This window comes from Klebsiella ornithinolytica (assembly GCF_030505655.1).
GTDB classification, from domain to species: domain Bacteria; phylum Pseudomonadota; class Gammaproteobacteria; order Enterobacterales; family Enterobacteriaceae; genus Klebsiella; species Klebsiella ornithinolytica.
Genome location: NZ_CP130153.1, coordinates 851,718 through 965,588 on the forward strand (window position 1 = coordinate 851,718; position 113,871 = coordinate 965,588).

The 113,871-nt window shown below is 56.0% G+C and carries 109 protein-coding genes, 1 tRNA gene and 2 pseudogenes (2 of these 112 running past the window's edge); 50 read left to right on the forward strand and 62 right to left on the reverse strand.

What is annotated here, in order from left to right:
- The 3 genes from gcvH to Q1L34_RS04120 form a co-directional block, all read left to right on the forward strand.
- Positions 1-21, forward strand: partial view of a glycine cleavage system protein GcvH gene (gene gcvH, locus Q1L34_RS04110; RefSeq protein ID WP_004867393.1) — the 3' end only. 369 nt of this gene lie to the left of the window's left edge; only the last 21 of its 390 coding nucleotides appear in the window; its start codon lies off the left edge, out of view; its stop codon occupies positions 19-21.
- A gap of 114 nt (positions 22-135) precedes the next feature.
- A complete protein-coding gene (gcvP, locus tag Q1L34_RS04115) occupies positions 136-3,009 on the forward strand; it encodes an aminomethyl-transferring glycine dehydrogenase (RefSeq protein WP_327204366.1) in 2,874 nt (957 codons plus the stop codon).
- 59 nt (positions 3,010-3,068) lie between these two features.
- Positions 3,069-3,812, forward strand: a complete 744-nt coding sequence (locus Q1L34_RS04120; RefSeq protein WP_015585777.1) for an SDR family oxidoreductase — start codon at positions 3,069-3,071, stop codon at positions 3,810-3,812.
- Between the two features lie 66 nt (positions 3,813-3,878).
- Here the strand turns inward: Q1L34_RS04120 and Q1L34_RS04125 are convergent, their stop codons facing one another.
- The 6 genes from Q1L34_RS04125 to Q1L34_RS04150 form a co-directional block, all read right to left on the reverse strand.
- Entirely contained in the window at positions 3,879-4,379 is a 501-nt protein-coding gene (locus Q1L34_RS04125) for a protein disulfide oxidoreductase (RefSeq protein ID WP_015585778.1), read from the reverse strand.
- Positions 4,369-4,980 (reverse strand): DsbA family protein, encoded by a 612-nt coding sequence (locus Q1L34_RS04130; protein WP_048024954.1) that lies wholly within the window; start codon positions 4,978-4,980, stop codon positions 4,369-4,371. Before Q1L34_RS04130 ends, Q1L34_RS04125 begins: the two co-directional genes overlap by 11 nt.
- Before the next feature lie 2 nt (positions 4,981-4,982).
- Entirely contained in the window at positions 4,983-6,992 is a 2,010-nt protein-coding gene (locus Q1L34_RS04135) for a protein-disulfide reductase DsbD family protein (RefSeq protein ID WP_327204367.1), read from the reverse strand.
- Positions 6,993-7,040: 48 nt separating this feature from the next.
- Positions 7,041-7,400 carry a hypothetical protein gene (locus Q1L34_RS04140; RefSeq protein WP_004867377.1) on the reverse strand — a complete coding sequence of 120 codons (360 nt, stop codon included), beginning with the start codon at positions 7,398-7,400 and terminating at the stop codon, positions 7,041-7,043.
- Positions 7,401-7,534: 134 nt separating this feature from the next.
- Entirely contained in the window at positions 7,535-8,968 is a 1,434-nt protein-coding gene (locus tag Q1L34_RS04145) for a 6-phospho-beta-glucosidase (RefSeq protein WP_004867372.1), read from the reverse strand.
- A gap of 119 nt (positions 8,969-9,087) precedes the next feature.
- Complete coding sequence (locus tag Q1L34_RS04150) at positions 9,088-9,816, reverse strand: MurR/RpiR family transcriptional regulator (protein WP_327204570.1); 729 nt, start codon at positions 9,814-9,816, stop codon at positions 9,088-9,090.
- Between the two features lie 49 nt (positions 9,817-9,865).
- Between Q1L34_RS04150 and yqfB the strand changes: the two genes are divergently transcribed.
- Together yqfB and trhA are read left to right on the forward strand one after the other, a co-directional pair.
- Entirely contained in the window at positions 9,866-10,177 is a 312-nt protein-coding gene (yqfB, locus tag Q1L34_RS04155) for a N(4)-acetylcytidine aminohydrolase (RefSeq protein WP_327204368.1), read from the forward strand.
- Positions 10,178-10,338: 161 nt separating this feature from the next.
- Positions 10,339-10,998 (forward strand): PAQR family membrane homeostasis protein TrhA, encoded by a 660-nt coding sequence (trhA, locus tag Q1L34_RS04160; protein ID WP_004867362.1) that lies wholly within the window; start codon positions 10,339-10,341, stop codon positions 10,996-10,998.
- Positions 10,999-11,119: 121 nt separating this feature from the next.
- Here trhA and ygfZ read toward each other — a convergent pair whose 3' ends face one another.
- A complete protein-coding gene (gene ygfZ, locus Q1L34_RS04165; protein ID WP_004867359.1) occupies positions 11,120-12,103 on the reverse strand; it encodes a tRNA-modifying protein YgfZ in 984 nt (327 codons plus the stop codon).
- Positions 12,104-12,399: 296 nt separating this feature from the next.
- On the opposite strand from ygfZ, the gene sdhE reads away from it, so the two are divergent.
- On the forward strand, positions 12,400-12,666 hold the full coding sequence (sdhE, locus tag Q1L34_RS04170; RefSeq protein ID WP_004867358.1) for an FAD assembly factor SdhE: 267 nt from the start codon (positions 12,400-12,402) through the stop codon (positions 12,664-12,666).
- Positions 12,647-13,057, forward strand: a complete 411-nt coding sequence (locus Q1L34_RS04175; RefSeq protein WP_004867355.1) for a protein YgfX — start codon at positions 12,647-12,649, stop codon at positions 13,055-13,057. The genes sdhE and Q1L34_RS04175 overlap by 20 nt, the downstream gene beginning before the upstream one ends.
- Before the next feature lie 7 nt (positions 13,058-13,064).
- On the opposite strand, the gene fldB is transcribed toward Q1L34_RS04175, so the two are convergent.
- Positions 13,065-13,586, reverse strand: coding sequence for a flavodoxin FldB (gene fldB, locus Q1L34_RS04180; RefSeq protein WP_004867353.1), 522 nt, complete (start codon positions 13,584-13,586; stop codon positions 13,065-13,067).
- A gap of 177 nt (positions 13,587-13,763) precedes the next feature.
- On the opposite strand from fldB, the gene xerD reads away from it, so the two are divergent.
- From xerD to lysS, 5 genes are all read left to right on the forward strand, one after another.
- Positions 13,764-14,660, forward strand: a complete 897-nt coding sequence (xerD, locus tag Q1L34_RS04185; protein ID WP_015585784.1) for a site-specific tyrosine recombinase XerD — start codon at positions 13,764-13,766, stop codon at positions 14,658-14,660.
- A gap of 22 nt (positions 14,661-14,682) precedes the next feature.
- On the forward strand, positions 14,683-15,396 hold the full coding sequence (gene dsbC / locus Q1L34_RS04190; protein WP_004867349.1) for a bifunctional protein-disulfide isomerase/oxidoreductase DsbC: 714 nt from the start codon (positions 14,683-14,685) through the stop codon (positions 15,394-15,396).
- Positions 15,397-15,401: 5 nt separating this feature from the next.
- Positions 15,402-17,135 carry a single-stranded-DNA-specific exonuclease RecJ gene (gene recJ, locus Q1L34_RS04195; protein WP_015585785.1) on the forward strand — a complete coding sequence of 578 codons (1,734 nt, stop codon included), beginning with the start codon at positions 15,402-15,404 and terminating at the stop codon, positions 17,133-17,135.
- Between the two features lie 122 nt (positions 17,136-17,257).
- A protein-coding gene (gene prfB, locus Q1L34_RS04200) for a peptide chain release factor 2 (protein WP_099001586.1) occupies positions 17,258-18,356 on the forward strand; the annotation gives its coding sequence in 2 pieces (ribosomal slippage) (positions 17,258-17,332 and positions 17,334-18,356; 1,098 coding nt in all).
- A 9-nt stretch (positions 18,357-18,365) separates the two neighbouring features.
- Positions 18,366-19,883, forward strand: a complete 1,518-nt coding sequence (gene lysS / locus Q1L34_RS04205) for a lysine--tRNA ligase (RefSeq protein ID WP_004867343.1) — start codon at positions 18,366-18,368, stop codon at positions 19,881-19,883.
- A 117-nt stretch (positions 19,884-20,000) separates the two neighbouring features.
- Here lysS and idi read toward each other — a convergent pair whose 3' ends face one another.
- A complete protein-coding gene (gene idi, locus Q1L34_RS04210; protein ID WP_015585787.1) occupies positions 20,001-20,555 on the reverse strand; it encodes an isopentenyl-diphosphate Delta-isomerase in 555 nt (184 codons plus the stop codon).
- A 231-nt stretch (positions 20,556-20,786) separates the two neighbouring features.
- On the opposite strand from idi, the gene actS reads away from it, so the two are divergent.
- From actS to Q1L34_RS04235, 5 genes are all read left to right on the forward strand, one after another.
- Positions 20,787-21,509, forward strand: coding sequence for an amidase activator ActS (gene actS / locus Q1L34_RS04215; RefSeq protein ID WP_015585788.1), 723 nt, complete (start codon positions 20,787-20,789; stop codon positions 21,507-21,509).
- 80 nt (positions 21,510-21,589) lie between these two features.
- Positions 21,590-21,663, forward strand: a tRNA-Gly gene (locus Q1L34_RS04220).
- Positions 21,664-22,005: 342 nt separating this feature from the next.
- Positions 22,006-22,392, forward strand: coding sequence for a VOC family protein (locus Q1L34_RS04225; RefSeq protein ID WP_004867336.1), 387 nt, complete (start codon positions 22,006-22,008; stop codon positions 22,390-22,392).
- 121 nt (positions 22,393-22,513) lie between these two features.
- Complete coding sequence (locus tag Q1L34_RS04230) at positions 22,514-23,008, forward strand: HNH endonuclease (RefSeq protein WP_004867334.1); 495 nt, start codon at positions 22,514-22,516, stop codon at positions 23,006-23,008.
- A 571-nt stretch (positions 23,009-23,579) separates the two neighbouring features.
- Positions 23,580-25,133, forward strand: a complete 1,554-nt coding sequence (locus Q1L34_RS04235; RefSeq protein WP_004867331.1) for a peptide MFS transporter — start codon at positions 23,580-23,582, stop codon at positions 25,131-25,133.
- Positions 25,134-25,407: 274 nt separating this feature from the next.
- Here Q1L34_RS04235 and Q1L34_RS04240 read toward each other — a convergent pair whose 3' ends face one another.
- On the reverse strand, positions 25,408-26,187 hold the full coding sequence (locus Q1L34_RS04240) for an acetoin reductase (protein WP_004867328.1): 780 nt from the start codon (positions 26,185-26,187) through the stop codon (positions 25,408-25,410).
- Between the two features lie 197 nt (positions 26,188-26,384).
- On the opposite strand from Q1L34_RS04240, the gene Q1L34_RS04245 reads away from it, so the two are divergent.
- A complete protein-coding gene (locus tag Q1L34_RS04245) occupies positions 26,385-27,326 on the forward strand; it encodes a MalT transcriptional regulator family protein (RefSeq protein ID WP_327204369.1) in 942 nt (313 codons plus the stop codon).
- Entirely contained in the window at positions 27,305-28,636 is a 1,332-nt protein-coding gene (locus tag Q1L34_RS04250; protein WP_327204370.1) for a LuxR C-terminal-related transcriptional regulator, read from the forward strand. The genes Q1L34_RS04245 and Q1L34_RS04250 overlap by 22 nt, the downstream gene beginning before the upstream one ends.
- A 29-nt stretch (positions 28,637-28,665) precedes the next feature.
- Here Q1L34_RS04250 and Q1L34_RS04255 read toward each other — a convergent pair whose 3' ends face one another.
- From Q1L34_RS04255 to Q1L34_RS04270, 4 genes are read right to left on the reverse strand one after another with little or no spacing between them, the layout of a single operon-like run.
- Positions 28,666-30,138: an MdtP family multidrug efflux transporter outer membrane subunit gene (locus Q1L34_RS04255; RefSeq protein WP_172412546.1), complete on the reverse strand. Its 1,473-nt coding sequence runs from the start codon at positions 30,136-30,138 to the stop codon at positions 28,666-28,668.
- A 5-nt stretch (positions 30,139-30,143) separates the two neighbouring features.
- Positions 30,144-32,081 (reverse strand): FUSC family protein, encoded by a 1,938-nt coding sequence (locus Q1L34_RS04260; RefSeq protein ID WP_071359757.1) that lies wholly within the window; start codon positions 32,079-32,081, stop codon positions 30,144-30,146.
- Positions 32,082-32,090: 9 nt separating this feature from the next.
- Positions 32,091-33,119: a multidrug transporter subunit MdtN gene (gene mdtN / locus Q1L34_RS04265; protein WP_327204371.1), complete on the reverse strand. Its 1,029-nt coding sequence runs from the start codon at positions 33,117-33,119 to the stop codon at positions 32,091-32,093.
- A gap of 6 nt (positions 33,120-33,125) precedes the next feature.
- Positions 33,126-33,356, reverse strand: coding sequence for a YtcA family lipoprotein (locus Q1L34_RS04270; protein WP_369974010.1), 231 nt, complete (start codon positions 33,354-33,356; stop codon positions 33,126-33,128).
- 311 nt (positions 33,357-33,667) lie between these two features.
- On the opposite strand from Q1L34_RS04270, the gene yjdI reads away from it, so the two are divergent.
- Together yjdI and Q1L34_RS04280 are read left to right on the forward strand one after the other, a co-directional pair.
- Complete coding sequence (gene yjdI, locus Q1L34_RS04275) at positions 33,668-33,898, forward strand: 4Fe-4S mono-cluster protein YjdI (RefSeq protein ID WP_015585797.1); 231 nt, start codon at positions 33,668-33,670, stop codon at positions 33,896-33,898.
- A gap of 11 nt (positions 33,899-33,909) precedes the next feature.
- Positions 33,910-34,182, forward strand: a complete 273-nt coding sequence (locus Q1L34_RS04280; RefSeq protein ID WP_004867312.1) for a GNAT family N-acetyltransferase — start codon at positions 33,910-33,912, stop codon at positions 34,180-34,182.
- A 163-nt stretch (positions 34,183-34,345) separates the two neighbouring features.
- Here the strand turns inward: Q1L34_RS04280 and Q1L34_RS04285 are convergent, their stop codons facing one another.
- Positions 34,346-35,584, reverse strand: a complete 1,239-nt coding sequence (locus Q1L34_RS04285; protein WP_004867310.1) for an MFS transporter — start codon at positions 35,582-35,584, stop codon at positions 34,346-34,348.
- 648 nt (positions 35,585-36,232) lie between these two features.
- Here Q1L34_RS04285 and Q1L34_RS04290 point away from each other — a divergent pair.
- On the forward strand, positions 36,233-36,913 hold the full coding sequence (locus Q1L34_RS04290) for an LEM-3-like GIY-YIG domain-containing protein (RefSeq protein ID WP_463666832.1): 681 nt from the start codon (positions 36,233-36,235) through the stop codon (positions 36,911-36,913).
- A 398-nt stretch (positions 36,914-37,311) separates the two neighbouring features.
- On the opposite strand, the gene Q1L34_RS04295 is transcribed toward Q1L34_RS04290, so the two are convergent.
- From Q1L34_RS04295 to Q1L34_RS04345, 11 genes are all read right to left on the reverse strand, one after another.
- Positions 37,312-38,760 carry an EAL domain-containing protein gene (locus tag Q1L34_RS04295; protein ID WP_004867305.1) on the reverse strand — a complete coding sequence of 483 codons (1,449 nt, stop codon included), beginning with the start codon at positions 38,758-38,760 and terminating at the stop codon, positions 37,312-37,314.
- Between the two features lie 28 nt (positions 38,761-38,788).
- Positions 38,789-39,685, reverse strand: a complete 897-nt coding sequence (locus Q1L34_RS04300; protein WP_054829215.1) for a fimbrial protein — start codon at positions 39,683-39,685, stop codon at positions 38,789-38,791.
- Positions 39,686-39,711: 26 nt separating this feature from the next.
- Positions 39,712-40,215 carry a type 1 fimbrial minor subunit FimG gene (gene fimG / locus Q1L34_RS04305; protein ID WP_015585803.1) on the reverse strand — a complete coding sequence of 168 codons (504 nt, stop codon included), beginning with the start codon at positions 40,213-40,215 and terminating at the stop codon, positions 39,712-39,714.
- 12 nt (positions 40,216-40,227) lie between these two features.
- Positions 40,228-40,758: a type 1 fimbrial adaptor subunit FimF gene (gene fimF, locus Q1L34_RS04310; RefSeq protein WP_015585804.1), complete on the reverse strand. Its 531-nt coding sequence runs from the start codon at positions 40,756-40,758 to the stop codon at positions 40,228-40,230.
- Positions 40,759-40,768: 10 nt separating this feature from the next.
- On the reverse strand, positions 40,769-43,396 hold the full coding sequence (locus tag Q1L34_RS04315; protein WP_015585805.1) for a fimbrial biogenesis usher protein: 2,628 nt from the start codon (positions 43,394-43,396) through the stop codon (positions 40,769-40,771).
- A 73-nt stretch (positions 43,397-43,469) separates the two neighbouring features.
- The gene (locus Q1L34_RS04320) at positions 43,470-44,210 is read right to left on the reverse strand and encodes a fimbria/pilus periplasmic chaperone (protein ID WP_004867293.1); all 741 of its coding nucleotides are present in this window, start codon (positions 44,208-44,210) and stop codon (positions 43,470-43,472) included.
- Positions 44,211-44,230: 20 nt separating this feature from the next.
- Positions 44,231-44,770 carry a type 1 fimbrial minor subunit FimI gene (fimI, locus tag Q1L34_RS04325; RefSeq protein ID WP_032718216.1) on the reverse strand — a complete coding sequence of 180 codons (540 nt, stop codon included), beginning with the start codon at positions 44,768-44,770 and terminating at the stop codon, positions 44,231-44,233.
- 72 nt (positions 44,771-44,842) lie between these two features.
- Entirely contained in the window at positions 44,843-45,391 is a 549-nt protein-coding gene (gene fimA / locus Q1L34_RS04330) for a type 1 fimbrial major subunit FimA (RefSeq protein WP_004867288.1), read from the reverse strand.
- A 495-nt stretch (positions 45,392-45,886) separates the two neighbouring features.
- A complete protein-coding gene (gene fimE, locus Q1L34_RS04335; protein ID WP_004867283.1) occupies positions 45,887-46,483 on the reverse strand; it encodes a type 1 fimbria switch DNA invertase FimE in 597 nt (198 codons plus the stop codon).
- A gap of 538 nt (positions 46,484-47,021) precedes the next feature.
- Positions 47,022-47,627, reverse strand: a complete 606-nt coding sequence (locus Q1L34_RS04340) for a tyrosine-type DNA invertase (RefSeq protein ID WP_015585808.1) — start codon at positions 47,625-47,627, stop codon at positions 47,022-47,024.
- 1,063 nt (positions 47,628-48,690) lie between these two features.
- Positions 48,691-49,302 (reverse strand): LysE family translocator, encoded by a 612-nt coding sequence (locus Q1L34_RS04345; protein WP_032690846.1) that lies wholly within the window; start codon positions 49,300-49,302, stop codon positions 48,691-48,693.
- Positions 49,303-49,453: 151 nt separating this feature from the next.
- On the opposite strand from Q1L34_RS04345, the gene Q1L34_RS04350 reads away from it, so the two are divergent.
- Entirely contained in the window at positions 49,454-49,927 is a 474-nt protein-coding gene (locus Q1L34_RS04350; RefSeq protein ID WP_004867276.1) for an Lrp/AsnC family transcriptional regulator, read from the forward strand.
- A gap of 110 nt (positions 49,928-50,037) precedes the next feature.
- Here the strand turns inward: Q1L34_RS04350 and Q1L34_RS04355 are convergent, their stop codons facing one another.
- The 12 genes from Q1L34_RS04355 to Q1L34_RS04410 form a co-directional block, all read right to left on the reverse strand.
- Positions 50,038-50,283 carry a hypothetical protein gene (locus Q1L34_RS04355; RefSeq protein WP_004867273.1) on the reverse strand — a complete coding sequence of 82 codons (246 nt, stop codon included), beginning with the start codon at positions 50,281-50,283 and terminating at the stop codon, positions 50,038-50,040.
- Positions 50,284-50,500: 217 nt separating this feature from the next.
- Entirely contained in the window at positions 50,501-51,775 is a 1,275-nt protein-coding gene (locus Q1L34_RS04360) for an MFS transporter (RefSeq protein ID WP_015585811.1), read from the reverse strand.
- A 159-nt stretch (positions 51,776-51,934) separates the two neighbouring features.
- Positions 51,935-52,429 (reverse strand): flavin reductase, encoded by a 495-nt coding sequence (locus Q1L34_RS04365; RefSeq protein WP_032690848.1) that lies wholly within the window; start codon positions 52,427-52,429, stop codon positions 51,935-51,937.
- An 11-nt stretch (positions 52,430-52,440) separates the two neighbouring features.
- Positions 52,441-53,409, reverse strand: coding sequence for a PDR/VanB family oxidoreductase (locus tag Q1L34_RS04370; protein ID WP_032718204.1), 969 nt, complete (start codon positions 53,407-53,409; stop codon positions 52,441-52,443).
- A gap of 24 nt (positions 53,410-53,433) precedes the next feature.
- On the reverse strand, positions 53,434-54,174 hold the full coding sequence (locus Q1L34_RS04375) for an SDR family NAD(P)-dependent oxidoreductase (RefSeq protein ID WP_004867264.1): 741 nt from the start codon (positions 54,172-54,174) through the stop codon (positions 53,434-53,436).
- Positions 54,175-54,181: 7 nt separating this feature from the next.
- Positions 54,182-54,661, reverse strand: coding sequence for an aromatic-ring-hydroxylating dioxygenase subunit beta (locus Q1L34_RS04380; RefSeq protein WP_327204372.1), 480 nt, complete (start codon positions 54,659-54,661; stop codon positions 54,182-54,184).
- Positions 54,658-55,965, reverse strand: coding sequence for an aromatic ring-hydroxylating oxygenase subunit alpha (locus Q1L34_RS04385; RefSeq protein ID WP_088883682.1), 1,308 nt, complete (start codon positions 55,963-55,965; stop codon positions 54,658-54,660). Before Q1L34_RS04385 ends, Q1L34_RS04380 begins: the two co-directional genes overlap by 4 nt.
- 61 nt (positions 55,966-56,026) lie before the next feature.
- The gene (locus tag Q1L34_RS04390; protein WP_015585815.1) at positions 56,027-56,554 is read right to left on the reverse strand and encodes a nuclear transport factor 2 family protein; all 528 of its coding nucleotides are present in this window, start codon (positions 56,552-56,554) and stop codon (positions 56,027-56,029) included.
- A gap of 3 nt (positions 56,555-56,557) precedes the next feature.
- A complete protein-coding gene (locus Q1L34_RS04395; RefSeq protein ID WP_015585816.1) occupies positions 56,558-56,902 on the reverse strand; it encodes a hypothetical protein in 345 nt (114 codons plus the stop codon).
- A gap of 19 nt (positions 56,903-56,921) precedes the next feature.
- Positions 56,922-58,088, reverse strand: a complete 1,167-nt coding sequence (locus Q1L34_RS04400) for an acyl-CoA dehydrogenase family protein (RefSeq protein WP_032718200.1) — start codon at positions 58,086-58,088, stop codon at positions 56,922-56,924.
- A gap of 141 nt (positions 58,089-58,229) precedes the next feature.
- The gene (locus Q1L34_RS04405; protein ID WP_015585818.1) at positions 58,230-59,402 is read right to left on the reverse strand and encodes an amidase; all 1,173 of its coding nucleotides are present in this window, start codon (positions 59,400-59,402) and stop codon (positions 58,230-58,232) included.
- Positions 59,403-59,762: 360 nt separating this feature from the next.
- A complete protein-coding gene (locus tag Q1L34_RS04410; RefSeq protein ID WP_015585819.1) occupies positions 59,763-60,233 on the reverse strand; it encodes a MarR family winged helix-turn-helix transcriptional regulator in 471 nt (156 codons plus the stop codon).
- Between the two features lie 154 nt (positions 60,234-60,387).
- On the opposite strand from Q1L34_RS04410, the gene Q1L34_RS04415 reads away from it, so the two are divergent.
- Positions 60,388-61,341 carry a nickel/cobalt transporter gene (locus Q1L34_RS04415; protein WP_097358070.1) on the forward strand — a complete coding sequence of 318 codons (954 nt, stop codon included), beginning with the start codon at positions 60,388-60,390 and terminating at the stop codon, positions 61,339-61,341.
- On the opposite strand, the gene Q1L34_RS04420 is transcribed toward Q1L34_RS04415, so the two are convergent.
- Entirely contained in the window at positions 61,338-61,844 is a 507-nt protein-coding gene (locus tag Q1L34_RS04420; RefSeq protein ID WP_004867242.1) for a MarR family winged helix-turn-helix transcriptional regulator, read from the reverse strand. The two genes, Q1L34_RS04415 and Q1L34_RS04420, sit on opposite strands and share 4 nt — an antisense overlap.
- Before the next feature lie 81 nt (positions 61,845-61,925).
- On the opposite strand from Q1L34_RS04420, the gene Q1L34_RS04425 reads away from it, so the two are divergent.
- The gene (locus Q1L34_RS04425) at positions 61,926-62,798 is read left to right on the forward strand and encodes an EamA family transporter (RefSeq protein WP_032718199.1); all 873 of its coding nucleotides are present in this window, start codon (positions 61,926-61,928) and stop codon (positions 62,796-62,798) included.
- A 95-nt stretch (positions 62,799-62,893) separates the two neighbouring features.
- Here Q1L34_RS04425 and Q1L34_RS04430 read toward each other — a convergent pair whose 3' ends face one another.
- A complete protein-coding gene (locus tag Q1L34_RS04430; RefSeq protein ID WP_015585822.1) occupies positions 62,894-63,106 on the reverse strand; it encodes a YdgH/BhsA/McbA-like domain containing protein in 213 nt (70 codons plus the stop codon).
- Positions 63,107-63,490: 384 nt separating this feature from the next.
- On the opposite strand from Q1L34_RS04430, the gene Q1L34_RS04435 reads away from it, so the two are divergent.
- The 8 genes from Q1L34_RS04435 to Q1L34_RS04470 all read left to right on the forward strand — a co-directional run bounded on the left by Q1L34_RS04435 (position 63,491) and on the right by Q1L34_RS04470 (position 70,949).
- Positions 63,491-63,817 carry an antibiotic biosynthesis monooxygenase family protein gene (locus Q1L34_RS04435; protein WP_015585823.1) on the forward strand — a complete coding sequence of 109 codons (327 nt, stop codon included), beginning with the start codon at positions 63,491-63,493 and terminating at the stop codon, positions 63,815-63,817.
- A complete protein-coding gene (locus Q1L34_RS04440) occupies positions 63,810-64,199 on the forward strand; it encodes an amino acid-binding protein (RefSeq protein ID WP_075808237.1) in 390 nt (129 codons plus the stop codon). The genes Q1L34_RS04435 and Q1L34_RS04440 overlap by 8 nt, the downstream gene beginning before the upstream one ends.
- Positions 64,200-64,205: 6 nt before the next feature.
- Entirely contained in the window at positions 64,206-64,907 is a 702-nt protein-coding gene (locus Q1L34_RS04445) for an ArsR/SmtB family transcription factor (RefSeq protein ID WP_004867232.1), read from the forward strand.
- A 487-nt stretch (positions 64,908-65,394) separates the two neighbouring features.
- The gene (locus Q1L34_RS04450; RefSeq protein WP_004867230.1) at positions 65,395-66,003 is read left to right on the forward strand and encodes a fimbrial protein; all 609 of its coding nucleotides are present in this window, start codon (positions 65,395-65,397) and stop codon (positions 66,001-66,003) included.
- A 95-nt stretch (positions 66,004-66,098) separates the two neighbouring features.
- Positions 66,099-66,800 carry a fimbrial biogenesis chaperone gene (locus Q1L34_RS04455; RefSeq protein ID WP_004867227.1) on the forward strand — a complete coding sequence of 234 codons (702 nt, stop codon included), beginning with the start codon at positions 66,099-66,101 and terminating at the stop codon, positions 66,798-66,800.
- A gap of 11 nt (positions 66,801-66,811) precedes the next feature.
- Positions 66,812-69,298: a fimbria/pilus outer membrane usher protein gene (locus tag Q1L34_RS04460; RefSeq protein ID WP_015585825.1), complete on the forward strand. Its 2,487-nt coding sequence runs from the start codon at positions 66,812-66,814 to the stop codon at positions 69,296-69,298.
- Entirely contained in the window at positions 69,289-70,284 is a 996-nt protein-coding gene (locus Q1L34_RS04465; RefSeq protein WP_004867219.1) for a fimbrial protein, read from the forward strand. The genes Q1L34_RS04460 and Q1L34_RS04465 overlap by 10 nt, the downstream gene beginning before the upstream one ends.
- Before the next feature lie 77 nt (positions 70,285-70,361).
- Positions 70,362-70,949 carry a fimbrial protein gene (locus Q1L34_RS04470; protein WP_077266776.1) on the forward strand — a complete coding sequence of 196 codons (588 nt, stop codon included), beginning with the start codon at positions 70,362-70,364 and terminating at the stop codon, positions 70,947-70,949.
- A gap of 46 nt (positions 70,950-70,995) precedes the next feature.
- Here the strand turns inward: Q1L34_RS04470 and mrkJ are convergent, their stop codons facing one another.
- The 6 genes and pseudogenes from mrkJ to Q1L34_RS04500 form a co-directional block, all read right to left on the reverse strand.
- On the reverse strand, positions 70,996-71,712 hold the full coding sequence (mrkJ, locus tag Q1L34_RS04475) for a cyclic-di-GMP phosphodiesterase MrkJ (protein WP_015585827.1): 717 nt from the start codon (positions 71,710-71,712) through the stop codon (positions 70,996-70,998).
- 136 nt (positions 71,713-71,848) lie between these two features.
- Positions 71,849-72,424, reverse strand: coding sequence for a response regulator transcription factor (locus Q1L34_RS04480; protein ID WP_327204373.1), 576 nt, complete (start codon positions 72,422-72,424; stop codon positions 71,849-71,851).
- 4 nt (positions 72,425-72,428) lie between these two features.
- Positions 72,429-73,123, reverse strand: a pseudogene (locus Q1L34_RS04485) (flagellar brake protein).
- Positions 73,124-73,537: 414 nt separating this feature from the next.
- Positions 73,538-74,404: an aldo/keto reductase family oxidoreductase gene (locus tag Q1L34_RS04490; RefSeq protein WP_015585828.1), complete on the reverse strand. Its 867-nt coding sequence runs from the start codon at positions 74,402-74,404 to the stop codon at positions 73,538-73,540.
- Between the two features lie 116 nt (positions 74,405-74,520).
- A complete protein-coding gene (locus Q1L34_RS04495) occupies positions 74,521-75,750 on the reverse strand; it encodes an amino acid permease (RefSeq protein WP_004867200.1) in 1,230 nt (409 codons plus the stop codon).
- 133 nt (positions 75,751-75,883) lie between these two features.
- A complete protein-coding gene (locus Q1L34_RS04500) occupies positions 75,884-76,345 on the reverse strand; it encodes a multidrug/biocide efflux PACE transporter (protein ID WP_015585829.1) in 462 nt (153 codons plus the stop codon).
- A 140-nt stretch (positions 76,346-76,485) separates the two neighbouring features.
- On the opposite strand from Q1L34_RS04500, the gene Q1L34_RS04505 reads away from it, so the two are divergent.
- The 3 genes from Q1L34_RS04505 (at position 76,486) to Q1L34_RS04515 (ending at position 79,600) form a co-directional block, all read left to right on the forward strand.
- The gene (locus Q1L34_RS04505; protein WP_004867195.1) at positions 76,486-77,367 is read left to right on the forward strand and encodes a LysR family transcriptional regulator; all 882 of its coding nucleotides are present in this window, start codon (positions 76,486-76,488) and stop codon (positions 77,365-77,367) included.
- Between the two features lie 105 nt (positions 77,368-77,472).
- A complete protein-coding gene (locus Q1L34_RS04510; protein ID WP_004867193.1) occupies positions 77,473-78,651 on the forward strand; it encodes an acetyl-CoA C-acetyltransferase in 1,179 nt (392 codons plus the stop codon).
- 253 nt (positions 78,652-78,904) lie between these two features.
- On the forward strand, positions 78,905-79,600 hold the full coding sequence (locus Q1L34_RS04515; RefSeq protein ID WP_004867190.1) for an oligogalacturonate-specific porin KdgM family protein: 696 nt from the start codon (positions 78,905-78,907) through the stop codon (positions 79,598-79,600).
- A 284-nt stretch (positions 79,601-79,884) separates the two neighbouring features.
- On the opposite strand, the gene Q1L34_RS04520 is transcribed toward Q1L34_RS04515, so the two are convergent.
- Positions 79,885-81,060 carry an oligogalacturonate lyase family protein gene (locus tag Q1L34_RS04520; protein WP_004867187.1) on the reverse strand — a complete coding sequence of 392 codons (1,176 nt, stop codon included), beginning with the start codon at positions 81,058-81,060 and terminating at the stop codon, positions 79,885-79,887.
- Positions 81,061-81,597: 537 nt separating this feature from the next.
- Between Q1L34_RS04520 and kduD the strand changes: the two genes are divergently transcribed.
- Both kduD and araE read left to right on the forward strand, forming a co-directional pair.
- The gene (kduD, locus tag Q1L34_RS04525; RefSeq protein WP_004867185.1) at positions 81,598-82,359 is read left to right on the forward strand and encodes a 2-dehydro-3-deoxy-D-gluconate 5-dehydrogenase KduD; all 762 of its coding nucleotides are present in this window, start codon (positions 81,598-81,600) and stop codon (positions 82,357-82,359) included.
- Positions 82,360-82,735: 376 nt separating this feature from the next.
- Positions 82,736-84,154 carry an arabinose-proton symporter AraE gene (gene araE / locus Q1L34_RS04530; RefSeq protein ID WP_004867182.1) on the forward strand — a complete coding sequence of 473 codons (1,419 nt, stop codon included), beginning with the start codon at positions 82,736-82,738 and terminating at the stop codon, positions 84,152-84,154.
- Here the strand turns inward: araE and Q1L34_RS04535 are convergent, their stop codons facing one another.
- Positions 84,155-85,150 (reverse strand): LacI family DNA-binding transcriptional regulator, encoded by a 996-nt coding sequence (locus Q1L34_RS04535; protein ID WP_004867180.1) that lies wholly within the window; start codon positions 85,148-85,150, stop codon positions 84,155-84,157.
- A gap of 245 nt (positions 85,151-85,395) precedes the next feature.
- On the opposite strand from Q1L34_RS04535, the gene Q1L34_RS04540 reads away from it, so the two are divergent.
- From Q1L34_RS04540 to Q1L34_RS04550, 3 genes are all read left to right on the forward strand, one after another.
- Complete coding sequence (locus Q1L34_RS04540) at positions 85,396-86,637, forward strand: MFS transporter (protein ID WP_004867177.1); 1,242 nt, start codon at positions 85,396-85,398, stop codon at positions 86,635-86,637.
- Between the two features lie 18 nt (positions 86,638-86,655).
- Positions 86,656-88,089 carry a glycoside hydrolase family 32 protein gene (locus tag Q1L34_RS04545; RefSeq protein ID WP_065907024.1) on the forward strand — a complete coding sequence of 478 codons (1,434 nt, stop codon included), beginning with the start codon at positions 86,656-86,658 and terminating at the stop codon, positions 88,087-88,089.
- A 238-nt stretch (positions 88,090-88,327) separates the two neighbouring features.
- A complete protein-coding gene (locus Q1L34_RS04550; RefSeq protein ID WP_054829046.1) occupies positions 88,328-89,671 on the forward strand; it encodes a carbohydrate porin in 1,344 nt (447 codons plus the stop codon).
- A 112-nt stretch (positions 89,672-89,783) separates the two neighbouring features.
- On the opposite strand, the gene Q1L34_RS04555 is transcribed toward Q1L34_RS04550, so the two are convergent.
- From Q1L34_RS04555 to Q1L34_RS04580, 6 genes are all read right to left on the reverse strand, one after another.
- Positions 89,784-90,911 (reverse strand): oligogalacturonate lyase family protein, encoded by a 1,128-nt coding sequence (locus Q1L34_RS04555; protein ID WP_054829047.1) that lies wholly within the window; start codon positions 90,909-90,911, stop codon positions 89,784-89,786.
- A gap of 64 nt (positions 90,912-90,975) precedes the next feature.
- Positions 90,976-92,262 (reverse strand): ABC transporter substrate-binding protein, encoded by a 1,287-nt coding sequence (locus tag Q1L34_RS04560; RefSeq protein ID WP_015585833.1) that lies wholly within the window; start codon positions 92,260-92,262, stop codon positions 90,976-90,978.
- A gap of 16 nt (positions 92,263-92,278) precedes the next feature.
- The gene (locus Q1L34_RS04565; protein WP_015585834.1) at positions 92,279-93,406 is read right to left on the reverse strand and encodes an ABC transporter ATP-binding protein; all 1,128 of its coding nucleotides are present in this window, start codon (positions 93,404-93,406) and stop codon (positions 92,279-92,281) included.
- A 12-nt stretch (positions 93,407-93,418) separates the two neighbouring features.
- Positions 93,419-94,321 (reverse strand): carbohydrate ABC transporter permease, encoded by a 903-nt coding sequence (locus tag Q1L34_RS04570; RefSeq protein ID WP_004867156.1) that lies wholly within the window; start codon positions 94,319-94,321, stop codon positions 93,419-93,421.
- The gene (locus tag Q1L34_RS04575; protein ID WP_004115132.1) at positions 94,314-95,204 is read right to left on the reverse strand and encodes a carbohydrate ABC transporter permease; all 891 of its coding nucleotides are present in this window, start codon (positions 95,202-95,204) and stop codon (positions 94,314-94,316) included. Before Q1L34_RS04575 ends, Q1L34_RS04570 begins: the two co-directional genes overlap by 8 nt.
- Positions 95,205-95,700: 496 nt before the next feature.
- Complete coding sequence (locus Q1L34_RS04580; RefSeq protein WP_004867153.1) at positions 95,701-96,021, reverse strand: cupin domain-containing protein; 321 nt, start codon at positions 96,019-96,021, stop codon at positions 95,701-95,703.
- A gap of 139 nt (positions 96,022-96,160) precedes the next feature.
- On the opposite strand from Q1L34_RS04580, the gene Q1L34_RS04585 reads away from it, so the two are divergent.
- Positions 96,161-96,853, forward strand: a complete 693-nt coding sequence (locus tag Q1L34_RS04585; protein WP_004867150.1) for an aspartate/glutamate racemase — start codon at positions 96,161-96,163, stop codon at positions 96,851-96,853.
- Here Q1L34_RS04585 and Q1L34_RS04590 read toward each other — a convergent pair.
- Positions 96,840-97,766, reverse strand: coding sequence for a LysR family transcriptional regulator (locus tag Q1L34_RS04590; RefSeq protein ID WP_004867147.1), 927 nt, complete (start codon positions 97,764-97,766; stop codon positions 96,840-96,842). The genes Q1L34_RS04585 and Q1L34_RS04590 overlap by 14 nt on opposite strands.
- 134 nt (positions 97,767-97,900) lie before the next feature.
- On the opposite strand from Q1L34_RS04590, the gene lysA reads away from it, so the two are divergent.
- Positions 97,901-99,163, forward strand: coding sequence for a diaminopimelate decarboxylase (gene lysA / locus Q1L34_RS04595; RefSeq protein ID WP_004867144.1), 1,263 nt, complete (start codon positions 97,901-97,903; stop codon positions 99,161-99,163).
- On the opposite strand, the gene Q1L34_RS04600 is transcribed toward lysA, so the two are convergent.
- Positions 99,160-100,158: a LacI family DNA-binding transcriptional regulator gene (locus Q1L34_RS04600; RefSeq protein WP_160873358.1), complete on the reverse strand. Its 999-nt coding sequence runs from the start codon at positions 100,156-100,158 to the stop codon at positions 99,160-99,162. The genes lysA and Q1L34_RS04600 overlap by 4 nt on opposite strands.
- 219 nt (positions 100,159-100,377) lie before the next feature.
- Between Q1L34_RS04600 and Q1L34_RS04605 the strand changes: the two genes are divergently transcribed.
- Positions 100,378-100,857, forward strand: coding sequence for a GNAT family N-acetyltransferase (locus Q1L34_RS04605; protein WP_004867136.1), 480 nt, complete (start codon positions 100,378-100,380; stop codon positions 100,855-100,857).
- Here Q1L34_RS04605 and galR read toward each other — a convergent pair.
- Positions 100,818-101,834 (reverse strand): HTH-type transcriptional regulator GalR, encoded by a 1,017-nt coding sequence (gene galR, locus Q1L34_RS04610; protein ID WP_004867133.1) that lies wholly within the window; start codon positions 101,832-101,834, stop codon positions 100,818-100,820. The genes Q1L34_RS04605 and galR overlap by 40 nt on opposite strands.
- Before the next feature lie 706 nt (positions 101,835-102,540).
- Between galR and aas the strand changes: the two genes are divergently transcribed.
- Together aas and lplT are read left to right on the forward strand one after the other, a co-directional pair.
- Positions 102,541-104,700 (forward strand): bifunctional acyl-ACP--phospholipid O-acyltransferase/long-chain-fatty-acid--ACP ligase, encoded by a 2,160-nt coding sequence (gene aas / locus Q1L34_RS04620; RefSeq protein WP_327204374.1) that lies wholly within the window; start codon positions 102,541-102,543, stop codon positions 104,698-104,700.
- Positions 104,693-105,889: a lysophospholipid transporter LplT gene (gene lplT / locus Q1L34_RS04625; RefSeq protein ID WP_015585838.1), complete on the forward strand. Its 1,197-nt coding sequence runs from the start codon at positions 104,693-104,695 to the stop codon at positions 105,887-105,889. The genes aas and lplT overlap by 8 nt, the downstream gene beginning before the upstream one ends.
- Before the next feature lie 124 nt (positions 105,890-106,013).
- Here the strand turns inward: lplT and Q1L34_RS04630 are convergent, their stop codons facing one another.
- The 5 genes and pseudogenes from Q1L34_RS04630 to Q1L34_RS04650 all read right to left on the reverse strand — a co-directional run.
- Positions 106,014-107,054, reverse strand: coding sequence for an NADP(H)-dependent aldo-keto reductase (locus tag Q1L34_RS04630; RefSeq protein WP_004867120.1), 1,041 nt, complete (start codon positions 107,052-107,054; stop codon positions 106,014-106,016).
- A gap of 235 nt (positions 107,055-107,289) precedes the next feature.
- Positions 107,290-107,508 carry a YgdI/YgdR family lipoprotein gene (locus Q1L34_RS04635; protein ID WP_004867116.1) on the reverse strand — a complete coding sequence of 73 codons (219 nt, stop codon included), beginning with the start codon at positions 107,506-107,508 and terminating at the stop codon, positions 107,290-107,292.
- Positions 107,509-107,631: 123 nt separating this feature from the next.
- Positions 107,632-108,345: a TerC family protein gene (locus Q1L34_RS04640; protein ID WP_004867113.1), complete on the reverse strand. Its 714-nt coding sequence runs from the start codon at positions 108,343-108,345 to the stop codon at positions 107,632-107,634.
- A 63-nt stretch (positions 108,346-108,408) separates the two neighbouring features.
- The gene (gene mutH, locus Q1L34_RS04645; protein ID WP_004867110.1) at positions 108,409-109,104 is read right to left on the reverse strand and encodes a DNA mismatch repair endonuclease MutH; all 696 of its coding nucleotides are present in this window, start codon (positions 109,102-109,104) and stop codon (positions 108,409-108,411) included.
- Between the two features lie 88 nt (positions 109,105-109,192).
- Positions 109,193-109,345, reverse strand: a pseudogene (locus Q1L34_RS04650) (hypothetical protein); the annotation flags it as partial.
- A gap of 441 nt (positions 109,346-109,786) precedes the next feature.
- Between Q1L34_RS04650 and rppH the strand changes: the two are divergent.
- The 4 genes from rppH to thyA form a co-directional block, all read left to right on the forward strand.
- Positions 109,787-110,317, forward strand: a complete 531-nt coding sequence (gene rppH, locus Q1L34_RS04655) for an RNA pyrophosphohydrolase (RefSeq protein WP_004867097.1) — start codon at positions 109,787-109,789, stop codon at positions 110,315-110,317.
- Positions 110,318-110,329: 12 nt separating this feature from the next.
- A complete protein-coding gene (gene ptsP / locus Q1L34_RS04660; protein ID WP_004867094.1) occupies positions 110,330-112,576 on the forward strand; it encodes a phosphoenolpyruvate--protein phosphotransferase in 2,247 nt (748 codons plus the stop codon).
- Positions 112,577-112,797: 221 nt separating this feature from the next.
- Positions 112,798-113,673: a prolipoprotein diacylglyceryl transferase gene (gene lgt / locus Q1L34_RS04665; RefSeq protein WP_004867092.1), complete on the forward strand. Its 876-nt coding sequence runs from the start codon at positions 112,798-112,800 to the stop codon at positions 113,671-113,673.
- Between the two features lie 6 nt (positions 113,674-113,679).
- Positions 113,680-113,871, forward strand: the 5' end (the start) of a protein-coding gene (thyA, locus tag Q1L34_RS04670; protein ID WP_004867088.1) for a thymidylate synthase. Its footprint extends 603 nt past the window's final position; only the first 192 of its 795 coding nucleotides appear in the window; the start codon lies at positions 113,680-113,682; its stop codon lies beyond the right edge, outside the window.

Genomic DNA, 113,871 nt, shown 5'->3' on the forward strand with positions numbered 1-113,871 from the left:
GCGCTGCTGGAAAACGAGTAAATATCTTGCCCCTTCACGCTGCGGGCATCTGCTGCCGGCAGCGTGAATGATTTTTGCCTGTTCAGGTAAGTAAAGACACATACGATTCACTGCACGTTTCAGGAACCATCGCTCATGACTCAGACTTTAGGTCAGCTTGAAAACCGCGGCGCCTTTATTGAACGTCACATCGGTCCGGATGCTCAGCAACAGCAGGAGATGCTGAACACCGTCGGCGCCGATTCGCTTAACGCCCTGATTGGCCAGATTGTGCCGCAGGATATTCAGCTGGCGACACCCCCGCAGGTGGGTGACGCGACTACCGAATTCGCCGCGCTGGCGGAACTGAAGGCGATCGCCGGTCGCAACAAGCGCTTCAAGTCTTACATCGGCATGGGTTACACCGCCGTGCAGCTGCCGCCGGTTATTCAGCGCAATATGCTGGAAAATCCGGGTTGGTATACCGCTTACACCCCTTACCAGCCGGAAGTTTCCCAGGGCCGCCTGGAATCACTGCTGAATTTCCAGCAGGTGACCCTCGATCTGACCGGGCTGGATATCGCCTCCGCGTCACTGCTGGATGAGGCGACCGCCGGCGCTGAAGCGATGGCGATGGCCAAACGCGTCAGCAAACTGAAGAATGCGAACCGCTTCTTCGTTGCCGCCGATGTACATCCGCAGACCCTGGATGTGGTGCGCACCCGCGCCGCAACCTTTGGCTTTGACGTCATCGTTGATGAGGCGGAAAAAGCGCTCGACCATCAGGACGTTTTCGGCGTGCTGCTGCAGCAGGTGGGTACCACCGGCGAAATTCATGACTACAGCAAGCTGATCGCCGATCTGAAAGCACGCAAAGTCGTGGTCAGCGTCGCCGCGGACTTCATGACGCTGGTTCTGTTGACCGCACCGGGCAAACAGGGGGCTGATATCGTCTTCGGCTCCGCCCAGCGTTTTGGCGTGCCGATGGGCTACGGCGGTCCGCATGCGGCCTTCTTTGCCGCAAAAGATGAATTTAAACGCTCGATGCCGGGCCGTATTATCGGCGTATCAAAAGATGCCGCCGGTAACACCGCGCTGCGTATGGCGATGCAGACCCGCGAACAGCATATCCGTCGCGAGAAAGCGAACTCCAATATTTGTACTTCCCAGGTACTGCTGGCAAATATCGCCAGCCTGTACGCGGTGTTCCACGGGCCAGAGGGCCTGAAGCGCATCGCCAGCCGCATCCACCGACTGACCGATATTCTGGCCGACGGGCTGCAGAAAAAAGGGCTCAAGCTGCGCCACGCTCACTACTTCGACACCCTGTGTGTGGACGTGGTCGACAAAGCGGCGGTGCTGGCACGCGCCGAAGCGCTGGAAATTAACCTGCGCAGCGACATCCATAACGCCGTTGGCATCACTCTTGACGAAGCGACAACCCGCGAAGATGTGCTGAACCTGTTCCGCGCTATTATTGGCGACGACCACGGCCTGGATATCGATGCCCTGGATAAAGACGTGGCCCTCGACAGCCGCTCGATCCCGGAAAGCATGCTGCGTAACGATGCGATCCTGACGCACCCGGTGTTCAATCGCTACCACAGCGAAACCGAGATGATGCGCTACATGCACTCGCTGGAGCGTAAAGATCTGGCGCTGAATCAGGCGATGATCCCGCTGGGATCCTGCACCATGAAGCTCAACGCCGCGGCGGAAATGATCCCGATCACCTGGCCTGAGTTTGCCGAGCTGCACCCGTTCTGCCCGGCAGAGCAGGCGGAAGGTTATCATCAGATGATCGCCCAGCTCTCCGACTGGCTGGTAAAACTGACCGGTTACGACGCCGTCTGCATGCAGCCAAACTCCGGCGCACAGGGCGAGTACGCGGGCCTGCTGGCTATTCGCCATTACCACGAAAGCCGCAATGAAGGCCATCGTGATATCTGCCTGATCCCAAGTTCTGCGCACGGCACCAACCCGGCGTCGGCACAGATGGCCGGCATGCAGGTGGTGGTCGTGGCCTGTGATAAAAACGGCAACATCGATCTCGCGGATCTGCGTCTCAAGGCGGAGCAGGCGGGTGAGAACCTCTCCTGCATCATGGTGACCTACCCGTCAACGCACGGCGTGTATGAAGAGACGATCCGCGAAGTGTGCGAAATCGTGCATCAGTTCGGCGGTCAGGTTTACCTCGACGGCGCTAACATGAACGCCCAGGTTGGTATTACTTCTCCGGGCTTTATCGGCGCGGACGTCTCGCACCTTAACCTGCACAAAACCTTCTGCATCCCGCATGGCGGCGGCGGTCCGGGTATGGGGCCGATCGGCGTCAAAGCGCATCTGTCGCCGTTTGTTCCGGGCCATAGCGTGGTACAGATCGAAGGGATGTTGACCCGTCAGGGCGCGGTTTCTGCCGCACCGTTCGGCAGCGCTTCCATTCTGCCAATCAGCTGGATGTATATCCGCATGATGGGCGCCGAAGGGCTGAAACAGGCGAGCCAGGTGGCCATCCTCAATGCCAACTACATCGCTACTCGTCTGAAAGAGGCGTTCCCGGTGCTTTACACCGGTCGCGACGGTCGCGTGGCGCACGAATGTATTCTGGATATTCGTCCTCTGAAAGAAGAGACCGGCATCAGCGAGCTGGATATTGCCAAGCGTCTGATCGACTTCGGCTTCCACGCACCGACGATGTCCTTCCCGGTGGCCGGTACGCTGATGGTTGAGCCGACGGAATCAGAAAGCAAAGTCGAGCTGGACCGCTTCATCGACGCGATGCTGGCGATTCGTGGGGAAATCGACCGCGTGAAAGCGGGCGAGTGGCCGCTGGAAGATAACCCGCTGGTGAACGCCCCGCATACCCAGGGAGAGCTGGTGGCGGAATGGCATCATCCGTATACCCGTGAGCTGGCGGTATTCCCGGCCGGTCTGGCGAATAAATACTGGCCGACGGTGAAGCGTCTGGACGATGTCTACGGTGACCGTAATCTGTTCTGCTCCTGCGTACCGATGAGCGAATACCAGTAATTCACTGACTGGACTATCTTTTAAAGGCGCTTCGGCGCCTTTATTTTTTGGGGGAGAGGATGGCGATAGCACTGATTACCGGCGCCAGCCGCGGAATAGGTAAGGCGACGGCGCTGCTGCTGGCACAGGAAGGGTATACCGTGGTGGTTAACTATCATCACAACATTAGCGCGGCGATGGCGGTGGTCAACGAGATTGTCGTCCTCGGCGGCAAAGCCGTTGCGCTGGGGGCCGATATCAGCGACGAGGCGCAGGTCATGGCGATGTTTGATGGGATCGACCGTCTTGAGGAGCCGCTGACCGCGTTGGTTAACAACGCCGGTATCCTGTTTGCGCAAAGCACCGTGGAAAACCTGACCGCCGGGCGGATTAATCAGGTGCTGAGTACTAATGTCACCGGCTATTTCCTCTGTTGCCGGGAGGCGGTGAAGCGGATGTCATATCGGCACGGCGGAAAAGGCGGGGCGATCGTCAATGTTTCATCGGCGGCATCGCGTCTGGGGGCGCCGGGGGAATATGTGGATTATGCCGCCTCGAAAGGGGCCGTGGATACGCTGACCACCGGACTGTCGCTGGAAGTGGCGGCGCAGGGGATTCGCGTTAACGGCGTGCGTCCCGGCTTTATCTATACTGAGATGCACGCCTCCGGCGGCGAGCCTGGGCGCGTGGATCGGGTAAAAGCGGGGCTGCCGATGCAACGCGGCGGGCAGCCGGAGGAGGTCGCACAGGCCATCGCCTGGCTACTGAGCGAGAAAGCCTCCTATGTGACCGGAAGCTTTCTCGAACTGGCCGGTGGGAAATAGTCCGCTGCCGGAGAGTCCCGGGCGGCGACGTGCGCCCTTCCCGGTCAGCCGTTTTGCGAGCTGATGTTATGACGCCAGCCACAGCCGCAGGCGCATTCCCCAACCGCTGGTCCAGCCGGTGGTGATCGACTTAACCTCGCCGCGAGAGATGACGATAAGCGTTGGCGTGACCTGAACGCCCCACTGGCGAGAAAGTCCGCCGTCGGGGTCGTTAACCGTGGGCAGCGCCATTTTCTTATGCGCCAGCCAGTTGGACAGCATGGCATCATCCCCGGAACGGAGCGCGACGGTCATGACATTGCCGCCGTTGCTCGCCAGCGCCGCTACGGATGGCGTCGTGTAACGGCACACTCCGCACCAGGTCGCCCAGACGTAGATCAGCAGCGGGCGCTGCTGGCTCATGGCGTGCAGATCGACCACGTTACCCTCCAGCGTCTGCAGCGGTGTAGTCGTCAGATTCGGCGGCAGCGCAGGCCGACGCAGATAATCCATCCCCACGATGAGCGCGCCGGCCAGCAGCAGCAGGATCATCAGCTCGCGCAGCCAGCGGCGTAATTTACTGACCATCGGCTTTTGCCAGCTGTTCTTTCACCAGCCCCTCCAGCTCCTGATAAGGAATCGCGCCGGCGACCATTTGATCGCCGATAATCGTCGCCGGGGTGCCCTGGATATTCAGCACCTGAGACAAAATCAGGTTCATCTTCAGCGAGTCCATTGTTTTATCATCGGTTTTCACCCCATCGGTCGCGGTTTTTTGCTGCGCGGCGAGAATACTCGCATTGTCGTGGTAGCCCTTTTTGGCCATCAACCGCTGATGCAGCGCCCAGAATTTATCCGGCTGCTGGCGCCATGTGGAGAGCGCGGCTTTGGCGGCGTTAACCGAACTTTGCCCCTTAAACGGCAGCAGTTTTACAATCAGCAGGACATCAGGGTTATCGTGAACGATCTTCTCCAGCATCGGATCGAACTGCTTACAATACGGGCAGTTGTAATCGGTAAACGAGACGATAGTCAGGCGCGGCGCTTTGGCGCCCAGCCGCGGGCTGTCGGGATCGTTAAACAGCAGCTTTGCCAGTTGGTCGTTGGCGGAGGCATCCGCGGGTTCTGCCGGGGCGGCAAGGCTGAAGGTTGAAACGCACAGCAGAAGGAGTGCAGCGATGATTCTCATGATTATTGACCTTTTGCATCGGACAGAGTGGCGAGGAGTTCGTCGCGGCTGAGCAGCGGAGACAGCACGCGGCCCTGGGCTAATCCCGGTCCGTAAATTTGATTGAAGGGAACGGCGGCGCTGCCGCGAGTGGTCAGAAAGCGGCCGATCGCCGCCGACGGGCGACTCCAGTCGCCGCGCAGGGCCACCACGTCTGGTTCAGAGAGGGCGTTCTGAACGTCATCGCGCAACAATACGTTGTATTTATTGGCTTTGCAGGTGACGCACCAGTCGGCGGTGACGTCAATAAACAGTCGCTTATTGCTTGCCAGCGCATCGCTAATCGCCTGTTCGCTGAGCGGCTGCCAGTTCACGCGGTCGCGTCGCGATGTCTGGCCGTCAGGCGGTGACAGAAAAGCGACGACCCCGGTGACAGCTAACGTCAGCACGCCAGCCTTCAGCGTCGTGCGCCAGCGATAGCGCCAGAGCGTCGCCAGCAGCAGCGCGAGGGCCAGCAGCGCCGTCAGGGCGATAACCGGTATCCGACCGATATGCGCCGTCAGCAGGCTGAGCAGCCATACGGATGATCCCAGCATCATCAATCCGAGTATCACGCGCAGGACGTTCATCCAGCGTCCGGGGCGCGGCAGATGCCGGGCGAGACCTGGCCAGGCGGCAACCAGCAGCCACGGCAGACTCATGCCGACCCCCATGGCGAGGAAAATGCCCCACAGCAGCGGCAGCGGCGCGACCAGTGCGACCGAGACAGCGGTACCGAGAAACGGCGCCGTGCACGGCGTGGCCAGTAGCGTTGCGAAAGCGCCCTGGCAGAAATGGCCCATCAGACCCTTTCCGCCGCGGGTCGCCAGAAATGTACTGGTGCCGGAGGAGAGGCGAATCTCAAACAGCCCCAGCAGGCTGGCGCTGAACAGCACCATCACCAGCGCCATCGCGCCGATAAACCATGGGTTCTGAAACTGAATACCCCAGCCCAGCGCCTGATTCCCCAGGCGAAGCAGAGTCATCATCAACGCCAGCGCCAGAAAGGACGCGACGATGCCGCAAACCGAGGCCAGAAACTGCCGGCGTACGGTTGCGCGCTCGCGCGTCCCGGTCTGCACCAGCGAACCGAGTTTCATGGCCAGTACCGGCAGGACGCAGGGCATAACATTCAGAATCAGCCCGCCGGCAAGGGCCATCAGCAAGACCCACCATAAAGCCGGCGCCTGCGCCGGGAGGCCTTCGCTAACGATCGACGTGCTCTCCTGCGCCAGACCGCTGTCGGCAAGGACCAGCGACAGACGTTTGCCGCTGAGGTCAGGTGCCGCCTCACCCCAGCTGTCGGTGACCGGGATCTGCGCGACCAGCGTCTCGCCGTTCAGTGAGAAGGTGGGTTTGCCGAAATCGACATTCTCCATGCTGTCGATAAACAGCGACGGCTGCCGCCAGCCGGCTTCGCGAACGGCGGTAACCGTGAGCTTTCCGCCGCCATAGGCCGAGGTCAGCCGGGACGTCAGGCCGTCCGGGCGCGGGAGCGTGCCCAGTGCGCGGGTAAAATCATAGCCAAAGCCATCTCCCGCAGCGGTGGTCATATCCAGCGCAAAGGGATAGTCGGTCAGAATGCAGACATTGCTACAGGTGGAAAGTGTCAGCACGCCGCTTAAGATCTGCGGCACCGGTCCGTGGATTTCCAGCGGAAAGCTGACGTTACCGTGGTAGCCCTGGGTGGTGATTCCCGCGACGTCAAATCGCTGCGGCGTTGGCCAGTGCCAGGTGATATCCAGCGGCGTTTTCCAGGCGATAGCGGGCGCAATGCCGCCTTCCCCCGGGGAGCGCCAGTAGGTTTTCCAGCCTTTTTCCAGCGCCACATCAAGCAGCAGGCGCGTTGTGCCGCTATCGTCGTTTTGTGCGCGCAGCCGGACGCTGGCGTGTTGATTCTCAGCGGCGCGTAGCCAGCCGCTGTCGGCGGCCTGGCTGACGGGCAGCCATAGCCAAAGCAGGCAGACCAGCAGTCGCCTGAATACCATAAGCATAAATTTTCTCCGTAAATGATTGATTAACCTGAACTGTCAGGGAAATCCTCATTCACGGAAGACGCACAATCGCAAATGCACCCGTAGCCGGGGAGGGGAAATAACGCGGGGAGGCCAGAGGCGGACAATGCGCGGCGGTATTGCCGCCAGCAGCGTGAGCAGTAGCGCGACGGCAAACAGCGCGCCTTCAAACAGCACCGGCGGGGCGGCGAGCAGTGATTTCGCACTCAGCTCGCAGGGAGTTACCGGCGCTTCGGCCGTATCCTCACCCTGCTGGATCGATTGCGTCACGGCGGTAGCATTCATGACCAGCGCGTGCAGCCCGGCCATACGCTGCGCGGTGCATACCAGCACCACCAGACAGGCAAGGGCTACAAGAAGAATGGCTTTTCGCTGTCGCTTAATCATTTTCGCCTCTGTGATTCTCGAGGCTTATCTTATCGGGCGAACGCGTTTTAGCAATGTTAAAGCTGTAAAGAAGTGTCTGTAAGACCGGCAAGCGCCCTCTCCTCTGGCGAGGCGAGGGCGCGACTGAGAGAGAATCAGAGATTTTCGCCGTTGCTGGCAATGACCTCTTTATACCAGTTGAAACTTTTCTTACGCGAGCGGGACATGTCGCCGGTGCCATCGTCATGTTTGTTCACGTAGATAAAGCCGTAGCGTTTGCTGTACTGGCCGGTGGTAAAGGAGACGCAGTCGATACAGCCCCACGGGGTATAGCCCATCAGTTCGACGCCATCGTAAGTCACCGCTTTGATCATCTCTTCCACATGCGCACGCAGGTAGTCGATACGGTAGTCGTCGTTGATGCTGCCGTCTTCTTCAACTTTGTCGTAGGCGCCGAAGCCGTTTTCAACGATAAACAGCGGTTTCTGATAGCGTTCGTACAGTTCGCACAGCGAGTAGCGCAGGCCCACCGGGTCAATCTGCCAGCCCCAGTCGGAGGCTTTGACATGCGGGTTCGGCACGCTGCCTTCGAAGCCGGAGATGGCATCGCCGCTGCCGCCTTCCGCTTTGACCGCGTTGGTCATGTAGTAGCTGAAACCGAGGTAATCGCAGGTGCCTTCACGCAGGATCTGTTCATCGCCCGCTTCCATCACGATGTTAAAACCGCGGCGCTCCCACTCGTTGAGAACATAGGTCGGGTAGTAGCCGCGCAGCTGCACGTCGGTAAAGACGTAGCGTTCACGCATCGACTCCTGGGCGAACATCACGTCTTCCGGCTTACAGGAGAACGGATAGAGCGCCACCATTGCCAGCATGCAACCAACCTGCATCTGCGGATTGATGCGTCGCGCCGCTTTCACCGCCAGCGCGCTGGCAACGAACTGGTGATGCAGCACCTGGTACATGGTCTCTTCCGGGTTTTCGTAGTCGGTATAGACCACGCCGGAACAGCAGTAGCCGAACAGCGGGGCGCGCCAGTTGCGCTGGTTATTGATCTCGTTGAAGGTCATCCAGTATTTTACTTTGTGCTTATAGCGCTCGAAGACCACTTCGGCGAAGCGCACAAAGAAATCGACCACTTTGCGGTTGGTCCAGCCACCGTACTGCTGCACCAGATGCAGCGGCATTTCGAAGTGGGAGAGGGTGATCACCGGCTCGATGTTGTACTTCAACAGCTCATCGAACATGTCGTCATAGAACTTCAGTCCCTCTTCGTTCGGCTGAGTTTCGTCGCCGAGCGGGAAGATGCGGGTCCAGGCGATGGAGGTGCGGAAACATTTGAAGCCCATCTCGGCGAACAGCTTGATGTCTTCTTTGTAGCGGCCGTGGAAATCAATGGCTTCGTGGTTCGGGTAATATTTACCCGGCTCTACCTGGTGGGTAATCTCGCGCGGTACGCCGTGGGCGCCGCCGGTCAGCACGTCGCAAATACTCGGGCCTTTGCCGTCTTTATTCCAGCCGCCTTCCACCTGGTGCGCCGCGACCGCACCGCCCCATAAAAAGTCTTTCGGTAAGGTGATTTTTTTCATCTTTGCTCGTCTCATCAAATAGCATCTGTTTACGAGTCTAACAAAGGGAATATAAATGTCACGATATAACAATTTCCCTCAGCTGGAATATGTTACATCGAAAAAACAGGGTGTTATTTTCAGGCGAGTTTATGTGCTAATTTACGCCCCAGGGACTCCAGAATATAAATAACCGGAATTTGGGTGGTAATATCATACACGCCGCCGATGCGCGTTTGCGGGACGTGCCAGGAGAGGTTGAAGTCTGCCAGCTTCGCCAGTCGGGAGTGTTCATGGCTGGTCACCGACATTACTTTGCAGTTGTGCAGGCTGAACTGGCTGGCGAAGCGGAGAATCTCTTCGGTCTCCCCGGAAACGGAAAGAACGATCGCCAGCGCGTTACGCGCCATGTCGTTGGTGACCGGGAAATAAGGATCGTCGATATGATTGCTGAATTTCCCGACGTTGGAGAAAAAGCGTGCGCCATATTTTGCCAACGCGCCGGAGGTACCGGCGCCAACAAATATAATACGTTCTGACGCGAGAATAATATCGACGGCACGATCGAGTAAATTATCAAATTCGTCATTGTTGACGCTTTTAAAAAAACTCATTATTTCACTGGCACCGATATTTGCCTGTTGTGGCTGGTTCTGCTCGAGATATAATTTAAAGCGGACGCGAAACTCCGAGTAGCCTTCGCACTGCAGTTTGCGACAAAAGCGCAGGACGGTGGTCGTGGAGACCCCGGCGGCTTCTGCCAGCTCGCGGATGGTCATATACATCACTTTGTCACGATTCTTAATGACGTAGTGGTAGACCATCATCTCAAGATTATTGAGACTGGCGATCGCGGCGTGGGAGAACATACTCACAGTAATAACTCACAATTCATAATGACCAGGATGGAATTATATCATGCAGCCGAATGACATAACCTTTTTTCAGCGCTTTCAGGACGACATCCTCGCCGGGCGCAAAACCATCACCATTCGTAATGCCGCCGAGTCGCATTTTAAAACCGGCGACGTGCTGCGCGTTGGCCGCTATGAAGATGACGGCTATTTTTGCACGATAAGCGTGGTGGCGACGTCCACGGTAACGCTCGATACGCTCACGGAACGTCACGCCGAACAGGAGAATATGACCCTCGCGCAGCTGCGTCAGGTCATTGCGGAGATCTATCCAGGCGAAGACCAGTTTTATGTTATTGAATTCAAAGGGCTTTGATAAAACAGCGAACGACTGTTAGTTGAAATTTTAATGTAACATTATGATTTTATAGTGTTTACAAATATTAATCTTTTTATTTTAGCTAACAGGTGTTCACTGGAATCATTCTCAGTTACCCTAGGTGAGCATTGAAAGCGTTCTTGTTTTCGGAGTCAAATATGGTTCGCAAACCATTAATCACACAGGGTTATTCTTTGGCAGAGGAAGTCGCCAACAGCATCAGTCACGGTATCGGGCTGGTATTTGGCATCGTTGGCCTCGTCCTCCTGCTGGTGCAGGCGGTCGACAGCAACGCCAGCGCAACGGCGATTACCAGCTATAGCCTGTACGGCGGCAGCATGATTATGCTGTTCCTCGCCTCTACCCTCTATCATGCTATTCCCCATCAGCGAGCCAAGCTGTGGCTGAAAAAATTCGATCACTGCGCCATCTATCTGCTGATAGCGGGAACCTATACGCCTTTTCTACTGGTAGGGCTCAATTCACCGCTTGCGCGCGGCCTGATGGTGGTCATCTGGAGCCTGGCGCTGCTGGGGATCTTGTTTAAGCTCACCATTGCGCACCGCTTTAAGGTCCTCTCACTGGTGACCTATCTGACGATGGGCTGGCTGTCGCTGATCGTGGTTTATCAGCTGGCGATCAAACTGGCGGCTGGGGGGGTAACGCTGCTGGCGGTCGGGGGCGTGGTGTATTCGCTGGGGGTTATCTTCTACGTCTGCAAGCGCATTCCTTATAACCATGCAATCTGGCACGGTTTTGTGCTGGGCGGCAGCGTATGTCACTTCCTGGCCATTTATTTGTACGTCGGTCAGGTATAAATAAGAGGCCGCATCGGCGGGGAATTTCCCGGCGGTGCGGCGCTTGCCGAAACGACAGCACCGCACAGTCCGGGATGTTGCCGCCTGAAGAGCCTGGCAGCGTTAAGGCGATCTTCGCGCTTTAACTCTCTTCCAGTGAATAGGGCAGCGGAACGATGCTTAATGTACCGGCATCATCGCGCACGCGGAAGACGCTGTCTGGTTCCATATCGTTATTCATCACGACCTGCACCAGCAGTTGACCATCATCCAGCAGCACAGCTGCCAGCACGGTGCCGGTCCGGCGCCAGTTCTCACCCATCTTCAGCTCAAGGTCTTCTCCGGCTTCCGGGACGCGGCTCGCTTTCCCGGCCAGATACCACAGGGCGCGTTTGTTCGCACCGCGGAATTTCGCCCGGGCGACCATTTCCTGACCGGTATAGCAGCCTTTCTTAAAGCTGATGCCGCCCAATGCCTGCAGGTTTGTCGCCTGCGGGATGAACTGCGCGCTGTTGGCGCTGTCTATGACCGGCAGGCCGGCTTCGATGTTGAGCGCCAGCCACTGCTGGCTGTTGTTCAACTGCGCATCGCTGCGCAACGCGTCGGTTACGCGGGTGGCGGTTGCCACATCGGTCACCAGCAGAAAGCGCTCCGCCGGATGTTCAAACCACAGCAGGCTGGTCACGCCGTCGGTGACGAGCGGTTTGTCGCTGCCCGGAAGTTCGCTGAACAGCGGCGCCAGCGCGGCGCGGGCCTGGAAACCGGCAACGCCCAGCAGGACGTGTTCATCATCGGCGGCAATGGTCACTTTAGAGAACACCGCATATTTCTTCAGTTCAGCGAGCTGGGAATCGCGCAGGCTGCGGCGTTCAATCCAGGTAAAACCACCGTCGCGGCGGAAAACCCGCAGGTTGCTCCACATCTTGCCCTTGGCATCGCAGTGCGCGGCAAGCAGATGCCGATCGTCGGTTAATGCGCTGACATCGGCGGTAATCTGCCCCTGCAGATACTTCTCGCCATCCTGACCGGTAATCGTTGCCAGCGCCCAGTCATCCAGCGTCATCAGCGTTAACGGCAGACGAGAGGAAGAAGAAGGCTGACGCGGAGGAAAAGGTGTAAAAGCCATAGTCATGTCCTGAATAGCTTAACGCAGAGTGAATAGCTAATGGTAAAAGAGCTATGGTGCAATGCAAGTGCTTTTGGCAGGCCATTTGTGCCCTGAAAGCACAAACGGGGAAACAAAGGAGAAAGATAAAGCCATATTTTAAATGTGGTTTTTGTGGAATGGCGTTCTCTGTTCTCGATATTGCTGTAAAGTAAGTGCAAAAAACGGGTTAAACTAACCTATCAACAACGTCTTGTCAGGCAGCGCTTCGGCGACCTGAAGGGCGCGTAAGACTCTCTTTATGCTGGAAGGACAACATGGACATTACGAATAAAGCCCGCATCCACTGGGCATGCCGCAGGGGTATGCGTGAACTTGATATCTCCATCATGCCGTTTTTCGAGTATGAGTACGATACGCTCAGCGATGAAGACAAACAGCTGTTTATCCGTCTGTTAGAAAACGACGATCCGGATCTGTTTAACTGGCTGATGAATCATGGCGAACCGGCTGATGCGCAACTGCAACGGATGGTAAAATTAATCCAGACTCGGAATCGGGAACGTGGTCCTGTGGCAATCTGATTTACGCATCTCCTGGCGCTCACAGTGGTTCTCGCTGCTGCTGCACGGCATTGTGGCGGCTATTGTGCTGCTGATGCCCTGGCCGCTGAGCTACACGCCGCTATGGCTATTGCTGCTGTCGCTGGTGGTGTTCGACAGCGTGCGCAGCCAGCGGCGGATCCACGCCTGTCGGGGGGAAATAAAGCTGATGACCGATTCGCGTTTGCGTTGGCAAAAAGCGGAATGGGAGATTGTCGGCACGCCGTGGGTGATTAATAGCGGGATGTTGCTGCGTCTGCAGGATATGCAAACGCGTCGCCGCCAGCATCTGTGGATCGCTGCAGACAGTATGGACGCCAAAGAGTGGCGAGATCTGCGCCGGTTGGTGTTACAAAAACCGGCACAGGAGTAAAAGCCTGTCAGGCGAACTGCTCAGCCATTTCGCCGAGGATTTGCTCGCACCAGTTCTGGATGCGATCGTCGCTCAGGTCATACTGGTTCGTCTCATCGAGCGCCAGGCCAACAAACAGCTGGCCATCGGCGATAATCGGTTTCTGGCTGGTGAATTCGTAACCTTCCGTCGGCCAGTAACCGATAAACTTAACGCCTTTGGCGCTCAGTTTGTCGTGCAGCATTCCCAGTGCGTCAAGGAACCATTCGCCGTAACCCAACTGGTCACCCATGCCATACAGCGCCACAATTTTATCCTGCAGATCCAGTGCGTCCAGCTGTTGCCAGACGGCTTCCCAGTCTTCCTGAATTTCGCCGAAATCCCACGTCGGGATACCGAGAATCAACACGTCATACTGTGTCATCAGGGAAGGGGAATCATCTTTCAGATTATGCAGCGTCACTAATTCCGGGCCGATGATATCGCGGATCTTCTCCGCTGCCATCTCGGTGTAGCAGGTACTGGAGCCGTAAAAAAGACCTATGTTCATGGCGTAAACATCTCAATTCATGCGGTGATTTTGCGGCTAGTTTATCAGAAAGCCGTCGTCAGCCGCATACTTAAGCTGTTCCGCCAGCCGGCCGGGAAAAAACAGCGCCGCCGTTTTTGCCAGCCGGGCCACTTATTTGGGTATACTGAAGCCGTTTTAACGAGCAAAGAGGGCGATGTGAAAGAGGATCTCGCACGAATCGAACAGTTTCTTGATGCCTTGTGGCTGGAGCGCAATCTGGCGGAAAATACGCTGAGCGCCTACCGTCGGGATCTGACGATGGTAGTGGAATGGCTGCATCATCGCGAGTTATCGCTGGTTAGCGCCAGCGGCGAGGATCTTCAGGCGCTGCTGGCCGAGAGACAAACGGGCGGCTATAAAGCCACCAGTACCGCGCGGCTGTTGAGCGCCGTGCGCCGTTTCTTCCAGCACCTCTATCGGGAGAAAATTCGTCCGGATGACCCCAGCGCGCTGCTGGCGTCACCGAAACTGCCGCAGCGGCTGCCGAAAGATCTGAGTGAGGCTCAGGTCGAACGTCTGCTGCAGGCGCCGCTGGTCGAGCAGCCTCTGGAACTCCGCGATAAAGCGATGCTTGAGGTGCTGTACGCGACCGGCCTGCGCGTGTCGGAACTGGTGGGCCTGACGATGAGCGACATCAGCCTGCGTCAGGGCGTCCTGCGGGTGGTGGGTAAAGGGAACAAAGAACGGCTGGTCCCGCTTGGCGAAGAGGCGGTGCTGTGGGTTGAGAACTACCTGGAGTACGGGCGCCCCTGGCTGCTGAACGGCGTGGCATCTGATGTGCTTTTTCCAAGTCAGCGCGCGCAGCAAATGACGCGCCAGACCTTCTGGCATCGGATTAAGCACTATGCCGTGCTGGCCGGAATAGATAGCGCGAAGCTCTCCCCGCACGTTTTACGCCATGCGTTTGCCACGCATTTACTTAACCATGGCGCAGATTTACGCGTGGTACAGATGCTGTTGGGACACAGCGATCTCTCAACGACGCAGATCTACACCCATGTCGCGACCGAGCGTCTGAGACAACTTCATCAACAGCACCACCCGCGGGCGTGAGTGCTGAATAAAAGGACTGAGTATGAAAAAAGGTTTATTGATGTTTACGCTGCTGGCGGCGACGCTGTCCGGTGCGGCCCATGCGGATAACGCGGCTATCAAACAGTCGCTGGCTAAACTGGGCGTACAGAATACGGATATTCAGCCATCGCCGGTTGCCGGAATGAGCACCGTACTGACCGACAGCGGCGTGCTGTATGTGACCGATGACGGTAAACACGTCATCCAGGGGCCGATGTATGATGTCGGCGGCGCACAGCCGGTAAACGTCACCAACGCGCTGCTGGTGGGCAAGCTGAACGCGCTGGAAAAAGAGATGATTATCTATAAAGCGCCGCAGGAAAAACACGTTATCACCGTTTTCACCGACATCACCTGCGGCTACTGCCACAAGCTGCACGAAGAGATGAGCGACTATAACGCGCTGGGAATTACCGTTCGCTACCTGGCCTTCCCGCGCCAGGGCCTGCAAAGCCAGACCGAGCAGGATATGAAAGCCATCTGGTGCGCCAAAGATCGTAACAAAGCGCTGGATGACGCGATGAGCGGTAAAGGTATTCAGCCGGCGAGCTGCCAGGTCGATATCAGCAAACACTACACGCTTGGCGTGCAGTTCGGCGTTAACGGCACGCCGGCGATGGTGCTGAGCAACGGCTACGTGCTTCCGGGTTATCAGGGGCCGAAAGAGCTGAAAGCCTTCCTTGATGAGCATCAAAAACAGACAAGCGGTAAATAATTCGCGTGAAACAACAGATACAACTACGCCGCCGTGAGGTGGTTGAAGGGGCTGAGCTCCCCGCCGACCTGCCGCCGCTGCTGCAGCGGCTGTACGCCAGCCGCGGCGTCCTGCATGCCCAGGAGCTCGAGCGCAGCGTCAAAGGCATGCTGCCGTGGACGCAGCTGAACGGCATCGAAAAAGCCGTTGAGATGCTCTACGACGCATTCAGGCAAGAGCGGCATATCGTCGTGGTCGGTGATTTTGACGCCGATGGCGCCACCAGTACCGCGCTGAGCGTGCTGGCGCTGCGCGCGCTGGGCTACAGCAATGTCTCCTATCTGGTGCCAAATCGTTTTGAAGATGGCTACGGGTTAAGCCCCGAAGTAGTCGATCAGGCCCACGCCCGCGGGGCGCAGATGATTATGACCGTGGATAACGGCATCTCTTCCCATGCCGGCGTCGATCGTGCCCACGCATTGGGGATCCCGGTGGTCGTGACCGATCACCATCTACCGGGTGAGACGCTGCCGGCAGCGGAAGCCATTGTGAACCCCAATCTGCGCGACTGCGATTTCCCCTCGAAATCGCTGGCCGGCGTCGGGGTAGCGTTCTATTTGATGCTGGCGCTACGCACGTTCCTGCGCGATAAAAACTGGTTTGAAGAACGGGGCATCACGCCGCCGAATCTTGCCGAACTGCTGGATCTGGTCGCGCTCGGGACGGTGGCTGACGTTGTGCCGCTGGATGCCAATAACCGCATTCTCACCTGGCAAGGGCTGAGCCGTATCCGTGCCGGTAAGTGCCGTCCGGGGATCAAAGCGCTGCTGGAGATTGCCAACCGCGATCCGCAAAAGCTGGCCGCCAGCGACCTGGGGTTTGCCCTGGGACCGCGGCTGAATGCGGCAGGCCGGCTGGATGATATGTCGGTCGGCGTGGCGCTGCTGTTGTGTGATAACGTCGGCGAAGCGCGGATGCTGGCTAATGAACTGGATGCGCTGAACCAGACGCGCAAAGAGATTGAGCAAGGGATGCAGGCGGAGGCGCTCACGCTGTGCCAGCAGCTGGAACGCAGCGGCGACACGCTGCCCGGGGGGCTGGCGATGTATCATCCGCAGTGGCACCAGGGCGTGGTGGGGATTCTGGCGTCACGGATTAAAGAGCGTTTCCATCGCCCGGTTATCGCTTTCGCCCCAACCGGCGACGGGCTGTTAAAAGGCTCCGGGCGCTCTATCCAGGGGTTGCACATGCGCGATGCGCTTGAGCGCCTTGATACGCTGCATCCGGGACTGATTCTCAAGTTCGGCGGCCATGCGATGGCGGCGGGGCTGTCGCTGGAAGAGGCGCGTTTTGAGGAGTTTCAGCTGCGTTTCGGCGAACTGGTCACCGAGTGGCTGGATCCGGCGCTGTTGCAGGGAGAAGTGATCTCTGACGGCCCGCTGGAAACGGCTGAGATGAGCATGGAAGTTGCGCATCTGCTTCGTGAGGCGGGACCCTGGGGACAGATGTTCCCGGAGCCGCTGTTTGACGGTCGTTTCCGCCTGTTACAGCAGCGCCTGGTGGGCGAGCGGCATCTTAAAGTGATGGTCGAACCGGTTGGCGGCGGCCCGCTGCTGGACGGGATTGCCTTCAACGTTGATACTTCGATTTGGCCGGATAACGGCGTGCGCGAAGTCACTCTGGCCTATAAGCTCGATATTAATGAGTTCCGAGGCAACCGCAGCCTGCAGCTTATCATTGACCATCTCTGGCCGGTCTGACGAAAAAGCCGTCAACAAACAGGCTGACGGAAAGCCGAAGTATATATAAAAGAGAGCGGGGATCCGGTACAATTCCGCTCTTATCACCGCATTTTGTCGAATCCATTAAAAGAAAATCGATCATGTTTGAAATAAATCCGGTAAAAAACCGCATTCAGGACCTCACGGAGCGCTCTGACGTTCTTAGGGGGTATCTTTGACTACGATGCTAAGAAAGAGCGTCTGGAAGAAGTAAACGCCGAGCTGGAACAGCCGGACGTGTGGAACGAACCTGAGCGCGCACAGGCGCTGGGTAAAGAGCGTTCTTCACTGGAAGCCATCGTCGAGACGTTGGATCAAATGTCCCAGGGGCTGGAAGATGTTTCCGGACTACTGGAGCTGGCTGTCGAAGCCGAAGACGAAGAGACCTTCAACGAAGCCGTTGCCGAACTTGACGTGCTGGAAGAGAAACTGGCGCAGCTTGAGTTCCGCCGCATGTTCTCCGGCGAGTATGACAGCGCCGATTGCTATCTCGATATTCAGGCCGGTTCCGGCGGTACGGAAGCCCAGGACTGGGCCAGCATGCTGACACGTATGTATCTGCGCTGGGCCGAAGCGCGCGGCTTCAAGACCGAGATTATTGAAGAGTCAGAAGGTGAAGTGGCGGGCATTAAGTCCGTGACCATCAAGATTATCGGCGATTACGCCTACGGCTGGCTGCGTACCGAAACCGGCGTCCACCGCCTGGTGCGCAAGAGCCCGTTCGATTCCGGCGGCCGTCGCCACACCTCCTTCAGCTCCGCATTTGTCTATCCGGAAGTGGATGACGATATTGATATCGAAATCAACCCGGCGGACCTGCGCATTGACGTTTACCGCGCCTCCGGTGCGGGTGGTCAGCACGTTAACCGTACGGAATCCGCGGTGCGTATCACCCACATTCCGACCGGCTTAGTGACGCAGTGCCAGAACGACCGTTCACAGCACAAGAACAAAGACCAGGCCATGAAGCAGATGAAAGCCAAGCTTTATGAGCTGGAAATGCAGAAGAAAAATGCCGAGAAGCAGGCGATGGAAGATACCAAATCCGACATCGGCTGGGGCAGCCAGATCCGTTCTTACGTGCTGGATGACTCCCGCATTAAAGATCTGCGCACCGGGGTGGAAACCCGCAATACTCAGGCCGTGCTTGACGGCAGCCTGGATCAATTTATCGAAGCAAGTTTGAAAGCAGGGTTATGAGGAACCAACATGTCTGAACAACAAGCACAGGGCGCTGACGCGGCAATTGACCTTAATAATGAACTGAAAGCCCGTCGTGAAAAGCTGGCTCAGCTTCGTGAGCAGGGTATCCCGTTCCCGAACGATTTCCGTCGTGACCATACCTCTGACCAACTGCACGCTGACTTCGATGCGAAAGAAAACGAAGAGCTGGAAGCACTGAACGTTGAAGTCTCCGTTGCTGGTCGTATGATGACCCGCCGTATTATGGGGAAAGCCTCTTTCGTCACTCTGCAGGATGTCGGCGGCCGCATTCAGCTGTACGTCGCGCGTGACGATCTGCCGGAAGGCGTCTACAACGAGCAGTTCAAAAAATGGGACCTCGGCGATATCATCGCGGCGCGCGGTAAGCTGTTTAAAACCAAAACCGGCGAGCTGTCTATCCACTGCACCGAACTGCGTCTGCTGACCAAAGCCCTGCGCCCGCTGCCGGACAAATTCCACGGCCTGCAGGATCAGGAAGCGCGCTACCGTCAGCGCTACCTGGATCTGATCTCCAACGACGAATCCCGCAAGACCTTTAAGGTTCGCTCCCAGATTCTGGCCGGTATCCGCCAGTTCATGGTCGGTCGCGGCTTTATGGAAGTCGAAACCCCGATGATGCAGGTGATCCCTGGCGGCGCGTCTGCCCGTCCGTTCATCACCCATCACAACGCGCTGGATATGGACATGTACCTGCGTATCGCGCCGGAACTGTATCTGAAGCGTCTGGTTGTGGGCGGCTTCGAACGCGTATTCGAAATCAACCGTAACTTCCGTAACGAAGGCATCTCCGTGCGTCATAACCCAGAGTTCACCATGATGGAACTCTACATGGCGTACGCGGACTATAAAGATCTGATCGAGCTGACCGAATCCCTGTTCCGTACCCTGGCGCAGGATATTCTGGGCAACACCGCGGTTCCTTATGGCGATCAGACCTTCGACTTCGGTAAGCCGTTTGAAAAACTGACCATGCGTGAAGCTATCAAGAAATACCGTCCGGAAACCGAGATGGCGGATCTGGATAACTTCGATTCCGCAAAAGCGATTGCAGAGTCTATCGGCATTCACGTTGAGAAGAGCTGGGGTCTGGGCCGTATCGTGACGGAGATCTTTGAAGAAGTGGCGGAAGCGCACCTGATTCAGCCGACCTTTATCACCGAATACCCGGCGGAAGTCTCTCCGCTGGCGCGTCGTAATGACCAGAACCCGGAAATTACCGACCGCTTTGAGTTCTTTATCGGCGGCCGTGAAATTGGTAACGGCTTCAGCGAGCTCAACGACGCGGAAGATCAGGCGCAGCGCTTCCAGGACCAGGTGAATGCGAAAGCCGCTGGTGACGATGAAGCCATGTTCTACGATGAAGACTACGTGACCGCGCTGGAACACGGCCTGCCGCCGACCGCCGGTCTGGGTATCGGTATTGACCGTATGGTGATGCTGTTTACCAACAGCCATACCATCCGCGACGTCATCCTGTTCCCGGCAATGCGCCCGGTTAAATAAGAGCGACCGTCAAAAACATAACCCCGGCTACAGGCCGGGGTTTTTTGTTTGTGCCCCGCTGCGCGAGTCGCGGGAGGATGCGGACAGGCGGCGAAAAACCGCTATCCGGCAAGACCGTTAATAGCGCAGCTGCGCGACATAGTTTCTCAACGCCTGCCGGGCATTATCGTCAGCCGCTTCGAGCACCATCCACGGACTGTAGGCCCACGGGGTGAGCGCCAGCGCTTGCAGTAAATCTTCCAGCTCACACCACTGATAGTCCATGACCTCGTCGCTATTGGCCAGCACCGGACTGATAATGCGTGCGGCGTAAACCGGGCAGACTTCGTTTTCGACAATTCCGTTTGGGGCCACCGCCCGGTAACGAAACGCCGGATGAACGGAGGCGATGTTGGCAATGTTAACGCCCAGTTCAAAACGGCTGCGCCGCGTCACGGCCTGTTCAAACGTCTCTCCGCTCTGGGGATGTCCGCAGACGGAGTTGGTCCAGACCCCGGGCCAGGCTTTTTTACCCAGTGAACGGCGCGTCACCAGCAGCTGGCCGTGGTCATTAAACAACCAGCAGGAAAAGGCGAGGTGCAAAGGGGTATTAAGGGTATGGGCGGCATATTTTTCCAGCCTGCCAACAGGCTTATCTTGCTCATCGAGCAAAATGACATGTTCCCCGGTCATGACAACTCCTGATAATAAAAATGACCCGGCATACGCTCGCCTGGTCACACACTCGGCACTAGGGTAGCCGATAACCGCTCGAAAGGCATTACCAAAACACGCTTCGGGCGCTGCAGACGGGGAAACACGAATCCGACAACGCAAGCGTATCGATTGGGGATCTGCCTGCGGGCTGGTATGATAGTTGTCCGTTGTGACGAGATGAGAGCTGTGCTGAGTGCAGGACGCCTGATGAGAAAACGCTTTTTTATCATGATGATGTTGGTCAGCAGCCTGGTGATTGCAGGATGTTCCAGTTCATCTGATTCCGGTTCCGTCTACACCGTGAAACGCGGCGATACGTTGTACCGTATTTCCCGGACAACCGGTACCAGCATTAAAGATCTGGCCCGACTGAATAATATCTCCCCACCGTATACTATTGAGGTTGGACAGCGTCTGAAGCTGAATCCGGCCTCGGGCGCCACAAAGGGCGGTTCATCCGGGAAGAGCAGCGCCGGTAAGCGCACCGCGGCCAGCAAGCCGCCGGCCACGCTGCCGCCGGTCTCCTGGCCACCGGTGGGGCAACGGTGCTGGCGCTGGCCGACCAACGGTAAAGTTATCCTGCCTTATTCATCAAATGATGGTGGTAATAAGGGGATTGATATTGCCGGCACGCGCGGCCAGCCGGTCTATGCGGCAGGGGCGGGTAAAGTGGTGTACGTCGGTAATCAGCTCCGCGGTTACGGTAATCTGATCATGATTAAACATGGTGAGGATTACATCAGCGCCTATGCCCATAATGACAAAATGATGGTCAATAACGGTCAGAACGTGAAGATTGGTCAGCAGATAGCCACGATGGGAAGTAGCGACGCCGATTCCGTGCGCCTGCATTTCCAGATTCGCTACCGGGCGACGGCTATCGATCCACAGCGCTATTTACCGCCGCAGGGCAGTAAGCCAAAGTGCTAAGAGGTTATTTTATCAGCAGTTAGCGTGATTCAGTCTTGTAAGACGGTGCGTAAGGTCTATAATGGCCCTCGCACCTCAACGCGGGCGTAGTTCAATGGTAGAACGAGAGCTTCCCAAGCTCTATACGAGGGTTCGATTCCCTTCGCCCGCTCCAGAATTTCTCCTGTGATAACATATCTTAGATAACATACTGTTTTTGAAACAAGTTTCTGAAATTGTATTGCATATCAGCCTCTCGTTTTAGCGCTCAAAAATACACCGGCAGTTGTCACGGAAAGTTACGGTTAGATGAACGTTTAACTTAACTCGGCGACGGTTCCAGATTGACGCCGCGATAGCAAAACGCAAACGAAAAAGCCTGACCGGGCATTGTCATTTCATCCCCTCCTATTAAAACAACGGCTTTTCTCGACAAATAGCCATCTGAAATCCGGGTACAGTAGGGTCGGTGTTGTCCATTCCGGAAACTTAATTTGACCCGCGGGAGCCCGTTATCATGTTCAGCCATATGCGTATTGCCAGACCCGTCACCGACCTGGCGCGCGCTTGCACCATGTACAGCCAGGGATTAGAGCTCCAACGAATTGCGGATTTTACCGACCATGCCGGCTTTAGTGGGATAATGGTGGGCCGTCCGGAGCTGGCCTGGCATATTGAGTTCACCCACTGTCACGATCATCCGCGTCAGCCTGCGCCGACCGATGAAGATCTGCTCGTGCTGTATTACCCCGATAAAGCAGCCTGGCAGCAGGCGTGCGCCAGAATGACGGCGGCGGGCTTTCGTACGATGAGGTCGTTTAATCCCTACTGGGATACCAACGGCAAAACATTTGTCGATGATGACGGTTATCGGGTGGTGCTTCAGAACCGCGACTGGCCATAGATTGAGGGCTCTCGTGGAACAGAGCGGCGGTTCAGGTGGCCCTGTCGGCGGCAGAACTCCAGGCGTTGAGTGCGGATATTTGCTATTCTGCATCACGTCAGGTTATTGAAGAGATTGAGAAATGGGGTCGTTTATCGTCGTCGTCTGTGTCATATGGCTTTTGTATCTAGGCGTGAAAATGCTGACCCGGACTCTGTATAAAACGGAACCCATAAACGCCAAACCAGAGCGCGATGTCTGGGGGCGCAGGGAAGGTGAAGGTCCGCTGTACCGTCGCGTCAATCGCGCAACGAAAGATGAAGATGACGAGGGATTGTTTCAGTCGGTCAACCGGCGGCAACAGGCCAGGACAGAGGAAAAAGACGTGAACGCCTCTGCTGCGTTCTACCAGTCCAGAGAGTGGCGCGCGCTTCGCTATCAGGCACTCAAAAAATATGGCGGTGCCTGTAGTGCCTGCGGGCGTTCGGCGGCAAAACATGGGGTGGTCATCCATGTCGATCATATTCGGCCCCGCAGTAAATACCCGCATCTGGCGCTGCGCCTGGATAACCTCCAGCTGTTATGCCACGAATGTAATCTTGCAAAAGGCAACCGCGACGAAATTAAATGGCGTTAGCAGCCGGTCTGGGTGCGCTTTTTTATCCCCTGGTTCGGAGTCAGGGCTCTGCGAATCGCAGGAAAAATACCCTAAAAATGCGCGCAAAGCGTCGTGTTTGATGCAGTCGTTGCGTCATACCGGTTTCTGTCCGGCCTGGCGTCGGTTGCATATGTGAACGTCACTCTGTGACTAAATAATCAAGAGTGTGACTTATCGATACTTTCCCCTGTCGCGAAGACCAACCTCGTATTTACCCTACTTTTTATCGCGTTTTATTCGCAGAGCGCCTCAGCCTTGAGTATGAATATCTGTTTGTTCAACTTGTTGTTTATAAACATATAATTTCATTCATTGTTATCATTTGAGATGTCAATCACATTTTGTTGTCAGCCAACTTTAAATCTATAAAAGTAGACGTTTGTCGACTTTTCATCTAAAAGATGGGGTTGAGGGGCTAGACAAAACCAGAAGCTGGTTATCAAATAGTTAAAAAATATCGTGCCTCATGTAAATGATTGGCCAGTGTAAACATGGCTAACACGCTTTCCGCGGTCTCTCTGCGCTGCGGTGCATCTTATCTGGAGAAGTTATGCATTCCTCTGTGAATAAAAATGAAAGCCGGACCTTCTTTGGTCATCCATATCCGCTAGGTTCGTTGTTCTTTACCGAAATGTGGGAGCGATTCTCGTTTTACGGCATTCGCCCCTTATTGATTCTGTTTATGGCCGCCACGGTTTACGACGGCGGTATGGGGCTGGCGCGTGAAAATGCCTCGGCGATCGTCGGTATCTTCGCCGGCAGTATGTACCTTGCGGCGTTACCGGGCGGCTGGCTGGCGGATAACTGGCTGGGCCAGCAAAAGGCGGTCTGGTACGGATCGATTCTCATCGCGTTGGGTCATCTGTCGATTGCTCTGTCAGCGGTGCTGGGTGACAACCTGTTCTTTATCGGGCTGATGTTTATCGTACTGGGATCGGGTCTGTTCAAAACCTGCATCTCGGTTATGGTTGGCACGCTGTACAAGAAAGGGGATGCGCGTCGTGACGGTGGATTCTCGCTGTTCTACATGGGCATCAATATGGGGTCGTTCATCGCGCCGCTGATTTCCGGCTGGTTGATTAAATCACACGGCTGGCACTGGGGCTTTGGCATCGGTGGCATCGGGATGCTGGTGGCGCTGGTGATCTTCCGGGTCTTTGCGGTACCGGCGATGAAGCGCTACGACAGCGAAGTGGGCCTCGATTCAACCTGGAATAGCCCGGTGGCGAAGAAGAACGGCGTGGGCGCCTGGCTGCTGGCGCTGGCCGTAGGTGCCGCGGTGATTATCACGCTGATTGCGCAGGGCGTGATTGTGGTTAACCCTGTTGCCGTTGCCAGTATGCTGGTATACGTGATTGCCGCTTCGGTCGTTCTCTATTTCATCTATCTGTTTGCCTTCGCCGGACTGAGCCGCAAAGAGCGCGCCCGTCTGCTGGTGTGCTTTATTCTGCTGGTTTCCGCCGCCTTCTTCTGGTCGGCATTTGAGCAGAAGCCGACCTCCTTCAACCTGTTCGCCAATGATTATACCAACCGTATGATCGGCAGCTTTGAGATCCCGGCGGTCTGGTTCCAGTCAATCAACGCGCTGTTTATTATTCTGCTGGCGCCGGTCTTTAGCTGGGCATGGCCGGCCATGGCGCGTAATGGCGTCCGTCCGAGCAGCATCACCAAATTCGTCATCGGCATTCTCTGCGCCGCTGCGGGCTTTGGCCTGATGATGCTGGCGGCACAGAATGTGCTGAACAACGGCGGGGCCGGCGTATCACCGTTCTGGCTGGTAGGCAGTATTCTGATGCTGACCCTGGGCGAGCTGTGCCTGAGCCCGATTGGCCTGGCAACCATGACGCTGCTGGCGCCGGAAAGAATGCGCGGCCAGATGATGGGGCTGTGGTTCTGCGCCAGTGCGCTGGGTAATCTGGCGGCCGGCCTGATCGGCGGCCATGTGAAAGCTGATCAGCTGGATATGCTGCCAGATCTCTTTGCACGTTGTTCGATTGCGCTGCTGATCTGCGCCGCCGTACTCTGCGTGCTGATCGTTCCGGTGCGCCGGATGCTGGAAAATACGCAGAACAAAACCGCACAAAAACCGGCTACCCACGCCTGACGGCAACGGAAACTGACAGTCGGTAAGCTGGCGCGTAAAGCGCCAGCTTTTTTTTCGTCTGAAATTTAACGGGAAATATCCGTCGGCCACACCATCGCCAGCGAGATATCCCCTTGGGTGAGTCCGCGACTTTTTCCCGGGCATATTATGAATGACCAGCGAACGGGCTGGAGGCAGTGAACGTCAGCGCCATGGCGGGGCAGGGGAAACCGTAAGAAAATGAGGCTGGCGGGATCAGCGCGGGCCGTCTGTCGGAGACGACCCGCTTCGGGTATTAACGGTAAACAATCCCGCCATCGATCAGGATCGACTGACCGGTCATATAGTCGGAATCCGGGCCGGCCAGATAGGCGACCAGGCTCGCCACATCGTCCGGCGTTTCCGCACGGCCAAGCGCAATCCCTTCTACATATTTTTTATAGGTCTCACCGACCGGCGCACCGGTAATTTCGGCAAAGCGCTTATCGATTTCGGTCCACATGCCGGTCCCGACAATCCCCGGGCAGTAGGCGTTCACGGTGATCCCGCGGCTGGCGTACTCTTTCGCTGCCGCCTGGGTCAGGGCGCGAACGGCAAATTTAGTGGCGGAATAGATCCCCAGCAGGGCAAAACCGTCGTGCCCGGCAATGGAGCAGGCGTTAATTATTTTGCCGTTTTGCTTGCGGTCGATAAATTTTTTCGCCGCGGCCTGAATGCCCCATAGCGTCCCCTGAACGTTGATACGCATGATGCGATCGACCTCTTCAGGGGTCACGTCGGCGAGCGCCTGTACCTGAGCAATCCCCGCGTTGTTCACGATGATATCAAAGCCGCCCAGCTCCTTTTCCGCCCGATCAATGGCGGCATACACCTGGTCACGTTCAGCAATATTCGCCACGAAGGTGGCGGCCTTACGGCCCAGCGCTTCAACTTCGGCGGCGACCGCCGCAATCCCTTCCGGGTTCACGTCGACAAGCATCAACGACGCACCCTCTTTGGCCAGACGTAAAGCAATACCGCGGCCGATGCCCTGACCGGCACCGGTGACTAATGCAACTTTATTTTCGATAGCCATTTCTGTACACACCTTGTACTGATTAAGAACCGATGGATGCCTGATGGAGAAAAGATTCGCTGTACGAAGGCGCAGGCCTGGCGTACTGCCCATCGGCGGCAAAGGATAAAACTACTCTATAGGTATGGATAAACGTGGCCTACCCCCCGGTTGGGGGGGATAATGGCGTATGCACGGGATGAGGAGGTTATGGCGCTATGGAATTGTTACCCCCGACGGATGACGCATTAAGCGAGTTTGTTCATCAGGAACCGTTTCGCCTTGCGCGCACCTTGCCGCTTATCGCGACGCGCTTTACGCCGCCGCGCACACCGGGGGTATTGCAGTCGCGCGATCGTCTGCTGCAGCGGCTGGACGCCGCGCTCACCAGCACGCTAACGCTGGTATGCGCCCCCGCCGGGTTCGGCAAAACCACGCTGCTTGCCCAGTGGTATCAGCATCGGCAGCAGCAGGGGAGTACGCTGGCCTGGCTGAGCATTGATGAAGATGACAACACGCCCTTCCTGTTTATGCGCTATCTGCAGGCGGCGCTGCGGCCGCTCTGGCAAGCGGCGAATGCTCTGCCGGAAAGCGCCCCCGGAGACGACTTTCGGCTGTTTCTCGCCGGGCTCGTCAACCAGCTGCACAGCTATCCGATTTCGCTGTCTCTGATCCTCGATGATTACCAGAATATTGCTCACCCGGAGATTCATGATGGTTTGAACTGGCTGCTGAACCACGCGCCGCCGTCTCTGCATCTGATTATTGCCAGTCGCAGCCAGCCGCCCCTGGCGCTGAGTCGCCTGCACATGGAGGATCGGCTGGTGGAGATCGATGATCGTGCGCTGCGGTTTAATGCTGAGGAGGCCAGAACCTATTTTGCCACGTCGATCTCCCCGGCACCGGATCCGCAGGAGATTCCGCGCCTGATTGCCCGCACGGAGGGGTGGGTTGCCGGTATGAAAATGGCGGCTTTAGCAAGCGGCAGCGCCCATAGCGCCCATTGTTGCCCGACCGACGGCAAGCTGAATACCGCTTCCCGCGCCCTCTCTCGCTACCTGGAAGAGGTGATCTTTGCGCCATTGCCCGCCAGCTGCTGGACGCCATTGAGTCGCTGGCGGTCGCCAACCGCAGCGCGATGGCCCACAGTTCGTGGGTGAAGCTCCGCGTGGTTCGGGCGATCTGCGAAGCTTTCGCCGACAATATTGCCCAGAGTATTGCTATCGTGGAACCTCTGCTGCACGAGGTGCCCTGCGGCGATATCTGGGTGGATGGCCTGGTGTGCAATATTCTCAGCTACTGCCATCTGGCGAACGCCCGGCCGCAACAGGCGCTGGATGTCCAGCAGCGGGTAGCGGGTATGCGGGTGGCGAACCGCAATCTGTTCGTCGAGGTCTACCGGGCGTTTGTGATGGCCCAGGGATACCTGCGCCAGGGCAATCTGGCCGAAGCGCAGCGGCAGGCGGGGCGGGCGCTACAGTATGCCGAACAGCAGACCGGTCCTCACTCCAGCAGCGGCGCCACCCTGGCGCCGATTCTGGCCGAAATCGCCTGGGAGCAGGGGGAGGTACAGCGCATCCCCACTCTGCTGACGCTCCGTCTTGAGATGATCGATGACTTTTGCCCGCCGGATGGATTTAGCCGCTGCTATATCGTGCTGGCGAAGCTGGCGCAACGTGATGGCCGGACGGATGAGATGACATCGCTGCTGCTGCATGCCGAAGGCCTGGCGGTTCAGCGTGGATGGCTGCGGGCGCAGGCGCCGCTGCTGGCTGAGCGTATTGCCAATGCGCTCCACGCCGGCGATCGCGCGGCGGCTGACAGTTTGCTTCGTCGCCTTCAGGGACTGTCTCTCGGCGCGGAGAAAAATGATGTGGTGAGCGCCTGTTTAACCCTCAGTCAGAGCCGGATGCTGATGGCCGACGGACAACCGCTGGCGGCGGCGCGGCAGCTCGATACGCTGGCCGCTGAGCAGGAGCGCGGCGGCGAGTGGCTGTTTGCCGTACGCCTGCGGCTTATTCAGGCCGTCGCCCTGTGGCGCGCCGGGGAACGGGAGCGGGCGATAACGGTGGGGATCCCGACGCTGCATCGCGCCTTTCAGCAAAAACTGTGGCGCAGCCTGCTTGATGGCGGAGAAGAGATGGCCTCATTACTGGCGGCTACCCGGCAGCGTGGGGGGCACGACGAGGTCTTCAGCGATGCGCTGACGCAGCACCTCGCCAGATTCAACGCTGCCGGGATCTTGCCGACCGTCAGCCGTCGGGCGCCCGCGCAGCTTCGCCTGACCGAGCGGGAGCAGCAGACGCTGGAGCTGATCGCCGAAGGCTACTCCAACAAAGAGATCGCGCGGGCCCTGGGAATTACGGCCGAAACCGTGAAGTGGCATCTCAAGCAGCTGTACGACAAGCTGCAGGTCAATGGTCGGATTCAGGCGGTGAATCAGGCGCGCGAGTGGCAGCTATTTCGCTGACGCCCGCTCGCCGGCACGCAAGGGGCGCCTCAGCGCGCCTGTTTGCCCAGATTCTCCAGCGCCGGGCCGCGGTAATCTCCGCCTAATGCCTTAATCAGCGTAATGTCGCTGCTCAACCGCTGCGCCTCGATATCCAGCAGGAGCAATTGCTGGGCGATGACGGGACGACGCGCTTCCTGAGCCGCATAGTAGCTGACCAGCCCCCGCTGATAGTGGGCGCTGGCGCTGCGGGAGGTGGCCATGGCGGCCGTCACCTTCAGCTTCTGCAGCACCACCTGCTGATTAAGATCGTTCAGCTCGCTGGAGCCGATCGCCACATCGCGCACGGCATCCAGTACCGCCTGGTTGTACTGTTTGATCAGAATATTGCTGGCGGTGCGGACCGATTGCAGATTGGCATTCAGCCGGCCGCCGTCGAAGATCGGCAGATACAGCCCCGGCAGCAGGTTGATCTGCTGGAAGGACGATTTAAACAGATCACCGACGCTCAGGGCGTTGTATCCCCAGAAGGCCTTGATATCAAAGTGCGGGTAAAACGCCGCCTTCGCCGCATCGACCTGGCTTAATGACGCCGTGACGTAGCCGCGCAGCGCCTGGAGATCCGGGCGGCGGGCCAGCAGTTCAAAGGAGAGCGAGTCGGGCAGCGTTTCCTGTAGCGTCGGCAGGGGGACCGGATGGATCTCCGGCATGCTGCGCGCATCGGCGCCGATCAGCGCCCGCAATGTTTCCCGGTACTGCGTCAGCGTCCCGTTTGCCGTAATGATCTGCTGCTGCGCCGCCAGCAGCTCGGCCTGGGCATTGGCGATATCCACGCTATCCTCAACGCCGCGCTGGGTACGGTGCTCATGCGCCTGCACCGAGAGACGGGCAATCTCTTCCAGCTGATGCAACAACGTCATCTTCTGGAAGGTGGCCTGCATGGCAAAGTACAGCTGCGCCACGCTGCTGGCGAGATCCAGCTCGATTCCCGCCGTTTCCGCCTGACGCGCATTTTTCTCGCCAATGGCGGCGGCAACGCGGGCGCGATCGGCTCCCCATAAATCAATATTCAGCGTGGCACCGACGCCGACGGTATTCAGGGTGTACCACGGACCATTTTTATCGACCGGCAGCGAGTAAGAGTAGGGCCAGGTGAACTGTTTGTTGGTAACCCGCAGTCGGTTCTGAGCCGCCACGGCGGTGGCCTGGACGCCCATTGCCGACTGCGCCAGCTCTACGGTGGACTGCGATTGCGCAATCCGTAGCCGGGCGGCCTGCATGGTCGGGGAGTTTTGCAGCGCGCGGTTGACCAGCATATTAAGCTGGGCATCGTGATAGCCCTCCCACCATCTGGCCGCTGGCCAGCCGCTGTTGGCAAGGTGAATCACCTGCGCGAGTTCAGCCTGCTGCGGGTTCACGATGGTGACCTGGCCCGGATCGTCCTGAATTAACGCGCAGCCGGTGACCAGCGTCAGAAGGAAGGCGAGCGGTGAGTAGCGCAGGAAGCGGGCTGCGGTGTCCATTTTTCTCATGACTTATCTGCCTGTCGCGAAAGCGGTAAAGGTGCGGACGACCAGCTCGGTAATGTCGTCAGCAGAGTGATCAGCGGGCGGCCAAAAGGATTACCGGGGTCGGGCCGAAGCTCGCCGAACGGCACGGGCGCCTGCTGCCGGTCGATATCATCGGCATAGGCCTCGAGCGACCCGGCGCAGTGGCGCAGAAAGGTATCTCCCGGCGCGGCGTACAGCCGGTACCCTTCGCTGAAGCGTACGATTTCGAGGGCCTGCGTCCAGGTGGCCTTCACCGGCCAGGTTTTTGCCTCGGGATGCGGGTGAGCATAAGCATTCAGCGGTTCAGCCGCCACCCGATGCATCAGCGTTTCGGCGCTGTTGAGGGCATGAAACAGCGGCACTAACTGCTCCTCATCGCGACTGGCGCGCAGGTCATCGGCAATCCGCCGGTAGAGATCGGCCAGCCGCGATTTGAGCTGCGGGGCCTCGCTATCCGGCCACAGGTAGAGGTGGACAATCGAAGAGACCAGCACGCCGAGCAAAATACCGATGACGCGATCGCGCAGCTCGGTCAAATTGGTCAGCGGGCCAAACCAGCTGAGAAACGCCAGTGAGAAGGTAAAGCCGATCTGAATCCCGGCGTAGGCGATGCGTTCAGACCCCGCTGCTATCCAGGCCGACAGCGCCATCACCGGCAGGGTCATCGCCAGCAGGCCGACGATAGATTCGGTATGCGGCTGAATAAAGACGATCATTAACAGCGCCAGCAGGGTCGCGAGCAGGGCACCGCCTGTTCGCAGCCAGGTTTTCTGCAGCGTCGCGCCGAGCCCCGGCTGGGCGACAATGACACAGCTGAGCATAATCGTATGGATACCCTGCCAGTCGGCGGCGGTATAAAAAACGTAGCACAGCAGCGTTGCCAGCAGCGTTTTAAGCGCGAAGTGCAGATACGCGGGGTTCGACCAGGCGTCAGGCAGCAGCAGGGGCGCTTTTTCCTCTTCGCCAGCCGGCAGCGGCACCGGTTCGCCGCGCGCCAGCTGGCTCAGCGTCGTGGCCATCTCTTGCAAAATGACGCCGTTCGCCGTATCCCGCGCGCTGGCCTCCGGCAGGGTTGCCGGAAGCGTGCTGAGGTCCAGATTGTGCGCCAGCGTCGAGAGCGCGGCGGCAAGCTGCAGACGCCCGGCGGAAGGGGACTCTTCCGGCTGAAGCAGCGCGGCCAGATGATAGCAGTGAAGGGTGGCGGCCATCAGGGATTGCCACGCCTGCGGGTTATCGGCTATCTCTGGGCTGGAGCGGGTCGCCTGCTGATACAGAGACTGAAGCTGGGCGAACTGTTCGGCAATTTCTTTGAAAGTTGGCGGAGAACCGGCGTCCGGCCCGGCGAGAAGCGCCGCCACCCGGCGAAGCAAGAACACCATTCTCGCTTTGAACTGGTAGCCGGGAAAAGCCTGCTGAAAACCGGCGTTGACCAGCAGCGTGACCACGATGGCGAGGTTGATGACGACCCATAGCCAGAGCAGCAGACGCACCAGAATCTCACTCTGGCTGGTCATCGAGGGGAAAGTCTGCGCGTAGATAACGACCAGCGCGACGACGAAAAAGGCCAGCCCCAGCTTGCCCAGCACCCGCATCAGATAGATGGCGCCGAAAAACAGCGCTACCGAGGCGACCAGGCGGATCAGCGGATAGTCATAAGTCCATTTGATGATCAGCAGCACACAGCCCAGCGCCACGCTGACGGTGAGGAAAAAGACCACGCTCACCAGCTTTATCATCAGCACGTTAGGCTGGCTGACGTAAAACACCACGATCAGCGCCACGGCCAAAAAAGGGATCTGCAGGGTCATAAACAGGACGATCAGCACCGCGCAGCTCAGGGTCAGGCGCAGGGTGTAGTTTGCCCTCCCCGGCGCGTCGCGGAGTTCCCGGTGCAGAAATGACCAGACGTTCTGCATAGCGCCTCCTTACTGAGGCTGAAGAACGGCGCTGGCAGAGGCGCCCATACGGAAGAGTTCGGGGTCAGGATCTTTCACCGCGATCTTCACCGGGAAACGCTGCGAAACATGAACCCAGTTGATGCTCTTCTGAATAATCGGCAGACCTTCAATCACGCTCCCGCCTTCAGGCAGCACGCCGGAGCCGACGGAATCGACCACGCCGGCGAACGATTTATCATGATTGGTCATGATGGTGACTCTGGCCGCTACGCCGGGGCGGACGTTTTTAAGATCGGTTTCGCGGAAGTTGGCGATGACATACCAGCGGTCGTCATCCATTAAGGTAAATACCGGTTTTAACGCCGAGGCGTACTGGCCGACGGTGGTTTTCAGCGCCACCACCACGCCGTTAAAAGGCGCCCGGACTTCGGTAAATTCCAGGTGCAGTTCCGCCAGCGCGATCTGCGCCAGAATCCCCGCCCGCTGGGCAACCATGGCGTCAACGCCGGTCACAGCGGCCGAAGCCTGTTTCGCTTGCAGCAGCGTGGCGTCGAGTTCTGCGCGTGCGGCTTTTTCGGCGGTTCGCGCCTGGTCGAGATCCTCTTGTGAAGCAAAGCCCTGCGGGACTAATGGTTCAAGACGCGTGCGTGACGAAGTGGTCTGTTTTACCAGCGCCTTCGCCCGTTCTACCGCGGCGGCGACGGACTGGGCGTTGTACTCCTGGGCCTTAATTGTGCGCCGGGTCAGCATGATTTGCGCATCCAGCGTGGTCAGCCTGGCCCGGGCGTCATCGAGCATCGCCTGATAGGGGCGCGGATCGAGACGAAACAGCAGATCGCCTTTTTTCACCCGCTGGTTGTCGCTGATGGGCATCTCCACGATCCGGCCGCTCACTTCCGGCACCACGTCGATGGTATCGGTATAGACGTAAGCATCATTGGTTTCCGGCGAGGTCTGAAGCTGCCAGATAACCAGGATAAGCGCCACGATCGCGGCGAGGACGAGGGCCAGCAGAGGCCACTTTTTCCGTAATACGCTTGGGCTGGAGTTTGTCATAGGGGCTTAGTAAACAAAGAAAAGGAACCACAGGAGCGTGGCGAACAGGAACATCAGAGCCAGGTAGCTGAATACCAGCGGAGAAAAACGTGATTGCCAGCCTTTGCGGACGATCAGGATATGACAGGGAATGAGTAACAGCACGCCGCCCAATAAACAGAAAAACCAGCCAGGAAATGCGGCGCCTAATACCGGAATCGCTGGTGATAATGAACAACCAGAGAGAAATAAGAACATGAATAATAGCGCCGGACGTGCCAGCTTCACTCGATAATTCAAAGGATAGTTCCTGAGCGCTCATACCATTGTGGAGTGAGTTTAATCGCCCTCACGGGGAAATAAAAGCAAAGGGAAGAGACGGGCTGTCTATTTTATGGGGGCCGTCAGCGCCGCTCCTGCAGGAAAAGTGAATATAAAGGCGTTTATTTCGCATTAATGCGATAAATCTTATGACATATATGAAGGTGATTTTTGATTTCACCATAGCTGGCGTTCCGCGGCGGGGCTATGCTTAGCTCCTGAACAAGAAAAATAATTGAGGCAATGTCATGGATAAGGAATTACTGGAGGCGGGCTACCGGGCATACACCGGCGAGAAGATTGATGTCTACTTCAACACGGACATCTGCCAGCACTCGGGGAACTGCGTTCGCGGCAGCGCAAAACTCTTCAACCTGAAGCGTAAGCCGTGGATCATCCCGGATGAAGTGGATGTCGCCACCGTCGTGCGTGTGATCGACACCTGCCCGAGCGGCGCCCTGAAGTATCGCCAGAAATAAGTGAGGAAATGATGGAAATACTGGAAGGCCATAACAAGTTTTACGTCAACGATGCGGCAGGGAATCAGGTCGCGGAAATTGTTTTTGTTCCCACCGGCGAACATCTCAGCATTATTGAACATACCGATGTCGACGAGAGCCTGAAAGGGCAGGGGGTAGGCAAACAGCTGGTGGCGAAAGTGGTGGAAAAGATGCGCGGAGAACAGCGTAAAATTATCCCGCTATGTCCCTTTGCGAAACATGAGTTTGATAATACCCGCGAGTACGATGATATCCGGGCCTGAAATAAAAGCACCGGTCTCAGCCGGTGCTCAGTTTTAGATGATGAAGGGCTTTTGCATCCGGGATGCCTGTTATTGGCGATGATGGCGAATAATATTCTGGCGCCAGCATGGTTCCGGCCTGTCGCCTGACTTCCGGCGTAGCGACCGGGAAGCGCTTCTGTCGTCAGCCCGGGCCCTCGTTTTCCAGCTTCTGCCTTTTGCGCAGGTGCGGGAAAATGGTCATCCATATCGCGACCACTACCAGCGTGCCAATCCCGCCAAGCGCCGCGGCCGGTACGGCACCCATCCACGCTGCCAGCAGGCCAGACTCAAACTCCCCAAGCTGGTTTGAGGTATTAATGAAGATAGCGTTCACCGCATTGACCCGGCCGCGCATATCATCCGGCGTATCCAGCTGTACCAGCGCGCCGCGAATCACCATGCTCACCATATCAAACCCACCCAGCGCGGCTAACGCCAGCAGGGAAAGCCACAGCTGAGCAGAAAGCGCAAACACCAGCGTCGCCAGGCCAAAGCCGGCCACCGAGGCGAACATGATCAGACCCACGTTTTTCTCCAGCTTGTGGCGACTGAGCCAGACGCCCACCAGCAGCGCGCCAACCGAAGGGGCGCCGCGCAGCATCCCCAGCCCCCATGGGCCGGTATGGAGAATATCCTGGGCGAAGATCGGTAATAGCGCCGTCGCGCCTCCGAGGAGGACGGCAAACAGATCGAGCGAAATCACGCCCAGCACATCTTTTCGCTCGCGGATAAAATGCACCCCGGCAAACAGGTTTTTGAGGTTCATCGGCAGACGGGTTTGCGGCGGCCGCTCATAGCGCAGTCGGCTCACCAGTACAAGAGAGAACAGATAGAACAGCGCCGATACGCCGTACACCACTTCCGGACCCGCCACGTACAGCAGACCGCCAAGCGTTGGGCCGATAATGACCGCCGCCTGTCCTCCGACGGAACTGGCCGCCATCGCGCGCGCGAGGATCGGCGGCGGTACCAGCGCCGGCAGCATCGAGGTGATCGCCGGCCACTCCAGCGCTTTTGCCACCGAGATTAAAAAGACCAGCCCCCAAATCTCAATCTTGTCCGCCCAATGCAGCAGCGTCAGCGCAACCAGCCCGAGTAACGCTACCCATTCAATGAACTGGCCAAGCAGCACAATCCGTCGCCGATCGAACTGATCCGCAAGGTGTCCCGCAGGGAGCGCCAGCAGGACCGAGGGTAAGAATTGCATCAGGCCGATCATCCCGAGCGCCATCGCGCTATGGGTGATGGCATAAATTTGCCAGCTAACGGCAACCGAAAACATTTGAAAACCGAATGATGAGCAGGTGCGCGCCAGCCAAAAGGTGACGAACGACCTGTGCCGCAGCAGTGAATCTTCCGCTGCGGATACCTGTGAACCCATAGTCTTATCCCATTTAAAGCCAATATTCCGGCCAGCATCGTCGTACCGGCCTGGTGCGAAGTCCGTCAGGGACTTTTATTATTTTTTACCACCTGACAAGGTGCGATATCTTGTGAGTTCGGGCAGTGGCAAGGCGTGCGCTTTGCTACCTGGCGCTTAGCGTCAATGGGGTTGATTATATGCATCCCCCTGGTCACAGGCGCGTTATTTGAGGGACGGCGGTGATGCGCCGCCGGCCGTGGCAGAGGGTAAGAGGCCGGCAATGAGAACCGCAGGCTATCTCGCCGATGTGCGGCTGCGCCGCCTTGATGATGCTTTTGCCGGGCCGCCCTTCTGGCGCGTTTCTTAACCGGGTGCGTAAATTATTCGGCCTGCCGCCGGGGGCAGTAAGCCAATGTCGTTGGGAGACTGAGTGGCTGGTTTGTGCCAGGAGGGGACGTTTGCTTTGTTCTTCGCTAGATCAATCATAGGGGAGATTAATGGGTACTATTAGTTGTTAATCGACATTACTATGTTTTGCTTATGCTTCATGAATCAAGTGACAGGAGTTATGACATGGATATCAATGAGTTTCCACCGGGAGTAATGGAACATCTTGGCTGGTATGTATACCGACTAATTGATCCAAGGGATGGAAGTACCTTCTACGTGGGTAAAGGGAAAGGGAATCGTGTTTTTGCTCATATGCGTGGTGAGGTCGCCGCGGCTGATGATGATGAATTACTTAGCAACAAACTCAAGCAACTTCGAGAGATAAGATTGGCTGGTCTTGATGTCATCCATGTCATCCACCGACACGGTATGGCTGATGAAAAGACTGCTTACGAGGTTGAAGCCGCACTTATAGACGCCTACCCCGGTTTAACTAACATCATGAACGGTGCTGGCAGCAATGAATATGGCGCTGCACACATCAAAGAGTTAATCGCAACATACCAACCTGAAACAGTCGTGTTTCAACATAAAGTCCTGATGATATCCGTGAACAGAAGTTCAAAGGATGTAGACCTCTATGATGCTGTTCGTTTTAGCTGGCGTGTCAGTGTTGAGCGTGCTCGTAAGGCTGAAGTTATACTGGCTACAGTTAGAGGAATCGTAAGGGGGGTGTATGTGGCTGATGAGTGGCTCAAATCTACCCGTGAGAATTTCCCTGAGATGCCTTCATGGGATGCAGACGATGAGTTTGAATCTACTCAAAAATCCCGCTTTGGGTTCCGAGGAAGAGTAGCATCCCCAGATATATTACAGCATTACCTAGGTAAAAAAATTCCGGATGATCTGAGAAAGAAAGGTGCGATGTCTCCTGTGAAATATTCTCCTGGCTTTTGATTTCTGAATGGGGCTGATTTCTATTCATAGTCACTTTTCGCCCATGGGCGGCCTTTGGTCGCTCAAACCAACCCAACCCTCAGATTCATCCTCTCTACCGTCAAATGCCTCTTTGAGATGTGCCGCCGATCTCACCAGCTGAACGGCCTGACAGGTAACCAGACTGGGAAATGGAGACGGCTGAGCAGTCCAGCCCGCTGCCAACGGCCCGCTGCTGCTCATCGAGAGCCGGTGGATTACGCCCGTTAGTCCCGCCGCGAAGCCGAACCCGGAGCCAGGGGTTTTACCCCTGATTCGCCATAGCCATCTGAATTGACATCAGGGCTGAAGTTAAATGGAGAATCCCGACCCGGATGGTCGGGTTTTTCATGCTGGACGGAGCTGAAAATGGATGGGATTTACCCGGCAATGCTGGTGGGATAGCGTCCCGGCGAAAAACGCTGAATAAGATCCTCCAGATTATCGCCAGTGACCGGCGGTGAGATCAGATAGCCCTGAAAGCGATCGATGCCCAACGCCTTCAGCATATTAAATTTTTCCAGGCTATCGACCCCTTCGGCAATGCAGCGGCTACCGGAAAGCTGGCAGTAATAGATCAGGCTTTTGATCAGCGCCAGGGCGTGGGGATCCCGCTGCAGATCGTTGACGATACTGATATCCAGCTTGTACTCATTAAAGCGCACGGTGCGGACCGGAAACAGGACGCTGCTGCGCGAAAAGCAGTCGTCAAGCATGATGCGAAAGCCCTGCTGCTGTAAGCGGGCGATCGTATCGCCCGTTTTACTGTGACGATTGAGATCGACAGTTTCGGCAAATTCCAGTACCAGCCTCTCACCCTGCTGTGGTTCCTGCAGCTGCTGACGGGCCGCCTCCATCATCCGGATAATGTTGCTGTTGTTGGCGATGACCGGCGGGATGTTAACCGCGAAATAATAGTCGCCCGGGTATTGATTGATATTCTGCACGGCCTCCTGCAGGACAAATGCCGTGAGCAGCAGCCAGGCATATTCCGAGCGTATCTGCGGCAGAAACTCGGCTGGCAACAGTACATCGCCATTGCGTCGCCAGCGCGACAGCATTTCGATGCCCTGCAACATCAGGCGGCCATCGGTGATGGGCTGAAACACAGGAAACACTTGCCGGCAGTGAATGGCATGGATGAACTCGCGTTCAAAAGCGGAGAGCGCGGTAACCGCGCTCGTTTTCTGTCCTTTGGTCTGGCTACCGGGAAAACGGTTGGCCAGATGGGGATGATGTTCAACCATCTTTTTCAGTCCTGAGCTTCTCTGGGTGTAGAGGGTTTTGTGACTAAGCCCCCGACGTTGTGCCTGATGATTGATGCTGAATCCCCGCAGCCAGTCCAGCGCGGTGCTCAGTTCTGGTTTGGTCACGCCGGCGGCCGGTTTAGCGCAGATAATCATCTCCTGAGACGCCAGCTGCGCCAGCAGGGGATAGCGTTGTCCGCCGTCGGGTCTGAGCAGCGCCGCCAGCTGTCGACAGGGTAAATCAGAGGCGACGGCCCGTACCCTGGCCAGATGGCGCGGCTTGCCGACCTGATGTAACAGCGTCTGCCACAGCCAGTTGGCCGGGCTGCGGCTGAGGATCAGCATCGGCAGCGGAACGGCGCTGTGTTTCAGCAGCAGCCCCGCCTGCCGCAGAGTGAGCAGCAGCCAGAACGGATCGTCGGGTAAAAAAACCACGATACGCCTGACGGTCACAATATCGGGGATTAACAGCGCCTCGTGAAGCTGAGGGAACAGGCGCCTGGGCCGCAGCAGGCCGCCGTCGTCCATCAGGGAAGACAGCCCCTCGGCGGCTATCGCGCAGGGCGAAAGAATATAGTCCACCGGCGGGGAGGCCTGCGTCGCGCAGCCCTTACTGGTAGACAAACGTCACCCCAATAATGGACTGCACATTACCTGCCGTCACCTGACCCGTGGTTCGCGCATAGGTCGCGGTGAGCCCCAGATTGACCGGCGAAGTGCCGACCGTACCCAGCGACACCGTGCTGTTGGCGGGCACGATGCTGCCGTTACGCGTCATCTGTACGCCAATCCCCTGCGCCGCCGACGTCGAAGCGGTATTGCTGAAGATCGAATTGGCGGTATCGGCGGTGGTGCCGGAAAGGTAGTAGCCGAGATTCTGGTTTTGCGCGCAATGAACCGTCACCGGAACGGCCATTGAGCCAGGATAATCCGGAAGCGTTACCGTCACATCGCGAGCGGAGACATCGCAGCCGCCGGTCGGCACCACCACATCATTGTTGGCGTAAATGTTCCAGACAAACTGATAGGAGTCGCTGTTATAGTTGTTGGTCTGGTGAAGAATGAGCACCGCGATCAGGGAACCGGAGGTGATCGCCACCCCGCCAGCGGTGCTGACCGGCGTCAGATAGAGCACGGTAGGCCACGGTTTATCGGTGGTTGAATCATAGATGACCCGCGCGGTTTCCGTGGTGGTGGGGAAGGGATAGGAGGTACCGTTGTACTTTACGGTGCCGGAAAAACTCGACAGCACCCCGCCATAGGCGGAGCCTCGTTGCAGGGTCACGTAGTCGGTAATGGTTTGCGGATAGTCGTTATGGCAGAAGATTTGCGTGGAGAGATCGACCACCAGGTTTTGCCCGACGTTCACCGCCGGCGTCAGGTTGACGTAGACGTTCGCGCTGCCGCCGCCGATGGGGATCGTCGCCCCGGTAGCGGTTTTGCAGGCAAAGGACCAGGCATTAACCGACCAGCCCAACAGCAGCAGCGTGGTCAACAGGGTCATCATTTTTTTCATCAACTTACTCTCCTGATTCAGGCGTAGGTGTAGGTGACGCTAATCACCGCCTGAATGGTTCCCTGGGTGGCGCCGCCGTTAACCGTCAATGCTCTGACCTGCAGCGGGAAGCGGGCGGACTGCGTTGAGTCATCGACCTGGACTGCTTTAGTGGCGCCGTTGTTCAACGTGGTTCCGCCGTCATCCTGCAGCTCCAGCTGGATATTGCCGGCGGTACCCTGGTTTTTGTAATACCCGGTGGCGTCCGCGGTACCGCTAAAGCTGGCGGTGACGCGCGAGGTGCCGATGGGGCAGTTGCTCAGATCGAGCGACACGCCGTGCCAGGCCGAAGCGGCGCCTGCCGAGACCAGACTGAAGGTATACAGGTCGCCGAGCTCGACGGTGGCATTCGTGGTCGAGACCGTACAGGGTTTGGCGACCACTTTGCCGTTAACGGTGATCGTGATATCGGCCGCCTGTAGGGGAGAGCAGGCCAGTGCCAGCGCGCCCGCCAGAAGCCATTCTCGGGGAATGCATTTCATCTCAACCTCCGGTTACTGAAATTCCAGCGTGAATGTCGCTGTCGCGTTGACGTGCCCGGCGGTAACCGGCACCTGGGTGGCCATCAACCGCGCATAAAAGTTCAGGGTATTGGTCTGCCCGGGCGTCAGCGTCGTCCAGGCGATCGCCGTTGAGGGGGCGTTCAGCGGCAGCATCGTCTGCTGACCATTGAGAATCTGCACCCCCATGCCCGCCGCGGCCGACGCGCCGCTGTCCAGCTTCAGTAAGCTGGTGTTGTCGTTATCCGCCACGCCGATGAAGCCCACTTTGACCGCGGTCACCGAGCTGCCGCAGGGCGACAGCACGATGCGAAACGGCACCACCGGCGTTGTCGCGCCGATGGTGTTGAACTGTTTAGCGGCGTTATCCATCAGGTCGACGGTAAAGTCTTTTGACTCACCCGCCACCGCGCAGGCGTTATCCCGGACATATCCGCTGATGGTAATGGTACTGTCGGCCGCGAAAGCGTTGGCGATGGCCAGCGACAGCACGGCTCCCAGCAGATACAGCGATTTGGTCATCATCATTTCTTCCTTAGCGACAGACGGCAGACAGCTGGCTCAACGCCTGCTGCTGGCTCTCTTGCGGCAGCTGATACTCGGCCACGCAGCTGGCATCGGGGCCTTCACCCCATGTCACCTGCACTTTGCCGGCCAGCGGCATACCGCTCAGATAAACCTGCCCGTTATCGGCCACGATACTGCCGCTCTGGTTATTGGCTGAGGTCACCATGGCGCCAAACGGAACCGGCTTGCCATTACGGGTTAGCGTCATCAGCAGCTTCATGCCGACGTGCGCTTTGAAATCTGCGCGCACGATGGCGCCGTGCGTGGGCACCACGCTGACCACCGCATCATCCAGGTCGACGTTGTCAGCCAGCGTGTTGGTGTCCAGCGCCACGCGGTTTTCACGATATTCGGTGGCGTACGGCAACACCGCATAGCCACGCCAGTCGGTACGCACCCCGGTCTGGTTTTCCACTTTCACGTTGTCGGCCCCCGGAGCCTTAACCAGCACCACCGTATCGTTCAACGGCTGGCTCAAGGTGACGCCGTTGCCGTGGGCAAGCACGCCGCCGCTTACGCCGTAGTACAGCTGTTTCAGGCCATCGCTTCGGCTGTAGCCGACGTTGGCGTTACCGTAGCCGCCGCGATAGTTCAGCGCCGCGTATCCGGTACCGCCGCTCCCGCCGTTGCCGCCGCCGGCATAGCCGGTCTGCACGCTGTAGCTCAGGTTATTGTCCTCCAGCAGCGTGCCGTACAGCCCGGCGAGGTTGGTCATCCGGCCATCGAGGTCGTGCGACATGCTGTAGCTGGCGCTGGCATGGCGCCATACTGATTTGCTGTCCGAGCGCAGCCAGTGGCTGAACGGAATGTTGACGTTGACCGCCAGCATCTGGTCGCGCCCCTGCTGCCAGGCGTTTTTGGTCAGGCTGTAGCTCAGCGTCCAGTTGATGTCGTCAACCGCAGTGTTCAGTCCGGCCTGCAGCTGCTGGTCCGCTTTGCCGGTTGACCAGTAGGTCTGATGGCTGCCGCTCAGGTAGAGCGTGGCGGTGCGTCCCAGCTGCTGGGTGACGCTGACCTGCACCTTGCCGCGTTTGCTGTAGGCGAGGTTGTAGTAGTCGGTGAATTTAGGCTTCACCTGGATAACGCCATCCTGGGTCTCGACGTCGTAGCCGCTCATCCGGCTATAGGTGGTATCGGCAAAGCTGTAATAGCCCCGCGTGGAGTAGCGGTAGCCGACCAGCTGAATATTGGTGCCGACTTCGTTAAGCGATTTGTTATAGAGAAAACGCAGCGACTGCCCCTGATGCTTGCTGTCATCAGGTAGCGTGGCGTTGGCCTGGGTCACGTCCAGCGATACGGCGCCGAACTCGCCCATGTTTTTGCCGACGCCGAGGTTAAAGGCACGGTAGCGGTCGGCAAGCTGGGAGCCGCCGTACAGCGTCCAGCCCGCCGCCAGGCCGTGCAGCAATGTCCCCTGGAAGAATTTCGGCTTCTCCTGCTGGTCGTTACCGCTGCGATATTCCCCCGCCGTCAGAGCGAAGCGCGAATGGCCCTCACGCTGCAGCACCGGCACCGTTGACCACGGCACGGTAAAGACCTGGCGGGTACCGTCGGTCTCTTTGATGGTGACCTGCAGATCGCCGCCGTTCCCGGCGGCATAGAGGTCGTCGATCGTAAACGGTCCCGGCGGCACCGTGCTCTGATAGATCTCATAGCCGTTTTGCCTGATCGAGACCTGTGCCGTCCCGCGGGCAATCCCGTGAATGACCGGGGCGAAACCTTTCTGGCTGTCCGGCAGCATATTGTCGTCAGAGGCCAGCTGGGCGCCGCGGAAGTTGATGCCATCGAACACGTCGCCGTTGGTATAGCTGTCGCCGAGGGTCAGGCGCGAGCGTAGGGGAACAATATCCCTCTCCAGCCAGCTGTTGACGTGCTGCCACTTATTCTCGTTGCTCGATGAACTGCCGCCGCTGCTGTAGCTCCAGGTGGTGTTATCGCGCAGGCGCCAGGCGCCGAGGTTGAGGCCACTTTGCAGATTCAAATAGGCATAGTTGCTGCTGCCGCCGATATCGTTATGGACATTGTTGCCGGTAAAGTTGTAGTTCAGCAGCCCGGCGGTGATGCCGTCATCCCACAGTTCGGGCGGGATATATCCGCGCGCACGATTGCCCATAAAAGCCTGTGGCACGGTCAGATACAGGCGCTGTTGGCCCACGTCAAAACGGCTGGTCGACTCTTTGATCATCTCCGCCATCGGCACGCAGGCATCGGCCGCGAGGGCATTCATACCGGACACGGCGGCGGTGTTGACGCCCATGCTGGCCAACTGGCCGCGGGTCAGGCAGGGAGCCAGACCGTGGTGGTTCTCTCCGCTCTTAAAGGTGACATCGCGAGTCGTCATAAAGCCGTTATTCAGATAGATATCGACGCGATAGGTGCCCGGTGGCACCTCTTGACCCTTTTCGAAATTCGACAGATCCGCCACTGCGGCAGGATCATCGGCGAGGAAACGCGGGTTAAAGTAAAGTTCCGCCTGCGCGGAAAAGGCCTGCATGGCAAGCAAAAGGGCAAAAGGGAACCGGGCAAAGACGCGAGCCGATCCCGACGCGCGGCGCCGCGCACCCAGGCGGTCCGATCCATATTTCAGATGTGACATAGTCCCTCCGGTCCGAAGTCGCCCGGCTGTCAGTTCTTTTTATATTTCAGGGGAGAACGCTATTTCCCCGTGGTTATTGCAGTGCGCCCTTCATCCGTGGGGTCAGTGCGCCGTAGTCGTTAATCGTCCGGTAGGTGATGTCGCGTCCGGCGTCGGACGGGATTTTTACCGAGGCTTCCCCCATCGGCGGAACCAGCGCATTTTCCAGCACCCGGGTGCCGGCATTGAGTTCGGTCACCGTCAGGTAGTAGGGCGTGGGATTGATCAGCGTCAACGTGTTGGCGCTACGGCGAAATGTCAGCTTCTCTGCCGCCTGATCCGGCGACAGCGCGAGTTTCCCCGGGCGGTAATAGAGCTTGATGCGGCTGATAATCGCCAGCTGCAGCGTGTTATCGCTAAGCTTTGATTTATCCATGGAGGGGATGGCTTTCACGTTCATCCAGAACAAACTTTCCCGATCCTGCGGCAGCTTGTCGTTGGTCGCATCGATTATGCGCAGCGTATTCTCTTTTTTGCCCTGCATAGCGAACAGCGGTGGGGTGATCACAAAGCGCCCGTCTTTTTGTCCGTCGGCGTTTTCGACCCACGACTGAATCAGATAGGTGCTGTTGTCGTCATTGTTGGTCACCGCCAGCTGAACCTGCTTTTGTCCGGCGGGATAAATAACGCGGGTGGCTCCCAGCGCCACGCCCGCTTCGGCACGCGCAGCGAAACCGGCGGTCGTTATCATCAATAAGCCCGCCAGTAAGCAGCGTGTCATCCCCAGTGTTTTTCTCACGTTTTCCCCTTTTATACTCGCCGTTATGTCCTGCATCCGGTATGCCTGCTGGTTAATTACTGATAGGTCAGAGAGAACCAGGCCTGAGCATTTGCGGCTCCGCCGGTAACCTGATGTCCGGTCGCCCGATATTTAGCGACAAAATGGAGCGTGGTGGGGCCGGTATACAGTCGTGACCAGGCGCCCGGTGGGCTGTTGAGCGGAATCAGGCGATCTTCTTTGTCGAACAGCGCGACGCCGATACCGGTTGCGATGCCGGGGCCTTCGCCAACCGAGAGCACGTCCGGATTTTTGCCATCAGCGACGCCATGAAAGGCGACACCAACCCGTTGACTGACGGCGGTGCTGCAATCCTGGAGATGAATATCGAAAGGAACAGGGTCAGTATCTTCCCCTGGCGAATGAAACCGATTGCTGCTGATCTGTCCCATGTTGACCGTCAACTGCTGGTCTCCTGCTTCAACGCGGCAGGATTCGGCAATAATGACGCCCTGAAAGCGCATATTTCCGCCGGGTAACGTCACATTCCACTGGTTTCCGGCCAGCGCGAGCGGCGACAGTAAAAAAAACAGCAGGCCAGATTTCATTCCTTGCATCGTTATCACCCCAGTCCTGTTGTGGATAACGGGCCATCCTGGCCCGAGCAGCGTCCTTGCGTGATGAGTGAATTATTCGTACTGCACTTTGAAGGTTGCGTCGGCGTTAGCAGTACCTGCGGTTGCCGCGCCAGTCGCGTAGTAGCGAGCCTGGAAAGGAATGATGTTGGTGCCGTCGTTCAGCGTGGTTGCTGCACCGAAGGTTGCGCCGTCCAGCGCCAGCGGAGTACCGGTGCTGTCGAGGATCTGTACGCCAACGTTCGTCGCGCCACCGGCTGCAGAGTTCTGCAGTGCCAGAACGGTGGTGTTGCTGCTGTCTACGGCAGTACCGGAGAATGCAACGGAAGCTTTGGTTGCGACGGTAGTATCGCAATCATCCAGCTGGATGTTAAAACCGACCGCAGAGCTGGTGCTGCCTGCAGTAGCGAGTTTGGCTGAACGAACCTGGCCCAGTTGAACGGTCTGATCGATAGAGCCAGCATCAACGGCACAGGCCGCGTTGACCACTTCCCCTTTAAAATGCACTGTGCCGCCATTAACCGTGGTGGTGTCAGCCAGGGCCGCCGCGGAACTCAGAGACAGGGCTGACAGAACAACGATAGCCAGTGTTTTGATTTTCATGCTGTTTTCCTTTAAACAATGTCGATATTACGAACCGAAATTGGCAGTCGTCGTGCCTTCCAGGCATTCCATGTATCAGCCGAATGGTTCGACTGCCGGCTCTGCGCAGTTTTCGCCCAACTGATGAGTCAATTGGGGCCATTTTGACTCATTGAGATAAATACCTGGTTTTTTGGTTTTTTTAGATTGTTGTTAGGTTATTATTCTTTTAATTTATTGTTTGTTGGTTTTATTTTCTGTTTTTTTGTTTTGAAGAAGGTCGGTCATCGGGCGAGGTCAGGGCGGATGAGATGACGGGTAAGCGGAAAGGATGAAGAGATAAGTAAAGTTTCTTAAGGGTAAAATATGATAGTAATCAATCGGATGAATTTAATTCGTGAGAATATATGTACTTGCCAGTTGCAAAAGATTGCAAAACATTTTTATGATATAAACAGTTTGGCCCCAATTGACTTGTTCATTTTTAAATTTATCCTTATTTATCAAATGAATAAATCATTTCTTCGAACCATGAGAATTTTCTTCAAGCAGATTATTTCTTTCCCATAATCCTGCGAAACGCGCGGCATTGCTGGCGGTATAACGCACTGTATGTCGAATATTGCGATGACCCAGATAATCCTGAATTAAACGGGTATCTGTCCCTCTTTCCGCAAGTTCATAGCCGCAGGCATGGCGCAGCATATGCGGGTGAGTGTGGGTAGCGGTTCCGGCCTCTTCGCCGGCGCTACGAATAATCCGATAGGCCTGCTGGCGGGAAAGCTGAGTGCCGCGGCGGGAAATAAAAATCGCATTGGTTTTTTGTGCCGCTTTCCAGCCGGCGCGAACCTGGGTCCAGCGCGCAATAGCTTCCAGCTCGTCGAATCGCAGCGGGTGGATGGTCGAAAATCCATTCTTCAACCGACGGACGTTGATGCGGCCCTCATTGAGGTCAAGATCGCGATAGTGCAGATCGAGCAGTTCGCTGATGCGCATCCCGTGACGAAAGGCCAGCAGGATAAGGCAATAATCCCGCTCTCCGGTTGGACCCTGCCGTGCCGCCTGCATCATTGCCTGAACTTCTTTGGCGGTAAGAAAACGACGTCGATTCACAATACAATGCTCCTGAAATTAATTTGCACGAAGACAGCGTCCTGAAGCAATTATCAGGACGGTTAAAAAATAATCCGCAGTGTTAAAGGCGTATTATATAAAGGTACATATACAGTTCATTCTTCACGTTGCCATGATGTTGAAGCTGTAAAAATAGATGGTCACATTACATTCACACATCGTTAAAATATAGCTACACGACAATTCTTATTTTTATAGATTTTATGGCATATCACAATAGTGACAGCAAGGCTTCTTGCCAGGTACATCAAATTACGAGGAAAAAAAGTGAATGAGAAGCTGGCTTTGGACGGAAAATATAATGCTGAATGGTTTAACCTGACAATAAATAACGAATTGAAATCCTGAGTATTTACAAGGGTTTCAGCAGGAACCGTATTATGTATGAAATAAGAACTTGCGGGAACAATAATCGTAATTAACGCATGGTTAATATTTATTAATGTTTTCAGCGATCGTTGTTCATTTTAACGCCATCGAGAGTATCAGGCGTCAACTCCTTTTGACGCCCGGACCGTCATTGCAAAATGCTGTTACGCTGCTTCTCTTTTACATTGTCCCAGATGCCGTAAAAACGCCCGGCGTTGCTCGCGGTGTACCAGACGGTATGGCGGATATTTCGGTGGCCAAGGTAGTCCTGAATAAGGCGGGTATCGATACCCATATTCGCCAGCGCAAATCCGCATGAATGGCGAAGCATATGGGGATGAATTTCAATCGTTAATCCGGCGGTGCCTCCGGAGGAGGATATTATCTGGTAAAACTGCTGGCGGGAAAGCGGATTGCCTTTACGCGATAAAAACAGCCATTCACTGTCGGCATGCGGATAGGTTTTTCGAATATCCAGCCAGTTTTTCAGTGCCTGAATTTCTTTATTGAGTAAAGGATGGGTAGTGGAAAATCCTTTTTTAAGACGATGGATATAAATACACTTAGAGCGCAAGTCAATATCAGATATTTGCAGGCGGCAAATTTCACTGGCGCGAAACCCATGAATAAAACAGAGTAATGTCAGGCAATAGTTTCGGGCAGCATGTGCTCCGGTGTTCGCCGCTTTAAGAAGCGATTCAATCTCATTCTGAGTAAGGAAGTTCCTTTTTTTGATATCGGCATTATTCTTCATTATATTCCCTTTTAATTGCAGGCGTATATTACGAACTATTCGTTGTCGTCAGGCCAGCTTTGTTGTCCGATTGAACATTTTTTCGCTTATATTTCGCCATCGCGCCAGGCACTTTTAAAACGTGTTACGTACTCCAGCTTGTATCAAGCTGAACCGGGTCATCAGAAGGCGGGTATTTAGTTGAATCATGAAGTATCTCCATGCTCTGGAACGAATGACTTCATGGAATACAATGGATTAAATCTTTTTGGGTTAAACAATGACGCTGTTCCTGGGGGGGAGCATGTCCCGATCATCCTTCATTCCTCCTGGTTGCACACGCCGGTGATACAGGGGCGCAGGGCATCGCTCTGGCGCTAGCCCAACGAATATCGACATCCTGATACATGCCGCTCTGCCATGAGATATCACGACTGGCGGATCTCTTAGCGGACGGGGATGGATAAATCATCTCCGGGTTCTCCCTTGTCGCCTCGGCGCAGGTTGAAGGATTTTTGTGTCTGGTCTGCTAATAATTAAATGCCCGTTAACCTGCCGCCATTCCTTACAAAAGTGAATCCGGCTCTGGCCTGGTGAATATTCCACGAAGCGCTTCGCAGAACGCGAAGAACGATATACTCGCCTGGGTAGCATTCACTGCATCACTACAACAATGATTAAACCATACTGCAAAATTATGTTCGAGAATAGTAATAATAAGCCCGGCGGCACAAGCCTCCTCTCCGCGCGGGACTTAATTTCGGCTAAGGGCCGGAGGGCGATTTCGTATGCGTAGCGCGCGAAAATGGTGGCGGTCAGGGGGGTTACTGGAGTTATTTGACGCTTTTCGCTTGAGGGTTCTGGCTATCCTGTTGTTTGTTAAGATGCAGTTTTGGGATTTTATGAAGATTACTGGAGTTATCTGGAGTCTTTCCCCGGTATCACAGAGAAAGGGTGTTTTTCACGGCGAATAGATTCAAACCCTTGCCGCGAAATATGCAGACAGGGCGATGGCCCCCTGTCGAGAGGGCACAAATAACTTAAACCGGTGTGAATCTATTTTGTTCATCCCGCGTCTGCAGCGTTATTTCAGCTGGCTGTAGAATAGCAGGATGGCTATCGCCACCATCATCGCTCCGGAGGTCATGCTGACTCTTCTTGCCACCTCCGGCCGGTGGGTTAATAGCCTTTTTGACCCGTAGCCAACCAGAAAATAGATCAGCGTGCAGGTCAACAGATGAATGCTTCCCAGGGCCGACATTTGCAGTGCAACCGGCCAGCGTCCTTCAGGATCGGTAAATTGTGGCAGCAGGGCGAGGAATAAGAGAAAGACTTTTGGATTCAGCCCGCTAATACATAACCCTTTTAGCGCCCAACGGTTCCAGCTTCCGGCCTGCTGCGTTGCGGCGTCAGGCGTGGTGGGGTGACGCAAAATCGCGATCCCCAGCCACAGCAGATAGGCTGCGCCCAGCAGCGTGATCAGCGACAGCACCAGCGGGTGACCGGTAACGGCCACGCCGATCCCGGCGATCACGATAATGGCCGCCAGCAGATGCCCGGACATCAGTCCGATCACCGCGGGAAGCACCCGTTGTCCGTGGATGCCGGCGCTAATGGTATAGGCCCAGTCGGCACCGGGTGTGATGATCAGCAGGAAAGAGACAACCCAGAACCCGGCGATAAAACTCATCTCCATGACCGGCTCTCTCCACCGTGTTTCAAGGTATTGCGCATAACGATCCCCCGTCGGTATCCGTATTCTGTAGAGGAAAAGAATATCGGGATTTACGGGAAATAAGTTTTCAATGTTATGCTGAAAACCCCCTGTTTAAGAGAAAATCTTCCAAATGGATAGCATAGATCGAAAAATTATTGCTGAGCTGCAATCCGATGGTCGTCTGTCGATTACCGAGCTGGCTGAACGGGTCAATTTGAGCCTCTCTCCCTGTCATCGACGGCTGCGGGCTTTAGAGCAGGAAGGGGTTATCACCGGCTATCGGGCCAACCTCGATCCCCTGAAAATGGGCTTTAATTTCCTGGCCATCGTGTTTGCGACCTTAAAAGAGGGTGATAAAAAAGCGGTGAGCGCGTTTGAAGAGGCGGTTGAAGAGATCCCTCAGATCGTGCTGGCCCAGCGGCTGTTTGGCGATCCGGACTACCTGATGCACGTGGTCACCCGGGATCTCCCGGCGTTTCAAAAACTCTATGATGACAAACTCTCGGCGATGCCCGGGGTGCAGCATTTGCGCTCGACGCTGGTGATGAAAACCGTGGTGCAGGATCGTCCCTTTCCGTTGGAAAGCTTAAACCTGACGCGCTGATTCGCCCCGAGTCAGGCCGGCATTTCTGATAACAGGGGAGGCGTTGTGCTGAATCTCAAGGCGCGGGGGAAGGCGGGCGCGGTAGCCACGCCTGCCCGTGCGCGCTTAACTTACCATTTTTCGTCGCGCGCATCCTGGCGGCCATCGCGACGGTTATCGCGTTTATCCTGGCGGCAGCTGGCGTTGCTTTGATTATTGTCTCTGACGCACTGCTGTTTGGCATCGCGTCCGCCCTGGCGTGAATCCTGGCGGGTATCGCGTGCGTCCTGGCGGTTATCACTGCGGTAAGTCGCGTTAGCCGAGAGGCTCGGCAGCAACAGCGCTGCGGTAACCAGAGCGAGAAGGAGTTTTTTCATAAATATTGCCTTTCTGATAAACCAAACATACTGATATATGAATAATAATTAAGCGTTATTGTGGCGTGGAAATATTTTTTATTTCTCGGCAATAAGTGCCTGTTTATTCATTGTTTTGTTTAAAATTAAATTTATCAGAGCGGCGGCAGGCAATGCCTCAGCCGGTGGTTCTGGTTGCCGAAGCGGCGCGCATCCCTGCGGACCGATCCGAAGGGATTTACAGCGCCGGCTGCTGCTGGCGCGGCGTCGCGGGATGACGAATGCTGAACAGCGCCACCAGGGCCAGCAGTGCAAAGGCCAGCAGCATCAGCGCCACCGGGACGTAGCTGTCCCATTTCATTAAAAATGCGACCGCCAGCATCGGGCTTATCCCGCCGGAGATAACGGCGCCAATCTCGTGGCCCAGCGCCAGACCGGTATAGCGCACTTCAACTGGAAACAGCTCCACCATCATGCACGGCTGGGCGGCGATCATCGCCCCGTGACATACCGGCAGCGCCAGCAGCATCGCCAGCAGAATCGCCGGGAAGCTATGCATTTGTAGCAGCCAGAAGAACGGGAAGGCGACCAGCGCCATGCCGGTCACGCCAATATAGTAGAGCGTTTTCCTGCCGATACGGTCCGACAGCCAGCCCCAGCCGAGAATCGTGGCGATCTCCACCGTCATGGCAAGGGTCACGGCGGCAATCACCTGGCTGGTCTCAATGCCGATATGTTTGCAATAGACTACGGAAAAGGTGAAAAAGATGTAGACCGCGCCGTTTTCCGCCAGCCGCAGACCAATGGCCTGCAAGATCGCTTTCGGGTGATGTTTAAAGGCGCTGAGCACCGGCAGCTGCACCTCCCTCTCCCCGGAGGCATGTTTTCGGGCGACAAACTCGGCATTTTCCTCAATGTTGCGCCGGATATAGACGCCGACCAAAAAGATAAACAGGCTCAGCAGGAAAGGGATGCGCCACGCCCAGGCCAGCACATCTTCCTGCGGCAGCAGCTGCACCAGATAAAAAGCCAGCGAAGAGAGTACAAATCCGCCGGAGACCCCCACCTGGCTCCAGGCGGTGTAGTAGCCTTTTTGTTGCGCCGGGGCATTCTCACTCAGCATCAGGACGCCGCCGCCCCATTCGCCGCCGGAGGCGACGCCCTGGATAAAACGCAGGGTTATCAGGGCGACTGGCGCCAGAATACCGATGTGTTCATAGGTTGGCAGCAGACCAATCAGAAAGGTACTGGCGCCCATTAACGTCAGGGTGATAATCAGGGTCATTTTACGGCTGTATTTATCCCCGAGATGACCAAAGGCAATGCCGCCCAGCGGCCTGGCGATAAAGCCGATGGCAAAACCGGAAAAGGCCAGAAAGGCCCCGAGCAGCGGATCATCGGTTGCCGGAAAGAACAGGGGGCCGAAGACCAGCGCCGCCGCCGTACCGTAAAGAAAAAAGTCATACCATTCCAGGGAGTTACCCAGAAAAGAGCCGATAATCAATTTGCGCATTGATTGGGGAGTGCTAACCGGCGTATCGCTTGCAGTTCCAGACATCACATCTACTCCAGTACAGGTGAAAAGAGGGCGCCGAAGAGCTGACGCCATGATGCAACCCGAAGCGTATGAGGGCGGCATTATGCGATAGGGTATTTTTCGTTAGGGTGAACCTTAGCGGTACGGCTGCGCGCTAAGGGTATGGAACTGGCGGTTGAACCACACCAGCCCGTCGCCGGCCTGGTGATGACGAATCTGTCTGACCTCGCAATAAAACACGCTGTGACTGCCCACTTCATGGCTGGTAGAAATGGTGCAGTCGACGTTGGCGACGGCCGTCGCCAGCACCGGTGAGCCGGTTTCCAGCGTCAGCCACTGGTCGTGTAAAAAACGCTCTTCCGAACGCAGCTGGCTATTGGCAAAGATGGCGGACAGGTTTTGATGCTGACCGGAGAGCACGTTCACGCACAGCACGCCGTTCTCTTTAAATTTGCCATGGGCGAAAGAAGAACGGTTCATACAGACCAGCAGCGTGGGGGGCGAATCGGTGACGCTGCATACGGCGGAGGCGGTAAAGCCAAAGCGGCCTGCCGGACCATCGGTGGTGATGATCGTGATAGCGCTGCCCAGTTGTGCCATGGCGTTACGGAAATCAGATGTCAGGTTCATAGCGGTATCCGTTATTTCAGTTTGACGTATTCGAAGCTTTCGATAACCAACCGGGGCGTTTTGGCCCGCGAACAGCACAGCAGGATCTGGTCGTTATCTTCGCGTTCTTCATCGGTTAAATACTCATCGCGGTGATCCGGCACGCCGCTGCACACATTGGCGAGGCAGGTTCCGCAGACCCCCTGTTCGCAGGAGACTTTGACCTTGATCCCCGCATTTTTCAGCGCGGCGACAATGGTTTCGTTCTCCCCGACGGCAACGGTGAGGCCCAGCTCGGGGACCTCGACGGTAAAGCTGGCGCCGCCGGTTTCCACTTCCCGGTTAAAAAACTCCTGATGCAGTTGTTCGGGCGGATAACCGCAGCCGCGCGCCGCATCGGCGATCCCGTCCATAAACCCTTCCGGGCCGCAGACGTAGACGTGAGCGGCGGCGCGGTGCGGGGCCAGCACTTCGTGAGGGCGGATTTTTTCTCCTTCCTCGCTGATGTGCAGATGGACGCGGTCGCTAAAAGGGCAATCCGCCAGCTCGTGCAAAAAGGCCATCCCGTCGCGGCGGCGCCCGCAATAATGGATAGCGAAAGATTTTCCGGCGCGGAACAGCGTATCCGCCATCGCCAGCATCGGCGTAATCCCGATCCCGCCGCCAATCAGCAGGCTGTGGCTGGCATCCATCTCAAGCGCAAACAGATTGCGCGGCGTGCCGATCGTCACCGTGGCGCCGACCTGGAGCCGATGCGCCGCCAGCGATCCTCCGCGCGATGTCCGATCCTTGAGAATGCCCAGGCGATACTGCTGCGGATGATGAGGGCTGCCGCACAGTGAATACTGGCGAACGATCCCCTCCTCGAGATAGAGATCGATATGCGCCCCGGCGCTAAACGGCGGCAGGGGAGCGCCGTCCAGCGAAGCCAGGGTCAGGACCACCACATCGGCGCCCTGGATTTCGCGTTCTGCGACGCGTACGGTCAGTGTTTCAGCCATCTTTCTTCTCCACCCTGACAGGGCTTAACGCATATAGATGCCGCCGTTGATATCCCAGGTCGCCCCGGTGATAAAGGTGGCGGACGGGTCGGCCAGCAGCTCTACCGCGCGGGCGACCAGCAGCGGATCGCCCAGGCGTTTCATCGGGATCATCTCCAGCAGCGCCGGCATTTTTTCTTCCGCTACCGCCGCATGAACGGACGGTAAATCGAGCGGGCCGGGGGCTATGGCGTTGACGCTGACTCCGGCGGCGCTCAACGCGCGGGCAAACACTTTCGTCAGCGTCAGAATGCCGCCTTTCGAGGCCGCATAATGGGCGCCGGAGGCGGTGCCGCCGTTTTGTCCCGCCAGTGAGGCGAGATTGATAATGTTGCCCTGTCGGCGTTGACTAAAATAACGGCCAACAATCTGACAGCCGAGAAAGGTGCCCCGCAGGTTGGTGCTGGTGACGCGATCGAACTCCTCAACGGAGATCTCCATGATCGGCGTGGTCAGCGTGAGCGCCGCGTTGTTCACCAGCACATCCAGCCCGCCAAATCGTTCGTCGATCTGCGCCAGCGCAGCGTGAAAGTGTTCGGGTTCGCGGATATCCAGCGCCAGGGGCAGCAGCCGCCGTCGATCGGCATCGATCTGCCGGGCCCCCTCGCACGCGATGTCGATGGCGATATCCGCCATCGCCACCTGATAACCCAGCTGCCACAGATGGCGGCTAATCGTCAACCCGAGGCCGCTGCCGGCGCCGGTTACGAGTACGGTTCTTGTCATTGCAGCCTCACAGGATGTAGCCAATGCTATGCAGATAATCGTCGGCGTTAATCAGCCGGACGACCTTCTGCGCGATAAGAAAGCGCTCGCCCTGCGGCACCAGGGTGTAGCTCAGGTCGGCGACGTAATGGTGTTCTTTGCCTTTGCGGTACTCATACAGAAACTGGGCGCAGCGGATCTCGACACGCTGGTCGCTGGCCTCGATCAGGCGGTGGCGGCCGATCATGCGGATGGTGCGTGCGCGCGGCGTCGTCGAGATCGACTCGCCGCTGTACAGACGATGGACGCGCTTCTCGCGCATGGCCTGGTTGTCATAGGCGTAATTCAGCGCGTTGGCGAAATCGGTCGTCTGCCGATCGACAGGAATGATGTACATCCCCTGCGGCTGCCACAGCATCAGCCACTCGTGGAATTCGCCCTGGTCGAGCAGGTCCGCCTCTTGATTAATAAAGTGAATGGCGGCGGTTAAAGTCTGTTGTGCGCTCATTTTTGCCCCCGGTTTTCTGCGGTCATGTACTTTTTCCACTGCTGATAGGCGGCACGCATGCCGGTTTCGGCGCTGACGTCGCTGCGCAGTCCATCGGCGGTGCGCGTCTCTCCCGGCAGGCCGCGATTGAGCATGATCCACAGATCGTTGCCCGCGCCGCCGCCGCGCTGGACGCGCTCCCAGGCTTCAGAATCATCCGGCGTGCCAAAGCCCATCGGGCCCTGGAAGTGTTCATGCATCCGCAGACGCGCCTGGTTGGCAATCGCCGGGCCATCTTTCATCGTCAGCACCACGTGGTGGATTTCGGTCTCCTGCACTGAGACGGGTTGCAGCACGCGGAAGAACGCCATCGAGCAGGCAACGTTGGGGAACAGGTTCAGGTTGAAGCCGCTGCCGCCCACGGCGCGGACGATGCGGCGCACCTGCTGCTCTTCGTGGCCCTCTTCTCGCAGCGCCTGAGCCAGTTCAAGGAAGCGATCCGGCACCGGCGCATCGAGATTCTCTTCAAGGTCAATCAGTTCCGGGATCATCACCATCACGCTGTGGCCGTTTCCGAGATCTTCGACAAAACCTTTGCCGTCAACGAAGTTGAGCATCTCTTCCGTTTGCTTATCGACGGAGCTCAGAAAGGACTTATGTACGATGGGAAAGTGATAGCCATCGGTGGTATTTTCCAGCTGAATCTTCCAGTTGCCGGGGAAGCGGAAGCGGTGGGCGGTGGTCGCCTGCAGCGGGTAGCCCGCCCCCTGTTTCATAAACAGATCCATCCATTTCATGGCCGGTCCGAGGAAGTCGGTCAGCGGTTCCATCTGCTGGTTGAAGGTGGCGAAAATCATTCCCGCGTAGCTTTCGCTGCGCAGACGCACCATGCCGAGCTGCGCTTTATCCAGGGTATCGCCGTAGCTTTCCGGATGCGGTACGCCGCGCAGGGCGCCGTCGAGGCCGTAACCCCAGCCGTGATAGGGGCAGACAAAGCTGTTGGTTTTGCCGCTGCGGTGTTCGCAAACGGTGGCGGCGCGGTGGCGACAGCGGTTCAGCAGGACGTTGATGTTGCCTTTGCGATCGCGTACCACGATGACCGGCTGCGTTCCGACCATAGAGGACTTAAAGCTGCCCGCGTCCGGGACTTCACTTTCGTGTCCGACCCAGATCCAGGTCTGGTTAAAAATCTTCTCGATCTCAAGGGCGAAAATGTCGCCGGAGGTGTACAGCGAGGTATGAACCCGGTCGGACTGTACCAGGGCGCCCAGCGTGGCGGCGTCGTAGCCGCTCTCAATATTTTTTACCGGAATACATTCAGACATTGCTTAATCTCCTGAGTCTCGGTGATGTTTCTGCGGGCAGAGGCATCGGCTGCCCGCGGAATCATTCCGGGGACCGCGTAGTGTCGGGTACGGGTAAATCCACCGGCGAGTGCCAGTAATCCACCGGGCGACTCAATAAGTTACGGGTGGTGAAATGGTCTATGAGCCAGCGCTCGCCTGCTTTTTTAAAGCGAATCACCAGTTCTGCGCTGTTGAGATGCGACCCTCCGGCGCGAAAGGTGGAAACCTGTAACATTTTCCAGCGCCCGATAGCCTCATTCTCTGCGCCAATATCAATATATTCGGACGTTAAATAATGAACGTTGATGGCAAAGTGTGCGGGCTCGCTAATATAACGGGCCATCATTTTGGCAATGTTTTTTCGCCCGGAATAACGTCCCAGTTTGTTTTGGTATAAACTGCCGAGGCCTTCCCAGATAGCATCTTCACAAAATAAGTCAGCAATTTCCTGCGCGATATCCGGATAAGATAAATCGTCACATAAATGCATATATTGACTCATCAGGTTGCGAATCTGATTGGCCGCTTCGAGTTTATCCAGACGCTGCAGACACTTTTCCAGATTCATAAGTTACGCCTGAATAATTAATTCGCGCCCGGTACGAGCTTCAACTTTGCAATATTTCCACAGCCGGTCTGGTCCCGGGCCGACCTGAATGCTGCGGAACAGATTGCAGGCGGCGGTGACGGCGTCAAAATCATGCGCATCGGCGAGGACGTAGGTGGTCCACGGCCAGCCGGTAGAAGGCCCGACCATTACCCGATCGTCATCCATATTGCCGATAACCTGAATGCCGTCAGTGTGTTCGATACCTTTCATCATCTCGCCAAACGCGGCCCAGACCTGTTTGCCGACCTCCGGGGGGGCATCGAAAAAGTTTTGATTTACGCCAATACAAAACAGAACGCGGATCATCGTCATACTCCTTAAAGGGTTATAAATAGCCGGGCAGCGGCGGGTGGCCGAAGAACATATTTCCGGCGTTGATATAGGTCAGCTCGCCCATAAAGGCGTGCTGAGTGATGACCATCGTGTCGCGGGCGTAGCGCTGGAGCGGGCTGCGCATGGTAATACCGGGCATTCCGGCCAGCCTGAGCGCACGGGTGGTCACCGATGAAGAGACGCGGGTAACGTGCGTCGATGACAGGCGCAGGGCGTTGATCATCCCGGCATCGGGTTCATCGCCGCGTAAAATGACCTGCCAGACATCGTCGATGGCATCGTAAAACCAGCAGCGGGCCGAGCGCAGCTCCGCTTCACAATGGGCAATATCCATCTGCGCAAACTGGCGATCGGCCAGACAGGGGGCGCCGGTGACCGAACTCTGGCGTTCGGCGATGGCATAGATTTCGGCCAGCGCGGCGCGGGCGATGCCCAGCGCCACCACTGAGAGCACCTGCGTCGCCAGCGACAGCACCGGGTAGCGGTAGAGCGCGCCCTCGAGACTGAGTTCGCCGCCGCGGATAAAGGTCCACTCCTGGGGGACAAACGCCTCCTTGAGCACCACGTCATGACTGCCGGTCCCCGCCAGACCCACGGTATTCCACACCGGATCGATGATGAAGCGATCGGCGGGGAGCACCGCGATACGCGGCAGCGGACGAGCGGAGCCGTCGTCCGGCAGAATACCGACGCCAATCAGTTCGGCACCGGTACAGCCGCTGGCGAAGCTCCAGCGCCCGCTGACCTGAAAACCGCCGTCCTGAGCGATGGCTTTCTGCGGGGGAAAAATACCGCCGGCAAACACCACGTCCGGGCCGTGGCGATAGATCTCATCCAGCGTACTGAGCGGCAGGCCGCCGAGGTAGAAGGGATTCATGCCAAAGCTGGCGACCCATCCGGCGGAACCGTCGGCGGTGGCGATGGTCTCAATCAGCTGACAGAATTCGGCTGGCGAGATTTCATCGCCACCATATTGCGTGGGCACCAGCGCACGATAAACACCAGCCTGTTTAAAACGCGAAATAATATCGTCAGAGATATAGCGTTGTTGTTCGAACTCCTCGCTGCGCTTTTTTAATTCGTCGAGCAATTCGCTGAATTCACTATTACTGGCGTACGGGGTCTTTTCCGCACGCAGCGTTGCAGATGGGTTTAACATACGACTGAGCCTCTTCCAGTTAAATAGAATAAATATTTATGTCCGTCATGTTTCTGATTATCGGTGCGCTGGCGATATTTATTTCGCTTAGCCACTGAGTGGCCGCGGCACGATAAAGCAGATTATTCAGGATGTATTATTTTATTTGCTCTGCGAGTCTGACGGGTATTGCAGTTTTGCCATTAGCGATTCAGCAAAACAGAGTAATTCATAGTCTTTATTTTTCCCCGCAACAATTTGCAGGGCGACCGGCCGCTGGTTTATCTCGCCAACGGGAAGCGTCAGCGCCGGATGACCGCTTAAATTGAACGGGCGCACCAGCCGGGTCAGGTTCACCACATTGAGTGGATTCGCCGCCTCTTCCAGCGTCGGCGGGCAGGCCGGCAGCGTCGGCAGTAAAATAAACGGCGTGCGGGCGAGTTGCGCATCGACAGCCTCGGTAAAGGTCTGGCGAATGCGCTCTGCCGCCTGGCGCTGGTGCGGGCTGATTTCCGCGCCGGCGCGCAGGCGCACGGCGACATCCTCGGCCAGTTCAGGTTCCTCCGCGAGAGATTGAAACGCCTGCCAGTTCTCCTGGGAGATGACCGTCAGCCCTGCCTGATGCGCCTCGGCAAATGCCGGCAGCGTCGCGTCTGCGGGAAACATTCCCGCCTGCGCCAGGCGGGCGCGAATCAGCTGTTCAATGTCCGTCGTGGCATGGCCGAAGAGAAAGGCCGTGGCCGCCTGGTGGGCGCTGACGGCTGGGGCGATTTCGCCTGGGAGTCGCGCCAACACCTGACGTAACGTGGCGACATCGCGACTGAAAAATCCCACGCAGTCCAGCGAACTGTCGGCCGGCATCACCCCTTGACGGCTCACCCGCCCCCAGGTCGGCTTCAGGCCGACGATGCCACAGCAGGCGGCAGGCATCCGCACGGAACCCCCGGTATCGGTGCCAATCGCAAAATCGACCTCTCCGGCGGCCACCACGGTTGCCGAACCGCTCGACGAACCGCCGGGAATCAGCGCCGGGTAGCGCGGGTTGAGCGGCGTTCCGCTCCAGGCATTGATCCCGGTCACGCCAAAGGCCAGCTCATGAAGCGTCGTTTTCCCCTGCAGCTGACAACCACCGCTATCGAGCAGCTGTTGAATCACCGTCGCATGCGCTGTCGCCTCCGGGGCATTTTGTAACACCGGGCTGCCGGCACGAGTGGGATAACCGGCGATATCGAGAGTATCTTTGGCGGCAAACGTCAGCGCGCCGGTACCCAGCGTAAAGCGCGAGATAAACCCGGAATGGGCGGATGTCATGCCTGTACGATGTTCATTAGCCATGGTTCACTTTTCCGTTTAACGATAACGAGTGAAGGACGAATGTATAAAAAACAGACTGAATTGAATCTGAGATAATCTTGTCATTAAAACTTGAAACTTCAAGTAATTTGTAACGTATTTTTCACATCATCCTGGGCTATAAGAACATTTTATAAACAAATAAAAATTTTTAATTAATTGATTTGTATGTTTATTTTTTGATAGTTATATTTTAATCTCTTGAGGGAGCTCACAAAATAAACCGCAAAATATAAGTTAAAAAAATGATAAAAAAGCGTGCGAAAAACGAAGGGTAGGGCGAGAAAACGACAATAGCCTTTTCTTTATAAAGGTTATTGTCGCGACTGTGGAAGAGGGAGATCAGTCATTGAGGTTGTGCAGCAGCAGGGACAGCACGTGGTTCATTTTCTTCTCTTGGGCAGGGGTAATGCCCTTAAATGCCCGGGCGAACACTTTTTGACTCAGTACTTTGGCCTCGGCGACCTTTGCCTGGCCTGCGGGGGTGAGTTCCGCTTCGGTGACCCGACCATCGCTGGCGCTGACGTGGGTAGTCAGCAGCCCGTCGTCACGCAGGCGCCCTACGATTTTGGTGACGGTGGGCATTTTACTGACGGCGTATTCGGTGATGCGGGAGATACTGGCTCTGTGGTACTGATGGACCAGCATCAATACCCGGAAGCGGGAAAGGTCGATGTCGATTTTTTTTAATTCGATTTCCATCAGCTGCGTATACTTTGCATAAACGTTGACCACCCAGAAGAAGGGAAACTCTTCTTTATGAAAGCGGCTCTCGTGGCTGTCCGGTTGCGCTGATGCGTTATTATGTTCCACAAGCCTCTCCTTGCCCGACGACGGTAGAATGGGCAGATGGTATGCGTATTTGACGGGCATTGCAAAATGCAATCTACGGGCAATATCGCGGGCTGGCGGCGACGCTCACCGCTACCGCCGGGCGGATATTCAGATTCACTCAATGGTAAAAATGATGACAACTCGCATGCTAACCCGTGACTGGCGTCTGCTGTCGCTGGGGTTACCACTCCTGGCGCTGCTGTGGGCCGGGCTGACGCTGTATGCGCACTGGGGGGCTTTTTTACAGTGGTGTCTGGCAACGCAAATTATGCTCCATCGCTACCTGGTGATGTATCTTTTGCAGCTCAATAACCATCAGTATAGCGGCGGGATGTGGCTGCTGGGCGGCGCATTCCTTTACGGTGTGCTGCATGCCGTTGGCCCCGGACACGGTAAATTTATCGTCACCACCTATCTCAGCACCAACAAAGAGAGCCTGCTGGCGGCGCGGGTAGTGCCGTTTCTTGGCAGCCTGATGCAGGGGGGGAGCGCTATCCTGTTTGTATTTATTCTGGCCGTAGGGCTGAACCTTGCGTCCGGCGATCTCAGTACCAGCCGCTGGTACGTAGAGAAAATCAGCGCCCTGATGGTGGGGGCGTTTGGCGCATATGTGATATATCAAGCGCTCAAAAGCCTGCGGCCGCGAAAAATGACGATCGCGACCTTGACTCCGCTGCATGAACATAGCGAAACGTGCGGCTGCGGAGCTCACGGCGTTGGCCGCGGGCTGGGAGCTGACTGGCAAACCCGGCTTGGCGTGGTCCTGGCTATCGGCGCCAGGCCCTGCAGCGGGGCGATAATGATCCTGCTGTTTTCCAATGCGCTGGGGATCGTCAGCTGGGGAATTGCCGCGGTCATGACGATGTCACTGGGGACGGCAATATCAATTCTCGGCCTCTCGCTGGCGGTACGCTACGCGCGTGAACGGGCGATCGGCCTGTTTGCCTGGGATGACGGTCGCCTGAAATGGCTGCTGCCGGCGGTAAAAATTGCCGGCGGCGTCCTTCTGATTCTCTTTGCCTGCGTGCTGTTTCTGACCGTGATCCCGATGAGCGCCAACGGCGATTATATTGCTGCCGGTTGCTAGGGCTCTTCCAGCAGGCGCATAAATACCTTCAGCGCCCGATCCAGCTGCTGGCGCTGCTCCGTGGAGAGTCCGGCCAGCAGCTGGCGTTCGTTTTCCACGTGGCTTTCCACAGCCTCATCGATCCGCTCGCGCCCCGCCTCGGTCAGGGCGACCAGCAGACTCCGCGCATCGTCAGGATCCGGTAAACGGGTAATAAAACCCCGTTTTTCCAGCGCCTTAAGCCGATGCGTCATGGTGCCAGAGGTGATCATCAGCGTAGAGAAAAGCTGGGTTGGGGAGAGGATAAACGGCGAGCCTGCCCGACGAAGGGTGGCCAGCATGTCAAACTCCCAGCGCACCAGATCGTGGCGGATAAAGGCGGACTCTACGCGCGGCTCCAGCAGCAGAGCGCAGCGCTTCAGGCGCCCGATGGGGCCCATCGGGCTGCAATCCAGATCCGGGCGCTCCCGTTTCCACTGTTCAAGAATGCGATCTACGGCGTCAGCCTGAGATGATTTGTCCAATTGTGCCTACTTATCTTGATGTCAAGATATTTGTCGATACATACTTTAACGACTAATTTACCTTGATGTGAAGATAAAATCATGACCTTTTTCTCACGCTCTCCCGTTATTGATTTGCTGTTGACCGCCCTGGCTCCGGCCATCTGGGGGACGACCTACATTGTCACCTCCCAGTTTTTACCCCCGGACAGACCTTTTATTGCGGCGCTGCTACGGGTGCTGCCCGCAGGGATTGCGCTGCTTATCTGGTGCCGCCGTTTTCCTCTGCGCAATGAGTGGTGGAAGCTTATTGTTACCGGGATCCTCAATATCGGCGCTTTTCAGGCGCTGCTGTTTATTGCCGCTTACCGGTTACCCGGCGGGCTGGCTGCAGTGATTGGGGCAATTCAGCCGCTGCTGGTCATGATGCTGGCGTGGGGTGTCGACAGGCAGCGCTCGCCGTGGGTGGCGGTGCTCTCGGCAGTGACTGGCATTATCGGCATGGCGCTGCTGCTGCTGTCGCCGCATACGGTGCTGGATCCGCTGGGGATCATGGCGGCATTTTCAGGTGCGGTCAGCATGGCGCTGGGGACCTGGCTGTCTCGCCGCTGGGCGATTTCGCTACCGGTGGTGGCGCTGACCGGCTGGCAATTGTTGATTGGCGGCGTGGTATTGGCTCCCGTTGCATGGCTGGTGGATCCGCCGCTGCAGGGGGTGACGTGGACCCAGGCGGCCGGCTATCTGTGGCTCTGCGTGGCCGGCGCGATGCTGGCCTATGGGCTGTGGTTCCGCGGGATTAGCCGTCTCCCATCGGTCGCTGTCTCAGCACTCAGTCTGCTGAGTCCGGTGACGGCAGTGCTTCTGGGCTGGATCTGTCTTGGACAGAAGATTGAAGGGGTGGCGCTGGTGGGGCTAATCGTGGTGTTGCTGAGCGTGCTGTCGATACAGCGCGCATTAACAAAAAAAGCCCCATAAAGGGGCCCGACATTGCTGCGTGGTTATCGTGAAGCGAGAGCGAAACGAGCCGCCGTAAGGCGGCCTGTCCGGCAGCTCCCTCTGCAACCATTCTCTTATTTGGACAGCTCAGCGGTCATATGAACCTGGTTACCGGTATAGGCTTCGGTAATGTGGTAAGACGCGCCTTGATCTTTAGCGATGGTCGCAATTTTAGCTTCTGCGCTATCCAGGGTATCAGCCGTTACGCTAACCGGGTGCTGAGCGAAGCTGGCGAAAGAAACCAGAGAGAGCATACCGGCAGCGGCAAGTAATTTTACGTTTTTCATGGTGTTTTTCCTTTTAACTTTTCAGGTGGAAAGCGTTGTGCTTTCGATGGGTTTATAATAAGCCTGCTAACTATAACCAGCGTTGCAAAAAGTGCGATTTAGATCACACTTTCATGTCGGTAAGATGACGGGAATTTGAAGGTGTTTTTATTTTTTAATTAAAAAACAATGCATTGAACGCGACTCCCGCTACCCTTATGCATTAAAAAAATATTGCTATCACCATGTGTTTTTTTGAAAACCGCCGCCATGGATGGCCTGAGTGGATGCGCGGGTGGGATTTTCCCGTGTTTTTGGGCAGGGCATACTTCGTCTGGCGGCGAAGTATCGGGCTTTATGGATACGATAAAGTGGCGTCACTGTTGATTGAGGAAGGACGACACGATGATTGCGGTACTCTTTGAAGCCGATGTCACCCCGGCAAAACAGGCCCGTTACCTGGCGCTGGCGGCGGAGCTCAGGCCGTTGCTTGATACGCTTGACGGCTTTATTAGCATTGAACGTTTTCAAAGTCTGACCACGCCGGGCAAGATCCTGTCTCTGTCCTGGTGGCGCGATGAAGAGGCGGTGCGGGCCTGGAAAAACAATCTCTGCCATCAGGCGGCCCAGGAGGAGGGCAAAGCGACTATTTTTGCCTCTTACCAGATTCGCATTGTGCAGGTCATTCGCGGCTGGGGTTCAGAAATGCAGGAGGGGCGCGGCGATGTATGATATTCATGTCATTCTGCCAAATCGTCCTGGTCAGCTGGCGCTGTTAGGCCAAACGCTGGGGAAACATGGCGTGGGGCTTGAAGGTGGCGGGGTTTTCACCGTCGACAATCAATGCCACGCCCATTTTCTGGTCGCAGAAGGGGAGCGGGCCAGAACGGTGCTGGAGCAGGCGGGGATCCCGGTAGCGGGCGTCTACCTGCCGCTTATTCGCAGATTAAAACAGGAACAGCCCGGCGAGCTGGGCGCGATAGCTCATGCGCTGGCCGAACGCGGGGTGAATATCCTGACCCAGTACAGCGATCATGCGAACCGCCTGATTCTGGTGACCGATAACTTTGCACTGGCACAGGAAGTCACGCGTTCCTGGGCCACCACCTTGTGAGGCGTTATGCTAAAACCAGCCCATGTTATTGAAGATGATGAGTCGTTGGCCGTGGCCATCACCGCGCTGGCGTCCGCCATGGCCGATGCTTCACGGGTGAAAATGCTCTGTGCATTAATGGATGGGCGCGCGTGGACCGCGACGGAGCTGGCGACGGTGGCCGAAGTCTCGGCCTCAACCGCCAGCGCCCATCTCAGCCGTCTGGTCAGCACCCATTTGCTGGTTTGTCTGGCGCAGGGACGGCATCGCTATTACCGGCTGGCGAGTGCCGATGTTGCCGGACTGCTGGAGAATATGATGGCGATGGCCGGGAAAAGTGCCATTGTGCTGACCACCCGGACCCCGGTGAATCTGCGTACGGCGCGAACCTGCTACGATCATCTTGCTGGTGAAGTGGCGGTGGCGATTTATGATTTTCTCTTGCGCGAGGCGTGGATTGTGCCGGACGGGAGCGCGCTGACGCCGGTCGGCGAGGCGCAGTTTGCCCGTTCAGGCATCACTTTGCCGGCCGGGAACCGGCGCAGGGTATGCTGCGCATGTCTGGACTGGAGCGAGCGGCGTTTCCATCCCGGTGGCGCCGTCGGGGCTGCATTGTTGCAGCATGGTCAGCGAAAAGGCTGGTTCACCCTGACGCCGGGATTTCGCGAAGTGAGTATCACCCCGACAGGCAGGCTCGCGCTGAGGCAGCACTTCCATCTGCCGCTGTAGCGGGCAGCTAAACGCCAGGTTGCAGGAGGTGAATATTTTTTTTTAACCGTTTTTATGCTATTTCAGCAAGCCACCTCTCAGTATTATTCAGAATGTTCGCTATAGTCATGGGATCGTATTATTTGCCATGATAATCCCTCTGCGAAATATATCACCCGCGCCTTATTCCCTCTGATGTAAATAACTTTGTATTTGTTTTTGTCTATTGTTTTTCGATTATCAATAGCTGAAATCTATCTCTAGCCCGATGTAACAAGTTTTAAGCAAATGTATATTTGTTGGCGAAAAATAGCATTCTTTGACGCCGACAGCATTAACGAATTCTTTAAACGGAGTTCGCGTCCTGACGCCTTAAATATTGCGGCTTCCGGTCAGTCGAAGTTTCTATTCACAGTTGCACAAGTGAGCATCGCATAACGCTTCTGACTTTTGTGCAGGTTTACTGTTGGTTTATTGATATAAAACTCACTCTGACAAGGAAATGGCAATGAAAAAGGTTCTTCTCTCTGCAGCTATGGCAACAGCATTTTTCGGTATGACTGCAGCGAACGCAGCTGATACGAATGTTGGCGGTGGCCAGGTTAATTTCTTCGGTAAAGTTACCGATGTCTCCTGTACTGTTTCCGTTAACGGCCAGGGCAGCGATGCTAACGTTTACCTGTCACCGGTTACCCTGACCGAAGTTAAAGCAGCGGCGGCTAATACCTACCTGAAGCCTAAATCTTTCACCATTGACGTCTCTGATTGCCAGGCTGCTAACGGCGACAAACAAGACGACGTGAGCAAACTGGGTGTGAACTGGACCGGCGGTAACCTGCTGGCTGGCGCAACGACTGAGCAGCAGGGCTACCTGGCAAACACCGAAGCCTCTGGCGCGAAAGATATTCAGCTGGTTCTGTCCACCGATAGCGCGACTGCGCTGACCAACAAAATCATCCCGGGCGTGAGCACTCAGCCGAAAGCGAAAGGCGACGCAACCGCCGTTCAGGATGGCGCACGCTTCACTTACTACGTTGGTTATGCAACCAACACCCCGGCTTCTGTTACCACCGGTGTGGTTAACAGCTACGCGACCTACGAAATTACTTACCAGTAATTATCGCCAGAAAATAAAACCGCCTTTCTCGAGGCGGTTTAAAACAATGATAAAGCGGCAGTTGCTGCCGCTTATTTTTTTATTCTGAGGTCAGCATGAAGCATATTGCCCTTTTTTTCTGTTTCATTTTTAGTGTTGCGGCCAATGCCAACAATATTATCGTCAACGGCACCCGCTTTATTTATCCTGGAAATGAAAAAGAAATAACGGTACAGCTTTCTAATACCGCAGACCGTCCGGCGCTGGCGCAAGCCTGGCTGGATAACGGCAATGCCGATGCTACGCCGGATACCATTACCACGCCGTTTATTATTACGCCCCCGATTTCGCGCGTTGATGCAAAGAGCGGACAGACTTTACGTATTAAATTGGGTAGCGCCGCCGGACTGGCACAAAATAAAGAGACGCTGTGGTGGCTGAATCTTCTGGAAATCCCGCCGGTGGTGGCCAACCAGAAAAATGAAGGGCAAAACGTCCTCCAGCTGGCGATCCGTTCGCGCTTTAAGTTTATTTACCGTCCTGTCGGACTGGGTAACCGCGACGCGGCGCCGGAGAAATTAGCGCTTTCAGCCAGCGGTAGCAGCCTGTCTATCAGCAACCCTACGCCATTTTATCTCACCGTCAGCCGTATTTCCCGCGATGGCGGTAAAGCCCTGAACAGCAAAACGGTGATGCTGGCTCCGCAGTCCAGTCAGACCGTGGCCCTCTCTTCTTCTGTGAGCCGAGGCGAGACCCTGACGATTAATAATATCAATGACTATGGCGCAGATGTGGCAGTGAAAGTAGCCGTTAAATAAGGGACACGATCATGAAGCAGAGGTCTATCTGCCCGGGAAGATTAAGTACAGCGATCGCGATGGCGCTGTTCTGTTTTCCGCCAGTTTCCAGCGGACAGGAAAGCCCGGGAACGGTATACCAGTTTAATGATGGTTTTATCGTTGGCAGCCGGGAAAAGGTCGATCTGTCTCGCTTCTCCGCCAGTGCTATCACGGAAGGGACCTATTCGCTCGATGTGTATACCAACAATGAGTGGAAAGGGCGCTATGAACTGAACGTCACCCGCGATAAAGACGGCAACATGGGGATCTGCTACACCCGTGAAATGCTTGAGCGCTACGGGATTGCGGCAGAAAAACTCAATCCTCAGCTGAGTCAGCAGGCAGGTTACTGTGGACGGCTGAAGGAGTGGCGTAACGAAGAAAACGTTAAAGATAACCTGATACAGTCCTCGCTGCGGCTGGAAGTTTCTGTACCGCAAATCTACGAAGATCAGCGCCTGAAAAATTTTGTCAGCCCGGAATTCTGGGATAAAGGCATTGCGGCGCTGAATCTTGGCTGGATGGCGAACACCTGGACCAGCCATACCTCTGCCGCCAACGGCTCCGACAACAGCAGCGCCTATCTCGGCGTTAACGCCGGCTTCTCCTGGGACGGTTGGCTACTCAAGCACATCGGTAACCTGAACTGGCAGCAGCAGCAGGGGAAGGCGCACTGGAACAGTAACCAGACCTACCTTCAGCGGCCGATCCCGCAAATCAACTCGATTGTCAGCGGCGGGCAGATATTTACCAACGGCGAATTCTTCGACACCATCGGTCTGCGTGGGGTCAACCTGGCGACCGACGACAATATGTTCCCGGACGGAATGCGCTCCTACGCGCCGGAAATTCGCGGCGTGGCGCAGAGCAATGCTCTGGTGACGGTGCGTCAGGGCAACAATATTATCTATCAGACCTCGGTACCGCCGGGGCCGTTTACTTTGCAGGATGTTTACCCGTCCGGGTACGGTAACGACCTTGAGGTGTCGGTAAAAGAGGCCGATGGATCGGTGCAGGTCTTCAGCGTGCCGTATGCGTCGGTGGCACAGCTGCTGCGTCCGGGTATGACTCGCTATGCGCTGTCGGCCGGTAAAGTCGATGATAATTCGCTGCGCAATAAGCCCATGCTCTACCAGGCTACCTGGCAGCGTGGCCTGAGCAACATGTTTACCGGCTATACCGGCGTGACCGGTTTTGATGATTATCAGGCGTTTCTGCTGGGGGCCGGGATGAATACCGGTATTGGCGCGCTGTCATTTGACATTACCCAGTCGCGACTGAAGAGCGATACCCTGGATGAAAAAGGGCAGAGCTATCGCGCCACCTTTAACCGGATGTTTACCGATACCCAGACCAGCATCGTGCTGGCGGCGTATCGCTACTCCACGAAAGGCTACTATAACCTGAACGATGCGCTGTACGCCGTCGATCAGGAGAAGAACCGCAATAACAACTATACGCTGTGGCGACAGAAAAACGGCATGACCTTCACCGTTAACCAGAACCTGCCGGACGGCTGGGGCGGTTTTTATCTGAGTGGCCAGATTTCAGATTACTGGAACCGTTCGGGTACCGAGAAGCAATACCAGCTTAGCTACAACAATATGTTCGGCCGTCTCTCATGGTCAGCCAGCGCGCAGCGCGTGTATACGCCGGATAACTCCGGCCATCGTCGTGACGATCGCATCTCGCTGAATTTCAGCTATCCGCTGTGGTTTGGTGAGAACCGTACCGCCAACCTGACGTCGAACACCACCTTCAACAATTCGCATTTCGGCAGCTCGCAGATTGGGGTTAACGGTTCGCTGGATAGTGAGAACAACCTCAACTACGGCATTTCAACGACCGCAGCGACCGGTGGTCAGCATGATGTCGCCTTAAACGGCAGCTACCGTACGCCGTGGACCACGCTTAACGGCAGCTATAGCCAGGGTGAAGGTTACCGGCAGAGCGGGCTGGGTGCCAGCGGGACGCTGATCGCCCATCGTCATGGCGTGGTGTTCTCACCGGAGAGCGGCAATACCCTGGCGCTGATTGAAGCCAAAGATGCGGCGGGCGCCATGTTGCCGGGTTCACCTGGGACGCGCGTCGACAGTAACGGCTATGCCATCCTGCCCTATCTGCGACCTTACCGGATCAACGCCGTCGAGATCGATCCGAAAGGCAGCCAGGAGGATATCGCCTTTGAGCGTACGGTGGCTCAGGTCGTTCCGTGGGAAGGCAGCGTGGTGAAAGTCTCGTTTGATACCACGGTACAGAATACCCTCACGCTTCAGGCGCGCCAGGCCAATGGCCAACCGCTGCCGTTTGCCGCCACCATTCTGGATCCGTCCGGTAAGGATATTGGGGTTGTTGGTCAGGGCAGCATGATGTTTATCAGCGACGCCGGGGTTAAGCAGGCGATCGTCAAGTGGAGCAGCGGACAATGTACGGTGGATCTGGGCCAGGCAAAATTAAAGGAAACGGTATGTCGCTGAGTAAACAACTGACGCTTTTTATTGGCTTAATGGCGCTGGGGACCACCTCCGCCTGGGCTGCCTGTACGCGCCTTTCGCAGCCTACGGTGAACCTGGATATGGTCGTTGGCAGGGTTGTGGTTCCCCCCGATCTGCCGGTGGGCTCGGTGATTGTCTCCCGGGACTGGACGATGAATGCGCCGGGCGGGGCCAGCTACAGCTGTACCGCCGGTACTAACCGCTTTGCGGCGAAGATTGTTTCTACAGGCTCCACCGATCTGGGGAATAAGATCTACTCCACCAACGTGCCCGGTATCGGCATGCGCTTTAGTCGCGGTGGCGCGACGGTGAACATCATCTATCCCGACGTTTTCTCCTCCACCATCAACCGGACCACCAACTACTCGCTGGAAGGTTCCCGCTTTACGCTGGAGATTATTAAAACGTCGTCGACGACCGGCAGCGGTACGCTGGCGGCGGGGAAATATACCTCCTATGACTGGGAAAGGGGGAATAACCCGATTCTGGAAACCTACCTGAGCGCCAATGCGATCACCATTGTCTCACCTTCCTGTACGGTCCTGAGCGGGAAGAATATGAACGTTGATGTGGGCACCATTAAGCGTAGCGATCTGAAAGGGGTCGGCACAACGGCGGGCGGTCGGGATTTTAATATCGAGCTGCAGTGCAGCGGCGGGTTAAGCGAGTCGGGATATGCCAATATCCAGACCTCTTTTTCCGGAACTCTGGCAACCAGCACCACGCTCAAACAAGGGGCGTTGCTCAATGAAAAAACCGGGAGTTCCGCCGCCAAAGGGGTCGGGATTCAGGTACTGAAGGATGGCGTACCGCTGGAATTTAACAAGAAGTACAGCGTAGGCACGTTGCGTTCTCAGGAGACGCGTTACTTTACGCAACCTTATCATGCGCGATTTTACCAATACCTGCCGACAACCAGTACCGGCGAGGTGGAATCGCACATGATCTTTAACCTGACGTACGATTAATTCAGGAGGCGGGCATGAAGCAATATGGATGTGGCACATATGGCCGACAATGCATCAGGCTGGCCGTCGCTGGCGCGATGCTTGCCGCCTCGTCGGCCTACGGTTTTATGACCAATTACGATAACGGACGCGTTGATTTTGTCGGCCGGGTGACGGATATCTCCTGTAGCGTGGCGCTTAACGGCGCGAATAATGCCGGCAGCGGCAATGTCTGGCTGGCGCCGGTGAGCCTGGCGGAAGTCCACGGCCGCGGGGCCGGCGCATTTATGAAGCCGCAGCCTTTCACTCTTGAGTTGTCGAATTGTCAGCTCCGCCATGATGGCGGCGCGGCGGATAAAAATGAGATTCGTGCGGTGAATGTGCGCTGGATTGATGGATTTATGGTCGATGCCGTCGCGAATGAAAATGCGGGCTATCTGGCGAACACGTTAGCGGATGGGGCGCGCAATATCTATCTGGCGCTGTCCACCAATGATAATAATACGCTGGATAAGAGTAATAAAATTGTCCCCGCCGACCCGCAGCAAAATCGGGTGCCGATTGTTGAAAAATCGGTTAATGGCGGTGTATTTACTTATTATATCGGCTATGTCACACCGTCCCCGGAAAAAGCGACAACCGGTCCATTGACCAGCTGGGCAACCTGGGAACTTGTGTATAATTAAGCGTGTGATATTTAGCGCATAAAAATACCGCAATCATGCGGTGTTTTTATGCGCTAACTCTTTCCTGAACCAGTTGTTCAATACTGACTTCTTTCCAGTAATGGCCCTGAATAGCAAACCACTCCATTCCCTTAAGCCAGTTTTTATGTGCTTCGCTCTCGACACCTTCAATAATGACATTGTGGTTATTACGTGACAGGAATGTCACCAGCGCATCCATCAGCGGTCGCCCGGACTCTTTCTGCATGAGATGCCAGAAAAAATCTTTGTCAATTTTGACATAATCAAAATGGTATCCGCGAATAGCATTAATGCCGGCATAACCAGAACCAAAATCATCGAGCCACAGTGTGGACGTCTGGGGACTTTTCCAGCTGGCTAATGCATTATTCAGCAGGCTATTGGCATTTTCCGTAACCTCAAAATGTACACACTTCAGATGGTTAATGTAGGTTTCGATTTGCGGCTGGCGCAAAATTCCGAGAATATGATCGTCAACATTGATTGTGGCTGAAATACCATTGTCAATAAACCATGTCCGGTGCTTTTCAATCAATGCCAGTTGCTCCATGAAAATACTTTCACGGAGTGCCGCATTAGCATGGCGAAAGAAAAATTCCGGGGCCACAGGAATAGAATCGAAGCGGCTTAAACACTCCACGGCCACGAGAGTGTCCTGCGGTGAGAACATTTTTTGAAAAACATAACGAACAGAGATATCGCCACGGGATAAGTTATAATCGGAAAATATGTTAGCGTTCATTTTCTCGTGTCAGGCACTTTACAAAACATCGCTGCAGGGTGAAATTATTATAAGTGACCTTTCTGCAGTTTGGAATGTTTATTAAAAGTAACTTTTCAATTAATTATCTGGTTTTGATTGGGGAGACGGTTTTTTTCTAGCATTGATACATGTCGACAATTTTATTGTGCATCGCCCGCGAGTTATGCATGCCAAATTTTTGCATGATATGAATCCTGTGACTGTGTACGGTTTTATGGTCAATATTCAGCAGAGTGGCAATTCTTTTGTTGTTGTGGCAGGTCATGGTCAGCTCCAGCACCTGGCGCTCTCTGGCAGAAAGCTTCTTCGGTACGGAAAACTCGCTGCCGACTGCGGGAGTACTGACGGCGCGATAAAAATCATGCAATGGTGTTTTTTCTGTAAGAATCATGGTGTTATCTATGTTTATTAGTTCCCTGAACAGGTTGGCAATATCGCTTCTGACCACCAGGATTAGCCGGGTACAGTGCAGAAGACACCAGCGCATATCGTTGAGCAATAACATCGTGTCGGCAGCAGAAAAGTCCTTATGAATAACGTTGAAAATAACGATCCCAGACAGGGGGGCGATTGCCCCCTGAGTGATATCCTGATAACGGAAGGTGGTGACATTTTTATTGTTATCAACCATATACCAATGAATTGATTGACCGATTAAATTATCATCGGTATACAGAAATATCCTGTCCAAGGGGTCAGACTCTCTTTTTTCGCTTAGCTTCCAGAATCAAATCGAGCAGCATTTTCTCTATTCTGGTCTTATCTTCGCGGTGGCGGAATTTAAACTGACAGGAAACCTGGTGATAGCTTTCACTGTCTTCATCAAGTGTCACTTCAACAACATTTTTTATCGCTAAATCAATGGTGATTTCACCATACTCAGCCAGCGACAGAACTGAATTCTTGAGGATTGAACTATGCGTGAGAAATTTCAGGTTCGGACTTTTCGCGATCAGCGCACAGCCGCCATCTGAAATGTCTTTAATATCGAAAAGATAGTTTTCGCCATTTCTGTGTCGACCGCGACAAAAAAGTCATACCGGTGATGCAAACGAAAGCGGGGGTCGCGACGTCGTTGTACCACATGAATGCATTCGGGTAAGGCAAATGAGACTTTATTACCGCGTTCGGCATCGCTGTTATAACTTTTCTTTAACGATGAACAGAACTCAATCTTTCCTGAATCACTATGCAAAATGAATTTGTATTTATGCCCTGGGGGGATTTTGCTCTGGGTGACGATATGGAACTCAGCAAAGTCTACCCGGGTAAGTTGGGTCATGATGTTTTTGTTATTAAAGAAAACTTCTATCTCGGAGTGTTTCCTGAGTTCCTCCCTGAAAATAGCAATGATTTCATACCGGCTGGTCTTTATTGTTCCCTCTGTCATGTAAAGTCCTTGTTGATTTTTTATTGTGTTAGTTAAATTTTTCTTATGGCAATGCCAACATTCTGATTGCATTAACCAGATGTTTTTATGAGCGTTTGATGTTATTAGCTATCTTTGTCGCTAAATTGATTTGTATAAACGTCGAATCAGATGTTGTTTTTCCTGTAATCAAGAGTTGTAAAAATTTTTGGGGAAGGCAAAAACGACAGAAGTCCCCAATAAGGAGACTTGTCAAAATAGTATAAATCAATGCTGTATATAGGGTTGTTTAGCGCAGGTTAGTGCAAGCATATACCCATTTGTAGGATATATAGTGCCAGCAGCGTTGGGCTAATTCCAGCCAAATAATAGGAGGGAAAATGGCGCCCGGCAAGGACCTGTGCGGAAGGACACGCACAGGTGTGGCGAAGGCCGTTAGTTCTGCAGTGCCGCTAATGTTGCGATGGCTTCCGGCGGCAGGGTTAACGCGCCAGCGGCCAGGTTTTCCTGCAGGTGCTGGAGCGAAGAGGTTCCCGGAATCAGCAGAATATTAGGCGAACGCTGTAGTAGCCAGGCCAGCGCAACCTGCATCGGTGTCGCCTCCAGCGCGGCGGCAACATCGTTAAGTTCCTGTGCCTGTAGCGGAGTAAACCCCCCAAGCGGGAAGAAAGGGACGTAGGCAATATTTTGTGCGGCAAGCTCATCAATCAGCGCATCGTCTCCTCGATTGGCAACGTTGTACTGGTTTTGCACGCAAACAACGGGCGTCAGCTTTTGCGCATCGGCCACCTGCTTCGCCGTGACGTTACTGAGGCCGATGTGGCGAATAAGCCCACGCTCTTTAAGCTCAAGCAGCGTGGTCAGCGGCGCTTCCAGTGAGCCTTCTACCGGGCCGTGGGTGCCGAGCATGCTGCGCAGATTCACGATCTCCAGGACATCGAGCCCCAGATTACGCAAATTGTCTTCCACCGCCTGCGTGAGCTCTTCGGGCGACATCGCCGGCAGCCAGTTGCCCTTTTCATCACGGCGAGCGCTGACTTTCGTCACGATGCAGAGATCGTCTGCGTAAGGATGGAGCGCTTTGCGAATCAGCTGGTTAGTAATATGCGGGCCGTAAAAATCAGAGGTATCAATATGATTGACTCCCGCCGCTACCGCCGCGCGCAGGACACGAATAGCGGCGTCCGGATCGGCAGGCGGACCAAATACGCCGGGGCCGGCTAACTGCATAGCGCCGTAACCCAGACGATAAACCTGGCGATGACCTAATGTTCCGCTTCCGGATAGTTTTACGCTGGACATGGCGATTCCCCACTGGTGTGCAAACCCTAAGTGTAAACCTGGCGAGGAAGTCCGGATGGCAGAAATATTGGCAGAACGTGCGGCGGCGGTGATAACCGCCGCCGCAGAGGGGAAGATTAGCTAAAGAACATGACCGAAACGCACAGCAGGCCGACCACCAGGGTGATGAAATTACCCACTGAACGGTAGGGTTTGAGTGCGGGAATGATGTAGGTCGACAGCGTCGGCATGATGAACAGGATCATGGCGATCAGCGGGCCGCTGATGGCGTAGATCATGGAAATGGCGTTCGGATTGATGAAGCAAACTATGAACGTCAGCGTCGAGACCAGCAGAATCGACATCGCGCGGTTAAAGGCGCGGCTTTTGCGAATCCCGACCTGATTCAGCGACGTTTTCACGATTTCGCTGGCGCCTTCAATCACGCCAAAATAGGTGCCGAGGAATGACTTCGACATGGCCACTACGGCGACCACGATGCCTGTTACCGCCAGCCACGCCGGAGAACCAGGCATCATCGACAGCGCGGAGAGAATGGTCACTCCTTCGTTGCGGGCGTTTTCAATATAGGAGACCGGTATCGCCAGCAGGCAGCTGAAGACAAAAAACAGCACGCTGGCGCAGATGATGGTATAGGCCACCTTCATGATTTTTTTGCATTTACCCATAGCCAGATCACCATATTTCTCCTGCTGATCGATAGCAAAAGTTGAAATGATGGGCGTATGGCTAAAAGCGAAAACCATCACAGGGATTGAGATCCAGACCTGGTGGAACGTATGAGAAGTCAGCTGCAGCTGGCTGGTGAGGTGCTCAGGCTGCCAGTCGCCGATTAAATAGATCGACAAGAACAGGAAGCAGGCAATCAGCGGGAACACCAAAAAACCCATCACCTTAATCGTGATATGGCGGCCCATTAAAAAGATCAGGTTCAACACCATGACCACGGCCAGACTCAGCATGGCGCGAACGGCGGGTGTAATCGGCATATGCCTTGCCAGCTGCTCGGCGAGTGAGTTGGTGATTGCCACGGCGTAAATCAGGACGACCACGAAAAAGGCGAGGAAATAGAGGGCGGTGATCAGATTCCCCACTTTCTTGCCGTAGTAATGGTTAACCGCCCCGGTGATCCCGACGCCGGGCGCAACTTTCGCGGAGAGAATGAACTGACTCAGTGCTTTGTGCGGCCAGTAGGTTAACGGCCAGGCGACTAGCGCGGTGATGAACAGAACAATGGCGCCAGCAGACCCCAGCTGGATCGGCAAAAACAGAGTGCCGGCGCCTACGGCAGTGCCATATAAGGCAAAACTCCAAAGAGTTTCTTCTTTAGACCAAATTTTAGACATTGTGTGAATTTATCAACCGTAAGACCAAAAAAAAGGAGTGTAATTTACCACAACAACGAATGAGCCGTTGCGATACTTTCGGATGACAAACAGGGCAAGGGATCGCCGGGCATCCCCCGGCGATGAAGAGCAGTTAGCTGCGTGCCAGGATCCGCTGCTGGCGATATTTCAGTACGCGTTCGCGCAGAGTATCCCATATCCAGTTAAACAGCATGGTGTAGGGCAGGAAGAACAGCATAAAGCCGATTTCCAGCATAAACGCCTGGATCAACGAGACCCCGAGAATCAGTGCCACGGCGGTGACCCCGATAAGAATAAACCCGGATTCAAAGCCGATAGCGTGCAGCGCGCGGACTTTGAGAGTTCGCACCACGCGAGATACCGGCCAGAGGCGGTCAAAAGCGGCGTTATAAATCAGGTTCCATACCATGGCCAGCGTCGCGAGCAGCACGCTCAGCCCCCCCATTTCAAGAACCGAACGCTGCATCAGCCAGGCGGCGGTCGGGGCGAGAATTAACGTGGCGAGTCCTTCAAAACTGACCGCATGGATAACGCGCTCCGTCAGCGTTTTACGCTGAAATGTGTTCTGTTGCATGGCTTGCTACCTCCGAAAAGCCGTGGTTCTGACCGGTTCCTCTGCAGTTAAGGAGGGAACAGATTCTGAGAAATTACTCCGCATTTTATGGATAAATATGATAAACAAAAGATAGATTCCATCGATAAAGTAGATAGTTCATGCGCTATTCTCCCGAAGCTCTGACTGCATTTGTTGAAGCCGTGGCCTGCGGGTCGTTTTCTGCCGCCGCCCGTCGGCTGCGCAAAAGCCAGTCCACCATCAGCACCGCCATTTCAAACCTTGAAGCCGATCTGGGCGTCGCACTGTTTGACCGCGCGACTCGCCATCCCACGCTGACGCCACAGGGGGAACAGGTGCTGAGCTACGTCAAAGCGATTCTGGCGGCCAGCAATCGGCTGGATGAGCTGGCTATTTCACTGTCTGATGAAACGGAAGCGCGCCTCACGTTTGTACTCTCCGACACGCTGCATCCGGATGTGCTGGAGGATCTGCTGCAGCAGTTCGATCGTCGTTTTCCCCACACCGAGTTTGAGTGCCTGATAGGGGAAGATGAGGATGTTATTGACCTGCTGCAGAAGGAGCGCGCGCAGGTGGGGCTGATTGAGGCCAGGGATAGCTATCCGACGGAGATTGGCAGTACCCGGCTGCCGTTACAAACGGCGATGGCCATTTACGTCGCTCCCGCGCATCCGCTGGCGGCGCAGGGACGGGTCACCTGGGATGAGCTGCATAGCTGGCGAGAACTGCGCCTGAGCACTTTTCTGGCCAGCTCGCTGGAGCCTGCGAAAGGACAGGTCTGGTCGGCGCCGAACTATTTACTGCTGCTCAGCATGACGGTGCAGGGGCTGGGATGGTGCATTTTACCTTGTGCGCTGGTTGACGAGTTTGCCGGGTCAGGCACGCTGGTGGCGCTGAACATTCCCGGCTGGCCGCGGGCGATTTCCGTTGATTTATTGTGGAATAAGAAGGCGCCGCCGGGGAAAGCCGGGAGCTGGCTGCGTCAGCATTTACAGCGCCAGGAACCCGCAACGCGGGGCTAATCTTTGTGATTCGCCTCACTTTTTTTAAACAATTGCGAAATTTTTTGATAACAATTCTCTACTATGTTGCTGTTTCTTTGCGCAGAGGCAGGGCAGAGGTAGAGGATGAAAGATGTCGTGATCGTGGGTGCGTTGCGCACTCCGATAGGGTGTTTTCAGGGAACGTTGTCGCGTCACTCCGCGGTAGAGTTGGGGAGTCTTGTGGTCAAGGCTCTGGTGGAGCGTACCGGTATCGACCCGCAAAGTGTTGATGAGGTGATCCTCGGGCAGGTTCTGACTGCGGGGACCGGGCAAAATCCGGCCCGTCAATCGGCGATCCGCGGCGGCCTGCCGAATACCGTTTCTGCCATTACGATTAACGACGTGTGTGGCTCCGGACTGAAGGCGCTGCATCTGGCGACGCAGGCAATCCAGTGCGGAGAAGCTGACGTGGTGATTGCCGGCGGTCAGGAAAATATGAGCCGGGCGCCGCACGTTCTCACCGATAGCCGCACCGGCGCTCAGCTGGGCAACAGCCAGCTGATTGACAGCCTGGTCCACGATGGTTTGTGGGATGCCTTCAACGACTATCACATGGGAGTTACGGCGGAAAACCTGGCGCGTGAATATGGTATCAGCCGGGAGCTGCAGGATGCCTGGGCGCTGAGTTCGCAGCAAAAGGCCCGGCGGGCGATTGATTCAGGGCGCTTTCGTGATGAGATTGTGCCGGTAACCACCGAGCTGAACGGGGCGCCGCGCACCGTTGACACCGATGAGCAGCCGCGGGTCGATGCCAGCGCCGAAGGGCTGGCCAGCCTGCTACCCACCTTCGATCGGCTGGGTTCAGTGACCGCGGGCAACGCTTCCAGCATCAATGACGGCGCGGCGGCGGTAATGATGATGAGCGAATCGAAAGCGCAGGAGCTCGGTCTGCCGATCCTGGCGCGGATCCGCGCTTTTGCCAGCGTCGGCGTCGATCCGGCCCTGATGGGGATCGCGCCGGTACACGCGACGCGCCGCTGTCTGGAAAGAGCGGGCTGGCGGCTGGATGAGGTCGATCTTATCGAGGCCAATGAGGCATTTGCCGCCCAGGCGATTTCTGTCGGCAGAGTGCTGGAATGGGATGAGCGGCGGGTCAATGTTAACGGCGGGGCGATTGCGCTGGGCCACCCCATTGGGGCATCAGGCTGTCGTATTCTGGTTTCTCTGGTGCACGAGATGATTAAACGCGATGCCCGTAAAGGGTTGGCTACGCTTTGTATCGGCGGCGGTCAGGGCGTTGCGCTGGCGGTAGAACGCGCATAGTCCCGCTTTACTTTACCTGCTTCTCAAGCCTCCTTACGGAGGCTTTTTTATTGGATTTTCTTCCCGCAGATCCCGGAAAAATTCAGCGAAAAGGGGGCGATAAAGCCCTTTTTTGTTGAGCTTTGTCACGTCCTGCTGTGCCATGTTTTTTGAAACAAATAATTACGATCTTGATCACTAAAACATACGTCCTTAAAAAATAAAATGCAGTTTCATAAAATAGAAACATAATTTTAATTTTGAGGGGTACCCTATGTTTGCAAGATCTCTGGCCCTTGCTACTCTCTGCGCCGCAGCGTTTTCCGCTTCCGCTGTCACGGTTGATTTGCGTCATGAATTCATTGATGGAGGTAAGACAGATAAAACCAATGCCGACCGTGTCTCGGTCTCCCATCGCTTTGCCAACGGATTCGGCTTCTCCGTAGAGGCAAAGTGGAAGTCAGGCGGCGATAATACCTCCCAACCGTATTCAGATTTTGTCGGCAACGGCCACGAAGAGACCATTAGCTGGCAGTGGAAGGCGAATCAGAATTTCTCCGTGACGCCGGGGTTTAATATTGAGAGCAACGATAGCCGCTCAATTTACAAACCCAATCTGCGCGTGCAATACAGCTTCGATAATGGTTTCTACGTGGCCGCCCGCTATCGCTACGACTATACCCGCTACCCGGCGAGCGCCGGCAAAGAAGACGATAAAGTGAACCGTGGCGATGCGTGGGCCGGTTTTGTGATGGGCAACTGGCGTACCGAGCTGAACTATGTTTATGCCCGCAGCTCCGAGGGAGTAAACCGCAACGACAACAAGCCTTACTCCCAGGAGTACAACGTGAAGCTGGCCTATAAGCTCGACAAAAACTGGGCGCCGTATGGTGAAGTGGGCAACGTGGGTGTGAATGACCGCAGCGATCGCCAGACCCGTTTCCGCGTCGGGGTTGCTTACAGCTTCTGATAAAACCCTCTTCCGTCATGACCCCGGAGCCGTCAGCCGGGGTTTTCTGTTTCTGTCGTCCGGATGCGGTTCCCGTTAGCGCTGATTATGGCGCAAGCAGACTTGGCCGCTCGCGCAGTCGAAAGGGGCTGCGGAAGGTTTCACCAGCACGGGTTCAACAGAAGGTGAGGAAAAACGGCCTGTGCCTGCCTCAACGACTCCGCCGGGCGGTAATGAAACAAAAAAGCCCTCCGCGAAGGAGGGCAAGGCCAGTTACAGAAACACACTCAAAAACAATACGGATATTACGCCTGCAGCATCTCCGGATGCGCCGGCAGTTTCGCGATGTAGATAGCCGGTTTCCCGTCTTTGTCCGAGCTGAACAAAATCGCCCGATCGTCGGGGGTAAACGAAGGATGCGGATGGGTGACCTGACGGCTATTGGCGACCGTCGCCCAGGAGGTATCATGCCGGGCAACGCGGAAGTAAGCCTGTTTCGCGACATCAAAGACGTAGAGATAAGGATCGTTATCAATGGTGTAACCGCTGGTATCTTTCACATCCACCGGCGTACCAGAGCCATCCCCAACCAACAGCGTGCCGTCGAAGTTGCTCATCAGATGCGAGCAGGCGGGCATCTGCATCAGCGCGGTATTGATGCCGGTATCCGGATCGAAGCGATAAATCGTCCGTCCCTGCTGACCTTTCAGATAAGAGACATAAATCAGCGCGGAACCGTTCGGGACCCAGAATTCGTGCGTACAGCTTTCGCCCTCGGCATGCTCTTTGACTTTCCGCACGTGACTGCCGTCTTCGTTGACCATCCACATCCGGGCATCGACCAGATCGTGCGGCCCTTCATGGCAGAAGGCGACGGTGTTGTCGTCGAACGGACGGTAGATGGGATGACCCAGCCATTTTTTCTCTTCATGAATAACGCGGCTCTCCCCGCTTTGCAGGTCGACGCGCAGCAGACGGCAGTGCGGACCTTTATGGAAGAAGTCGTGGAAAATCTGCCAGTCGTTGAGCGGTGTCCAGTCGCTTTTCGCAATCTCAATGCCGACCAGTTTGCTGCAGTCGCTGTTGGCGACCCAGGTACCGTATCCGACCCACTCATCCGGGACGCGGTAGACCTGACGCTCCTGGAGGGTTGAAAGATTGACTTCCAGCAGCGTGCGGTCATTTTTAACGTAATAGAGCGCGGAATCATCCGGTGAGAGAAAGCCGCCGAAGGTATTATCGCCGGCGCCTTCGGTCAGCTGAACGGCCTCGGCTGTCGCGATATTTAGCAGATAGTAGTTCCAGTGGCCGTCAAATTCACCGGCGAACAGCAGGTGGCTGCCATCATTAAAAAAACACTTCTGATAGAAATAGTTACGATGACAGGTTACTTCCGGAGGGGTTAAGCGGGTGATCTCCGCGCCGGTATCCGGATCGCGACTGACTTCATAATTCAATTTTACCCGCATGCCTTTAGCCATGATGTACTCCTTTTCCTTCCCGCGATGTCGCCTGTCTGCAGGGGACGTGTAGCCAGGTGAGGTTGATTTAAAAGATGGGTGTTAATTTATCAAAACATTGTTTCATTATTTGTGATGGTGAGCGCAATTCACTATAAAATGTTGCGCTGGATCGCGGTTTTTCTGCTCTTTCAGCTGGCGTCTCGGGGCGATCTTTGTTTTCATGCCCGCTTTTTACGTTTTACTGTTATTTTTCAAAGTTGAATTAACTCATTGTATTTTATTGTTTTTATATCTTTTTGTTTGCATCGCTTCGTGATCGGTTCTGCATTTCTGATAAATAGAACGCGAAAATATGAAACATCGTTTTAATAAAAATTGAAAACAGATTTCCTCAGGGGTAAGATGTCGACACTAGTAAAACGAAACTGTGTTTTATTTTTAAGGTGGGTAATACCCAGAGCGTTTTCCCTGGCGTAAGCAACCGTGAGGGATGCGGATCGGACAAATAGAACCTTGCCTGTGTTGTACGGGCTCTGAAAGACTAAGGAACAAAGTATGATACTCGATGCATTCTCTTTACAGGGTAAAGTGGCTGTTGTCACCGGCTGTGATACCGGGCTGGGTCAGGGTATGGCGCTCGGTCTGGCCGAAGCGGGCTGCGATATTGTCGGCATTAATATTGTTGAGCCGGTGGAAACGATTGAGCGTGTTACCGCGCTGGGACGTCGTTTCCTGAGCCTGACCGCCGATTTGCGCCAGATTGACGGTATTCCTCAACTGCTTGAGCGTGCGGTTGCCGAATTCGGTCATATCGATATTCTGGTCAACAACGCCGGTTTGATTCGTCGTCAGGATGCCCTTGAATTCAGCGAGAAAGACTGGGATGACGTGATGGATCTGAACATCAAGACCGTGTTCTTTATGTCCCAGGCGGCGGCGAAGCATTTTATTGCCCAGGGTAACGGCGGCAAGATTATCAACATCGCGTCGATGCTCTCTTTCCAGGGCGGTATTCGCGTGCCGTCCTACACCGCATCAAAAAGTGGTGTGATGGGGGTGACCCGTCTGCTGGCGAACGAGTGGGCGAAGTACAACATCAACGTCAACGCGATTGCGCCGGGCTATATGGCGACCAACAACACCCAGCAGCTGCGTTCCGATGAACAGCGTAGCGCGGAAATTCTTGACCGCATTCCGGCCGGACGCTGGGGCTTACCGGACGATCTGAAAGGGCCGGTGGTCTTCCTCTCCTCCAGCGCATCGGATTACATTAACGGCTACACCGTGGCGGTCGATGGCGGCTGGCTGGCGCGCTAAGCTCGCGCGGCGACAGGCGATAAACCCTGCTTTGATGGCAGGGTTTTTTTATGCCTGGCGGTAGACCATGTCACTTCACCATCCGGCAATCGGCGCAACAGTGATGAAAGATGAACATTAATTATCCATATTGATATGGCGCTGAATTTGAAGATCGTCCATATCATTTCGTCGCGATTTCCCGCTGTTAGCCAATGGATAAAAGGAATGAATAAAAGGAGATTGATGAAACGGCAATAATAGAAAGTTGAATGTCCATCACAAAACAAGTCCTGCCAGCAATTTAATCCATATCTTTGACGTCTCCTCCCTGACACTTTATCGCGCCGATCGCGTACTTTCACTGCACGTTTTACTTTGCTCAGGCAGGAAAAAAATGACCTCAATCAGTGACGGCACGACGGTCCTGGCGCGTAGCCAGCGTGATACCCGACGCATGAACCAGTTTGTCTCTATTGCCGCTGCGGTGGCTGGATTGCTTTTTGGCCTCGATATTGGGGTGATTGCCGGGGCGCTGCCCTTTATTACCGACCACTTTGTCTTATCCAGCCGGCTGCAGGAGTGGGTGGTCAGCAGCATGATGCTGGGGGCGGCGGTTGGCGCGCTGTTCAACGGCTGGCTCTCCTTCCGACTGGGACGTAAATACAGTCTGATGGTGGGGGCGGTATTGTTTGTGGCCGGATCGGTCGGATCGGCGTTTGCCGCGAGCGTCGAAATGCTGCTGGCGGCAAGGATCATTCTCGGTATCGCCGTGGGGATCGCCTCGTATACCGCGCCGCTGTATCTTTCTGAAATGGCGAGTGAAAACGTGCGCGGCAAGATGATCAGTATGTATCAGCTGATGGTGACGCTGGGGATCGTCATGGCGTTCCTGTCCGATACCGCGTTCAGCTACAGCGGCAACTGGCGGGCGATGCTGGGCGTGCTGGCGCTGCCGGCGCTTCTGCTGATCGTTCTGGTGATTTTCCTGCCAAACAGCCCGCGCTGGCTGGCTGAAAAGGGGCGCCACGTTGAAGCGGAAGAGGTGCTGCGTATGCTGCGCGATACCTCGGAAAAAGCCCGTGATGAGCTCAATGAAATCCGCGAAAGCCTGAAGCTTAAGCAAGGCGGCTGGGCGCTGTTTAAGATCAATCGTAACGTCCGCCGCGCGGTATTCCTTGGCATGCTGTTGCAGGCGATGCAGCAATTTACCGGGATGAATATCATCATGTACTACGCGCCGCGTATTTTTAAAATGGCCGGCTTCACCACCACCGAGCAGCAGATGATTGCTACGCTGGTGGTCGGCCTGACCTTTATGTTTGCGACCTTTATCGCGGTCTTTACCGTCGATAAAGCGGGGCGTAAACCGGCGCTGAAAATCGGCTTTAGCGTGATGGCTATCGGAACGCTGGTGCTGGGCTACTGCCTGATGCAGTTTGATAACGGCACCGCCTCCAGCGGCCTGTCCTGGCTTTCCGTCGGCATGACCATGATGTGCATTGCAGGCTATGCGATGAGCGCCGCGCCGGTGGTGTGGATCCTGTGTTCGGAAATTCAGCCGCTGAAATGCCGCGACTTTGGCATCACCTGTTCAACCACCACCAACTGGGTGTCCAACATGATTATCGGCGCCACCTTCCTGACGCTGCTGGATACGATTGGCGCGGCGGGGACCTTCTGGCTCTATACCGCGCTGAACGTGGCGTTTATCGGCGTGACGTTCTGGCTGATTCCGGAAACCAAAAACGTCACGCTCGAACACATCGAGCGCCGACTGATGTCCGGCGAAAAGCTGCGCAATATCGGTAATTAATCACAGGGATGCCCTTGGCAGCCACGGACTGGCTACGCGTACCGTTTCCCGATGGCTATCGCCGTGAATAATATGCAGGGCGCTCAGGCGCCCGATATCATAGTGCGGCAGCTGCACCGTCGACAGCGGCGGTAAAAACAGATCGCCAATGCCGACCATATTATCGTAGCCCACCACCGCAACGTCCTGCGGAATCCGCAATCCCTGCGCCAGCAGCGTCTGATAGACCATAAAGGCGATACGATCGTTGCCGCAGATAACCGAATCGAACGACGGTTTTCCCTGACGGAGATGGGCCTGCACCACGGCGGGAATATCATGGTAGTGCTTATCGCCGTAGGCCATATAGCTGTGCACCAACGTATCCGGGTCGATATCGGCTTCGCGGCAGGCGCGCTCCAGCCCCTGGCGGCGGCGCACGGTGGCGAGATGGTTGGCCGGGAGATGCAAACAGAGCGGGTTACGATAGCCTGCGGCGAGCAGCGCTTTGACCGCAGCGTACTGACCCTGCTCATCATCAGGAATATAGCTGGCGACCGGGTCGTTAAGACTTTCGCAGTTGGCAAGGACGCAGGGTAGCGTCAGCAGCTTGGCGGGAACGGGTACCTGGCGCAGCCCCATGGTGGTGTAGATGATACCGTCAGGACGGTGGGAAAGCAGCAGGTCGACGATGGTTTCCGGGCTATCATCGGAAAACATATTCACCACGAAGCTGTTCCAGCCGTGCGCGCGGGCGGTCTCTTCAATAGACAACGCGATCTCAACCGAAAACGGCGTGGTGACGGTATCCAGCGCCAGTACGCCAATGGTATTCGGCGTGGCGCGCGCGCCGCGTATTTTCTTGGCAGACAGGTCAGGGACGTAGTTGGTCTGCTCAATCGCAGACTGAACGCGAGCCAGCGTTTCGGGTTTCAGACGTTCCGGGTTGTTCAGCGCCCGTGAAACCGTCATCAGAGATACGTTTGCCAGTTTTGCCACATCTTTCAAAGATGCCATATTTCACACTCCACCGTTGCCGCCATGCAACAGGCTATACAACTAAGTTGCTGATGTAAAAGGATCATACGATATTCTATCGTATGCCGTGTTGTCTCAGTGGGCCGGATTATTTGATCGCGATCTCACCCTCGTTATGTTAACGTTAACTTTTGTGATTAACATCATGTATCTCGGCAAAACGGCATGATTTATGTTTTTTGTTAACGTTACCATTGCGTGCATTACCCCTACACGAGAATGTCATGATGAAAGCCCATCACTCTCACAGCTATCCGTTACTCAGCGCCTTACTGTTTTTCTTTTTTGTCACCTGGTCCTCTTCCGGCTCATTGCTCTCTATCTGGTTGCACCAGGAAGTCGGGCTCAAGGCGGGGGATACCGGGATCATCTACGCCGTGCTTTCCGTATCAGCGCTGTTTGCCCAGGTGTGCTACGGCTTTATTCAGGACAAGCTTGGGCTGCGTAAAAATCTGCTCTGGTATATCACCGTGCTACTGATTCTCTCCGGGCCGGCCTACCTGTTGTTTGGCTATTTGCTGAAAATAAACGTACTGCTCGGCAGTATCTTTGGCGGGATCTATATCGGCTTAACCTTTAACGGCGGCATCGGAGTACTCGAATCCTATACCGAACGCGTCGCGCGCCAGAGCCAGTTTGAGTTTGGTCGGGCGCGTATGTGGGGATCGCTGGGTTGGGCGGTGGCGACCTTTTTTGCCGGACTGCTGTTTAACATCAATCCGAAACTTAACTTTGCGGTCGCCAGCTGTTCCGGCCTGGTGTTCTTTGTTCTGCTGGCGCGACTGCGGGTCTCCTCCGCACCGCAGGCTATGCAGGAGGCCATCTCCGGCGGCAAAGTGACGCTGGAGGATGCGCTGCGTCTGCTGACCCTGCCGCGCTTCTGGGCGCTGGTCTTTTTTGTCGTCGGGACCTGCATTTACGGCGTCTACGACCAACAGTTCCCGGTCTACTTTTCCTCGCAGTTCGCCACCCTGCAGGAAGGGAACGCGATGTACGGCTACCTGAATTCTTTCCAGGTGTTCCTCGAAGCGGCCGGGATGTTCTGCGCGCCGTGGCTGGTTAACCGTATTGGCGCGAAAAACGGCCTGATTTTCGCCGGGATGGTCATGGCATTACGTATGGTGGCCTCCGGGCTGGTGGAAGGGCCGCTGCTGATTTCCATCACCAAACTGCTCCATGCGGTGGAGCTGCCGGTACTGCTGGTCGCCATCTTTAAATACAACAGCCTGAACTTTGATAAACGTCTCTCTTCCACGCTGTACCTGGTGGGCTTTGCCTGCACCAGCTCGGTGATTGCCACGGTGCTGTCGCCGCTGGCGGGCTACAGCTACGAGAAATACGGCTTCGCCCAGTCCTATCTGATTATGGGACTGCTGGTGTTCTGCACCACCTTTATCTCCATTTTCTTGTTGCGATCCAGTCGCTCATCTTCGGATCCGATGATGTCGCAACCCTCCGCTATCTGAATGAAAAGAGTGAAGAATATGATGTACACCGTTGCTAACGCTGAACAGGAACTGCAGGCGAAACGCGAGACGTTAAACCTGCGCTGGTACCCACGCTACCATCTCGCCGCTCGTGCGGGCTGGATCAACGATCCCAATGGTCTGGTCTGGTTTGACGGCTGGTATCACGCCTTTTATCAGCACCATCCTTACTCCACGCAGTGGGGGCCGATGCACTGGGGTCATGCGCGCAGCAAGGATTTAGTCCATTGGGAACACCTGCCGGTGGCGCTGGCGCCGGAAGGGCCGGAGGATAAAGATGGCTGTTTCTCCGGCTCGGCCGTGGTGGACGGCGATACGCTGGCACTGATCTATACCGGGCATAAATTCCACGGCGATCCCAGCGACGAAGAGAACCTCTATCAGGTGCAGTGTCTGGCCACCAGCCGCGACGGCATTCATTTTGAACGCCAGGGCATGGTGCTGGATACCCCGCCGGGCCTGCACCACTTCCGCGACCCGAAAGTGTGGCGCGAAGGGGATAGCTGGTACATGATCGTCGGTGCCCGCGTCGGTGATACCGGCCAGGTGCGGTTGTATCGATCCGCCGATCTGCGCCAGTGGCATGACGAAGGGATCCTTGATGAAGCCGAAGATAAGATGGGCTACATGTGGGAATGCCCCGACTTCTTCACGCTCGGCGGCAAGCGAGTACTGATGTTTTCACCGCAGGGGATGGCGGCACAGGGCTATCAGAACCGCAATTTATTCCAGAGCGGCTATCTGCTCGGCGACTGGCAGCCCGGGCAGCCGTTTGTCCGGGAAGGTGAATTTGTTGAGATGGACCATGGCCATGATTTTTATGCCCCGCAGAGTTTCCTGACGCCCGACGGTCGCCGCATCGTTATCGGCTGGCTGGACATGTGGGAGTCACCGCTGCCGGAACAGCAGGACGGCTGGGCTGGCATGCTCTCTCTGCCGCGTGAGCTGACGCTGAGCGCCGATAATCGTCTGCAGATGCGTCCGGCGAAAGAGGTGGAGTGCCTGCGCAGAGCCTGGTTCCCGTGGCCGGTCAGCACGCTGAAAAACCAACGGTCGCTGATGGCGGAAAACGGTGAGGCGATGGAGGTGATCCTGCACTGGAACTGCGCAGGCAGTACGGCAGAACAGTATGGACTGAGCTTCGGCGAGGGGCTGCGGGTCTACGTTGATGCGCAGATGCAACGCCTGGTGCTGGAGCGGAACTACCCGCAGTACGGTCTGTGCGGCACGCGCAGCGTACCGTTGCACGAGGGGGCCGATCTGAAACTGCGGGTATTCTTCGATAGCTCTTCCGTTGAAGTGTTTGTTAATGACGGAGAGGCCTGTCTTAGTAGCCGTATATATCCGGATGCCGCTCGCCGTGAATTATCTTTATTTGCCTGGAACGGTTTGGCGTCTTTAACTGAAGCAGGAGCCTGGCAGCTGGAATAAATTTTATTGCATGGTCGTTAATAACCCGTCTTCGACGATGGGCGGGTTATTATTGTCATTATCGTCGTGCTTTGCCCATAAATAAAAATACCCGTCATACTTCAAGTTACATGTGCGTTGGCTTTCCTCGCGCCCCCGTCACTTACGCGAGTAAGCGCCAGGGGACTCACTGCATCGCCGCCTGCCTGTCACTCGAATTATTGAGGGTAAAAACTTCATTTTAATAAAGGGTTTTCCGATGAATAAAATCTGGGTCGGGTGTGTTCTGACGTCTTTATTTACCCCTCTGGCTAATGCACAGGCGCCGTTATCCCTTGAGGAGCGGCTGGCGCAAATGGAGCAACGACTAAAGGCGACCGAACAGCGGGCGGCCAGCGCGGAGGCGGAAATCCGGGCGCTGAAAGGCCAGGAAACGCCAGCGACGGTGGTCAGCGCCGCACCGGCTAAACCGACTTTACAGCTTAATGATTATGGCGAATTAAAATTCTATGGCGACGTTGAGTTTAATATGGACGGCGCCAGCCGTACCGGTAGCCTGACGTCGGTGAAAACCAGCGCGAATAAAAACTGGGCGCCGGGAGATAAAGAACGCTGGGATATTAACGGGCGCATTCTTCTGGGCTTTGATGGATTACGTAAGGGGGCTAACGGAAAATATGCCGGGTTCAGCGTGCAGCCGCTGGCGGATATGAATGGAAAAATGAATCTCGATGATGCGGCCTTTTTCTTTGGACAGGAGCATGACTGGAAAATTAAAATCGGCCGCTTTGAGGCCTACGATATGTTCCCGCTGAATCAGGATACCTTTATTGAATATTCCGGTAATACGGCCAACGATCTGTATAGCGACGGCTACGGCTATATCTATATGATGAAAGAGGGACGCGGGCGCAGCAGCAGCGGCGGCAGCTTCCTGCTCAGTAAAAATATCGATAACTGGTATTTTGAGGTGAATACGCTGGTGGAGGACGGCAGCTCGCTGTTTGTCGATCGGAACTATCACGGCAACGCGCTGGATAACCGTAAAAACGTGGTGTACGTGCGTCCGGTCGCGGCCTGGCAGTCCGGCGCCTGGTCGGTGGCGGCGGCAATGGAGAGCAACCTCGTTAATAACGCTTACGGCTATGAAAAAACGGGGGGAGGCTGGGTCGACCAGTCAAATCGTACCGGTTACGGGATGACCATGAGCTGGAACACGCTGAAAACCGATGCCGAAAATGGGGCCGCGGTGAATCTGAGTACCGCCTATCTTGATGCGGCGGATGAGAAAGATTTCAGCGCCGGTATCAACGCATTATGGCATCGTGTAGAGCTGGGCTATATTTATGCGCATAACAAAATCGACAAGTTCAATATGTCCGGCGTGAGCGCGGAGTGCGATGGCGACTGCGCGATTCTGACGCCGGGTCGCTATGATATCCACACCATTCATACGTCATGGCAACTGCCGAATATTATGGATATGCCGAACTTTAATATTTATCTCGGCGCGTATGCGTCATGGCTGGATTCATCGGCGGCGAAAAGCGGCAATACCGATGAACGCTACGGCGCGCGGGTACGGTTTAAATATTTCTTCTGACAGGTTTCCCCGGGGGGGCGCAAACGCCTTCCCCGGGGCTACCGGACCGCAGACGGCTGTGAACCTGGCGCCCGGCCAGGCACCGCGCGAGCCGGGGGAGGTTGCCGAATGACTACACCTCCGCCAGGTACAGCGCCGGCATCCCTTCTTTATCGGAGGTAAACAGCACCCAGCGGTCATCCGGCGAAAATGACGGATGGGGGTGGGTGACCTGACGATCGCCGTCGAGCACTTTCCAGCTGGAGTCGTGGCGACAAATGGCCCGCTGCGTACCGGACTGCACGTCAAATACCCAGATAAACGGATCGTTCAGCTGAATATCGCCGGTATGATGCGGTGCGCCATCGCCGACGACCAGCGAACCATCGTAGTTACTCATCAGGTGCGAGCAGGGAGGAATGGTCAGCAGCTGACGATTATCCAGGGTGGTGGGGGCGGCACGGTAGAGATAGCGATGCGGATCGTTTTCCCGGTGGGCGACGTAATAGAGCGCGGAGCCATCCGGCACCCAGAACTCATGGGTGAAGCTCTCTCCCGGTTGGTGCTGGCGAACGTTGCGCATATTGCTGCCGTCAGCGTTGATAAGCCACATCCTGGCGTCGATAGCATCGCGCGGTCCTTCGTGGCAGAACGCGATGGTCTGGTCATCAAACGGCCGGTAAATCGGATGGCCCAGCCAGCGTTTCTCCTGCAGGACAACGCGGCGCTCGCCGCTATGCAGGTCGATATTGATCAGGCGGCATTCGGGTTGGGTAAAATAAAAGGCGCGGAATTTACTCCAGTCGGTCAGCGGCCGCCAGTCGCTTTTTTTTATCTCGATGCCGACCAGTTTGCTGCAATCGCTGTTTGCCACCCAGGTACCATAGGCGACCCAGTCGTCATCCACTGTGTAAACCACCTGCTCTTCCCGCGTCGCCAGATCCACGCGGCGCAGCTGCCGATTGTTTTTCACATACCACAGCGTGCGGTCGTCGTCGGATAGAAAACCGCCGAAGGTATTATCGCCCGGCCCGTCGGTCAGCTGTATGGCCTGCTGCGCGGCCAGATCGAGTAAATAGTAGTTCCAGTGGCCCTCGAATCCGCCGCCGAAAATAAGTTTGCTGCCATCCCGGGTAAAGCACTTTTGATAGAAGTAGTTACGGTGGCAGATAACGTGCGGGGGCGTCATCCGGATCACCTGACGGCCGGTTACGCTGTCTTCCGTGGTACGGAAATTCAGCGGGATGATTTTGCCTTTCATGACTCGCTCCTGACGAAAAAATGCCCCGCAGCCGAGGCTGCAGGGCAGAGAGAATGATCGACCGTTAGCGCATGGCGCGTTTCAGAATACGATCGGACTGGCGCTGGAAGTCGGCGGCCGTCTCTTCTACGCTTTTCTGTCCGTAGTCGATGTACTGCAGCGACGTGCCAAACTGGGCAACAATCTGCGGGTCATCAAAGTAAGGCGATACCGAGAGTTTTGTCGGCAGCGACTGCGCCAGCTTCAGCCCGGATACGGCCGGATCGTCGGTTTTGATCGTGCCGTCTTCGGTCAGGTATTTCACCGCCACTTTGCTTAACGGCACGCCGCGCTCAAGGCCCAGCGTATCCACGCCCTCTTTGCTGTTCAGCAGGAAGTTAATCACTTTCGCCGCCGCTTCCGGATTTTTCGTCGATTTGCCGATGGAGAGCATCTGCGCCGGTTTAAAGAACAGGCCGGCATCGGTGGCGCCCGGTAGCATCGGGTAGTCGCCCAGCGCCAGCTTCGCCGGCGGCTTCAGGTTGTCGGAGTATTTGTTGATGGTGGAGTTCCACATATATGTCCCCGCCCATTCGCCCTGAATCCACGGCTTCATCTCATACATGTTGCTCTTGCCGAACGAGGCATAGTATTTGGTGTCCGGCATCACGTGGCTGTCGATGAGCTTTTTGTACATCTGGAAGAATTCGACCCACTGTTCTTTGCTGTAGGAGAATTTCTTCGTTTTCTCGTCGATAGCCGGCTGGTTGTACTTCTGAATCATGTAAGAGTTCAGCAGCGCCAGGGTGTCCTGATGCTCCAGCACCACCGGGTAATACTGCTTACCCAGCTTGCTCTCAAAGGTTTTGCCCGCCGCCATCAGCTCATCCCAGGTTTTCGGGAAGGTGACGCCGGCTTTTTTCCAGGTTTCGTCGTTAAAGTAGAACACCCTGGCGGTAACGGAAATCGGGATACCGTTGAGTTTGCCATTGACCGTGGTGGACTGCAGTTCTTTGGCATCGAACTGGCTGAGATCGATGACATCCTTCATTTTGTTCAGATCGTAGAAACCCTCACCGTTCTTCGAGAAGATCGGCAGCCAGTTCCAGTTTGTCTGCATCACGTCCGGCTCGGTTCCCCCGGCGATTTGGGTGGTCAGGCGCGAAAGATGGCCGTCCCAGCCGGTATATTCGGCTTTAACGTTGATGTCCGGATTCTGTTTATGAAACTCCTCCAGCGCTTTCAGGGTGACCTGATGGCGGCCGTTGCCGCCCCACCATGACATACGCAGATCGACATCCTTTGCCAGAGACGGTAACGCGGTAAGGCCCAGAGTGGCGGAGATTGCGGCGCTTAAAAGCACTTTTTTCATTTTAATACTCCAGTGATTACAGAGAGATATTCTGTTCGGTGGCGGCATCAAAGAGATGGCACTTATTCATGTCGAATTTGAACCACACCTTGCGATGCAACCCTTTTTCAATCATCGGCTTCGCTTGGTCAGAAGGGACGCGGGCGGTCAGTTCATAGTCGGCGACTTTCAGGTAGACGAAAAACTCGTGCCCCATGTTCTCGACCCGCACCATTTCGCCCGAGCAGCCGCCTTCGGCGAACGGTTCATCGGCGATGGCGACAAACTCCGGGCGGACGCCGTAGAACAGCGGCTGGTTTTTATGGCTGGCGACTTTATCCTGCAGGGCTGCGCTTAACGGCAGCAGCTCATCGCCGATAGTCAGGTGCAGGCGCCCGGCCTGTTCAACCAGTTTGCTGGGGCGAATATTCATCTCCGGGGCGCCGATAAAGCCGGCCACGAACATGTTTTTCGGTTTGTGATACAGGTTGTCCGGAGTATCGACCTGCATGATATGCCCGAGCTTCATGACGCAGATCCGATCGCCCATGGTCATCGCTTCGGTCTGGTCGTGGGTGACGTACACGGTGGTCGCCGGCTTGCCGGATTTCTTCAGCTGCTTGTGCAGATCGGAAATGCGGATACGCATCGAGGCGCGCAGCTTGGCATCAAGGTTAGAGAGCGGTTCATCAAACAGGAACACATCCGGTTTTTTGACAATCGCGCGGCCAACCGCCACGCGCTGGGCCTGACCGCCGGAAAGCTGGCGCGGCAGACGGTCGAGCAGCTCTTCCAGCTCGAGGATTTTGGCCGCTTCGTTAACCTGGGCATCAATCTGATCTTTCGGCAGTTTGCTCAGCTTGAGACCAAAAGCCAGATTCTCACGCACCGTCATGTGTGGGTAGAGCGCATAGTTCTGGAACACCATCGCAATACCGCGTGATTTTGGCGCGAGGTTGTTGACGATCTTCTCGCCGATACGCACTTCGCCGCCGCTGATGGTTTCCAGTCCCGCCAGCATACGCAGGGTGGTGGATTTCGCACAGCCGGATGGCCCGACGATCACCATAAACTCGCCGTCCGCGATTTTCAGGTCGATAGCATGTACCGCTTTGAAGCCGTTGGAGTAAACTTTTTCCAGTTTGTTGAAAATAACTTCAGCCATGATATTTCCCTCTTAACCTTTGATTCCGCTGCTGGTAACGCCCTGTACGAAGTAGCGTTGTGCCAGGAAGAACACGATGATGGATGGCAGAATGGAGATACTCGCCATTGCCAGAATTTCGTTCCACGGAGCGCCTTCCGTGACGTCGATGGACATTTTCAGCGCCAGTGCGATCGGATATTTATCCACGCTGTAGACGTAAATCAGCGGGCCGATAAAGTCGTTCATTGACCACATAAACTGGAACAGCGCCACCGAGATAATCGCCGGTTTCAGGATCGGCACCACCACGTACCACAGCACCTGAATAGAGTTACAGCCGTCGATCTGCGCCGCCTCTTCCATATCGCGCGGTACGCCGCGCAGGAACTGGATCAGCATGAAGACGAAGAATCCCTGGGTGGCGAAAGCCAGCGGCAGATATAGCGGCAGATAGCTGTTCAGCATGCCCATTTCACGGAACATCAGGTACTGCGGAATAAGCAGGACGGTGCTCGGCAGCAGCATGGTGGTGATGAGCGTGGCGAACCAGAATTTCTTCCACGGGATTTCGAAGCGGGCAAAGCCGTAGGCCACGATAGTGGAGGAGATAATGGTCAGCAGGACTTTCGGGATCACATACTTAAAGGTGTTCAGCATGTAGTGCCCGAAGTTGTACTCGGTGCCGGTTTTCCAGCCGTTAATAAAACCGTCCCAGGTCGCGTGGGCCGGCCACAGGCTCAGGGTGGTGAAAATCTCATGGTTCGGTTTGAACGACGCCGAGAACATCCACACCAGCGGGTAAAGCATCAGCAGGCCGACGAACAGCAGGATGACATAACGGATTGTCCGGCTGACTTTTTCGCGGCGCAGGGTGCGGGCAACTTCGCGCTCCGCAATTTCCATTGCCGGGGTGATTTGTTGAATATCAGCCATTTTTGCCTCCTTTATCGGCGGAGTAGAACACCCAATATTTCGATGACTTAAAGGCGATGGCGGCAAAGACCGCAACCACCAGGAACAGCACCCACGCCAGCGCCGCGCCGTACCCCATATCGAAGTACTTAAAGGCGGTGTCGTAGATATAGAGCGAGAACAGATAGGTGGAGTAGGTTGGGCCGCCGCCGGTGATGACGTACGGACCGGTAAACTCCTGGAACGCCTGGGTGGTCTGCATAATAAAGTTGAAGAAGATGACCGGCGTAATCAGCGGCACGGTGACCTTCATAAACATCTGCCACTTCGAGGCGCCGTCGATCATCGCCGCTTCATACTGTGACTGCGGGACGTTTTGCAACGCGGCGAGGAAGATGACCATCGCCGAACCAAACTGCCAGACGCGCAGCAGAGTGACGGACATCAGCGCCAGCGACGGCTCGCCGAGCCAGTTCACCGGGTCGAATCCCAGCACGCCGATAAAGCTGTTCAGCAGGCCGTCGATAGCAAACAGCGCGCGCCACAGGACGGCAATCGCGACCGAACTACCGAGAATCGACGGAATGTAATAAGCGGTGCGGAAAAAGCCGATACCGCGCAGCTTAAAGTTGAGGACAAATGCAATACCCAGTGCGAAAGCCAGTTTTAACGGAATCGTTAAAAAGACGTAGGCAAAGGTCACGCCCATGGATTTCCAGAAGAGGCCATCTTCGGTCAACATGTAGCGATAGTTTTCAATGCCGTTAAACACCGGCGGGCTCATCAAATCGTACTCAGTGAAACTGAGAAAGAAAGATGAAACAAAGGGAAAAGCGGTAAAGACTATCAGCCCGATGATATAGGGCGATATCCATGCCAATCCCAACATCTTGTTTTCATTCATACATACCTACCTGGCTTACGAGTTTGTAAAACGGATTCGGTGTCGTGGTTTTCTGCGCCCGGTCGCGGCCAGAAAGTGAATCGGTATCGGGTGTATCAGCTGGCGTTGGCTTCCTTTTTTAACTTTGTGTTTGTTATGGGCTTTTGCTCGCAGCGTCCATGCTGAGCCTGAATGTTTCGGTTTTTACTTGTCCGGTGATTCAGTTTTATAAAACGCCGTTTTAATTTTATTTTATTGCGATTTATTACAGAGTCATTCGATTCATAGCGGAAGTGTGATCGAAGTCGAAACGATGTTTCAAAAAATGAGATGGCGAGCGTTCTCCAGAGCTGACAGGTGTCTGGAGATAGTGCCGAAGAAGGGATCTTGTGCAGGGATGAGCAAGATAAGTGGCAGGCTAATCATTTTGCTTTTACATATTTTTTAACAAATTATTCTGGCGGAAAGGAAGGGTGGGGAAAGGGGGCATCACGAATATGCCCCTGGGAAGCGTGGTTTACAGGAAATCCTCACGAACGGGAGTAAAGGTATCCAGCAGGGTGCCAGGCTTCAGACAGATGCAGCCGTGCATAATATGCGGTTTTTTGTAGAGCGTATCTCCGGCGCGCACCACGCGTTTCTCTTCTCCGATGGTGAACTCAAATTCGCCGGATAGCACATAGGTCAACTGTTCGTGAGGGTGATTATGCATTGGACCGATGGCTCCGGCGTCGAAATTGACCTCTACGGCCATCATGTTGCCACCGTGCGCAAGAATACGACGGGTCACGCCATTGCCCAGATCTTCAAGGGTGGTCTCGTTATGAAAAATAAACATCCGGCAGTCCTGTAGTTAAGTGAAACAATGTTTCATTTAATTTATCGCAGAATCGTCGGGAAAGAAACGATCGACAAGAGAAGTGGAAAGTTGATCACAAGTTTGTTTCACTGGAGCAAAGCATAACCAGGAGCGGATGATGAAAACGATTGGCCTGTTGGGCGGCATGAGCTGGGAATCCACCATTCCCTATTACCGTTTGATCAACGAAGGTATCAAAGCACATTTAGGCGGCCTGCATTCGGCGAGTCTGCTGCTGCACAGCGTCGATTTCCATGAGATCGAAGCCTGCCAGTCCGCAGGAGACTGGGATCGCGCCGGCGAGATGCTGGCGCAGGCGGCAGTTGGCCTGCAGCAGGCGGGGGCGGAAGGGATTGTTCTGTGTACCAACACGATGCATAAAGTGGCGCAGGCCATCGAAACGCGCTGTGAGGTGCCGTTCCTGCATATCGCCGATGCCACCGGGCGGGCGATTACCGCCAAAGGCCAAAAGCGGGTTGCCCTGCTTGGAACGCGCTATACCATGGAGCAGGATTTTTATCGTGGGCGCCTGCAGGCGCAGTTTGCTATTGAGACGCTGATTCCGGAAGCTGACGATCGCGAACGCATTAACCGGATTATTTTTGATGAGCTGTGCCTGGGCGCGTTTAATGACGACTCCCGCGATTATTACCTGCAGGTGATTGACGCGCTGGCGGAGCAGGGCGCAGAAGGGGTCATTTTCGGCTGTACCGAGATTGGCCTGCTGGTGCCGGTGGAGAGCAGCCCGCTGCCGGTGTTCGATACCGCCGCGATTCACGCCGCGGACGCGGTGACGTTTATGCTCTCTTAAGCATCGCGTCCAGCGGACCCTGAATCCGCGGCAGGCTCCCCTGCAGGTGCTGAATAAATGTCTCGACCAGCGCCGAGCCCGGGCGGTGCAGCGGGCGGATCAGGCTGACGGTGAACGGTACGTCGACGCTAAAGCGGCGCACCGCCACGCCGCTTTCGCCATAGTCGAGGGCGGTCAGCGGGTTGACGACTGAGATCCCGACGCCTGCCCGCACCATCGCACAAACAGAGGCCGCGCTGTGGGTCTCCACCACCATCCGGCGCTTCACCTGATGCTCGGCAAACAGGGCATCAAGCAGCTGACGATAGCTGTCGGTGCGCGACAGGCTGATATAGTTTTCACCGTGGAAATCGGCCGGAGTCAGCTCCTGCTTGCTGGCAAGCGGGTGGCTCTGCGGCAGCACGCAGACCTCGTTGAGTGTTAACAGCGGCGTGCGTTCGGTCCCGGCGGGCGTGTGCAGGGTTTCCGTCAGGCCGAGATCGTGACGTTGGGCGGAGAGCCACTCCTCCAGCAGGGGGGACTCTTGCGGCACAATCTGCAGGCTGACCTCGGGATAGCGCGCCAGAAAGGGCTGCAGCAGCAGCGGCAAAAACGACTGAGAAAACACCGGCAGGCAGGCGACAGACAGTTCGCCCTGACGGAACTCTCGCAGGCTCTCGGCGGCGCTGACGATACGGTCCAGTCCGTACCAGGAGCGCTGAACCTCTTCAAACAGCCGCAACCCCTGCACCGTCGGCTGCAAACGCCCGCGGGTGCGTTCAAACAGCTTCAGCCCGATCACCTTTTCAAAGCGTGCCAGCTCGCGGCTGACGGTCGGCTGAGAGGTATTCAGCAGACGAGCCGCCTCGGTGAGGTTGCCGGTGGTCATCACCGCATGGAAGATTTCAATATGGCGTAAATTGACGGCAGGCATTTCGGCTCTCGGCGGATGGACGGTATCCATATCATTTTTGCATAGAGTCACGATAAAACGATATTTTTTATTCTCTTCAGGCTATGGCGTAATCATAAAAAAACGCGCACAACACAATAACGCCGGAGTTCACTATGCCACGCTCGCTTTACGCTACCGATACCGACCTGACTGCCGAGAACCTGCTCCGTCTGCCTGCCGAGTTTGGCTGCCCGGTGTGGGTCTATGACGCGCAGATTATCCGCCGCCAGATAGCCCAGCTCAGCCAGTTCGACGTGGTGCGTTTTGCCCAGAAGGCCTGCTCCAATATCCATATTTTGCGTCTGATGCGTGAGCAGGGCGTTAAGGTGGACTCCGTCTCCCTCGGGGAGATTGAACGTGCGCTGGCGGCGGGGTATGACCCGCAGCAGCACCCGGAAGATATCGTTTTTACCGCCGACCTGATTGACGAGGCGACGCTGGAGCGCGTCAAGGCCCTGCAGATTCCGGTTAATGCCGGTTCAGTCGATATGCTGAGCCAGCTGGGGGAAGTCTCTCCAGGCCATCGCGTCTGGCTGCGCGTCAACCCGGGATTTGGTCACGGCCACAGCCAAAAAACCAACACCGGCGGCGAAAACAGCAAACACGGGATCTGGTACAGCCATCTGCCGGCGGCGCTGGAAGTGATGCGTCGCTATCAGCTCCAGCTGGTGGGGATCCACATGCATATTGGCTCCGGGGTTGATTATGGCCACCTGGAACAGGTTTGCGGCGCGATGGTGCGTCAGGTGGTTGAGTTTGGGCAGGATCTGCAGGCGATCTCCGCCGGCGGCGGACTGTCGATCCCTTATCACGAAGGTGAAGAGGCGATCGATACCGATCACTACTACGGCTTGTGGAACGCCGCGCGCGAGCAGATCGCCCGACATCTCGGCCATCCGGTGAAACTGGAAATCGAACCAGGTCGCTTCCTGGTGGCCGAATCCGGGGTGCTGGTCTCTCAGGTACGTAGCGTCAAAGAGATGGGAAGCCGCCACTTTGTCCTGATTGATGCCGGTTTTAACGATCTGATGCGTCCGTCAATGTACGGCAGCTATCACCATATTACCGCTCTGGCGGCGGATGGCCGCAACCTGAGCGCCGCACCGCTTATCGACACCGTCGTGGCCGGGCCGCTGTGCGAATCGGGCGACGTCTTTACTCAGCAGGAAGGGGGCAAGGTGGAGACGCGTTTGCTGCCTGAAGTCGCGCCGGGAGATTATCTGGTGCTGCATGATACGGGGGCTTATGGCGCGTCAATGTCCTCAAACTACAATAGCCGTCCGCTGCTGCCGGAAGTGCTGTTCGACAACGGCAGCGCACGGCTGATCCGTCGTCGGCAGACGATTCAGGAGCTGCTGGCCTTAGAGCTGTTCTAAAAATATGGCCCCGTCGTTACCGATTCACGCAATACCAGCGTACCGGTGAACGGCGGGATCGTTTCGATCGGCTGGTCGTTGGCGAGCTTGATCGCCTGATCGATCGCGGTGGTGATCATATTATCGATCGGCAGATAGACCGTCGACAGGCCGGGTTCCAGCCATTTTGCGCTCGGGGCATCGTCGAAGCCGAACAGCGAAACGTCCTGCGGGATCCGCAGCCCCGCCTGATGCAGCGCTTTTGAGGCGCCCAGCGCCATATCATCGTTACATGAAAACAGCGCGCTGAACGTTGTTTTCTCATCAAGCAGCTCGCGGCACAGCTCATAGCCGCGGGTCATCGTCGAATCACCGTATTTAACTTTCGCCGGATCCCACGCGATACCATGCTTTTTCAGGGCTTTGCGGTATCCCTGCAGACGGGCTTTGCCCGTGGGGGTATGCATCGGCACGGTCATGCAGGCGATATCCCGGTGCCCTTGCGTAATCAGATAATTGACCGCCTGAAAGGCCGCATCTTCCTGCTCGAAGAACACGCAGCGTTCCCGCGCCAGGCTGACGTCGCGGTTAATCACCACCAGCGGCATATCGATGGATTCGATCAGCGACATGATCTTCTTTTCGCTCATGTGGCGGGTATAGAGAATGATTGCGTCGCACTGGCGGTCGGCGAGCATCTGCACCGCTTCTTCTTCGCGTTCCGGAGCATCGTGGCCGTCGGTGACGATTAGCTGTTTTCCCCAGGCTTCCGTCTGGCGTGAAGCCTGTTGTAGCAGGCGGCCAAAATAGAAACCATCGAAGGTAGAAACCACCAGTCCGATACTGTTGCTGGTGCGGTTCGCCAACGAACGGGCGAGAAAGTTTGGCCGGTATCCCAGCTCTTCCATCGCTTTGAATACCTGTTGGCGGGTGCTCTCTTTTACCTGACCTGTGCCGTTCAACACGCGGGAAACCGTCGCTTTAGAGACGCCTGCGCGAATTGAGACATCCAGCATTGTAGCCATTCATCGATTCCTGATTTCACGTGATAAGCCGCAGTTTATCACAGACATTCAGAGGGATATGCGCTCAACCGGGCGCAAAGAACTATCGCGATCACGCTTTTTGCAGGAAGTGTCCGCAAAATGGCGCTTCCACGCGTTGAGGTCCTCGCCATCGGTCGCTGCGGGCGCGGTATACTGGCAGCCAGAGGATTTTTCAGCAGGGGATCGGTTATGCATATTCAGCCCTTATACGCCGCGCCGCAGCACGCCGAACAGGTGGCGATGTGGCTCTGGCAGGCCTTTGGCGGCGAAACGCTGCCGCTGCCTTTTTTTGCGACTCTCGTTGCCCACAGCCAGACGCCGGAGGCGCTGCCGCTCACCTTTATCGCGGTCGAAGGGGAGACGCTTGTAGGGACGGTGGGGCTGTGGCGCTGCGACTTAATCAGCCGTCAGGATCTGTTCCCGTGGATGGCGGCGCTGTACGTCGCCCCGGATGCGCGCGGACGGGGCATCGCGGGACAGCTGCAACAGCATGTGATCGACTATGCCCGCCGGCTTGGGCACCCGCAGCTGTATCTCTACTCCGCCTGCCGCGATTTTTATGAGCGTTTTGGCTGGCAGTATATTGGTGAAGGGCTGGATTACCCGGCCACCGCCGTCAGCCTGTATCGTTACGACTTATCGCTTTCCGATGGCGCCATTACCGAGTGACGGCGAACCAGCGTCGGGCTGAATAAATGGGTGATTTCAGGCGCCGGGCGCTGATCCGCCAGCGCCAGCGCCAGTTCGGCGGCCTGGGTTGCCATGGTGACGATGGGATAACGCACCGTCGTCAGGCGCGGGCGAACGTAGCGAGAGATCAGCACATCATCGAAGCCAATCAGCGAAATCTCGCGCGGGACGTCGATACCATTATCATTCAGCACCCCCATCGCACCGGCGGCCATCGAGTCGTTATAGCAGGCGACAGCGGTAAAATTCCTGCCGCGTCCCAGGAGTTCGGTGATGGCCTGTTCGCCGCCGCTTTCATCAGGTTCGGCAAAGGTCACCAGCCGATCGTTACAGGGCAGACCGCTCTCCGTTAACGCTGCGTAATAGCCTTGCAGGCGATCTTCAGCATCAGAAATCGCGTGGTTGGAACAGAGGTAGCCGATACGGGTATGCCCCTGTTGGATCAGATGACGGGTCGCCAGCCAGGCGCCGTAGCGGTCGTCCAGGGCGACACAACGCTGTTCAAAACCCGCCAGAATACGGTTGATCAGCACCATGCCGGGGATCTGTTTCATCAACCCGGCGAGCTCGTCGTCAGGGATCATTTTCGCGTGCACCACCAGCGCAGCGCAGCGATGGCGGATAAGCTGCTCAATTGCCTGGCGCTCTTTTTTAATGCTGTGATACCCGTTGCCGATCAGCAAAAAGTTACCGGTGTTGTAGGCCACCTGCTCGACGGCTTTGACCATAGCGCCGAAGAAAGGATCGGATACGTCGCCCACCACCAGACCGACGGTTTCCGTCGACTGCTGCGCCAGCGCGCGCGCATTTGCATTGGGATGATAATTGAGCGTTTCCATCGCCGCAGTCACCGACTGGCGCGAGGTTTCACTGGCTTTGGGGGAGTTGTTGATCACGCGGGATACGGTAGCGACGGACACTCCAGCGAGTCGGGCTACATCCTTAATTGTCGCCATACCAGACCTTTTATAGGGTAAGCGTTTACATACCGGTTATGTTACGGGAAAGTGCGGCAGATTCAAGGCTGGAGGCGCCTGGCTTCGCGCAAATGTGATGCAGATTTGCCTTCATGGTGAAAAAGTTACACCGCGACAAGCGCAGGGACGCAGACGAATGAAACGGCGGCGGGAACATTCACACCTTTGCTTACACTTTGCGATTAGCTGTTGCGAATGTTCGCTGGTTTATCCGTTCATTGCATTGATATTCTGGCTATCCCAGAGGTATTGATAGGTGGAGCTAACGTTACGTTGGCCACTCTAATTACACCAGCCTGCGCAGATGCGCAGGTTTTTTTTTGCCCGCAGGCGGAAGATGTCGCGTTCCGCTCCCGTGAAACGCTCTCGCCCCCCGCAGCAGATCCCCCTCTTCCTGTCCACCGCTCACCGCTGTTACAGATAGCGAAAATGGCAATAACTGGTTGCACTTAGGTTTATTCCCTTGCGTTTTATCGCTGGTGCGGCAGGGGCAAAAAACCTGACAATTAGGGTCCCAGAGGTATTGATAGGTGAGTTTTTAAGTACGCGTTTCGTACTGATTATCTTGCACCGGCCTGCGCAGATGCGCAGGTTTTTTTTCTGCCAAACATTCTTCCTCGCACTGCTTTCAACCGCCTTCTCGTGTAACCTGCAATGACTTAATAACCGGTCACATGGAGTTGTTATGCTGTTGGCATTTTTCAGGCTGTTGTTCAAAGGGTTGTATCGGGTCAGAGTGACCGGCGACACGCAGTCCTTGCAACAACAAAAGGTGTTGATCACCCCGAATCACGTCTCTTTCCTCGATGGGATCTTGCTAGCCTTATTCCTGCCCGTCCGACCGGTCTTTGCGGTGTACAGTTCTATCAGCCAGCGCTGGTTTATGCGCGTGCTGACGCCGCTGATCGATTTTGTCCCGCTCGACCCGACGAAACCGATGTCGATAAAACACCTGGTGCGGTTGATTGAACAGGGGCGTCCGGTGGTTATTTTCCCGGAAGGGCGTATCTCGGTCAGCGGTTCGCTGATGAAAATCTATGACGGGGCGGCGTTTGTGGCTGCAAAGTCGCAGGCCACCATTATCCCACTACGTATCGAAGGCGCGGAGCTGACCCCGTTTAGCCGCCTCAAGGGGCTGGTCAAACGTCGTCTGTTCCCTCGGATCCAGCTGCATTTGCTGCCGCCAACTCGCATTGAAATGCCTCAGGCTCCCCGCGCCCGCGATCGCCGCAAAATTGCCGGGGAAATGCTGCACCAGATCATGATGGAAGCGCGCATGGCGGTGCGTCCACGGGAAACGCTGTATGAATCGCTGCTGGCGGCGCAGGATCGGTTCGGCGCACGAAAACCCTGTGTGGAAGACATTAACTTTCAACCCGATACCTATCGCAAACTGCTGACCAAAACCCTCTTTGTGGCGCGCATCCTCGAAAAATACAGCGCTCAGGGTGAAAAAATCGGCCTGATGTTACCCAACGCCGGCATCAGCGCGGCGGTCATTTTTGGCGCTATTGCCCGCGGGCGTATTCCGGCGATGATGAACTACACCGCCGGGGTTAAAGGGCTGAGTAGCGCGATTAGCGCCGCGGAAATCAAGACGATTTTTACCTCCCGTACCTTCCTTGATAAAGGCAAACTCTGGCATCTGCCGGAGCAGCTTACTCAGGTGCGTTGGGTCTTTCTTGAAGACCTGAAAGGCGACGTTACGACCGGCGATAAGCTGTGGATCTTCGGCCATCTGCTGGCGCCGAAACTGGCGCAGGTCAAACAGCAGCCGGAAGATGCGGCGATTATCCTCTTCACCTCCGGTTCCGAAGGCAACCCGAAAGGGGTCGTGCATAGTCATAAAAGTCTTCTGGCCAACGTCGAGCAGATTAAAACCATTGCCGACTTTACAGCCAACGACCGTTTTATGTCGGCGCTGCCGCTGTTCCACTCCTTTGGGCTGACGGTCGGCCTGCTGACCCCGCTGTTTACCGGTGCAGAAGTGTTCCTCTATCCCAGCCCGCTGCATTACCGCGTGGTGCCGGAACTGGTTTACGACCGCAACTGTACGGTGCTGTTTGGGACCTCGACCTTCCTCGCGAACTACGCGCGCTTTGCCAATCCGTACGATTTCTATCGGCTTCGCTACGTGGTCGCCGGGGCGGAAAAGCTTCAGGAGAGCACAAAGCAACTGTGGCAGGATAAGTTTGGCCTGCGCATTCTCGAAGGCTATGGCGTCACCGAATGTGCGCCGGTGGTATCGATTAACGTTCCGATGGCGGCGAAGGTGGGCACCGTCGGGCGTATTCTGCCGGGGATGGATGCGCGCCTGCTGGCGATGCCGGGTATTGAAGAGGGCGGCCGCCTGCAGTTAAAAGGGCCGAACATCATGAACGGCTATCTGCGGGTGGAGAACCCGGGCGTGCTGGAAGCGCCGACGGCGAAAAATCAGCATGGCGAAATGGAAAGCGGCTGGTACGACACCGGGGATATCGTCACCTTTGACGAGCAGGGCTACGTGCGCATTCAGGGACGTGCTAAGCGCTTCGCGAAAATCGCCGGTGAAATGGTGTCACTGGAAATGGTTGAGCAGGTTGCTCTGGGCGTCTCACCTGACAAGATGCATGCCACGGCGATTAAACAAGATGCCGGTAAAGGCGAGGCGCTGGTGCTGTTTACCACCGATAATGAACTGAACCGTGAAAAACTGCTGCGCTACGCCCGTGAACATGGTGTACCGGAGCTGGCGGTACCGCGCGACATTCGCTGGCTGAAGCAGCTGCCGGTTCTCGGCAGCGGCAAGCCGGACTTTGTCACCCTTAAAAGTATGGTTGAGCAGACGGAAGATTCTGATGAGTGAGTCAGTACACACTAACACCTCGCTGTACTCAAAAGGAATGATGGCGGTCATCTGCGCCCAGTTCCTCTCGGCATTTGGCGATAACGCCCTGCTGTTTGCCACGCTGGCGCTGATGAAGCAGCAGTTCTATCCGGACTGGAGCCAGCCGGTGATGCAGATGTTGTTTGTAGGTGCTTACATACTATTTGCGCCGTTTGTCGGCCAGTTTGCCGACAGCTTTGCCAAAGGGCGAGTGATGATGGTCGCCAACGGCATGAAGCTGGTTGGCGCAGGCTGCATCTGTTTTGGTCTGAACCCGTTTATCGGCTATACCCTGGTGGGGATGGGGGCGGCGGCCTATTCGCCGGCCAAATACGGCATTCTTGGCGAGCTGACCACCGGAGATAAGTTAGTGAAAGCTAACGGCTTGATGGAGTCGTCGACCATTGCGGCGATTTTGCTGGGATCGATGGCCGGCGGCATTCTGGCCGACTGGCATGTGCTGGCCGCGCTGGCCATCTGCGCGCTGGTGTACGGCGGGGCGGTGATCGCCAACCTGTGGATCCCGAAGCTGCCGGCGGCGCGTCCCGGTCAGTCATGGCGTTTTACGCCGATGACCCACAGCTTTTTTAGCGCTTGTAAGACACTCTGGCGGAATGGCGAAACACGTTTCTCCCTGATGGGAACCAGTCTGTTCTGGGGCGCCGGCGTGACGCTGCGTTTCCTGCTGGTGCTGTGGGTTCCGGCGGCGCTTGGCATCACCAGTAACGCCATGCCGACCTATCTCAATGCGATGGTCGCCGTCGGGATCGTGTTGGGCGCCGGCGCGGCGGCCAGGCTGGTCACCCTACAAACCGTCTCTCGCTGTATGCCTGCCGGGATTTTAATCGGCGTCGCGGTGATCCTCTTCGCCGTACAGCACGCTCTGTTACCGGCATTTGCTCTGCTGCTGCTGCTCGGTATCTTTGGCGGCTTCTTTATTGTGCCGCTCAATGCGCTGCTGCAGGAGCGCGGGAAGCATACCGTTGGCGCAGGTAATGCGATTGCAGTGCAGAATCTCGGCGAAAACGTGGCCATGCTGCTGATGCTGGGGCTCTATTCGCTGGCGGTGAGAATCGGTATTCCGGTAGTTGGCGTCGGGATTGGCTTTGGCGCGGTGTTTGCACTGGCGATCGCCGCGCTGTGGCTGTGGGGCCGACGTCAGTCGTAGCTCGCGTCGGCCGTTTACGGCGTCACCTGCGGATCCCCGGCTCGCATCAGGCCAGCCGGGCGATGGCTTCGTCTCTGTGGTAACCCGGATAAGGCGTCAGCCGCTATCCGGGCGAGTTCGACGCTTACGGTGCCGGGTAGGTATAGACCTGATGCACCGCTTCAATTTCCGCTAATACCGCTTCACTCAGCTCAAGATGCAGGCTCTCCACGTTGGTTTTAAGCTGCTCCAGCGTGGTGGCGCCCAGCAGGGTGCTGGCGACGAACGGCTGACGACGGACAAAGGCCAGCGCCATCTGCGCCGGGTCGAGGTTATGACGTCTGGCGATATCGACATAGGCCGCTACCGCTTTCTGCGACTGCTCGCTGCTATAGCGCGTGAAGCGGCTAAAGAGCGTATTACGCGCGCCGGCCGGTTTTGCGCCGTTAAGGTACTTGCCGGTCAGGGTGCCAAATGCCAGACAGGAGTAGGCCAGCAGCTCAACGCCTTCATACTGGCTGACTTCCGCCAGACCCACTTCGTAGCTGCGGTTCAGCAGGCTGTAGGGATTCTGGATGGTGACGATGCGCGGCAGGTCGTGTTTATCCGCCAGGTGAAGATAACGCATAACGCCAAAGGCCGTTTCGTTGGAGACGCCGATATAGCGGATTTTACCGGCCCGCTGGAATTCGGTGAGCGCTTCAAGCGTATCCAGCAGGGTGACAACCGGCGTGGAGTCGGTCCAGCTATAGCCTAGTTTGCCAAAGCAGTTGGTCGGGCGCTGCGGCCAGTGAACCTGGTAGAGATCGAGATAATCGGTTTGCAGGCGCTTCAGGCTGTCGTGCAGCGCGTCACGGATGTTTTTACGATCCAGCGCATGGTTCGGACGAATGCTGCTGTCGTTGTTACGCGCAGGGCCGCTGACTTTAGAGGCGATAATCAGCTTTTCGCGATTGCCGCGTTTCGCCAGCCAGTTGCCGACGTAGGTTTCCGTCAGCCCCTGGGTCTCCGGGCGCGGTGGTACGGGATACATTTCAGCGACATCAATCAGGTTAATGCCCTGGCTGACAGCGTAGTCGAGCTGTTCGTGCGCGTCGGCCTCGCTATTCTGCTCACCAAAAGTCATAGTGCCCAGCCCGAGCGTGCTGATTTCAAGAGAACTGTGTGGGATACGGTGATACTGCATAGCCGGCTTCCTTTTTTATTAACAAGGTCAGGAGTTCCCCCGACAAAGGAGTATCAAAATGGCAGAGGGGGAGAAAAAGAGGAAGTAAAAAATCAAAAAAGCCGGGGTTTTATAATCCGAAGACGCGATGCCGCGGAGGTTTCAGAGGATCCCGACTCTTTAATAAGAGGGTTCGCTGTCGGAGAAGGCGGCCTCGCCAGGCAAGTGCTGGCAGGCGGCTGGCCGACGAAAAGTCTTAACGTTTAATAATCTGCGAGACATCGTCGCGGTTGATCTGCATTTTATTGCCCTGCTGATCTTCGTAACTGATGAGGCCGGTATCATCATCAACGGCTGGCTTACCATCGGTCAGGATCATGCGTCCGTCTTTTGTCGCCATCACGTAATCGCTGCTGCAACCGGAAACCGAGAACGCCAGTCCTACGGCGGAAATCAATACTGCCCATTTTTTCATCGTCATTACCTCTTGAATGGTCGCACCTCACACCAGTGTATTAATAGCCTGATTTGTGAGACATAAAAAGCAGTAAAGTCTTAAAAAAGTTTGCAGCCCAGGTTTGGGCTGCATTTTTGTGGGTTACAGCGGATTTTTTTTATTACGCAGCAGGTTAAGACTTTCGACGGCAATCGAAAAGAACATCGCGAAGTAGATGTAGCCTTTCGGAATATGTATCTCAAAGCTTTCCAGCATCAGGGTAAAGCCGACCAGAATCAGAAACGACAGGGCCAGCATTTTTACCGATGGATGACGGTCAACAAAGTCGCCAATCGGTCGGGCGGCGAACATCATTACGCCGACGGCAATGACCACCGCAGCCATCATGATGAACAGATGATCCGACAGCCCAACGGCGGTAATGACCGAGTCGAGGCTGAAAATGATATCCAGCACCATGATCTGTACGATGGCGCCCATAAATGAATGGACGTTGGTTTTCAGCCCTTCCTCTTCGCCCTCGATCGACTCGTGGATCTCTTTACTCGCCTTCCAGATCAGGAACAGACCGCCGAGCAGTAAGATCAAATCGCGAAACGAGATCGCATGGTCGAAAACGGTAAACAGCGGATTGGTCAGCTTCACGACCCAGGCGATAGAGGCCAGCAGCCCCAGACGCATCAGCATCGCGCCCATCAACCCGATACGTCTTGCGTGAGCACGCTGGGCGGTGGGCAGTTTGGCAACAACCAGAGAGAGAAAAATAATATTATCGATCCCCAGCACGATCTCCAGCAGCGTCAGCGTACCGAGCGCCAGCCAGGCGTTGGGATCGGTTATCCATGCAAATAACATTGTTCAAAGTCCTGCAAAAAAGAAAGTCGCAATTATATGCAACCTGGCAGGCAGAACAAAAAATTAATCGTGGCTGAGGAGAAAATGACGGGCCAGCAGGGCGGCGGTGAAATTCTTCTTCAGGTAGAAGCCGCGCGGCAGCGTGAGAATCGGCTCACCGCGGGCGCCAATCGCCTCGGTTAACGCTTTGCTGTTGGCGGCTTTCGGGCGCAGCTGCAGCACCTCGCCATGACGGGCGGTGATGCGTTCCACCTGGCCGAGCACGATCAGATCCATCAGCTCCTCCCAGTCCATTCGCAGCTGGCGATCCTCTTCTTCATTGGGGCTCCACAGCAGCGGGGCGCCGACGCGGCGTTCCGCCAGCGGAATGGCGCGATCCCCTTCCACCGGCACCCACAGGACGCGTTTGAGCTTATGGCGCACGTGACTGCTCTCCCAGGTCACGCCGCTGTTACCCGTGAGTGGGGCGACGCAAACAAAGGTGGTTTCCAGCGGACGGCCCTGGCTATCGACAGGAATGGTCTTCAGCTCGACGCCCAGCGCGGCGAAATCCTGCTCGGGTTTACTTCCGGCGCTGGCGCCCAGCCAAATCTCCAGCAGAATACCGATCCATCCTTTATCGCGTTTTAAATCGCGAGGAATGGGAATCCCCGCCAGCGCCGCCAGCTCGCCCAGCGAGTAGCCTGCCAGCCCCTGCGCCTGGGCCAGGAGCTGCTGCTGGGTTTGCGGTGGGGACGTTAACGGCGCGATGGCGGGCATACGGTAAAACCTCTGGTTAAAAAATGAACGGTAATTCAGTGCGTTGTGGATAGAGTTTACCTTTTCCTGGGTAACTATGACAATTTGATGATTCGTATGGGTTTTTTTTCATTTTTTTGTCGTTATGAAAAGAGTGATACCGGGTTTTCCAGAACTGGTCACTGGCAATGAACAGGATCTTACACCATGTTATCCACAGAAAAATGGGATAACTGGGGAAAAGCGGCACTACTGTTTCCATTTACAGCCTTGACGTGCGACGAAAATCGAATTTTTAGACAAAATGTGCCCAGTGAACTCGGATAATCTGTGGATAAAATCGACATTGTTCGATCTTTCATCAGTTCCAGGATCGCATATGTGATGATCATCACGTTTAACTGTAATTATTGAAAGATATATGTGCTAACATCATGAATATAATGCCATTATCAAATTATGTTATTCGTAAGCACTTCGGACTACTCTGGGTTTTCCCGGGGTAATTCCATACTTCTTCACAACTCTATCCACAGAAAAAGTGAATAAAATGGGGTCTCGATCGCTTTCGTTGTTTATAACTCTGCTGATTACTGTGAGTTATTCAAATGTTATTCGATCGCACAGTGACAACAGAGTGGTTTACCGTTTACAGCGAGTGTGAAACAATCATTCACATTGAAGATTATTTTGAGGTAGTCCGGTGATTGATGACGATGGCTACCGCCCAAATGTCGGTATTGTAATCTGTAATCGCCAGGGCCAGGTTATGTGGGCCAGGCGCTATGGTCAGCACTCGTGGCAGTTCCCGCAAGGGGGCATTAATCCAGGGGAATCAGCCGAGCAGGCAATGTATCGGGAATTGTTCGAAGAGGTTGGGTTAAGTCGTAAAGATGTGCGAATCCTGGCCTCAACCCGTAACTGGCTGCGTTACAAGTTGCCTAAACGTTTGGTGCGTTGGGACACAAAGCCGGTTTGTATCGGCCAGAAACAGAAGTGGTTTCTCCTGCAGTTGATCGGCAGCGATGCGGAAATCAATATGCAAACCAGTAGTACACCTGAGTTTGATGGTTGGCGCTGGGTAAGTTACTGGTACCCGGTTCGTCAGGTGGTGTCGTTTAAGCGCGACGTGTACCGCCGGGTGATGAAAGAGTTTGCCAGCGTGACCATGTCGCTGGCGGAAAGTGCACCTAAACCGCAAAGCGCGCCTGCTTATCGACGTAAAAGAGGTTAAGCCACGCATATTATGCTCACTCGGTTACGAGAAATCGTCGAGAAGGTCGCGAGTGCGCCGCGTTTAAACGAGGCGCTGGATATCCTGGTCACCGATATCTGCAAAGCGATGGAAACGGAAGTTTGTTCGGTTTACCTGGCCGATCACGACCGACGATGTTATTACCTTATGGCCACTCGCGGGCTGAAAAAACCTCGCGGGCGTACCGTCGCGCTCGCGTTTGACGAAGGCCTCGTTGGCCTGGTCGGGCGCCTTGCGGAGCCTATCAACCTTGCCGATGCGCAAAAACACCCCAGCTTTAAATATATTCCTGCCGTCAAAGAGGATCGCTTCCGCGCCTTTCTTGGCGTCCCGATTATCCAGCGGCGTCAGCTGCTTGGTGTGCTGGTGGTGCAGCAGCGTGAGCTGCGTCAGTTTGATGAAAGCGAAGAGTCGTTTCTCGTCACCCTGGCGACGCAAATGGCCGCTATTCTTTCCCAGTCTCAGCTGACCGCGCTGTTTGGCCAGTATCGACAGACGCGTATTCGCGCGCTGCCCGCCTCCTCCGGGGTGGCTATTGCCGAAGGCTGGATGGACATCAGTCTGCCGCTCATGGAGCAGGTGTATGAGGCATCAACGCTTGATACCGCTTCCGAACGCGAACGATTGACCGGTGCGCTGGAAGAGGCGGCGAACGAGTTTCGACGCTACAGTAAGCGCTATGCCGCCGGGGCGCAAAAAGAGACCTCGGCGATCTTCGATCTCTATTCACACCTCTTGTCCGACGCGCGTCTGCGTCGCGAGCTGTTTGCCGAAGTCGACAAAGGCGCGGTGGCAGAATGGGCGGTGAAAAAGATCATCGAGAAGTTCGCCGAACAGTTTGCCGCGTTAAGCGACGGGTACCTGAAAGAACGGGCCGGCGATTTGCGTACGCTGGGTCAGCGTCTGCTTTTCCATCTCGATGATACGATTCAGGGGCCTAACACCTGGCCGGCGCGTATTGTGCTGGTGGCCGACGAGCTGTCAGCGACGACGCTGGCAGAAGTTCCGCAGGACAGGCTGGCGGGCGTTGTCGTCCGCGATGGCGCAGCGAACTCCCATGCCGCCATTATGGTGCGGGCGCTGGGGATCCCGACGGTTATGGGGGCCGATATTCAGCCTTCGCTGCTCCACGGCCACATGCTGGTGGTGGATGGCTACCGCGGCGAACTGCTGGTCGACCCGGAACCGGCGCTGCTGCAAGAATATCAGCGTCTGGTCAGCGAAGAGAACGAACTCAGCCGGCTGGCGGAAGACGATCTGGAACACACTTCCGAGCTGAAAAGCGGCGAGCGGGTGAAGGTCATGCTGAACGCTGGCCTGAGCCTGGAACATGAAGAAAAACTCGGCAACTTTATCGACGGCATCGGCCTGTACCGCACGGAAATCCCGTTTATGCTGCAAAGCGGTTTCCCGTCGGAAGAGGAGCAGGTCGCCCAGTATCAGGGCATGCTGCAGATGTTTAATGAAAAGCCCGTGACCCTGCGTACGCTGGATATCGGCGCCGATAAACAGCTGCCGTATATGCCGATCAGCGAAGAGAACCCGTGCCTCGGCTGGCGCGGTATCCGCATTACTCTCGATCAGCCGGAAATATTTCTCATCCAGGTGCGCGCCATGCTGCGTGCCAATGCCGCCACCGGCAATCTGAGTATTTTACTGCCGATGGTGACCAGTCTTGATGAGGTCGATGAGGCGCGTCGCCTGATCGATCGCGCCAGCCGTGAAGTCGAAGAGATGATTGGCTACGCTATTCCTCGCCCGCGTCTTGGCGTGATGCTGGAAGTGCCTTCGATGGTCTTTATGCTGCCGAATCTCGCCAGTCGCGTCGATTTTATCTCGGTAGGGACCAATGACCTGACTCAGTATATCCTCGCCGTCGATCGCAACAACACCCGGGTTGCCAGCATGTATGACAGCCTGCATCCCGCGGTGCTGCGGGCGCTGGCGATGATTGCGCATGATGCCGAACGTTTCGGTATTGATCTGCGGCTGTGCGGTGAAATGGCGGGCGATCCGATGTGCGTGACGATCCTGATTGGTCTTGGCTATCGCCATCTGTCCATGAACGGTCGTTCGGTGGCGAGGGTCAAATACCTGCTGCGACGGATCGATATTGCCGAAGCTCAGGAACTGTCGCGTCGCAGCCTTGAAGCGCAGATGGCCACCGAGGTTCGTCATCAGGTGGCGGCCTTCATGGAGCGACGCGGTCTGGGCGGCTTGATCCGCGGCGGCCGCTAGTGCATCTGCCCGGGTAAGGCTTTGAGGCCGTACCCCGGGCGTAGCGATTAACCTGCCGCGCGACGGCCGTTAGCATCCGTATACATATCTTTTACAACAACGGCACGGCCAGCGAATTAACCTTATGCTATTATTCGCCCCCTTGGAGCACCCGTATAGGTCGGGCGTGTATGATCACCGCTGTCCACTTTCGGCGGAATAACAAGTCTTTATGGTGACAGATGAATAGTGGCTACCTGCATTTTCCGGATTTTGATCCGGTCATATTTTCCGTTGGGCCGGTCTCCCTCCACTGGTACGGGATGATGTATCTGGTCGGGTTTGTTTTTGCGATGTGGCTAGCCACCCGTCGGGCCAACCGTCCGGGCAGCGGCTGGACCAAAAACGAAGTCGAAAACCTGCTGTATGCCGGGTTCCTTGGCGTTTTCCTCGGTGGCCGCATCGGCTACGTCCTGTTCTATAATCTGCCGGTTTTCCTGCAGGACCCGCTGTATCTGTTCCGCGTCTGGGACGGCGGCATGTCGTTCCACGGCGGCCTGATTGGCGTCATCCTCGTGATGATCATTTTTGCCAGACGCACCAAACGCACTTTCTTCCAGGTCTCCGATTTTATCGCCCCGCTGATCCCCTTTGGCCTCGGGGCGGGGCGTCTGGGCAACTTTATCAACGGTGAACTGTGGGGACGCGTCGATCCGAGCTTCCATTATTCGATGATTTTCCCCGGCTCGCGCGCGGAAGATCTGGCGCTGCTGCCGTCTCATCCGGAATGGCAATCGCTGTTTGATACCTACGGCGCACTGCCGCGTCACGCTTCGCAGCTATACGAACTGGCGCTGGAAGGGGTCGTCCTGTTCCTGATTCTGAACCTGTTTATCCGCAAACCGCGCCCGACCGGGTCGGTATCCGGTCTGTTCCTGATTGGCTACGGCCTGTTCCGTATTATCGTGGAATTCTTCCGCCAGCCAGACCAGCAGTTCACCGGCGAATGGGTACAGTACATCAGCATGGGGCAGATTCTTTCGATCCCAATGGTGCTTGCGGGTATCATTATGATGGTCTGGGCGTACCGTCGTCGTCCGCAGCAACAAACTTCTTGAGGAACCATGAAACAGTATCTTGATTTGATGCAGAAAGTGCTCGCCGAGGGCACGCAAAAAAATGACCGCACCGGTACCGGCACTCTCTCCATCTTCGGCCATCAGATGCGTTTTAACCTGCAGGAAGGCTTCCCGCTGGTGACGACCAAGCGCTGTCATTTACGCTCCATCATCCATGAACTGCTGTGGTTCCTCCAG

Excerpts from the sequence above, each read along its gene's own strand:
- gcvP (WP_327204366.1), top strand. The coding sequence starts at position 136 with ATGACTCAGACTTTAGGTCAGCTTGAAAACCGCGGCGCCTTTATTGAA.
- Q1L34_RS04120 (WP_015585777.1), top strand. The coding sequence starts at position 3,069 with ATGGCGATAGCACTGATTACCGGCGCCAGCCGCGGAATAGGTAAGGCG.
- Q1L34_RS04125 (WP_015585778.1), bottom strand. The coding sequence starts at position 4,379 with ATGGTCAGTAAATTACGCCGCTGGCTGCGCGAGCTGATGATCCTGCTG.
- Q1L34_RS04130 (WP_048024954.1), bottom strand. The coding sequence starts at position 4,980 with ATGAGAATCATCGCTGCACTCCTTCTGCTGTGCGTTTCAACCTTCAGC.
- Q1L34_RS04135 (WP_327204367.1), bottom strand. The coding sequence starts at position 6,992 with ATGCTTATGGTATTCAGGCGACTGCTGGTCTGCCTGCTTTGGCTATGG.
- Q1L34_RS04140 (WP_004867377.1), bottom strand. The coding sequence starts at position 7,400 with ATGATTAAGCGACAGCGAAAAGCCATTCTTCTTGTAGCCCTTGCCTGT.
- Q1L34_RS04145 (WP_004867372.1), bottom strand. The coding sequence starts at position 8,968 with ATGAAAAAAATCACCTTACCGAAAGACTTTTTATGGGGCGGTGCGGTC.
- Q1L34_RS04150 (WP_327204570.1), bottom strand. The coding sequence starts at position 9,816 with ATGTTCTCCCACGCCGCGATCGCCAGTCTCAATAATCTTGAGATGATG.
- yqfB (WP_327204368.1), top strand. The coding sequence starts at position 9,866 with ATGCAGCCGAATGACATAACCTTTTTTCAGCGCTTTCAGGACGACATC.
- trhA (WP_004867362.1), top strand. The coding sequence starts at position 10,339 with ATGGTTCGCAAACCATTAATCACACAGGGTTATTCTTTGGCAGAGGAA.
- ygfZ (WP_004867359.1), bottom strand. The coding sequence starts at position 12,103 with ATGGCTTTTACACCTTTTCCTCCGCGTCAGCCTTCTTCTTCCTCTCGT.
- sdhE (WP_004867358.1), top strand. The coding sequence starts at position 12,400 with ATGGACATTACGAATAAAGCCCGCATCCACTGGGCATGCCGCAGGGGT.
- fldB (WP_004867353.1), bottom strand. The coding sequence starts at position 13,586 with ATGAACATAGGTCTTTTTTACGGCTCCAGTACCTGCTACACCGAGATG.
- dsbC (WP_004867349.1), top strand. The coding sequence starts at position 14,683 with ATGAAAAAAGGTTTATTGATGTTTACGCTGCTGGCGGCGACGCTGTCC.
- lysS (WP_004867343.1), top strand. The coding sequence starts at position 18,366 with ATGTCTGAACAACAAGCACAGGGCGCTGACGCGGCAATTGACCTTAAT.
- idi (WP_015585787.1), bottom strand. The coding sequence starts at position 20,555 with ATGACCGGGGAACATGTCATTTTGCTCGATGAGCAAGATAAGCCTGTT.
- actS (WP_015585788.1), top strand. The coding sequence starts at position 20,787 with ATGAGAAAACGCTTTTTTATCATGATGATGTTGGTCAGCAGCCTGGTG.
- Q1L34_RS04225 (WP_004867336.1), top strand. The coding sequence starts at position 22,006 with ATGTTCAGCCATATGCGTATTGCCAGACCCGTCACCGACCTGGCGCGC.
- Q1L34_RS04230 (WP_004867334.1), top strand. The coding sequence starts at position 22,514 with ATGGGGTCGTTTATCGTCGTCGTCTGTGTCATATGGCTTTTGTATCTA.
- Q1L34_RS04235 (WP_004867331.1), top strand. The coding sequence starts at position 23,580 with ATGCATTCCTCTGTGAATAAAAATGAAAGCCGGACCTTCTTTGGTCAT.
- Q1L34_RS04240 (WP_004867328.1), bottom strand. The coding sequence starts at position 26,187 with ATGGCTATCGAAAATAAAGTTGCATTAGTCACCGGTGCCGGTCAGGGC.
- Q1L34_RS04245 (WP_327204369.1), top strand. The coding sequence starts at position 26,385 with ATGGAATTGTTACCCCCGACGGATGACGCATTAAGCGAGTTTGTTCAT.
- Q1L34_RS04250 (WP_327204370.1), top strand. The coding sequence starts at position 27,305 with ATGGCCCACAGTTCGTGGGTGAAGCTCCGCGTGGTTCGGGCGATCTGC.
- Q1L34_RS04255 (WP_172412546.1), bottom strand. The coding sequence starts at position 30,138 with ATGGACACCGCAGCCCGCTTCCTGCGCTACTCACCGCTCGCCTTCCTT.
- Q1L34_RS04260 (WP_071359757.1), bottom strand. The coding sequence starts at position 32,081 with ATGCAGAACGTCTGGTCATTTCTGCACCGGGAACTCCGCGACGCGCCG.
- mdtN (WP_327204371.1), bottom strand. The coding sequence starts at position 33,119 with ATGACAAACTCCAGCCCAAGCGTATTACGGAAAAAGTGGCCTCTGCTG.
- Q1L34_RS04270 (WP_369974010.1), bottom strand. The coding sequence starts at position 33,356 with ATGTTCTTATTTCTCTCTGGTTGTTCATTATCACCAGCGATTCCGGTA.
- yjdI (WP_015585797.1), top strand. The coding sequence starts at position 33,668 with ATGGATAAGGAATTACTGGAGGCGGGCTACCGGGCATACACCGGCGAG.
- Q1L34_RS04280 (WP_004867312.1), top strand. The coding sequence starts at position 33,910 with ATGGAAATACTGGAAGGCCATAACAAGTTTTACGTCAACGATGCGGCA.
- Q1L34_RS04285 (WP_004867310.1), bottom strand. The coding sequence starts at position 35,584 with ATGGGTTCACAGGTATCCGCAGCGGAAGATTCACTGCTGCGGCACAGG.
- Q1L34_RS04300 (WP_054829215.1), bottom strand. The coding sequence starts at position 39,685 with ATGATGACCCTGTTGACCACGCTGCTGCTGTTGGGCTGGTCGGTTAAT.
- fimG (WP_015585803.1), bottom strand. The coding sequence starts at position 40,215 with ATGAAATGCATTCCCCGAGAATGGCTTCTGGCGGGCGCGCTGGCACTG.
- fimF (WP_015585804.1), bottom strand. The coding sequence starts at position 40,758 with ATGATGACCAAATCGCTGTATCTGCTGGGAGCCGTGCTGTCGCTGGCC.
- Q1L34_RS04315 (WP_015585805.1), bottom strand. The coding sequence starts at position 43,396 with ATGTCACATCTGAAATATGGATCGGACCGCCTGGGTGCGCGGCGCCGC.
- Q1L34_RS04320 (WP_004867293.1), bottom strand. The coding sequence starts at position 44,210 with ATGCAGGACATAACGGCGAGTATAAAAGGGGAAAACGTGAGAAAAACA.
- fimI (WP_032718216.1), bottom strand. The coding sequence starts at position 44,770 with ATGCAAGGAATGAAATCTGGCCTGCTGTTTTTTTTACTGTCGCCGCTC.
- fimA (WP_004867288.1), bottom strand. The coding sequence starts at position 45,391 with ATGAAAATCAAAACACTGGCTATCGTTGTTCTGTCAGCCCTGTCTCTG.
- Q1L34_RS04340 (WP_015585808.1), bottom strand. The coding sequence starts at position 47,627 with ATGAAGAATAATGCCGATATCAAAAAAAGGAACTTCCTTACTCAGAAT.
- Q1L34_RS04345 (WP_032690846.1), bottom strand. The coding sequence starts at position 49,302 with ATGGAGATGAGTTTTATCGCCGGGTTCTGGGTTGTCTCTTTCCTGCTG.
- Q1L34_RS04350 (WP_004867276.1), top strand. The coding sequence starts at position 49,454 with ATGGATAGCATAGATCGAAAAATTATTGCTGAGCTGCAATCCGATGGT.
- Q1L34_RS04355 (WP_004867273.1), bottom strand. The coding sequence starts at position 50,283 with ATGAAAAAACTCCTTCTCGCTCTGGTTACCGCAGCGCTGTTGCTGCCG.
- Q1L34_RS04360 (WP_015585811.1), bottom strand. The coding sequence starts at position 51,775 with ATGCGCAAATTGATTATCGGCTCTTTTCTGGGTAACTCCCTGGAATGG.
- Q1L34_RS04365 (WP_032690848.1), bottom strand. The coding sequence starts at position 52,429 with ATGAACCTGACATCTGATTTCCGTAACGCCATGGCACAACTGGGCAGC.
- Q1L34_RS04370 (WP_032718204.1), bottom strand. The coding sequence starts at position 53,409 with ATGGCTGAAACACTGACCGTACGCGTCGCAGAACGCGAAATCCAGGGC.
- Q1L34_RS04375 (WP_004867264.1), bottom strand. The coding sequence starts at position 54,174 with ATGACAAGAACCGTACTCGTAACCGGCGCCGGCAGCGGCCTCGGGTTG.
- Q1L34_RS04380 (WP_327204372.1), bottom strand. The coding sequence starts at position 54,661 with ATGAGCGCACAACAGACTTTAACCGCCGCCATTCACTTTATTAATCAA.
- Q1L34_RS04385 (WP_088883682.1), bottom strand. The coding sequence starts at position 55,965 with ATGTCTGAATGTATTCCGGTAAAAAATATTGAGAGCGGCTACGACGCC.
- Q1L34_RS04390 (WP_015585815.1), bottom strand. The coding sequence starts at position 56,554 with ATGAATCTGGAAAAGTGTCTGCAGCGTCTGGATAAACTCGAAGCGGCC.
- Q1L34_RS04395 (WP_015585816.1), bottom strand. The coding sequence starts at position 56,902 with ATGATCCGCGTTCTGTTTTGTATTGGCGTAAATCAAAACTTTTTCGAT.
- Q1L34_RS04400 (WP_032718200.1), bottom strand. The coding sequence starts at position 58,088 with ATGTTAAACCCATCTGCAACGCTGCGTGCGGAAAAGACCCCGTACGCC.
- Q1L34_RS04405 (WP_015585818.1), bottom strand. The coding sequence starts at position 59,402 with ATGGCTAATGAACATCGTACAGGCATGACATCCGCCCATTCCGGGTTT.
- Q1L34_RS04415 (WP_097358070.1), top strand. The coding sequence starts at position 60,388 with ATGACAACTCGCATGCTAACCCGTGACTGGCGTCTGCTGTCGCTGGGG.
- Q1L34_RS04425 (WP_032718199.1), top strand. The coding sequence starts at position 61,926 with ATGACCTTTTTCTCACGCTCTCCCGTTATTGATTTGCTGTTGACCGCC.
- Q1L34_RS04430 (WP_015585822.1), bottom strand. The coding sequence starts at position 63,106 with ATGAAAAACGTAAAATTACTTGCCGCTGCCGGTATGCTCTCTCTGGTT.
- Q1L34_RS04435 (WP_015585823.1), top strand. The coding sequence starts at position 63,491 with ATGATTGCGGTACTCTTTGAAGCCGATGTCACCCCGGCAAAACAGGCC.
- Q1L34_RS04440 (WP_075808237.1), top strand. The coding sequence starts at position 63,810 with ATGTATGATATTCATGTCATTCTGCCAAATCGTCCTGGTCAGCTGGCG.
- Q1L34_RS04445 (WP_004867232.1), top strand. The coding sequence starts at position 64,206 with ATGCTAAAACCAGCCCATGTTATTGAAGATGATGAGTCGTTGGCCGTG.
- Q1L34_RS04450 (WP_004867230.1), top strand. The coding sequence starts at position 65,395 with ATGAAAAAGGTTCTTCTCTCTGCAGCTATGGCAACAGCATTTTTCGGT.
- Q1L34_RS04455 (WP_004867227.1), top strand. The coding sequence starts at position 66,099 with ATGAAGCATATTGCCCTTTTTTTCTGTTTCATTTTTAGTGTTGCGGCC.
- Q1L34_RS04460 (WP_015585825.1), top strand. The coding sequence starts at position 66,812 with ATGAAGCAGAGGTCTATCTGCCCGGGAAGATTAAGTACAGCGATCGCG.
- Q1L34_RS04465 (WP_004867219.1), top strand. The coding sequence starts at position 69,289 with ATGTCGCTGAGTAAACAACTGACGCTTTTTATTGGCTTAATGGCGCTG.
- Q1L34_RS04470 (WP_077266776.1), top strand. The coding sequence starts at position 70,362 with ATGCTTGCCGCCTCGTCGGCCTACGGTTTTATGACCAATTACGATAAC.
- mrkJ (WP_015585827.1), bottom strand. The coding sequence starts at position 71,712 with ATGAACGCTAACATATTTTCCGATTATAACTTATCCCGTGGCGATATC.
- Q1L34_RS04490 (WP_015585828.1), bottom strand. The coding sequence starts at position 74,404 with ATGTCCAGCGTAAAACTATCCGGAAGCGGAACATTAGGTCATCGCCAG.
- Q1L34_RS04495 (WP_004867200.1), bottom strand. The coding sequence starts at position 75,750 with ATGTCTAAAATTTGGTCTAAAGAAGAAACTCTTTGGAGTTTTGCCTTA.
- Q1L34_RS04500 (WP_015585829.1), bottom strand. The coding sequence starts at position 76,345 with ATGCAACAGAACACATTTCAGCGTAAAACGCTGACGGAGCGCGTTATC.
- Q1L34_RS04505 (WP_004867195.1), top strand. The coding sequence starts at position 76,486 with ATGCGCTATTCTCCCGAAGCTCTGACTGCATTTGTTGAAGCCGTGGCC.
- Q1L34_RS04510 (WP_004867193.1), top strand. The coding sequence starts at position 77,473 with ATGAAAGATGTCGTGATCGTGGGTGCGTTGCGCACTCCGATAGGGTGT.
- Q1L34_RS04515 (WP_004867190.1), top strand. The coding sequence starts at position 78,905 with ATGTTTGCAAGATCTCTGGCCCTTGCTACTCTCTGCGCCGCAGCGTTT.
- Q1L34_RS04520 (WP_004867187.1), bottom strand. The coding sequence starts at position 81,060 with ATGGCTAAAGGCATGCGGGTAAAATTGAATTATGAAGTCAGTCGCGAT.
- kduD (WP_004867185.1), top strand. The coding sequence starts at position 81,598 with ATGATACTCGATGCATTCTCTTTACAGGGTAAAGTGGCTGTTGTCACC.
- araE (WP_004867182.1), top strand. The coding sequence starts at position 82,736 with ATGACCTCAATCAGTGACGGCACGACGGTCCTGGCGCGTAGCCAGCGT.
- Q1L34_RS04535 (WP_004867180.1), bottom strand. The coding sequence starts at position 85,150 with ATGGCATCTTTGAAAGATGTGGCAAAACTGGCAAACGTATCTCTGATG.
- Q1L34_RS04540 (WP_004867177.1), top strand. The coding sequence starts at position 85,396 with ATGATGAAAGCCCATCACTCTCACAGCTATCCGTTACTCAGCGCCTTA.
- Q1L34_RS04545 (WP_065907024.1), top strand. The coding sequence starts at position 86,656 with ATGATGTACACCGTTGCTAACGCTGAACAGGAACTGCAGGCGAAACGC.
- Q1L34_RS04550 (WP_054829046.1), top strand. The coding sequence starts at position 88,328 with ATGAATAAAATCTGGGTCGGGTGTGTTCTGACGTCTTTATTTACCCCT.
- Q1L34_RS04555 (WP_054829047.1), bottom strand. The coding sequence starts at position 90,911 with ATGAAAGGCAAAATCATCCCGCTGAATTTCCGTACCACGGAAGACAGC.
- Q1L34_RS04560 (WP_015585833.1), bottom strand. The coding sequence starts at position 92,262 with ATGAAAAAAGTGCTTTTAAGCGCCGCAATCTCCGCCACTCTGGGCCTT.
- Q1L34_RS04565 (WP_015585834.1), bottom strand. The coding sequence starts at position 93,406 with ATGGCTGAAGTTATTTTCAACAAACTGGAAAAAGTTTACTCCAACGGC.
- Q1L34_RS04570 (WP_004867156.1), bottom strand. The coding sequence starts at position 94,321 with ATGGCTGATATTCAACAAATCACCCCGGCAATGGAAATTGCGGAGCGC.
- Q1L34_RS04575 (WP_004115132.1), bottom strand. The coding sequence starts at position 95,204 with ATGAATGAAAACAAGATGTTGGGATTGGCATGGATATCGCCCTATATC.
- Q1L34_RS04580 (WP_004867153.1), bottom strand. The coding sequence starts at position 96,021 with ATGTTTATTTTTCATAACGAGACCACCCTTGAAGATCTGGGCAATGGC.
- Q1L34_RS04585 (WP_004867150.1), top strand. The coding sequence starts at position 96,161 with ATGAAAACGATTGGCCTGTTGGGCGGCATGAGCTGGGAATCCACCATT.
- Q1L34_RS04590 (WP_004867147.1), bottom strand. The coding sequence starts at position 97,766 with ATGCCTGCCGTCAATTTACGCCATATTGAAATCTTCCATGCGGTGATG.
- lysA (WP_004867144.1), top strand. The coding sequence starts at position 97,901 with ATGCCACGCTCGCTTTACGCTACCGATACCGACCTGACTGCCGAGAAC.
- Q1L34_RS04600 (WP_160873358.1), bottom strand. The coding sequence starts at position 100,158 with ATGCTGGATGTCTCAATTCGCGCAGGCGTCTCTAAAGCGACGGTTTCC.
- Q1L34_RS04605 (WP_004867136.1), top strand. The coding sequence starts at position 100,378 with ATGCATATTCAGCCCTTATACGCCGCGCCGCAGCACGCCGAACAGGTG.
- galR (WP_004867133.1), bottom strand. The coding sequence starts at position 101,834 with ATGGCGACAATTAAGGATGTAGCCCGACTCGCTGGAGTGTCCGTCGCT.
- aas (WP_327204374.1), top strand. The coding sequence starts at position 102,541 with ATGCTGTTGGCATTTTTCAGGCTGTTGTTCAAAGGGTTGTATCGGGTC.
- lplT (WP_015585838.1), top strand. The coding sequence starts at position 104,693 with ATGAGTGAGTCAGTACACACTAACACCTCGCTGTACTCAAAAGGAATG.
- Q1L34_RS04630 (WP_004867120.1), bottom strand. The coding sequence starts at position 107,054 with ATGCAGTATCACCGTATCCCACACAGTTCTCTTGAAATCAGCACGCTC.
- Q1L34_RS04635 (WP_004867116.1), bottom strand. The coding sequence starts at position 107,508 with ATGAAAAAATGGGCAGTATTGATTTCCGCCGTAGGACTGGCGTTCTCG.
- Q1L34_RS04640 (WP_004867113.1), bottom strand. The coding sequence starts at position 108,345 with ATGTTATTTGCATGGATAACCGATCCCAACGCCTGGCTGGCGCTCGGT.
- mutH (WP_004867110.1), bottom strand. The coding sequence starts at position 109,104 with ATGCCCGCCATCGCGCCGTTAACGTCCCCACCGCAAACCCAGCAGCAG.
- ptsP (WP_004867094.1), top strand. The coding sequence starts at position 110,330 with ATGCTCACTCGGTTACGAGAAATCGTCGAGAAGGTCGCGAGTGCGCCG.
- lgt (WP_004867092.1), top strand. The coding sequence starts at position 112,798 with ATGAATAGTGGCTACCTGCATTTTCCGGATTTTGATCCGGTCATATTT.